The sequence below is a fragment of the Bartonella kosoyi genome, from assembly GCF_003606325.2.
Lineage (GTDB): Bacteria > Pseudomonadota > Alphaproteobacteria > Rhizobiales > Rhizobiaceae > Bartonella > Bartonella kosoyi.
In genome coordinates this window covers 346,028-461,370 of record NZ_CP031843.2, presented here as the reverse complement: position 1 = coordinate 461,370, position 115,343 = coordinate 346,028, and the positions used below count along the sequence as shown (strand labels likewise).

Annotated in this window: 82 protein-coding genes, 1 tRNA gene and 2 pseudogenes (1 of these 85 cut by a window edge); 40 read left to right on the top strand and 45 right to left on the bottom strand. The window is 38.2% G+C overall.

The annotated features are described in order from the left end of the window. The first annotated feature begins 42 nt into the window (after window positions 1-42). Genes fabA through fabI form a run of 3 tightly spaced genes read left to right on the top strand, consistent with a single transcriptional unit; the run spans window position 43 to window position 2,696 of the window. Window positions 43-552, top strand: a complete 510-nt coding sequence (gene fabA / locus D1093_RS01960; RefSeq protein WP_120100320.1) for a 3-hydroxyacyl-[acyl-carrier-protein] dehydratase FabA — start codon at window positions 43-45, stop codon at window positions 550-552. 56 nt (window positions 553-608) lie between these two features. Next, window positions 609-1,829 (top strand): beta-ketoacyl-ACP synthase I, encoded by a 1,221-nt coding sequence (fabB, locus tag D1093_RS01955; RefSeq protein ID WP_120100319.1) that lies wholly within the window; start codon window positions 609-611, stop codon window positions 1,827-1,829. Between the two features lie 48 nt (window positions 1,830-1,877). Continuing rightward, the gene (fabI, locus tag D1093_RS01950; protein WP_005774468.1) at window positions 1,878-2,696 is read left to right on the top strand and encodes an enoyl-ACP reductase FabI; all 819 of its coding nucleotides are present in this window, start codon (window positions 1,878-1,880) and stop codon (window positions 2,694-2,696) included. Between the two features lie 807 nt (window positions 2,697-3,503). Here the strand turns inward: fabI and gpsA are convergent. The 11 genes from gpsA to acnA form a co-directional block, all read right to left on the bottom strand. Continuing rightward, window positions 3,504-4,508: an NAD(P)H-dependent glycerol-3-phosphate dehydrogenase gene (gene gpsA, locus D1093_RS01945; protein ID WP_120100317.1), complete on the bottom strand. Its 1,005-nt coding sequence runs from the start codon at window positions 4,506-4,508 to the stop codon at window positions 3,504-3,506. Window positions 4,509-4,913: 405 nt separating this feature from the next. Next, window positions 4,914-5,702: a cytochrome o ubiquinol oxidase subunit IV gene (gene cyoD, locus D1093_RS01940; protein WP_120100315.1), complete on the bottom strand. Its 789-nt coding sequence runs from the start codon at window positions 5,700-5,702 to the stop codon at window positions 4,914-4,916. Continuing rightward, window positions 5,702-6,370, bottom strand: coding sequence for a cytochrome (ubi)quinol oxidase subunit III (locus D1093_RS01935; RefSeq protein WP_120100314.1), 669 nt, complete (start codon window positions 6,368-6,370; stop codon window positions 5,702-5,704). The genes cyoD and D1093_RS01935 overlap by 1 nt, the downstream gene beginning before the upstream one ends. Beyond that, window positions 6,367-8,385, bottom strand: a complete 2,019-nt coding sequence (cyoB, locus tag D1093_RS01930; RefSeq protein WP_120100312.1) for a cytochrome o ubiquinol oxidase subunit I — start codon at window positions 8,383-8,385, stop codon at window positions 6,367-6,369. Before cyoB ends, D1093_RS01935 begins: the two co-directional genes overlap by 4 nt. Before the next feature lie 75 nt (window positions 8,386-8,460). Next, on the bottom strand, window positions 8,461-9,432 hold the full coding sequence (gene cyoA, locus D1093_RS01925) for a ubiquinol oxidase subunit II (RefSeq protein ID WP_120100310.1): 972 nt from the start codon (window positions 9,430-9,432) through the stop codon (window positions 8,461-8,463). Window positions 9,433-9,557: 125 nt separating this feature from the next. Continuing rightward, a complete protein-coding gene (gene aroQ, locus D1093_RS01920) occupies window positions 9,558-10,007 on the bottom strand; it encodes a type II 3-dehydroquinate dehydratase (protein ID WP_120100308.1) in 450 nt (149 codons plus the stop codon). Window positions 10,008-10,060: 53 nt separating this feature from the next. Next, entirely contained in the window at window positions 10,061-11,194 is a 1,134-nt protein-coding gene (gene recF, locus D1093_RS01915) for a DNA replication/repair protein RecF (RefSeq protein ID WP_120100306.1), read from the bottom strand. A 20-nt stretch (window positions 11,195-11,214) separates the two neighbouring features. Further along, the gene (gene dnaN / locus D1093_RS01910; protein ID WP_120100305.1) at window positions 11,215-12,336 is read right to left on the bottom strand and encodes a DNA polymerase III subunit beta; all 1,122 of its coding nucleotides are present in this window, start codon (window positions 12,334-12,336) and stop codon (window positions 11,215-11,217) included. A 184-nt stretch (window positions 12,337-12,520) separates the two neighbouring features. After that, window positions 12,521-14,092 carry a chromosomal replication initiator protein DnaA gene (dnaA, locus tag D1093_RS01905; RefSeq protein WP_120100303.1) on the bottom strand — a complete coding sequence of 524 codons (1,572 nt, stop codon included), beginning with the start codon at window positions 14,090-14,092 and terminating at the stop codon, window positions 12,521-12,523. Window positions 14,093-14,803: 711 nt separating this feature from the next. Next, a complete protein-coding gene (rpsT, locus tag D1093_RS01900; RefSeq protein ID WP_012230450.1) occupies window positions 14,804-15,070 on the bottom strand; it encodes a 30S ribosomal protein S20 in 267 nt (88 codons plus the stop codon). A 241-nt stretch (window positions 15,071-15,311) separates the two neighbouring features. Beyond that, complete coding sequence (gene acnA, locus D1093_RS01895) at window positions 15,312-17,999, bottom strand: aconitate hydratase AcnA (protein WP_120100301.1); 2,688 nt, start codon at window positions 17,997-17,999, stop codon at window positions 15,312-15,314. Between the two features lie 294 nt (window positions 18,000-18,293). On the opposite strand from acnA, the gene ccmA reads away from it, so the two are divergent. From ccmA to D1093_RS01870, 5 genes are read left to right on the top strand one after another with little or no spacing between them, the layout of a single operon-like run. Then, complete coding sequence (gene ccmA, locus D1093_RS01890) at window positions 18,294-18,905, top strand: heme ABC exporter ATP-binding protein CcmA (protein ID WP_120100300.1); 612 nt, start codon at window positions 18,294-18,296, stop codon at window positions 18,903-18,905. Window positions 18,906-18,916: 11 nt separating this feature from the next. After that, window positions 18,917-19,582 (top strand): heme exporter protein CcmB, encoded by a 666-nt coding sequence (gene ccmB / locus D1093_RS01885; protein WP_012230447.1) that lies wholly within the window; start codon window positions 18,917-18,919, stop codon window positions 19,580-19,582. 46 nt (window positions 19,583-19,628) lie between these two features. Continuing rightward, window positions 19,629-20,408 (top strand): heme ABC transporter permease, encoded by a 780-nt coding sequence (locus D1093_RS01880; RefSeq protein WP_120102284.1) that lies wholly within the window; start codon window positions 19,629-19,631, stop codon window positions 20,406-20,408. Continuing rightward, complete coding sequence (locus D1093_RS10115; RefSeq protein WP_120100298.1) at window positions 20,396-20,647, top strand: hypothetical protein; 252 nt, start codon at window positions 20,396-20,398, stop codon at window positions 20,645-20,647. The genes D1093_RS01880 and D1093_RS10115 overlap by 13 nt, the downstream gene beginning before the upstream one ends. Then, window positions 20,622-21,215: a DsbE family thiol:disulfide interchange protein gene (locus D1093_RS01870; protein ID WP_120100297.1), complete on the top strand. Its 594-nt coding sequence runs from the start codon at window positions 20,622-20,624 to the stop codon at window positions 21,213-21,215. Before D1093_RS10115 ends, D1093_RS01870 begins: the two co-directional genes overlap by 26 nt. A gap of 945 nt (window positions 21,216-22,160) precedes the next feature. On the opposite strand, the gene D1093_RS10585 is transcribed toward D1093_RS01870, so the two are convergent. The 5 genes and pseudogenes from D1093_RS10585 to D1093_RS01850 form a co-directional block, all read right to left on the bottom strand. Then, entirely contained in the window at window positions 22,161-22,346 is a 186-nt protein-coding gene (locus tag D1093_RS10585; protein WP_425290659.1) for a hypothetical protein, read from the bottom strand. 120 nt (window positions 22,347-22,466) lie between these two features. Continuing rightward, window positions 22,467-22,685: a RepB family plasmid replication initiator protein gene (locus D1093_RS10580; protein WP_425290655.1), complete on the bottom strand. Its 219-nt coding sequence runs from the start codon at window positions 22,683-22,685 to the stop codon at window positions 22,467-22,469. 679 nt (window positions 22,686-23,364) lie between these two features. Further along, a complete protein-coding gene (locus D1093_RS01860; protein WP_120100296.1) occupies window positions 23,365-24,348 on the bottom strand; it encodes an Hsp33 family molecular chaperone in 984 nt (327 codons plus the stop codon). Window positions 24,349-24,384: 36 nt separating this feature from the next. Continuing rightward, window positions 24,385-25,324, bottom strand: a pseudogene (locus tag D1093_RS10515) (ornithine carbamoyltransferase). Then, window positions 25,321-26,535 carry an aspartate aminotransferase family protein gene (locus D1093_RS01850; RefSeq protein WP_120100294.1) on the bottom strand — a complete coding sequence of 405 codons (1,215 nt, stop codon included), beginning with the start codon at window positions 26,533-26,535 and terminating at the stop codon, window positions 25,321-25,323. The pseudogene D1093_RS10515 and the gene D1093_RS01850 overlap by 4 nt, the downstream one beginning before the upstream one ends. A gap of 474 nt (window positions 26,536-27,009) precedes the next feature. Here D1093_RS01850 and D1093_RS01845 point away from each other — a divergent pair, with 474 nt between their 5' ends. Further along, window positions 27,010-27,543 carry a GcrA family cell cycle regulator gene (locus tag D1093_RS01845; protein WP_120100293.1) on the top strand — a complete coding sequence of 178 codons (534 nt, stop codon included), beginning with the start codon at window positions 27,010-27,012 and terminating at the stop codon, window positions 27,541-27,543. Window positions 27,544-28,461: 918 nt separating this feature from the next. Here D1093_RS01845 and D1093_RS01840 read toward each other — a convergent pair. Both D1093_RS01840 and D1093_RS01835 read right to left on the bottom strand, forming a co-directional pair. Next, window positions 28,462-29,052: a Smr/MutS family protein gene (locus tag D1093_RS01840; RefSeq protein WP_120100292.1), complete on the bottom strand. Its 591-nt coding sequence runs from the start codon at window positions 29,050-29,052 to the stop codon at window positions 28,462-28,464. A 46-nt stretch (window positions 29,053-29,098) separates the two neighbouring features. Next, window positions 29,099-29,791 (bottom strand): Tim44/TimA family putative adaptor protein, encoded by a 693-nt coding sequence (locus D1093_RS01835; RefSeq protein ID WP_120100291.1) that lies wholly within the window; start codon window positions 29,789-29,791, stop codon window positions 29,099-29,101. Window positions 29,792-29,960: 169 nt separating this feature from the next. Between D1093_RS01835 and D1093_RS01830 the strand changes: the two genes are divergently transcribed. Next, window positions 29,961-30,455, top strand: coding sequence for an FxsA family protein (locus tag D1093_RS01830; RefSeq protein WP_120100289.1), 495 nt, complete (start codon window positions 29,961-29,963; stop codon window positions 30,453-30,455). A 146-nt stretch (window positions 30,456-30,601) separates the two neighbouring features. After that, window positions 30,602-31,078 carry a protein-export chaperone SecB gene (secB, locus tag D1093_RS01825; RefSeq protein WP_012230432.1) on the top strand — a complete coding sequence of 159 codons (477 nt, stop codon included), beginning with the start codon at window positions 30,602-30,604 and terminating at the stop codon, window positions 31,076-31,078. A gap of 62 nt (window positions 31,079-31,140) precedes the next feature. Here secB and D1093_RS01820 read toward each other — a convergent pair whose 3' ends face one another. Then, complete coding sequence (locus tag D1093_RS01820; protein ID WP_120100288.1) at window positions 31,141-33,441, bottom strand: NADP-dependent malic enzyme; 2,301 nt, start codon at window positions 33,439-33,441, stop codon at window positions 31,141-31,143. A 196-nt stretch (window positions 33,442-33,637) separates the two neighbouring features. Between D1093_RS01820 and mutS the strand changes: the two genes are divergently transcribed. Further along, entirely contained in the window at window positions 33,638-36,382 is a 2,745-nt protein-coding gene (mutS, locus tag D1093_RS01815; RefSeq protein WP_120100286.1) for a DNA mismatch repair protein MutS, read from the top strand. A gap of 192 nt (window positions 36,383-36,574) precedes the next feature. On the opposite strand, the pseudogene D1093_RS01810 reads toward mutS, so the two are convergent. The 4 genes and pseudogenes from D1093_RS01810 to D1093_RS01795 form a co-directional block, all read right to left on the bottom strand. After that, window positions 36,575-37,362 (bottom strand): annotated as a pseudogene (locus D1093_RS01810) (tyrosine-type recombinase/integrase); the annotation flags it as partial. 403 nt (window positions 37,363-37,765) lie between these two features. Then, the gene (gene ilvD / locus D1093_RS01805; protein WP_120100285.1) at window positions 37,766-39,604 is read right to left on the bottom strand and encodes a dihydroxy-acid dehydratase; all 1,839 of its coding nucleotides are present in this window, start codon (window positions 39,602-39,604) and stop codon (window positions 37,766-37,768) included. A gap of 592 nt (window positions 39,605-40,196) precedes the next feature. Next, window positions 40,197-40,448: a BQ00720 family protein gene (locus tag D1093_RS01800; RefSeq protein WP_005774433.1), complete on the bottom strand. Its 252-nt coding sequence runs from the start codon at window positions 40,446-40,448 to the stop codon at window positions 40,197-40,199. A 26-nt stretch (window positions 40,449-40,474) separates the two neighbouring features. Beyond that, window positions 40,475-40,906, bottom strand: coding sequence for an Hsp20 family protein (locus D1093_RS01795; protein WP_120100284.1), 432 nt, complete (start codon window positions 40,904-40,906; stop codon window positions 40,475-40,477). A 120-nt stretch (window positions 40,907-41,026) separates the two neighbouring features. Between D1093_RS01795 and nth the strand changes: the two genes are divergently transcribed. From nth to D1093_RS01745, 10 genes are all read left to right on the top strand, one after another. Further along, window positions 41,027-41,788: an endonuclease III gene (gene nth, locus D1093_RS01790; RefSeq protein WP_425290654.1), complete on the top strand. Its 762-nt coding sequence runs from the start codon at window positions 41,027-41,029 to the stop codon at window positions 41,786-41,788. A gap of 156 nt (window positions 41,789-41,944) precedes the next feature. Next, the gene (gene rpmI / locus D1093_RS01785) at window positions 41,945-42,148 is read left to right on the top strand and encodes a 50S ribosomal protein L35 (protein WP_120100283.1); all 204 of its coding nucleotides are present in this window, start codon (window positions 41,945-41,947) and stop codon (window positions 42,146-42,148) included. Between the two features lie 33 nt (window positions 42,149-42,181). Next, entirely contained in the window at window positions 42,182-42,583 is a 402-nt protein-coding gene (gene rplT, locus D1093_RS01780) for a 50S ribosomal protein L20 (protein ID WP_005774428.1), read from the top strand. Between the two features lie 93 nt (window positions 42,584-42,676). After that, window positions 42,677-43,759: a phenylalanine--tRNA ligase subunit alpha gene (pheS, locus tag D1093_RS01775; protein ID WP_120102281.1), complete on the top strand. Its 1,083-nt coding sequence runs from the start codon at window positions 42,677-42,679 to the stop codon at window positions 43,757-43,759. A gap of 31 nt (window positions 43,760-43,790) precedes the next feature. Further along, window positions 43,791-46,205 carry a phenylalanine--tRNA ligase subunit beta gene (gene pheT / locus D1093_RS01770; protein ID WP_120100282.1) on the top strand — a complete coding sequence of 805 codons (2,415 nt, stop codon included), beginning with the start codon at window positions 43,791-43,793 and terminating at the stop codon, window positions 46,203-46,205. Window positions 46,206-47,034: 829 nt separating this feature from the next. Next, entirely contained in the window at window positions 47,035-47,943 is a 909-nt protein-coding gene (locus D1093_RS01765; protein ID WP_120100280.1) for a metal ABC transporter substrate-binding protein, read from the top strand. Beyond that, window positions 47,940-48,770: a manganese/iron ABC transporter ATP-binding protein gene (locus D1093_RS01760; RefSeq protein WP_120100279.1), complete on the top strand. Its 831-nt coding sequence runs from the start codon at window positions 47,940-47,942 to the stop codon at window positions 48,768-48,770. The genes D1093_RS01765 and D1093_RS01760 overlap by 4 nt, the downstream gene beginning before the upstream one ends. Then, entirely contained in the window at window positions 48,767-49,633 is an 867-nt protein-coding gene (locus D1093_RS01755) for a metal ABC transporter permease (protein ID WP_120100278.1), read from the top strand. The genes D1093_RS01760 and D1093_RS01755 overlap by 4 nt, the downstream gene beginning before the upstream one ends. Beyond that, the gene (locus D1093_RS01750; RefSeq protein WP_120100276.1) at window positions 49,630-50,535 is read left to right on the top strand and encodes a metal ABC transporter permease; all 906 of its coding nucleotides are present in this window, start codon (window positions 49,630-49,632) and stop codon (window positions 50,533-50,535) included. Before D1093_RS01755 ends, D1093_RS01750 begins: the two co-directional genes overlap by 4 nt. A 422-nt stretch (window positions 50,536-50,957) precedes the next feature. Next, a complete protein-coding gene (locus tag D1093_RS01745) occupies window positions 50,958-51,344 on the top strand; it encodes a YbaN family protein (protein WP_120100274.1) in 387 nt (128 codons plus the stop codon). Between the two features lie 455 nt (window positions 51,345-51,799). Here D1093_RS01745 and pncB read toward each other — a convergent pair whose 3' ends face one another. The 5 genes from pncB to aroA form a co-directional block, all read right to left on the bottom strand. Next, entirely contained in the window at window positions 51,800-53,104 is a 1,305-nt protein-coding gene (pncB, locus tag D1093_RS01740) for a nicotinate phosphoribosyltransferase (RefSeq protein ID WP_120100272.1), read from the bottom strand. A 125-nt stretch (window positions 53,105-53,229) separates the two neighbouring features. Next, window positions 53,230-61,806, bottom strand: a complete 8,577-nt coding sequence (locus D1093_RS01735) for a glycoside hydrolase family 94 protein (protein ID WP_120100271.1) — start codon at window positions 61,804-61,806, stop codon at window positions 53,230-53,232. A 233-nt stretch (window positions 61,807-62,039) separates the two neighbouring features. Beyond that, entirely contained in the window at window positions 62,040-63,740 is a 1,701-nt protein-coding gene (gene rpsA / locus D1093_RS01730) for a 30S ribosomal protein S1 (protein WP_120100269.1), read from the bottom strand. 133 nt (window positions 63,741-63,873) lie between these two features. Continuing rightward, window positions 63,874-64,521, bottom strand: coding sequence for a (d)CMP kinase (gene cmk, locus D1093_RS01725; protein ID WP_120100267.1), 648 nt, complete (start codon window positions 64,519-64,521; stop codon window positions 63,874-63,876). After that, complete coding sequence (gene aroA / locus D1093_RS01720) at window positions 64,518-65,846, bottom strand: 3-phosphoshikimate 1-carboxyvinyltransferase (protein ID WP_120100265.1); 1,329 nt, start codon at window positions 65,844-65,846, stop codon at window positions 64,518-64,520. Before aroA ends, cmk begins: the two co-directional genes overlap by 4 nt. Window positions 65,847-66,032: 186 nt before the next feature. Between aroA and D1093_RS01715 the strand changes: the two genes are divergently transcribed. Together D1093_RS01715 and D1093_RS01710 are read left to right on the top strand one after the other, a co-directional pair. Then, window positions 66,033-66,413, top strand: a complete 381-nt coding sequence (locus D1093_RS01715) for a TIGR02300 family protein (RefSeq protein WP_012230400.1) — start codon at window positions 66,033-66,035, stop codon at window positions 66,411-66,413. Between the two features lie 109 nt (window positions 66,414-66,522). Beyond that, a tRNA-Ala gene (locus tag D1093_RS01710) sits at window positions 66,523-66,598 on the top strand. 1,313 nt (window positions 66,599-67,911) lie between these two features. On the opposite strand, the gene D1093_RS01705 is transcribed toward D1093_RS01710, so the two are convergent. Further along, window positions 67,912-68,499, bottom strand: coding sequence for a transglycosylase SLT domain-containing protein (locus D1093_RS01705; protein ID WP_120100263.1), 588 nt, complete (start codon window positions 68,497-68,499; stop codon window positions 67,912-67,914). Between the two features lie 113 nt (window positions 68,500-68,612). Beyond that, a complete protein-coding gene (locus tag D1093_RS01700; RefSeq protein ID WP_120100262.1) occupies window positions 68,613-69,794 on the bottom strand; it encodes a DNA recombination protein RmuC in 1,182 nt (393 codons plus the stop codon). 91 nt (window positions 69,795-69,885) lie between these two features. Between D1093_RS01700 and def the strand changes: the two genes are divergently transcribed. From def to truA, 3 genes are read left to right on the top strand one after another with little or no spacing between them, the layout of a single operon-like run. Next, the gene (def, locus tag D1093_RS01695; protein WP_120102280.1) at window positions 69,886-70,422 is read left to right on the top strand and encodes a peptide deformylase; all 537 of its coding nucleotides are present in this window, start codon (window positions 69,886-69,888) and stop codon (window positions 70,420-70,422) included. Beyond that, on the top strand, window positions 70,422-71,351 hold the full coding sequence (gene fmt / locus D1093_RS01690) for a methionyl-tRNA formyltransferase (RefSeq protein WP_120100260.1): 930 nt from the start codon (window positions 70,422-70,424) through the stop codon (window positions 71,349-71,351). Before def ends, fmt begins: the two co-directional genes overlap by 1 nt. A 1-nt stretch (window position 71,352) precedes the next feature. Further along, a complete protein-coding gene (gene truA / locus D1093_RS01685) occupies window positions 71,353-72,096 on the top strand; it encodes a tRNA pseudouridine(38-40) synthase TruA (RefSeq protein WP_120100258.1) in 744 nt (247 codons plus the stop codon). Between the two features lie 31 nt (window positions 72,097-72,127). Here the strand turns inward: truA and D1093_RS01680 are convergent, their stop codons facing one another. Next, window positions 72,128-72,991, bottom strand: coding sequence for an LOG family protein (locus D1093_RS01680; RefSeq protein WP_120100256.1), 864 nt, complete (start codon window positions 72,989-72,991; stop codon window positions 72,128-72,130). A 106-nt stretch (window positions 72,992-73,097) separates the two neighbouring features. On the opposite strand from D1093_RS01680, the gene dapD reads away from it, so the two are divergent. Continuing rightward, window positions 73,098-73,958, top strand: a complete 861-nt coding sequence (gene dapD, locus D1093_RS01675) for a 2,3,4,5-tetrahydropyridine-2,6-dicarboxylate N-succinyltransferase (RefSeq protein WP_120100254.1) — start codon at window positions 73,098-73,100, stop codon at window positions 73,956-73,958. A 573-nt stretch (window positions 73,959-74,531) separates the two neighbouring features. Here dapD and lepA read toward each other — a convergent pair. From lepA to dnaK, 5 genes are all read right to left on the bottom strand, one after another. Next, window positions 74,532-76,337, bottom strand: coding sequence for a translation elongation factor 4 (gene lepA, locus D1093_RS01670; RefSeq protein ID WP_120102278.1), 1,806 nt, complete (start codon window positions 76,335-76,337; stop codon window positions 74,532-74,534). A gap of 1,493 nt (window positions 76,338-77,830) precedes the next feature. Beyond that, complete coding sequence (locus D1093_RS01665) at window positions 77,831-78,724, bottom strand: DMT family transporter (RefSeq protein ID WP_120100252.1); 894 nt, start codon at window positions 78,722-78,724, stop codon at window positions 77,831-77,833. Between the two features lie 32 nt (window positions 78,725-78,756). Further along, window positions 78,757-79,662, bottom strand: a complete 906-nt coding sequence (gene argB, locus D1093_RS01660; RefSeq protein WP_120100250.1) for an acetylglutamate kinase — start codon at window positions 79,660-79,662, stop codon at window positions 78,757-78,759. Between the two features lie 995 nt (window positions 79,663-80,657). Further along, window positions 80,658-81,800 (bottom strand): molecular chaperone DnaJ, encoded by a 1,143-nt coding sequence (gene dnaJ / locus D1093_RS01655; protein WP_120100248.1) that lies wholly within the window; start codon window positions 81,798-81,800, stop codon window positions 80,658-80,660. Window positions 81,801-81,958: 158 nt separating this feature from the next. Then, the gene (gene dnaK, locus D1093_RS01650; protein WP_120100247.1) at window positions 81,959-83,851 is read right to left on the bottom strand and encodes a molecular chaperone DnaK; all 1,893 of its coding nucleotides are present in this window, start codon (window positions 83,849-83,851) and stop codon (window positions 81,959-81,961) included. A 992-nt stretch (window positions 83,852-84,843) separates the two neighbouring features. Between dnaK and D1093_RS01645 the strand changes: the two genes are divergently transcribed. Beyond that, window positions 84,844-85,398, top strand: a complete 555-nt coding sequence (locus tag D1093_RS01645; RefSeq protein ID WP_120100245.1) for a copper chaperone PCu(A)C — start codon at window positions 84,844-84,846, stop codon at window positions 85,396-85,398. Window positions 85,399-85,527: 129 nt separating this feature from the next. On the opposite strand, the gene lysM is transcribed toward D1093_RS01645, so the two are convergent. Next, window positions 85,528-85,983 carry a peptidoglycan-binding protein LysM gene (gene lysM, locus D1093_RS01640; protein ID WP_005774393.1) on the bottom strand — a complete coding sequence of 152 codons (456 nt, stop codon included), beginning with the start codon at window positions 85,981-85,983 and terminating at the stop codon, window positions 85,528-85,530. A 385-nt stretch (window positions 85,984-86,368) separates the two neighbouring features. On the opposite strand from lysM, the gene D1093_RS01635 reads away from it, so the two are divergent. From D1093_RS01635 to thpR, 6 genes are all read left to right on the top strand, one after another. Further along, on the top strand, window positions 86,369-87,091 hold the full coding sequence (locus D1093_RS01635) for a response regulator transcription factor (protein WP_005774392.1): 723 nt from the start codon (window positions 86,369-86,371) through the stop codon (window positions 87,089-87,091). Between the two features lie 39 nt (window positions 87,092-87,130). Beyond that, window positions 87,131-88,915, top strand: coding sequence for a sensor histidine kinase (locus D1093_RS01630; RefSeq protein WP_120100242.1), 1,785 nt, complete (start codon window positions 87,131-87,133; stop codon window positions 88,913-88,915). 22 nt (window positions 88,916-88,937) lie between these two features. Continuing rightward, entirely contained in the window at window positions 88,938-89,402 is a 465-nt protein-coding gene (locus D1093_RS01625) for an HPr kinase/phosphatase C-terminal domain-containing protein (RefSeq protein ID WP_120100240.1), read from the top strand. A 135-nt stretch (window positions 89,403-89,537) separates the two neighbouring features. Then, window positions 89,538-89,936: a PTS sugar transporter subunit IIA gene (locus tag D1093_RS01620; RefSeq protein WP_120100238.1), complete on the top strand. Its 399-nt coding sequence runs from the start codon at window positions 89,538-89,540 to the stop codon at window positions 89,934-89,936. Window positions 89,937-89,953: 17 nt separating this feature from the next. Next, complete coding sequence (locus D1093_RS01615) at window positions 89,954-90,250, top strand: HPr family phosphocarrier protein (protein WP_120100237.1); 297 nt, start codon at window positions 89,954-89,956, stop codon at window positions 90,248-90,250. 560 nt (window positions 90,251-90,810) lie between these two features. After that, the gene (gene thpR / locus D1093_RS01610) at window positions 90,811-91,350 is read left to right on the top strand and encodes an RNA 2',3'-cyclic phosphodiesterase (protein ID WP_120100235.1); all 540 of its coding nucleotides are present in this window, start codon (window positions 90,811-90,813) and stop codon (window positions 91,348-91,350) included. Window positions 91,351-91,444: 94 nt separating this feature from the next. On the opposite strand, the gene grpE is transcribed toward thpR, so the two are convergent. Next, entirely contained in the window at window positions 91,445-92,113 is a 669-nt protein-coding gene (gene grpE / locus D1093_RS01605) for a nucleotide exchange factor GrpE (protein WP_120100234.1), read from the bottom strand. A gap of 125 nt (window positions 92,114-92,238) precedes the next feature. Next, a complete protein-coding gene (gene hrcA, locus D1093_RS01600; RefSeq protein WP_005774384.1) occupies window positions 92,239-93,309 on the bottom strand; it encodes a heat-inducible transcriptional repressor HrcA in 1,071 nt (356 codons plus the stop codon). Between the two features lie 483 nt (window positions 93,310-93,792). Between hrcA and rdgB the strand changes: the two genes are divergently transcribed. Next, window positions 93,793-94,440, top strand: a complete 648-nt coding sequence (gene rdgB, locus D1093_RS01595; RefSeq protein WP_120100232.1) for an RdgB/HAM1 family non-canonical purine NTP pyrophosphatase — start codon at window positions 93,793-93,795, stop codon at window positions 94,438-94,440. Beyond that, window positions 94,437-95,636: a radical SAM family heme chaperone HemW gene (hemW, locus tag D1093_RS01590; RefSeq protein WP_120100230.1), complete on the top strand. Its 1,200-nt coding sequence runs from the start codon at window positions 94,437-94,439 to the stop codon at window positions 95,634-95,636. The genes rdgB and hemW overlap by 4 nt, the downstream gene beginning before the upstream one ends. A 1,869-nt stretch (window positions 95,637-97,505) precedes the next feature. On the opposite strand, the gene dapE is transcribed toward hemW, so the two are convergent. The 3 genes from dapE to D1093_RS01575 form a co-directional block, all read right to left on the bottom strand. After that, complete coding sequence (gene dapE / locus D1093_RS01585) at window positions 97,506-98,678, bottom strand: succinyl-diaminopimelate desuccinylase (RefSeq protein ID WP_120100229.1); 1,173 nt, start codon at window positions 98,676-98,678, stop codon at window positions 97,506-97,508. A 231-nt stretch (window positions 98,679-98,909) separates the two neighbouring features. Then, window positions 98,910-99,656, bottom strand: coding sequence for a M48 family metallopeptidase (locus D1093_RS01580; RefSeq protein ID WP_120100227.1), 747 nt, complete (start codon window positions 99,654-99,656; stop codon window positions 98,910-98,912). A 32-nt stretch (window positions 99,657-99,688) separates the two neighbouring features. After that, on the bottom strand, window positions 99,689-100,468 hold the full coding sequence (locus tag D1093_RS01575) for an alpha/beta hydrolase (RefSeq protein ID WP_120100225.1): 780 nt from the start codon (window positions 100,466-100,468) through the stop codon (window positions 99,689-99,691). A 194-nt stretch (window positions 100,469-100,662) separates the two neighbouring features. Between D1093_RS01575 and infC the strand changes: the two genes are divergently transcribed. Together infC and D1093_RS01565 are read left to right on the top strand one after the other, a co-directional pair. Further along, entirely contained in the window at window positions 100,663-101,181 is a 519-nt protein-coding gene (infC, locus tag D1093_RS01570) for a translation initiation factor IF-3 (protein WP_120100223.1), read from the top strand. A 1,511-nt stretch (window positions 101,182-102,692) separates the two neighbouring features. Then, a complete protein-coding gene (locus D1093_RS01565) occupies window positions 102,693-104,459 on the top strand; it encodes an ABC transporter ATP-binding protein (protein ID WP_120100219.1) in 1,767 nt (588 codons plus the stop codon). A gap of 2,268 nt (window positions 104,460-106,727) precedes the next feature. On the opposite strand, the gene D1093_RS01560 is transcribed toward D1093_RS01565, so the two are convergent. After that, window positions 106,728-111,380: a translocation/assembly module TamB domain-containing protein gene (locus tag D1093_RS01560; RefSeq protein WP_120100217.1), complete on the bottom strand. Its 4,653-nt coding sequence runs from the start codon at window positions 111,378-111,380 to the stop codon at window positions 106,728-106,730. Continuing rightward, on the bottom strand, window positions 111,380-113,344 hold the full coding sequence (locus D1093_RS01555) for an autotransporter assembly complex protein TamA (RefSeq protein WP_120100216.1): 1,965 nt from the start codon (window positions 113,342-113,344) through the stop codon (window positions 111,380-111,382). Before D1093_RS01555 ends, D1093_RS01560 begins: the two co-directional genes overlap by 1 nt. Window positions 113,345-113,747: 403 nt before the next feature. Between D1093_RS01555 and D1093_RS01550 the strand changes: the two genes are divergently transcribed. Continuing rightward, the gene (locus D1093_RS01550) at window positions 113,748-115,280 is read left to right on the top strand and encodes a YifB family Mg chelatase-like AAA ATPase (protein WP_120100214.1); all 1,533 of its coding nucleotides are present in this window, start codon (window positions 113,748-113,750) and stop codon (window positions 115,278-115,280) included. Between the two features lie 11 nt (window positions 115,281-115,291). Here D1093_RS01550 and D1093_RS01545 read toward each other — a convergent pair whose 3' ends face one another. Then, window positions 115,292-115,343, bottom strand: partial view of an ABC transporter substrate-binding protein gene (locus D1093_RS01545; protein WP_120102276.1) — the 3' end only. Its footprint extends 863 nt past the window's final position; 52 of the gene's 915 nt are visible here — the last part of the coding sequence; its start codon lies beyond the right edge, outside the window — the gene reads right to left on this strand; the stop codon is at window positions 115,292-115,294.

The following is a 115,343-nucleotide window of genomic DNA, read 5'->3' as shown; positions in this document are numbered from 1 at the left end:
AAAGATATATGCAAATAAATTATGCAAATAAATGGAGTAACCATGGCTGAACAAAAGTCTCGCTACACTTATGAAGAGCTTCTAAGCTGCGCTCGCGGCGAAATGTTTGGTAAGGGTAATGCGCAATTGCCGGCACCGCCAATGTTGATGATTGATCGAATCACTCAAATCAGTGAAACTGGTGGAAAATACGATAAAGGAATGGTTCGTGCCGAATTTGATATTACGCCAGACCACTGGTTCTTTAATTGTCACTTTATAGGTGATCCCGTTATGCCAGGATGTCTTGGATTGGATGGTATGTGGCAATTAACAGGTTTTTTTCTTGGTTGGTTGGGAGAACCAGGGAAAGGGAGAGCGATATCAACAGGTGAAGTAAAATTATCAGGTATGGTAACACCACAAACCAAACTTCTTGAATATGGAATAGATTTCAAGCGTATTCGACGGGGAAATTTAGTCTTGGGAATAGCTGACGGATGGCTAAAAGCAAATGGAGAAACTATTTATAAAGCGAATGATTTGCGTGTTGCTTTATTCAAAGAAGATTGAATTTATTTTCATCAGGAAGAATTTTTTACTATTCTGTATGGAATAAGGAGGTATGAATGCGTCGTGTTGTTGTAACCGGAATGGGAATTGTTTCCGCGATTGGGAATGACCCCCAAGCCGTTTTAACCAGTTTACGTGAAGCAAAATCCGGAATTTCTTACGCGCCTCAATATGCTGAGTTAGGCTTTCGTAGCAGAGTTTACGGTAAACCTGATATTAATATAGAAGAACGCGTTGACCGACGTGCTTTACGTTTTCATGGACGTGGAACAGCCTGGAATCATATCGCCATGGATCAAGCAATTGCTGATGCTGGTTTAGAGCCTCACGAAGTATCAAACGAACACACAGGAATTATTATGGGTTCTGGAGGTGCTTCAACGCAGTCAATCGTAGAAGCAGCCGATATTACACGCCAAAAGGGTCCAAAACGTGTTGGGCCTTTTGTTGTGCCTAAAGCAATGAGTTCTACAGCATCTGCAACACTGGCAACTTTTTTTAAAATAAAAGGGGTCAACTATTCAATCTCTTCAGCTTGTGCTACCTCCAATCATTGTATTGGGAATGCTTATGAAATGATCCAATATGGTAAACAGGACCGTGTCTTTGCCGGTGGCTGCGAAGATTTGGATTGGACTCTCTCTGTTTTATTTGATGCTATGGGCGCTATGTCTAGCCGATATAATGACATCCCTCATAAAGCTTCACGGGCCTATGATGTTAATCGTGATGGATTTGTTATTGCTGGAGGTGCTGGCGTTTTAGTCCTTGAAGAACTAGAATGCGCTAAAGCCCGTGGAGCAAAAATCTACGGAGAAATCGTTGGGTATGGTGCGACATCCGATGGACATGATATGGTTGCACCATCAGGAGAGGGAGCAGAACGATGCATGCGCATGGCCCTTACAAAAGTCCACGATAAAATTGATTATATTAATCCCCATGCAACAGCAACACCTGTTGGGGATCCTCCTGAAATAGAAGCTATCCGCCGTATTTTTGGAGCAGGTGATCAGTGCCCCCCCATTTCTGCTACCAAATCTCTAACAGGCCATTCCTTAGGCGCCGCAGGTGTTCACGAAGCAATCTATACATTGTTAATGATGAACCATAATTTTATCTGTGAAAGTGCCCATATTGAAGAACTTGATCCAGCTTTTGCGGATATGCCAATTGTTCGTGAACGACGCGATCATCAACAACTGAATACCGTATTGTCAAATACTTTTGGCTTTGGCGGTACCAATGCAACGCTTATTTTTCAACGCTATGTATAAATGAAAGTTCTTAGTAATTGAAAAAAATACGGTCTTACGGAGAATAATATGAAAGGTTTGATGGAGGGCAAACGCGGCCTTATTATGGGAATTGCGAATGACCATTCAATTGCTTGGGGAATTGCCTGTCAACTCGCACAAGCAGGAGCTGAATTAGCCTTAACTTATCAAGGAGATGCTTTCGGAAAACGTGTGCAGCCTCTAGCTGATAAGCTTGGCTGCAAATTAGTTCTAGAGTGTGATGTTGAAAAAATTGAAAATGTTGACGACGTCTTTGAGAAACTTGAAAAAGAATGGAAAACGATTGATTTTATTGTCCATGCTATTGGTTTTTCAGATAAAAATCAGCTAAAAGGGCGTTACGTTGATGTTACAACACGTGAAAACTTTCAACGTACAATGGTTATTTCAGCTTATTCCTTTACTGAAATTGCTCAGCGTGCGGAGAAGCTTATGCCTCATGGAGGGGCACTTTTAACCCTTACTTATGGCGCCTCACAGCAAGTTGTCCCTAACTATAATATCATGGGAGTTGCTAAAGCTGCTTTAGAAGCTATGGTTCGTTATTTAGCGGCAGACTTTGGTCCGCAAAATATCCGCGTCAATGCAATTTCAGCTGGTCCTGTTAGAACCTTAGCGGGTAATGGTATTGCAGCTGCGCGTGCAATATTTTCACACCAACGACGTAATGCCCCATTACGTCGTACCGTGAATATTCATGAAATTGGAAAGTCCGCGCTTTATCTCCTCTCTGACTTATCATCAGGCGTTACAGGTGAAATCCACTATGTTGATTCGGGCTATAATATCATGTCTATGCCAATACTTGAAGAATTGAAAAAAACTGAAGACTCCCAAGAAGGATAAAAAACATCCGACTTCAAAAAATAAAATCGGTTATCTGTAAAGTACTTTGGTCGCACAATGATGAGCGCTTTCCCTACTAGATTGAATCTCATAGGGAAGACCTTCAGATCCAGTCTATTGCATATATGATTCTCACTAAGAAAACACAAACCAATTGTGTCATTGTTATCGTTTTGTGAAGTGTCTTATAAAAAACTGATCTATCTCTCCAATCCATTTTGCTAAAAAGCTTTGTGTTTTATGGTGTTGTTTTTCTAACAAAGCCCATGTTTTTTCTACAGCTTGTAAATCAACATCCACCCCCAAAATCGTAGCATATTTAGAATGAAATTAAGGCGTTTCGTGCTTTCTTTGCTGTTACAGCTTCTGGATGCTAGATATGTAATACCCTCCCCCCTATCTAGTATACAAAAGCTATTAAACGCACAAATAATATTGAAAATTGAATAATAGCAATGATATTTCTAGCTTAACTTTATATAAATAAGGTGCTACTCTCCCATGAGTTTTCTACTATTCTTCAAATATTATTGTGAGAGGCGTTTAAGAGAAAATTAAAATATCTCTTTCATTACATTAGACAAACATATGTAAGTGGAAATGATAGATTATTTTTAAAGAGATACTTAATAAGGGTCAAAACTTTTTATATTTCTGCCATATTTCATAAAAAATGGAATGATATGAATCTGTAATTTTCTACAATGTAATAGTCTTATACAATCATTAACAAAATCTATTTTATATTCCTATCATAGGATGTCGCTATTTGTTATGATTGAAATTATTTAAGAGTATAGGATAGTATTATATTTCGTCCTTGAGAGTGCGGCTTAGTAATGTGTTAGCCGCTTCAGTTATGTTTTTACCGCAATAGAGAATTTGATAAATTTGTTCTACAATAGGCATTTCTACCCCAATACGTTGTGCTAATGTATATACTTCCTTGGTATTTAAGTACCCTTCCACAACCTGACCAATTTGTTTCTCTGCTTTTTTTATATCTATTCCTTTACCAAGAAGTATTCCAAAACGGCGATTACGTGACTGATTATCAGTACATGTCAAAACCAGATCACCTAAGCCTGTCATTCCCATAAATGTGGAAAGCTCAGCCCCCATAGTACTCCCTAAACGACTGATTTCAGCTAATCCTCGTGTGATGAGAGCTATTCGTGCATTTGCCCCAAAACCCATGCCATCTGATATTCCTGCACCAATAGCAATAACATTTTTGACGGCTCCCCCTAATTGAACACCAATCATATCTGAGCTTTTATAAACTCTAAAACTTTTGTCACAATGAAAAAGTTGCTGCAATTCTTTACCAAACTCAACATTAGAAGCTGCTATCGTCATTGCAGTAGGCCAACCAATAGCGAGTTCTTTAGCAAAAGTTGGTCCAGAAAAAACAGCTAAAGGAATTTTTTCACCTAAAATCTCACGAGCAACTTCTTGTAAAAAACGTCCTGTACCATGTTCTAAGCCCTTCGTTGCCCAAATAACACGTGAATGTTGATCCAAATAAGGTTCAATATTATACAACACTTGATGAAATACATGGCTTGGAACAGCGATTAGTATATTATCACTTGCTGTTATTGCAGTTTCAAGCGACGCTTCAAGGAATAAATTTTCAGGAAATCGAACATCAGGTAAATATACTTGATTACAACGTTGTTCTTGTAATTTTTTGATGTGTTGAGAATTATATCCCCAAAGTAAAACATTATGACCATTACGAGCAAGAGCAATCGCTAATGCAGTACCAAAAGAACCAGCACCAATAACTGTCATTGCAATGGTTTTCATTAATTTTTCTGATTATTCTCTAAATTGTCGATTTCAGTTGCATATTATTGTTAAAATAACTTCACTGTTCTCTTTAATATGAATCCTTTAAAACTAAAATGTTACTTCTTCGTAGCTTTATCTTACACAACATAAAAATGTGTTTCTCACGCTCTCTTTATCTGTATTGAATTCTACAAATACCATCCTTTGTATATTCTACAAATAGCTCTTTATCTCAAAAATAAAAGCTTGACTAAATGCCCAATGGATCGTCTTGTTAAAAATATAAGTGCATTCAAAATTATGATATGCATTATATTGATATCTTACACTTAACACTCCTCTTCATATCCTACGAATCTTTGCAATAACCCCTGTAGAGCTGATACATGCCGCATCAGCTTCTACAGGTATTTCTCACTCCTATTCTACAGGAGTCTGCATACTTGGAACTTGTTCCATCGGCATTTCTGAACCAGGCGCTTGATCTACAGGAGTCTGCATACTTGGAACTTGTTCCATCGGCATTTCTGAACCAGGCGCTTGATCTACAGGAGTCTGCATACTTGGAACTTGTTCCATCGGCATTTCTGAGCCAGGCGCTTGATCTACAGGAGTCTGCATACTTGGAACTTGTTCCATCGGCATTTCTGAGCCAGGCGCTTGATCTACAGGAGCCTGCATACTTGGAACTTGTTCTATCGGCATTTCTGAGCCAGGCGCTTGATCTACAGGAGCCTGCATACTTGGAATTTGCTCCATGGAAATTTCTGAGTTCAGTATCTTTTCTGACTGTTTTCTTACAGATATATCTTTGTTTGATAACTGCCCAGATACTGAAGAACCATCCATTCTTGATATTTCTGGTTCAATAACACGTCCTGAACCACCCATCATATTATAATTCAAATGGGAAATAGCCCACCATGTACCTCCAATAATAACAAAAACGCAAATAGCAGCAAACCATAAAGCGCTTAAATTCCACTTGGCATCTGGACCAGAGTTCAAGTGTAAAAAGAAAACAATTTGTACTATAATTTGAATAATTGCCATCCCAATAAGATACGCAACCTTTGTACTAATTGCCCAACTTTCCATCATTCCATACATTACAGGAATAAAAGAACCCAAAGTGAAAAATACAGCCAGAATAAAACCGACCAAATAGGAACCAGTACTGGGACTATGTGTTTCATTTTGCATGCTCATCACAACGCTCCTAATAGATAAACCATGGTGAAAACACCAACCCATACAATATCAAGTAAATGCCAAAAAATGGAAAGGCATGCTAAACGTGTTTTATTATTCTGATCCAAACCATTACGACGAAGATGAAAAAACATCACAACCATCCAAAGAAGACCAACACTTACGTGAAGTCCATGGGTGCCAACCAAAGCAAAGAATGCTGACCAATAAGCAGAGAGAATTTCCCGACCAAAAAGCTGTAAACCTGTTGCAGGATCGATACCCGCATAAGCATTTGGATCATAATAAAAGACCTCACTCAATAATTCATGAAATTCATAAAGTTCCATACCAATGAAGCAACACCCAAATATAAAAGTAATGGCCATCCATAAACGCACACCACTGATGTTATTTTTATGTGCTTGTACCATTGCAAAACCATAAGTAACGGATGAAAACAATAAGAAAGCAGTCTCAACTAAAACAAACTTTAAATCTATAAATTCATTGCCCGCTTTACCGCCCCCATAAGAAGCAGAAAAGACAGCAAAACTTGAAAAAAGTGTCGAAAACAGGATCAAGTCTGAAAGAATATAGACCCAAAAACCAAACGTCATGACCGAGCTACTATCGTGGTGAAGTTTATCCACAGTACTCGCATTATTCATTGTTACTGCACTCATACTGTCACTCCTTGTTCTTTAAGAACAGCTGTAAAGGCATCTTCAGTTTTTTGTACTTCTTCAGCTGGAATATAATAACCATGGTGATCACCTGTTAATGAATGACACACAAGCGTTGCAACAAAACCAACCAGTCCGATCGCAACAAGCCACCAAATATGCCAAACAAGCGCGAAGCCAACAACTAACGAGAAGAAGCCAGCAATAATTCCAGCAGATGTATTCGATGGCATATGAATTTTTGTAAATCCACTTGTCGGGCGTTGATAACCACTTTTCTTCATATTCCAATAAGCATCATCAGACTTTATCTCTGGGAGAAGAGCAAAATTATAAGCAGGAGGCGGTGAAGAGGTAAACCATTCCAGTGTCCGTGCATCACCCCAAGAATCATTTAACGTTACCGGTAAGTGACCTTTATGCTTAATACCGTACCAAATTGCCAAAACAACCTGTAACACAAAACAAAGGATACCAAGTAAAATAATAAAAGCACCTAAAGCAGCAATAACAAACATTGGTTGCCAACTAGGTTCCATGTAATGCTGAAGACGACGCGTTGCTCCCATTAAACCAAGGGCATAAACAGGGAAAAAGGCAAGATAAAAACCAATAAACCAACACCAGAAAGATGCAATCCCTAGTATGCGATTTGGTTTATAACCAAAAACTTTTGGAAACCAAAAAGCAAGCCCAGCTAGATAAGCAAAAACAACGCCTCCGATAATCGTATGGTGAAAATGCGCTATCAAAAACAGCGAATTATGAAACTGCCAATCAGCAGGCACAATCGATAATAAAACACCGGTTAATCCACCACCAACAAAGGTAAAGATCATGCCCATGCACCACAGCATTGGAGGTTCAAAGCGTATCCTTCCTCTATACATTGTGAGCAACCAATTGAAAACTTTTACACCTGTTGGAACGGCAATAATCATCGTTGCGATACTAAAGAAGGTATTTACAGCTTCACCGCCACCCATTGTGAAGAAATGATGTCCCCAAACAAGAAGCGAAAGAATCAAAATAACCACCATAGCCCATATCATAGAAGTATAACCAAAAAGGCGTTTCGAGGAAAAAGTTGATACAACCTCAGAAACAATCCCAAAAGCAGGAACAACCAAAACATAAACCTCAGGATGACCAAAAACCCAAACATAGTTAATCCATACCATTGGATTTCCGCCACCAACATTGGTAAAGAAATTCATGCTCAGATAACGATCACAGGCCAAAAGTGCAAAAGCTACGGTTAAGACGGGATAAATAACTAAAATAAGGACATTACTGACAAAAGCGCTCCAACAAAAAACAGGCATTCTCATCATTGTCATTCCAGGAGCACGCATCTTAATCATTGTTGCAACAAAATTGACTGCCCCCATAGTTGTCGCAATACCAGAAAGCTGAAGTGACCATAAATAATAGTCTACCCCTGTATCTGGACTCGTTTGCAACTCTGTAAAAGGTGGATACATAAGCCAACCACCACGGCCAAAATTACCAACACCTAGTGATATATTAATCAAAATGGCTCCTGCAGCCGTAATCCAAAAACCTAGATTATTTGCAAAGGGAAAAGCAACATCACGCGCACCAATTTGAAGCGGTATAAGATAATTGAAAAGACCAAATAAAATGGGCGTAGCCATGAAAAAAATCATGATCGTGCCATGCGCCGAAAAAATTTGATCAAAATGCTCAGGGGGTAAATAACCCGCTGTTTCACTCCCAAGAGCTAAAGCTTGATGCGTTCGCATCATAAGTGCGTCCGCAAAACCGCGAACAAGCATAATAATTCCAAGAATTATATACATAATACCAATGCGTTTATGATCAACAGTTGTAATCCAATTTCGCCATAAAACTCCCCACCACCCAAGCGCTGTTAAAGCAAGAACAGCAACTAAACCAATCACAACAATCGCGATACATGTATACAAAACGATTGGTTCATGTGCAAGCGCATGAAAAGCACCTGCCGTAGGATCTGTAAGTCTTCCAAACATTTCTCAACCCATTTCAAATGAAATTCAAGTTTTAAAGAAACCTTATATCAAAAGGGCTCTTTCTCTACTGACCCTTTAAATAACATCAGGATCAAATACTGAACACAATGCACCCCACAGTGTCTGAGCAGCTGCACGTTTCATTAAATCTTCATTACATACCGTATTTTCATCGACACACCGATTAACAATACGATAGTAAAGTCGCTGCTCAACAGGTGCAAAATAACGCACTTCAGCATCTTTTTCCTTCGCAGCAATATCACCCATACGAGGCGCAATAGAAAGTTGACGATAAGATTTACGATCAAGCGCTCGACCATTAGCCCGAGCTTTTACAATCCAATCTTCAAAATCCTGCGAAGACACAGAGTGCCACTTAAACCGCATCCCTGAAAAACCATCACCGCTATAATTTGCTGAGGTCCCATTGAATACTCCCTGTTCTTCAGCGATCAAATGCAACTTAGCATTCATCTGTGGCATAGAGTAAAGAACTGTACCCAATTTAGGAACCCAAAAGGCATTGACAGAATTTTCTGACGTCAATTGCAATAAAACTTGACGTCTTTCAGGCGCGTAAATTTCATTAATCGATGCAACACCATATTGAGGATAAATAAAAACCCATTTCCAATCAAGAGCGACAGCATCAATCTGCAATGGCTCCCCTTCACCCACAACCTCTACTGGAAGAGGCTTTGCAGGCTCAAGCTTATAGGTATAATAAGCCGTTAATGAGCCCAAAACCATTACAATTACAATTGGGATACCCCACATTACAGCTTCAATTTTATTTGAATGCGCCCAATCAGGAGAATAGTTCGCTTTCGTATTCGATGCACGATATTTTATCGCTAAAAATACCACACTCACCATAACTGGAATGACAACGCAAAGCATAACAACCACACAAGCAACAATCAAAATGAGCTGTTGACGTGCTACGTAACCTGACGGTTGAAGGACATCCATTTTACAACCAGACAAAAGCAGCGCTCCCCCTAAAATCACAAGCATTTCTAATTGTCTAACAAAGCTTTTCATCTTTATTTACCCCCGTCATACGCACTAAAAATTGTCATAAATATAATACCTCGTATTGTACAGATTTGAAAATAATTATCAAGTGAATTCAATGCCTGTATTACTCTTATCCAACGCTTATTCTTTCACCTTTTACAATTTATTAATTGTTTTGCAATATATTCAAGCGCAAACCGATATCCATCACTTCCACATCCACTTATGATGGCGTCTACACCTGCCGATGTATAAGAATGGTGACGGAAAGTTTCCCGTTGATGAATATGGGATAAATGAACTTCTACTTTCGGACCTGAAAACATTTTTAGAGCATCAAGAAGCGCAACAGATGTATGACTGTAAGCCGCAGGGTTGATGATCAATCCAGAACTTAGCCCTATTGCTTCCTGTATCCATTCTACTAGCTGACCCTCATAGTTACTTTGATAAAAATTGATGATAACATCGGCTCTTTTCGCCCATTCTCTGCAACTTTTTTCAATATCTTTTAGAGTTTCAGTTCCATAAATTTTTGGCTCACGTTGACCCAGAAAATTTAAATTAGGACCATTTAAAATCGTTATCATAACAGACATATCAAGCCTTTTCTTCTCAACCATGACTTATTAAAAAATATTTAGCATGTTTTTTACAGCAATAAAGCGCCATCCTTAATCTCAAAAAATTCCGCGCGTCCTTTTAAGTCATCAAATAAAAGACGATCTGCTCCTGTCATAAATGTTTGCACAGATAAATCATCAAGAATATCAAATAAAGCAGCACGTCGATGTGAATCAAGATGCGCTGCCATTTCATCAAGAAGCAGAATGGGAGCCCTTTGTGATATCATACCTGTTAGACGTGCATGACATAAAACCAAACCTGTCAGTAGCGCTTTTTGTTCACCTGTTGAACAAGACGTTGCTGCTCTATTTTTATCCGCATAAAAAACTTGTAAATCTGTGCGATGTGGTCCTTCTAATGTCCGTCCAGCAGCACGATCCATTGCGCGATTACGCCGCAACAAATCACAAAATTGCTCTTCAACTTCAGTCGCTGATATATCACCAAGAGCTGTTTCTAAAAAACCATCAATTTGCAAAAAAGCGCGTGGAAAAGGTATCTGAGATGGCATTTGTGTAAACATGTCATTTAAAAGTCGAATAACATCAATACGCGCCGCGGAAATAGCTGTCGCTAATTCTGCCATCTGCTTTTCTAAAGCACTAAACCAAGCATTGTCTTCATTGCCATCCCAAAATAAACGATTCCGTGCACGCATCGCCTTATCATAATCAGCTATACGACGACTATGCAAAGGATCAATCGCCAAAACCATACGATCCAAAAAACGTCGGCGCTCAAGCGAAGGACCTGTAAAAAGACCATCCATAGATGGTGTTAATATACTAATATGACAATAATCTGTTAAGCAATCACTTGGCTCATTCACACCATCAATATGGACCTTTCGACTGTTATCGCTAACCTCCAAAGCAGTACCGATCTTTACTTCACCATAAAGAGCACATTCAAGACATGCAAATACAACAAATCCTTCACCGCCTCCATCTATAAAGCTAATGTCAGAATATGCAGCCCGTCGCAAACCACGACCTGGAGAAAGAAAAGATAACGCCTCTAAAAGATTTGTCTTACCAGCACCGTTGTGGCCAGTAAAAACCACATGCTGACCCGAAAAATGAATATTAAAAAAAGAATAATTGCGATAACGTAAAAGCTTCAGCTGCCTCACAGACACTTTGTGCACATGACTTTCCATGCATTGCAAAACAATTGCCCCTAAACGCGAATAGGCATCAGCACATAGAGTACATCCGCATCATCATTATCACGAATCAGAGCTGGCGCTCCAGCTTCAGCCAACATGAAAACCATCTCATCGCTTGAAAGCTGCCCAGCAATATCTAAAAGATAACGTGAATTAAACCCTATCTCAAGCGGTTCAGATGAGTAAGTTACGGATAATTGATCTTCCGCACTGCCCGAATCAGGACTATTAACAACAAGCCTTAACTGTCCATGCTCAATCGTTAACTTAACTGCACGCCCCCGATCACTTGAAATCGTTGAAACACGATCAACTGCAGAAGAAAAATCCTGTCTATTAACAACTAATTCTTTATCATTGCCAAGAGGAATAACACGTTGATAATCTGGAAATGTTCCATCAATTAACTTTGATGTAAAAATCACAGAACCTACAGAAAAACGAATCTTTGTCTCTGAAAGCTCTATACATACATCACCATCATTTTCTTCTGAAAGAAGTTTTTGCAACTCTCCTACAGCTTTACGAGGAACGATAACACCGGGCATTCCTTCAACGCCTGAAGGAGCTTCCATCTCAACTTGTGCCAAACGATGACCATCAGTTGCAACCAAACGCAGTTTCAAAACATCATCATTAATAACATGGAAGTAAATACCATTCAGATAATAGCGGGTTTCTTCAGTAGAAATGGCAAACTGCGTACAATCAAGTAAATGTTTCAACCCAGACGCAGACAGAGAAAAGCGATAACCAAACTGTCCAGGAAGCGACTCTGGAAAATCTGCTTTTGGCAGACATTGAAGTTGGAAATGTGCACAACCCGAAACAACGGACATTGCACTTGCTTGATTCTCATCGACGGATAATACAATTTCATTGCCATCAGGAAGTTTCCGAATGATATCATAGAGCAAATGCGCCGGAACAGTGGTTGCTCCAGCGTGCTCGACATTGACTGTAAAGGATTCTGTAACCTCTAAATCAAGATCTGTTGTCTTTAACTGCACATGGCCATTTTCTGCATCAATGAGCACATTCGATAAAATAGGAACAGTATTACGGCGCTCTACCACACGGTGAACACGACCAAGAGACTTGAGAAATTGATTGCGATCCACTGTAATACGCATAAAAGCCCCGTATGATTTACCAAAAACGATAAGAATTCCTTCGAATTAAAATAACAGATCCTTTTTTAAAGAATCATCCGCCAGAGTTTATTCAACCTCTTTTAAAATGGCAAGTCACTCCTGCATAAGAAAAAAACCTTTCATTAAATCCCTTAAAGTTTCTTCAAAAAAGAAATCATAAACCTTATACAGCCTGTTCTCCAATCAATCGCTTCAGTAATTCAAGTTCCTTGGCCAAGGTCTGATCACCACAAACTAAATCTTCAATTTTACGTACAGCGTGTAAAACTGTTGTATGATCACGTCCACCAAAACGGCGTCCTATTTCTGGCAATGAGCGAGGCGTTAATACTTTCGCTAAATACATCGCAACTTGCCGTGGCTTTACAACCGTCCGTGTTCGACGATTAGATAACAAGTCCTGTTTAGAAACGTTATAATGGCGCGCTACCGTACGCTGAATTTCTTCAATCCGAATACGTTTAGGTTCACCAGGACGTGTCAAATGACCTAATAACTCATCAATCCGTTCTAAAGATAGATTAGATTCAAAAGATTGACGAAATAAGAGCTGGTTAAATGCGCCTTCAATATCGCGTCCTGACCCTAAAACCGTTTTTGCAATATATTCCAGAACATCATCAGAAATGGATATCATGCTATCATCTTGCTTTGCCCCCTTCAACCGCTGGCGCAACATTTGCAAACGCATTTCATAATCCGGTGCTTCAATTTCAAGGGCTACCCCTCCCTGAAGACGAGACCGAACCCGAAGATCAAGCGATTCTAATTCCGCTGGCGGACGATCTGCAGCAACAACAACCTGTTTTGCACTATCAAGCAACATATTAAGTAAATGGCAAAATTCATGTTGTATCGACTTACCTTGCAAAAACTGCATATCATCAATAATCAAAAGGTCTATATCGCGAAGCTGCTCTTTAAAAGAAAGAGCATCATTATCACGAATAGCTGTTGCAAAACGCCACATAAAATATTCAGCCGTTAAATAAATAACACGTGCAGATGTTAAACGCTTCAATGCAGAAGCGGCAATCGCTTGAAGCAAATGTGTTTTTCCTAAACCAACAGACGCGTGAATAAAAAGAGGATTAAAACGCAAAGCACTTTTATGCCCCTCTGCAATTGAACGTGCTGCCGCTAAAGCAACGCGATTAGATGCCCCCTCAACAAAGCTTTCAAAAGTATAGCGAGAATCAAGGGGAGATCCAAAAACCCCCGCTTGAGAACTTTTGACTGAATGCTCCGCACAATTCTCAACAAAAGATGAAGTCGCCGGCTCCTCCAGCACAACAGAAGGCGCACTTGTTTTACAAACAACATCTCTTGAAACCCGTTCCATACCGCGAACGATGACTTCAACACGAAGAATTGCTGAGTTCTCTTGTTTCCATAAATGAGTCAAAAGAGAACCATAGTGATTATTAATCCATGAACGTAAAAAAGCTGTAGGAACAGAAAGCTTTACAAGAGTATGGCTATACTCAGCAAGCTTCACACGACCAAACCAACTGGTATAAGCTTCAACGCCAACCTGCGCCTTTAATTGTGCCATAACACGTACAAAAGCCGCCGTACTCTCCTCCTCTGAAACAATAGAATGCCCTATAGAAGCACTTCTACAAACAACCCCATCACTCTCTGTCATCCTATTCTTTATTATGTTCTCTGCCGACAGGATATTCACCGAAACCCTTTTAAAGGAACTAGCTTTAGAGTTCAATTTATCCACCATCTTCCATCCTGATAAAAATAAAATTTTGTCCTGCCAAACAGCTAAAACAAATCTAGCGAAGGCAAAACGCCCTACCCCAAATAAGATTACTCACCCTCCCCTAGGATAGCCTCATCACAACCCCACTAACAAAGATGACCAATAAGATTTACTTGCACTCATGATATGATCCACCCTTCTAAAATGGTAAACATACCAACTAAGAGAACTAAAAAACCATCAAAAAACCTACCCAACACAAAAGCTTTTAAAAAGCTTGAACCAAAGATTTTATATTTAACAAAATACAGGATAATGTGCTGATGTGACCCCTTCATACTTTTTAGTCTTCATGAGAACCATACAAAACAGCAGAGGTAAAATGCAAGAGGTCAAAATAAAATCAAAAGCTCCCAAAAAATGCTGTAAAAATGCTTATTTCAATGAGGAATGAGAAAAATTATTGATTCAATTCATTTTTTTTCTCTGAATTTACCAATCATTAAAGAATCTCTTCAGATTAAAAAAAAAAAATAAAATGCTTGACAAAAAAGACTCTGTAAAAATCCACAAAGCTTGTGGATAACCATACTCCCCCTATAAACTTTTTCTCCTCTTTCAAAAGGAGAATCGCTGTCGATTCTCATTTTCAATAGAAACTTTTTGAAATAATAAATAAAAAGCCAGTACCCTTACGGATACTGGCTTGTTTCTTAATAAAATAGAAAAAGCTTAAACGCTGAGAGCCTTCAAACGTTTCGCTAAACGCGATACTTTCCTCGCAGCAGTATTTTTATGAAAAACCCCTTTAGAAACCGCACGCATAATCTCAGGCTCAAAATTCTTAAATGCAATTTCTGCAGACGCCTTATCACCCCCTGCTAAAGCATCATCAAACTTACGCATAAAAGTACGAACGCGTGAACGGCGGGCCTTATTAACCTGTGTGCGTGCAGCAACCTTGCGCACCGCTTTTCGAGCAGAAGGTGTATTCGCCATAAATATAATCTCTCTTTCAACACATTGGTAAAATAAGTCTCAATAACAATTCTACCAATGTAAACAAACCTAACTCAAGCAAAACTATAAAGCTGCTTATAACTCATGTGGTTTATAGCGCAATGTCAAAGCCAACGTCAATTAAATTTTCAAAGACAGACATAAAAAACGAAGCCAAATTCTTTGATCGGCAACTTTATAGCTTAATCGTTTGAAGATATTCTTCAACAAACAAAGGCATTTAAATGGCTAGCTTACGCAAAACATATTGCAAAATTCCACCATGATGCAAATAATCTAGCTCATCTTCCGTATCAATACGGCATAATAATGGAACGGTTTTTACCGTATCATCAGAAAAAGTAATTTTCGCTACAGTCTTTTGACGAGGTTTCAAATTATGAATCCCTTCAATTGTTACCTTTTCATCTCCCTTTAAGCCTAAAGATTTCCAACTTAGCCCCTCCTCAAAGACAAAAGGGACAATGCCCATACCAACAAGATTAGAGCGATGAATCCTTTCAAAGGATTGCACAATAACCGCTTTGACACCAAGAAGATTGGTCCCCTTGGCGGCCCAATCACGTGATGATCCATTACCATATTCAATCCCCGCAAAAACAACGAGCGGGATACCTTCTTGTTTATACGCCATTGCTGCATCGTAAATGGTTTGTTCTACCGTTGATGGATAATGAACTGTATAACCGCCTTCTCGACCATTTTCTCCTAACATAAAATTACGAATGCGGATATTAGCAAAGGTTCCACGAACCATAACTTCATGATTCCCACGACGCGTCCCATATTGATTAAAATCAGCCACATGAACACCATGATCCATCAAATACTTTCCAGCAGGAGAAGCTGCCTTAATAGAACCAGCAGGAGAAATATGATCTGTCGTGATTTTATCACCAAACAAACCTAAAATCCGCGCATCCTTAATATCTGGTAAGACATTAGGCGTTTTCTGCATATCATAAAAATAAGGTGGATTACGGACATAGGTGGATTGCTCATCCCAAGAATAGGTAGCCCCCGTAGGGATTTGAACTTTTTGCCAATTTTCATCTCCCTTAAAGACATCTGCATATTTTTCGGCAAAAACCTTACGCGTAACATTTTCTTCGATAAACGCCTGTATTTCTTGAGAAGTTGGCCAAATATCTCTCAAGTAAATCGGTTGACCATCTGAATCTTCCCCAAGAGGCTCCTTGGTTAAATCTTTACGCACCGTCCCGACAAGTGCATGTGCAACAACTAATGGGGGTGAAGCTAAATAATTCGCTTGCACATCAGGGGAAACACGTCCTTCAAAATTACGATTTCCTGAAAGAACTGCAGCTGCAATAACACCATTGTCATTAATCGTTTTGGAAATAGCTGGATGCAAAGGACCAGAATTTCCAATACATGTCGTGCATCCAAACCCTACTAAGTTAAATCCTAATGTATCTAAATCTTTTTGAAGACCCGAATTTTTAAGGTAAGCTTCAACGACTTGTGAACCAGGTGCAAGGGAAGTTTTTACCCATGGTTTGCTTTTGAGACCTTTTGCCACTGCATTTCGTGCCAAAAGACCTGCTGCAATAAGAACACTTGGATTCGATGTATTTGTACAGGAAGTAATCGCAGCGATCACCACATCACCGTGACTAAGCGTATATTCTTCTCCTTCAACCGGATAATGTGCATCTTGTCCTGAAGTTTTCTTATAGTCTTCAACCAATGCCCTCTCAAAACCTTGTCCAACATTTTCCAATGCAATACGTCCTTCAGGACGTTTAGGACCAGCCATTGAAGGAACAACTGTTCCCATATCTAATTCAATTGTATCACTAAAAATGGGATTAGCCACCCTTTCGTCATGCCACATCCCTTGTGCTTTGGCGTAAGCCTCCACTAAGGCAATTCGATTTTCATCACGCCCTGTCATATTGAGATAACGTACTGTCTCTTTATCAATTGGAAAAAAGCCACAGGTTGCTCCATATTCAGGTGCCATATTCCCAATCGTTGCCCGATCAGCAAGAGTCATATGCTCCAAACCAGGGCCAAAAAATTCAACAAATTTACCAACAACGCCCTTTTGGCGGAGCATTTGGGTCACCGTCAATACGAGATCGGTAGCTGTGACACCTTCTTTAAGTTTTCCTATTAGGCGAAAACCAATCACTTCAGGTAACAACATAGAAACGGGCTGGCCTAACATTGCCGCTTCGGCTTCAATGCCACCAACACCCCAACCTAAAACACCCAAACCATTGACCATCGTCGTGTGAGAATCAGTTCCCACGCAGGTATCAGGATAAACCGTCTCATCCCCCTCTTCACTCTTCATCCACACGCATTGTGCTAAATATTCAAGGTTAACCTGATGACAAATCCCCGTACCTGGAGGAACAACACGAAAATTTTGAAAGGCTTGTTGTCCCCATTTCAGGAAACGATAACGTTCACCATTGCGCTCATATTCATGCTCAACGTTTTCCTTAAAAGCCATGGGCGTGCCAAAATCATCAACAATAACTGAGTGATCAATGACGAGATCAACGGGTATGAGAGGATTAATTTTTTCAGCGTTTCCACCAAGTTTGACCATAGCATCACGCATTGCAGAAAGATCAACAACCGCCGGAACACCAGTAAAGTCTTGCATAAGAACACGTGCAGGACGGTAGGCGATTTCTGCCCCTGCGCTCCCTTTGTCGCTTAACCATTTAGCAACATTGAGGATATCCTCTTTTTTAACCGTGCGCCCATCTTCAAAGCGCAATAAATTTTCGAGAATCACTTTCATCGAAAACGGCAAACGCGAAATCCCTTCAAGTCCATTCTTCTCCGCTTCGATCAAGCTATAATAAGTATATTCTTTGCCACCAACATTTAACATTCTGCGACAATTAAAGCTATCAATGTGAGTCATGACTGTCCACCCTCATACTAAAAACCACCCAATTTCCAGGAATGAACAACACAAACTACGAGTCAAGGTCGCAGCCTGAGCGCAGACGCAATTACCTCCGCTATCCACTTCCCCCTCCACCTTTCATAGGTAAATGCGGAAATCAGCGCCAGAAACCATTCTACACCAGATCTTGATGTAACGCACCCCTTATAGAACTATTTCTAGAACTATTCTAGATACAATTGCATAAAAAACGTGTTTTTTTATTCTATAATGCAATAAAGAATAGGAAAATAAAAAATAGGCAATCACATGATGTTATCAGGCAAAGATTTAGCAGCTTACAGAAACGGAGAAATTCTGTTTAAAGATCTTTCTTTTCGCCTATTTCCACAGCAACTGATGACAATCACCGGCCCAAATGGCATCGGAAAATCGACATTACTCCGAATCATTGTTGGTCTTCTTGAAGCCTCTGAAGGTCATATCGTCCTTAAAGACTATGAACAAAGATACTCTGTTGCCACTGCGTGCCATTATCTCGGGTCTCAAAATGCTATGAAACCTTTCTTATCTGTCATTGAGAATTTGCAATTTTGGGCAGCGTTTTATGGACAACCTCTCTACTCCCCCTATGAAGCCCTTGCCGATATTGGTCTTTCTGATCTTGAATATTTACCCTTTAAGACTCTGTCAACAGGACAACAAAGGCGTGTCGCTCTTGCTCGCCTTTTGCTCTCCTATCGTCCTATTTGGATTTTAGATGAACCAATGTCAGGGCTTGATAGCCATGCTCAGAAACGCCTTACTCGTATTTTCCAGCGTCATCTCAATCAAGGTGGTATGATTATCGCCGCAACCCATCATTCTTTAGGTATTCCAGAAAACCATAAATTTGCTCTGGAAAAATTTTTACCTCTCTAGGAGAGAATAAAATGAAAGCACTGTTCTGGCGTGATCTTAAACTATTATTAGCGCCACAAGCCTCTTCGCTAACAGGACTATTGTTTTTCATCGCTATTGTGATCATAACCCCCTTTGCCATTGGACCAGATCCCAAAATTCTTGCACAAATAGGACCAGGAATATTGTGGTTCGGTGCCCTTCTTGCAGGACTCCTTAATCTGAACAAACTTTTTCAAATTGATCGCGATGATGGCAATCTCGATCAATTTATTCTTTCGGGGCAAAGACAAAGTTTTATGCTCATTATCTTTACTAAATGCATCGCCCATTGGGTAGGAACAATGCTTCCTCTTATTTTTGCTACGCCTATTTTGGCTCTCATGCTCCACTTAGATGTAACGATAACTTTTACAACAATACTTACCCTTGTATGCGGAACACCCGCTATTATTTTTATTGGTGCCATAGGAGCAGCACTTGCAAGCTCATTGTTGCATAGCACTCTTCTTATTTTCGTTATTATCCTGCCGTGGATCATTCCAATTATGATTTTTGGTGTTTCAGCAGCTACAGCCCCAACAAATCCAAATGCTTCTTTTCTCACTTCCCTAGCTCTTCTTAGTGCTTTTTCACTTTTTTTGAGTCTTTTTAGCTCTTTTATTGCCGCTCTAACGCTCAAGCTTTTGTCAGAATAATAAAAGATGATTGCCGCATAGCAAAACTATGCCTATGATGAATTTCATGAATGAAATATCTCACACACATAAAATGAGGTCACTCCCTATAAGTTTTACCCGTTTCATGAAAATAAGCAAAATGGTTTTGCCTTGGTTCGCCGGCATAACCTTGTGTCTTCTTATCTTAGGGCTTATTCTCGTCATGCATTCCCCTGATGACTATCAACAGGGGATTACTGTTAAAATTATGTACCTTCATGTACCTTTTGCGTGGTTGTCTACATTCTGTTACATAACGATGAGTGCAGCGGCATTAGCAAATCTGATTTGGAAATATCATCTTCCTGATGTGGCACTCAAATGTGGTGCACCCATTGGAGCAATTTTTACTGCCTTGGCTCTCATGACAGGAGCCCTTTGGGGAAGACCTACATGGGGAACATGGTGGGTATGGGATGCACGGTTAACATCGGTTTTAATTCTGCTTTTTATCTATCTTGCCATTATCCTTCTTGGACGTGCTTTTGACAACCAAGTAAAAGCCGCTCGTGCTACTGCAATTCTCACACTTGTTGGATTTGTTAATATTCCTATTATTAAATTTTCCGTTAACTGGTGGAACACATTGCATCAACCAGCATCACTGTTACGTGCTGGTGGACCAACAATCGACAATGCTATGTTATGGCCCCTTATAACCATGTTATGTTGTTTCATCTTTATGTTTATTACGCTCTATTTGATGGCTATGCGAAATGAAATTAATCGTCGTTATATTCAAATACTTCAGATTAAAAAATCCCGTCGTGCACAACAACAGGACTCTTCATCATGCTCGACCTAAATGGCATCCACAGTGGACTTTTAGGAAACTTATCTCAGAAAATTGATTTTTTCCTTGGCTCCCTTAAACACGAGGAAATCGTTGTTTTAAGCTATATGCTCTCCGCAATATCCCTCCTCTTTCTTATTGGCTATATTCTTTGCAAAGCCTTCTACCAAAAAAAAATTCTCCAACAGCTAAACAAAAAAGAGTTTTCACAAAAAGAAAAATACGATGAAGAACATCCCTCCAAAACTTAAAAAAAATATACCTTTACCTGTTTTATTTATTCTTTTTGGACCATTTGTGCTTTTTCTTCTTCTCATGATGTTTTTTCTCAACTTTATGGATAAAAAATATCCTCAAAATTCTTCTCTTCTCCCAAATGTATTGGCTGGAAAACCTGCCCCCAATACGCATCTTCCTCTTCTTGATCAGGCAGGTTATCTTCATTCAAAACAGTTTAAAGGACGTGTCACATTGATCAATTTTTGGAGTTCTTGGTGTTTACCCTGTCGCGAAGAGCATCCTCTTCTTATGAAAATTGCACAAGATAAACGTTTTGATCTAATTGGTATTAACTATAAGGATAACAAAGCAAACGCCCTGCGCTTTTTAAATAATTTTGGTAATCCTTTTAAATTGATTGGCTTCGATATTTCAGGATATACAGCCATTGACTGGGGGGTATATGGCCCCCCAGAAACCTTTCTCTTGAATAAAAAGAGCATCATTATTGCCAAACATATTGGTCCCTTAACATGGCAAATTTATCAAACAAAAATTCTACCAAAAATTGAACAAGCGCTCATGACAGAAGAAAAATAAAATATCCACATATTGATTTGTAAATAAAAAATAAGAAAAAACGAAAATCATGTTGAAGTCTTATAGCTCTTTTAACAGAAAACCGTTCCTTTTTAGAAAGTAAACTTCCACTAAATTAAAAGCATCAATAGAAGGAAGTAATTTAACAATATCTGATTTCAAAGTACGTTTAAAACTTACAGTATTTTTCCAAGTCTTTTAAAAAAATAACCTCATTGTCAATTAAAGAGGCGTTTTTGAAAAATTTAGAAAGATTTTATTCAAAAAAACGGCGGCAAGATGTGTAATGCAGCGCTACGCAACTAACATCACTCAATTTATTCGCATAAATACTCAACATATCCATGTAATTCAAATTTCGATTGAGAGAATAAATAAAAACAACTTCATTCGAACATACATCAATAAAGTGAGAGACTAACGCCTCTCAAACTCTCTGTACGCTCACAAAAATCATGCGCTCAGATCCGCTTTTATCGAAGGGACTAATAATCTTAGTTTTTTAGGATCAAGGAAACGCCTACAGGATGCCTAATGGTCCTTGATCCAAAACCAAACGGATTGATTTTGTCCTTCTCATGCAACTCCCCAATCATGATCAAATAAAAAAAATCTCTTTTGACGCTAAATTTAACCATACAATGCATTCGATGAAATAAAAACTCTACGTTTTAAAAGTTACAGGCTCTCACAAAGCTTTTTTAGCCTAAAAGATAGTTGTAGTTTATAAAGATCATTTTAAAAAACATCACAAACTAAAAAAGCGTATTTTATTTATACACTTCTGAAAATGTCTTTCTCTGTAAAATTTTTGAAGGTGCAATTATACCTTTACGTAATTTTAGGATGCAAAATATATATCAAAAAAATGATATTTTCTCGATTTTAGCGTCTATAAGAAACTTCTCAAAATATCATGATTTTGGATATATTTGTTTCTATTGATTATAATAATTTCCCTTGCGGATCTTTTTTAAATTGAAACTCAACTGCTGTAACTTTCTTCCCAATTTTGGTGAACTTCCAAGCAATTTTCCAGCTATCTTTTTTGTTTAGTTCTCTCATGACTGGCTCGATAATACGACATTTAATGTTATTAAAATTTTTGCGTTGTTTTTCTGCGCAATCCATTGAAATACAAAAATCATCAATTGTATACTTGTAGTACCTAAATCTTTTAAGCACGTTAATAATTCTAATAAACGCCATGAATAGATAAAACGGAGCGCTGAGACCTGTTTAAGTTGATCGCTAATCAATTGCTTTTTGATAGTGTGTTTGCCAAACCCACCTCATTTTAAATTCTGTTGGAGAAATAGATTTACCTTTGCGAATGTAAGCGGATTCATAAAACGTAATAGATCGTTGATATAATTTTTTATAAGCACTTTGAAGTGATTCATAGGAAGTGTGCATTTCGCATTCAGCTAATTCTACATACTCAGCAGCTGTTATACGTGTTTTTGGCACATCATTTGAGCGATGATATGAGCATATCAAGTTTAAAAATAGCTATCATCACAATTCTTTTTTCAGATAAAATCAACCCGTACCCAGTACAGATTAATGCGTTTTGCATTGTGATTCATCTATTGCCACTGGTGCATTCTAGATTAACAATTTCATACTTATCTTTTTTTAATTTAGGTATTTTTTCTTTCTATGTTTTGCATGAATGCATCTTTTTCGAATATTTATGTCGTGAAATTCTTATGACGTATTTTAGTTATTTTTCTACTGTCCAACCCGTGTAAAACACTGAATACTATGAGATTTTTTCAAATTTCTTTATGTTGAATTAAAAAAATGTTTAAGAAAATGCTAAAAATACCTTTTATGAATCATCTAAACCTAAAAATAATGCGCAACATTTTAAGTTAAAAATATATAATGCAGAGTTATAAGAATATAAAGTTTTATCATGCTATGCATGCAGTTTTATTTGTACAAATCCTTATTTTTCTTAGAAAATTTTACAAGGCTCTCTTTTTTAAAAAGCATATCCTATGAATCGTGATTTCAACAGAAAGATCATTAATATACATCGGAAAGTGCTACTTCTAAAGCTTCATATGAGCTTATACTTAAGTTTTTATAGCACGAATAAAATGGGATTTTGTTGTAATCATCATTTTTATAAATAATTTGATTACGTTTTTTCTTCCAAAAATTCTTGCGGTGTAAAGCGATAGGTTTTCGAGCAAAATTCACATATGACTGAAATATATTTATTTTTAACCATTTTATTGCGTTCATCAATCGGAAAACCTTCTAGGATTCCTCTAATTTTTTCGCGAGAACAAGAGCATTGATCGACAAGAGAAAAAGGATTAAAAACTCTCACACCTTGTTCATGAAAAAGACGAAACAAGAGCTGTTTACTCCCAATGTGGGGATCTGTTAATTCTGAATTTTCAATCGTTGCCATGAGTATTTTAGCTTCCTGCCATTGGTTATCCAATTGGGTATGAGTTTTCGTTTTTTCTTGCTTTTGATGATGGGACGATGCTTGAGGTAAAAGTTGTGTCAAAATACCTCCAGCTCGCCAGCTTTTCTGCGGTTTTCCTTGTTGGTCACGATTAATTAATATAGCAACAGCCAAACGGATATCGGTAGGAATTTGCTCTGATTGATCAAAATAGGTACGAGCAGCTTCTTGTAAATTGGATCCATCTAATGCAACTATCCCTTGATAGGGTTGCATGTGGGGACCTTGATCAATCGTGAGAGCTAAAGTGCCCTTTCCTAAAAGTCTTTCTGAAGAGATTTGATCATTATCTATGGCTTGTTTAAGCTGTTCTTTATCAAAACGAGCGTATCCTCGTAAACTGAAAGGAGGCGAAAAATCGCACACCAGCATATTAACTGGTCCATCCGAATGGGTTTGTAAAATAAACTTTCCCGTAAGCTTTAGAGAAGTTCCAAGCAGAACAGTTAAAAGTAAAGCTTCTGCCAGAAGATAAGAAACCGGTTCAGGGTATTGATGTCTATTAAGAATAGAATTTAAAGTTTCCCCAAGTTGTACAACTCGTCCACGGATATCAAGTTCTTCGACTTGAAAGGGAATAACAGTATCATCTTCATGCAAGGAGATGTCGTTGAGAGAGGCTTCATCTTTCGCTTGTTCACTCATGGCTTGGCCTTTTATATAAAATTTGTTGTAGGTAGGCTATTGTGGAGAGAAAAATGCATCTTGTAAACACCAAGAAAGAATTGCTTTTTGAGCATGAAGACGATTTTCAGTCTCATCAAACACGACTGAATGTGGTCCATCAATCACAGTATCGACAACTTCTTCACCACGATGAGCTGGAAGACAATGCATAAAAAGAGCATCAGATTTTGCTAATTTCATGAGAGCTTCATTGACTTGATATGGCTGAAAATGGAATGACTGCGAGCACGAAATTCTTGTCCTATGGAAACCCATATATCAGTCATAATACAATCAGCATCTTGAGCTGCTTTTTGAGGATTATGGGGTAGCGTAAGATGCGCTCCCCTCTCACGTACCCAATGTATAAATTGTTCTTGCGATTTACTACCCTTTGAAATGGCCATACACAAATGAAAATAAAAAAGAGCCACAGCTTTAATCAATGAATGGAGCACTTTATTATTTTCATCTCCCATCCGTGCAACTATTTTGTCAATCATTGGCTCTCGATGTTCCTCATAGGTTTATATATCTGCTAGAATTTGGTAAGGATGTGTATCATCTATAAGGGCATTAATAAAAGGAATTGGTGCATATTATGCCAATTCAAACATACGTTTATGTTTTGTTATTCGCAGTATTACGATATCCACAAAACGCGATAAAATGTATACTGTATCGGCTATGAGTTGACTATGACCATACTACATTTCTAACACTATGAGCCTAGATTGTATCTCTGCCAAAGTTGATGCATGCTGATATCAAATGAAATACGGGGGCGTGTAGATGTTTTTTCAAAAATCATCACGCGTGTTTCCCTCTATAAAAGGTTTTGAACTTTTCACTGCTTTAAAAGGTGCTTTAAGGATTTTCGCATAATCAAGCAATGTATGTGTTATTGCTAGCGGTAAAATGATAAATCTGTGAAATGACGAAGAACTTTTGTCAGGAGTGCGCTATTTGTTTTTCTTTATTTACTTGCAAAAGATACGCGATTGCTTTTTCAATACGATGCAAACTTTCATCTATTTCTTCTTCCCTAATGATAAGAGGAGGCAATAAGCGTACAACGTTGTTATTGGCTGCAACACTTAAGAGATATTCATTTTCCAAAGCATTAACGACAAGATTTGCAGGAACAACGCATTGAATGCCCACCATAAGGCCCATCCCCTGAACAGCGCAGATAATATCAGGATAGATATTGAGAATATGTAAAAGTCCACTTTTCAGTCTATCCCCCATGTTTTGCACATGGCTCAGAAAACCTGGCTCTAATAGAACATCAAGAACACTATTTCCTACAGCCATTCCAAGCAGATTTCCTCCAAAGGTTGAACCATGGGTCCCAGGCATCATACTTTTTGCAACTTTATCCGTTGCAAAGCAAGCGCCTAAGGGAAATCCTCCTCCTAATCCTTTTGCGAGGGTAAGAATATCAGGTGTGACATCACTCCATTCATAAGCAAAAAGCTTTCCTGTTCGTCCCATGCCCGTTTGGACTTCATCAAAAATCAATAATAGATCATTATCATCGCATATTTTACGCAAAAATTTTAAATATTCATGAGAAACCGTTCGTATTCCTCCTTCTCCTTGAATGGGTTCAATAAGAATAGCGGCTGTATTTTTATCAATAGCGTTACGTAAAGCGATTTCATCACAAAAAGGGACTTGAAGAAATCCACCCGCTTTAGGTCCAAAGCCTTCAAGATATTTTTCATGCCCAGTTGCAGCAAGTGCTGCAAGTGTCCGTCCATGAAATGCCCCTTCAAAAGTAATTATTTCAGTGCGCGCTGGATGACCCGAAGCATAGTAATAATGACGTGCCGTTTTGAAGGCACATTCCAATGCTTCAGTGCCTGAATTGCAGAAAAAAACCTTATCTGCAAAACTATTTGCACAAAGCCGCGTGGCAAGAGCTATTTGCTCAGGAGACTGAAAAAGATTCGAAACATGCCAAAGTTTTCCCGCTTGTCTTTTGAGCGTATCAACCAATTTAGGATGGGCATACCCTAATGCATTAACAGCAATGCCAGATGTAAAATCAAGATAATGTTCTCCTTTATCGGAAATAAGCCATACACCATGCCCCTGTTCAAAATGCAAATTTCGCCGTGCAAAACATTCATAAAGTGGTTGTATAGAGATGGCGTCCATCATAATTCCCTTTATATTTTAACCTTTTCAATATATATATATACAAAGCAACATGATACATTTCATTCCGGTGCTTTAAACATTTCACTCGATTAATGATTACACCTATGGAATAGATCATTACACCAATTGAGAAAAAGTCAATGAAGGTTCTAAAAATAAGCGTTTTTGGGAAAAAAACCTTAAACAAAAGTGGACGTTTAACCTATGATTGATTTGCAAGTTGGGGAAAACATTCTAAATAAACTCTTTGAGAGGCAAAGACTCTTGTCATAGAGTGAGTGCATATTGTAATTTACACTATCGTTAAGCAAGATAATGTGTTTTGATTTGTAAGTTCCACAGGTTGGATGATTTTCTTATGCTCACTTAGAGTGTAAAATTCTTTCATTCAGCGCATTGAAGACATTATTGAAACATTTGAAGATGCAAAGGGAAAGCATCTCAGTGACGTAATCGGAATGGAGTGCTGATATGGGTTGGACATGTGAACGCGTTGAGCTTCTTAAGAAGCTTTGGAGTGAAGGGTTAAGTGCAAGTCAAATTGCTGCTCAATTAGGCGGGGTTAGTAGAAATGCGGTTATCGGTAAAGTGCATCGACTAAAATTGCCAGGGCGTGGCAAAACAGCACCAGGAAGCGCGCGTACACAAAAAACGCCTGCAGCAAACAGCCCATCATCTCCACGTGCGCGTCGCACAACATCCACGGTATCGCCAATAAACACATCATCTATCAACGTTGAAGAAACAGCTTTAAAGACGGAATTCGTAGCAGAAGATGTAAAAGAAGTTGATATGTCCACAAAATCTAATGTGGTAGTGCCTATATCACGTCAACTTAATCTGCTACAATTGAGTGAAAATACATGTAGATGGCCGGTTGGCGATCCATTATCAGCCGATTTTCATTTTTGTGGCGCTGATTCTGATGAAAATAGTCCTTATTGCGCCTTTCATGCTAAGTTAGCATTCCAACCAATATCTGAAAGACGGCGAATAAGGATATAATATCCGCCGATATCATTTTATATTCTGTACATTCTATGCCTCATAATTAAATCTCAATGATAAAATTATTATGAAAAAGAGATTTTATGAAGTTTTTAATGAATGAAAACGTTTATTTATGAAAATATTCAACGAAATTATATCTTTTGGTGCCCTTGCGCAGCTATATGTTATAAATCCAATACTTTTTTATTTTCACGATTCTTTTTAATTTAGTCGTACTGCTTTTAAAACTATCTATAGGGAATATCTTTTGAATAATACAGTTTCTCAATTTATTATGTTTTTATTCTTCGTATACTACTTAATAGCGTAATATCGTGGTTTATAAAAATAATTTGTCGTTTGGCAACTAGAGTGAAATCCACGAATATCTCTCTCATTTTGAACCCTCCATATAGTTCAATCAATCAGAATCTTTTGCGTATCATAGGCGAGATAGGAGTCTGTATAGAGTGAAAACACTTTAAAGAAAAGCATGTCTCTTATAACTCTTCTCAAATATAAAGTTTTTCAATATTAGGGGCTAACAAAGTATGTAATAATGCAACCTTGCACTTTTATGAAACGTAAAGATGAGCGTTATATAATCAATTTTATACACTTCATGGAGATCACTATTTTACGCAGCCTATCACAGAATAGGCTTGCAAGTATTAAGAGATATTTCTCTAAAATAAGCACGTGAATATGTAAGTGTATTCTATTTGACGCATTTTGTTTCGTGTGAGGGATATAACCCTTAAAAAATTAAAAATAGGAGAATATTGTATTCAAGGTTCTTACACAATAGACGAAAATAATAAATTATAATTACAAATCAATATGTTCTTATATTTCTTTTATGATCTATAATATACGAGATCTTTTAGAGTCAATATTGGAGTCAATATTGAATCTGAAACGACTACAATAGCATCACATTCCTTTTCCCGACACAAAACGGCGCAACCAGACATAAAGCGCACCCTCACCGCCATGCTGACGCGCGGCTCGCTCAAACGCATGAACATAATATCGAAAAGCTGGTGTTGATAACCAATACGGAACAAATCTATACAAAGCTCCATCACTCCCAACAGATCGGCCTTTTCCTGTAATCACAAGGACGTAACGCAATCCACTCTGTTGAGAGGATTGTAAAAAATTTTTTAAGAAAAAATAAGCTTCTTCCTCCATATAACCGTGAAGATCAAGACGTGCCTCAAGAGGATAACGACCTTGAGAAATTTTACGATGTGCAACACGATCAAAGAAATGAATCTTATGCGCTTGTGTAAGGGCTCTCTTTTCTTTTTTAATCATTGTTGAGCGTTGTTGATTGTCCTGCCCCCCTAGAGGTTTTTGAGTTATGCACTGTTTTTTATCAGTAATATTTGCAATATTTTCTGAAATAGGAGAGAGCCTCTTATCATGAATCGGTGTTATTGTGCGACAAACCCTCTCCCATAAAAAGCGATCTTGTGAAGTTAATAAATCTCTTTTTTGTCTCCATTTACTTGAGGACATTGTAATTTCTCATAAAATATCGAGTAATGATGGAAGAAAAAATACTCTAATTTTCATCTTCTGTAGCAAAAAGCTTCCAGTTTGGATCCGGCGATAGGCTATTGCGAACAAAAGTCCAAATATCTCTAATTTCCAAAATAGCATCGGGATCACCGTCTATACGCTCACCCTGTTCATTATAAGTAACAGAAATCATCTCACTAATAATACGTATCGTTAAAAGTTCATTCTTTTCTTGTATTGCCGCCGCAACAAACTCAATTTTATTAATTCCAACAAAAGTAAATTCTATTCTTTCTTTGTTTTTTTCTCTCTGCTCAATAGCCGTGCAAAAGCTCTCAAAAACATCCTGACAAAGCAAGCTTTTAAGTTGATTTCGATCACCTTTGGCAAAAGCTGTTACAATCATTTCATAAGCAATCCCTGCACCTTTTATAAACGATTGAGGAGAAAAATGAGAATCAATTCTACGCAGTGCGCGCAAATTTTCATTCAAAATACTCCCCTCTGGTGCAATCTCATCAATTTCACTAAAATCGCCTTTTTGTAAATTTTTTTGATGAGGGAACGAAACAATATTATCGGTCGTTTCTGCTTCAGCTTGTTTTTTAGAGCGACGTGAATAAGGATCAAAGGGAGGCTTTTCAAACCCAATTCGCTTCCCTAATACACTACGGAGTTGCACAAAAATAACAACCATAACAACAAGAGCGATGACAAGTATAACGTCAAATTCCATGGGCGCTGTCAATCTCCAAAGCCTAAATCTGTAATAAACATTGCAGTCAATATCATTTATCAATAAATATGTAAAATAGGGAATCCTACCATTCAAATATTTTTGTAGATTTTATATAAGGAGTGCTTGTAAGAATTTCTCCCCTATTCATCCAGAAGGAAATTTTCATGTGATAAAACTTTATTCTATAAATCCTCGTTTTTTTGTCGTTATCTTTCTCTGTATTCTTTTAATTGAGATCGCTGGTTTTATCTTTGTTGGTCAAGAAATTGGCATTTTGGCAACTTTGAGTTTGATTATTATCACAACCATAGTTGGGGTTGTTTTATTGCGAATTCAAGGGTTTAGCCTTTTAAAAAACATACAAAGTGAAGTTATTCAAGGACGCACATTAGAAAAAAATATTGTTAACGATACTTGCATCATGTTGAGTGCAATTTTGCTTATTCTTCCTGGTTTTGTAAGTGATCTCTTGGGAATATTACTTCTTATTAAGCCAATTCGCTCTGCTGCTTGGCGTTTTTTTTCATCATTAAAAAACAAAATGAATCCCAATACGAGAAGAAAAAATGACTCTGAAAAAATAATTGATCTTAACGCTGAAGATTACAAAGTTCATGATACGACAGAATCTCCCTGGCGCAAAAATGATGATATCCACTGAAATACCTAAAAAATTTGTAACGAACAAAAAAAATAATCAAGATAAAGAGCGCATTCCTTGCAACCTTTTGCAAGGCATGATAACCAGTCCAATCTTTAGATCTTAAAATAAATATACATATTATTATAACGAGAGAGGTTCGTCTTATGGCCGAAGGTGAAATGAACAACAGTGGTGGAGAGCCGGTTTTTGCTGTATTAACGCAATATTTAAAAGATTTATCATTCGAGAACCCAGGTGCTCCTCATTCATTGCGTGCGCGTGAAAAATCACCACAAATTGATATCAATATTAATGTCAATGCTAATCCAATTGGTGATGATAATTATGATGTCGTTTTATCTCTCTCCGTTAAAGCCAATGATAACACTGAAACCTTATTTCATGTAGAACTGATTTACGGTGGTGTTTTCCACCTTAAAAACATTCCACAAGAACATATTATGCCACTGGTCTTTATTGAATGTCCCCGCCTTTTATTTCCATTTGCTCGCCAAATTATATCTGATGCTACTCAGAATGGTGGTTTTCCGCCTTTGTGGATTGATCCTATTGATTTTGCAGCCCTCTTCCAAAAGCGTCTCGCTGAAGAACAAAAAGACAATCAAATACAACCCTCTTAAAAATTTATTCCTTTGCTATCATAAAGCCCCTTTATATTATTAGTATATGGGGCTTTTTTCTTTTAGACGACTTTTGCTGCATGATATGCTGCAAGCATTGCAATATTGACAACATCTGTATCGTTTCCACTAAACGGTACAATTTGGACAGATTTTTCCAATCCAATTAAAATAGGACCAATGATGGTCGCTTCACCAAGCTCTTGTAACATTTTGCTTGCAATGGAAGACGCGTGATATCCAGGCATAACCAAAATATTAGCGGGCTCTGTTAATCCCATAAATGGATATTGCTGCATCAATTTGGAATTAAGCGCTACATCAGCACTCATTTCTCCATCAAACTCAAAATCAACTTTGCGCTCATGCAAAATATTAATCGCATCCTGAATTTGCTGTGTCGTCTTCCCTTTCATATAACCAAACGTCGAAAATGCCAAAAACGCAACCCTTGGATGATATCCAAATCCACGCACAAAAGAAGCGGTTTGTTCTGCTATATCTGCAAGTTCTTCAGCATTAGGATTTTCATAAACAGCCGTATCCGCAATAAACACAGTTCGACCACGGCAAATCGCCATTGAAATACCAATCAATCGTTCTTTTGGTTTTTCATCAATTGCCCGACGTATATCAACCAGCGCTGTTTCATAATTGCGTGTTACCCCTGTAACCATTGCATCCGCATCTCCTAGTGCCACCATACACGCAGCAAAATAATTTCGATCATTATTGATACGACGATGACAATCGCGCAACAGCCAGCCTTGACGCTGCATCTTTTTATAAAGATAATTCGCATAAGCATCTGTACGACAGGAGAGCTTGGCATTCATCAGTGAGATACCTTCACGCTCCAGATCAATTCCAGCATTAACAGCCGTTTCTCTGACTTGCTCTTCACGACCAACCAAAATCGCTTGTCCTAATTTTTGATGAACATAGGAAACAGCAGCCCGCATGACTTGCTCTTCTTCACCTTCTGCAAAGACAATTTGTTTTGGTGCTTGACGAACATGGTGATAAACCCCTCGCATCATCGAAGAAATAGGATCACGTCTCGCATTCAAATCACGCTCATAGGCCTCTAAATCATCTATGTTCTTTTGCGCGACACCGCTTTCCATTGCTGCTTTTGCTACCGCACTTGAAACAACCGTGAATAAACGCGGATCAAAAGGAACAGGGATGATATAATTAGGACCAAATTTTAATCGCTTTCCGCGATAAGCTTCTGCAACGCTGTCAGGAACTTCTTCATGCGCTAAATCGGCAAGAGCTCTTGCTGCAGCAATTTTCATGTCTTCGTTGATAACCGTTGCGCGCACATCAAGTGCACCACGAAATATATAAGGAAAACAGAGAACATTATTAATCTGATTTGGATAATCAGAACGCCCTGTTGCGACAATGGCATCTTGACGCACTTGCAAAACCTCTTCCGGCGTAATTTCTGGATCCGGATTGGCCATAGCAAAAATGATTGGCTGTGGCGCCATGGATTTTACCATTTCAGCAGTCAATGCACCTTTCGCAGAAACCCCAAAAAATATATCGGCCCCTTCCATTGCTTCCACAAGCGTACGTTTATCGGTTCGAACAGCATGCGCCGACTTCCACTGATTCATCCCCTCTTGACGACCTTCATAAACCACACCCTTTGTATCACAGAGTATGATATTTTCAGAAGGAAAGCCCATTGCTTTAATCAGTTCAATACAAGCAATCCCAGCGGAACCAGCACCATTACAGACTAACCGCGTATTTTGCATATCGCGTCCTGTTAAAGTCAAAGCATTGAGAACACCGGCAGCCGCAATAATTGCTGTACCATGTTGATCATCGTGAAAAACAGGAATATTCATCACTTCACGTAGACGACTTTCAATTATAAAACATTCAGGTGCCTTAATATCTTCAAGATTGATGCCACCAAAAGAAGGTTCTAAATGGCGTACCAAATTGATAAAACTTTCCGTATCATTGATATCAATTTCTAAATCAATGGAATCAATATCCGCAAAACGCTTGAACAGCACTGCTTTGCCTTCCATAACCGGCTTAGAGGCAAGGGCACCTAAATTGCCTAACCCTAAGATAGCTGTACCATTTGAAACAACAGCAACAAGATTGCCTTTTGCTGTATAATCGTAAGCAAGAGCCGGATTTTGAGCAATTGCCTTCACTGGAACTGCAACACCTGGTGAATAAGCAAGGGCTAAATCATGTTGTGTTGCCATAGACTTTGTTGCAACAATCTCAAGTTTTCCTGGTCGACCACGACTATGAAAATCAAGAGCTTCTCGTTCGCTCGCACTGTAAATCACTTGAGGTGTTTTTTGATCCTGCTCGCTCTTTTTCATCTCACTTTATTTTCTCCAAAAACAGTGTAAATTTTGCTTGATAATGCGTATAGTCATTAAATTTGATTCATATGTTAGAAATCGCTATTCTTGCCTTAGCAAATCTGATGATGCGTTTCAATTTAGAGATAAATAAATATTGAAGTAAATAAAAAAAGACTAAAAGCTTCAGTTAAAGGGAACGGGCCACGTAAAAATGGATAAAAAAAACGACCATAAAAATAATTTAATTCCACAGCCTGCCTCCTCATTCGCTTCCTCTCAAGAACGTCCTACCCCCATGATGGAGCAATACATAGAAATCAAAGCCGTCCATCATGATTCCCTTCTTTTTTACCGAATGGGGGATTTTTATGAATTATTTTTTAATGATGCAATTGAAGCTGCTCAAGCTTTAGGAATCACACTCACAGCACGCGGAAAACATTTAGGGCAAGATATTCCTATGTGTGGTGTTCCCGTTCATGCTGCAGACGATTATTTGCAAAAGCTGATCGCTTGTGGTTATCGCGTTGCTGTTTGTGAACAAACAGAAGATCCTGCTGAGGCAAAAAAACGGGGATCAAAATCTGTTGTTCGGCGTGATGTTGTTCGCCTTGTAACCCCTGGAACAATAACAGAAGAAAAACTCCTTGATCCAACACGTGCAAATTATTTGATGACACTCTCCCGTATAAAAACCAGCGATGGAGAGGATTTTGCCCTTTCTTGGATTGATATTTCAACAGGCATATTTCGTGTAACAGAAAGCCGACAAGAAAAACTTTTAGCAGATATTATGCGTGTGGATCCGCAAGAAATTATTGTTGCTGATGCCTTTTTTCATGATAAATCCCACAAATCACTTTTTAATGTTCTTGATCATATCGTATCACCTCAACCAGCTTGTCTCTTTGATACCCTCACCGCTGAACGCGATATTTGCACTTATTTTAAACTTTCAACACTTGAAGGTGTTGCCGATTATTCACGCTGCGAACTCTCTGCCATCGTGGCTGCTATTCGTTATATCGAAAAAACACAAATCACGCATCGTCCTCCCCTCATGCAACCTGAGCGCCAAAATGAAAGTGCTACCCTTTTTATCGATGCTGCAACTAGACTAAGCCTTGAACTTATTCGAACAACATCAGGTCAACGGGATGGAAGCTTATTGAAAGCGATTGACCGCACTGTAACAGGAGGAGGATCACGCCTTCTTATCGATCGTCTTATTGCTCCCCTCACCACCCCTTCAGCGATTGATACACGTTTGGATTCTATTGATTTTTTTTGCCACAATCCTTCTCTTGCAGAAGCGATAAAACTCGTTTTAAAAGGGGGACCAGATATGCCCCGCGCCGTTTCACGTTTGGCTCTTGGACGAGGAGGTCCCCGTGATATGGCAACAATCCAGCGCGGCTTTGAGATCATTCGTGAACTGAATCAACTTCTCAATAATGAGCTTCTGCCTCAAGAAATAAGTGATGTACAACAGGTGTTTTCAAATCTACCCGTTTCTTTACATTGCCATTTAGAACAAGCATTGGCTGATGATCTCCCTCTGCTTAAACGTGATGGTGGTTTTATTCGCTCCAATTATCATAAAGAACTCGATGAAATGCGTGCTTTACGAGATGAATCGCGCCGTGTTATTGCTGAGCTTCAAGCACAATATGCCCAAGAAACAGATATTAAGACTCTTAAAATCAAGCATAATAATATTCTAGGATACTTCATTGAAATCACCAGTACACAAGCATCTAGTCTTACAAATAATCCACAAGCTAAAGCTCGTTTTATTCATCGACAAACAATGGCAAATGCGATGCGTTTTACAACAACAGAGCTTGCTGATCTTGAAAGCCGTATTGCCCATGCTGCCAATCACGCATTAACCCTTGAACTAGAGATCTTTGATACTCTTGTTCAGGAAATTATTGAACAAGTTGAGTTTATTCGTAAAGCCGCTGAAGCGCTTGCTATTTTAGATGTGTCTGTTGCTTTAGCATATCTTGCTGAAGAACAAGGATATTGTCGCCCTAAAATTGATCATTCACTAACCTTTCATATTACAGCAGGACGCCATCCTGTCGTTGAACAAGCACTCCGTAAACAAGCAGCCGAACCCTTCGTTGCCAATGATTGTGATCTCTCTGTACAAGAAAACCAGCAATATGCAGCAATCTGGCTTTTGACAGGGCCTAATATGGGAGGAAAATCAACTTTTTTGCGGCAAAATGCTCTCATTGCTATTATGGCACAAATGGGGTCCTTTGTTCCAGCAACTTCAGCACATATTGGCGTCGTTGATCGCCTGTTTAGTCGCGTTGGTGCTTCCGATGATCTTGCACGGGGGCGCTCAACCTTTATGATGGAAATGGTTGAAACAGCAACGATTCTCAATCATGCAAGTCACCATTCTCTTGTTATTCTTGATGAAATAGGACGTGGAACATCAACCTTTGATGGACTTTCTATTGCTTGGGCAGCCGTTGAATATCTCCATGAAGTTAATCACTGTCGTGCTATTCTCGCTACCCATTTTCATGAAATGACCGCTCTTACCGAAAAACTTGACAGACTGCATAATGTCACCATGAAAGTCAAAAATTGGGATGGTGATGTGGTTTTTCTTCATGAGGTCACACCAGGAGCGGCAGACCGATCCTATGGTGTACAGGTTGCAAAGCTTGCTGGACTTCCTCCAGCCGTTATTACACGAGCAACAGATGTTCTTCATCAATTAGAACAAGGTGAAATGGCTGGAAAAGGACATAAACTCATTGATGATTTACCGCTCTTTTCCCTTAAAGCAACCTCTCCCTTCAACGAAGAGAGAAACAAACATGATGTCCTTCACGAAGCTTTAAAAAATATTCATCCCGATGAGCTCTCCCCTAAGCAAGCTTTAGAAGCAATTTACCACCTCAAACAACTGGAAAAAAATAATCCTTTATAGACCAATAAAACACTGTATTTTGTCTTGATTGTTCTCATACATATTAAATTGTGCACGCTATTATCACCGTTTTCATGTAAAATCTGTTAAAAAGCATTAAATGCATATAAAGAAAGCAAGTGTATAGACATTTCCTCAAACCAATTGTTTATTTTCTTGTAAAATCCAACAATCATAGCACTGTATTTTTACTAAAATATCTAATGCTTCTGTTGATAGAGACACGCGAAATTCTGTTGTAGCATCGCGTCTTCCTTTCATATTTTCAGCAGGGATAATCCATATATCGCTATCAACTTGATCTTCACGAATATGACGCAGTGGATTAGTACGGACACCTGTCAGAATAAGCAAACGCAAAGCAGTTGTGTTAGAGTTGATGCTTCACGAAGTGTTTTATAAAAGGCAGGGACATCTTTCCAATCCATGGCTGGAAAATTTTGTGTTTTATGGAGTTGTTTCCCTAAGAGCGCGCGTGCTTTTGTTGGTGCTTGTAAATCAACATCCGCCCCTAAGGCAGCAGCATGTTTAAGACAAAGATTAAGACGAATGAGTGCTTTCTCTGCTATTCCTGCTTTTGTATGCCAAATGGGAGCAAGAACATTGCGTATTTCTGTTTGTGTAATCTCAGAAACGGGCAGACAGCCTAATTTAAGGAGAATATGAAGTTGTAAAGGCGAAAACCAACGCCCATTTTTCCCATCATTCTTTAGTTCTGCTTTACGACTTTCAAAAGCATCCAACGCGATATCTTTTCAGTAATGAAGATTGCTTATTGCCTCACGCTTTTGTTTGTTGCGTTCTTTAATAGGGTCACAACCTTCACGAAGAACAGAACGCCACCCAGTTGCCAATTCACGGGCTTGTTTTAAAGAGACATCTCTCAAGGCACCCAATCCCATTTCACGACGGCGCCCGTGAAGGGTATACCGTAAAAAAATCCATTGAGCACCTCCATCTTTACGCTTATGGAGAAGCAAGCCAGCACCATCACACTATTTGCCTGCTCCCAATGTTGCGACAGATCTTGCATTAAGACGGTTCATAAGAGCCATTTTTAGTCCTTTCTTATACAAATTTTATCCACACATTCATCCCGCTTGTGATGTGCAAATGAGTGTTTTTGATTGATTCAACATAGAGAAGTTTGAAATAAGAGAATCCTACGATATTCGAGACTCTCATTCAATATACAAAACAATACAAAACAGTGAATTATCATTATAAATCAATGCCTTGCCTTCTCTCTCAAAACCTTATGCATCCTGGTTTAAAATATTTTTCCAGAGCAAAGTAAAATAATCAGCTTGGAATATTAGAAAAAAGACTTACTCAATCTCTTATCACACCGTTCATTTTCCATAAACCGGACCTTTCATGTAATCATATGCTACGAACTGCACCCTTTGCAGCAGATGTCGTCATTGCAGCATAAGCTTTGAGAGCCTTTGAAACTTTGCGCTGGCGCTTCTCAACCGGCTGCCAAGCATCTTTTCCTTTTGCTTCCATCTTAGCACGACGCTGTTTCATCTCAGCAGCATCAACCAACATATGAATGCTACGGTTTGGGATGTCAATTTCTATGATATCCCCTTCTTCCACCAACGCAATTTCTCCTCCCTCAGCTGCTTCTGGTGAAATATGGCCTATCGAGAGCCCTGAGCTCCCTCCTGAAAAACGTCCATCCGTCACAAGTGCACAGACCTTACCCAATCCTTTAGACTTAAGATAACTCGTTGGATAAAGCATTTCTTGCATTCCAGGTCCACCACGTGGACCTTCATAACGGATTAAAACAATTTCGCCTGATTTAATTTCATCCGTTAATATAGCTGAAACCGCTGAATCTTGGCTTTCAAAAATTCTTGCCGGACCTTTAAAAGTCAAAATTGACTGATCAACACCTGCTGTTTTTACAATACAGCCATCTTTGGCAATATTTCCATAAAGAACTGCCAATCCTCCATCTTGTGAATAGGCATGTCCCCTATCGCGAATCACACCTTTTTCACGATCAAGATCAAGAGTCTCATAGCGACAAGATTGGCTAAAAGCTGTCTGTGTTGGAATCCCCCCTGGAGCAGCACGATAAAATGCATAAACTGTTGGTTCATTGGTTTTTTTCACATCCCAACGATCAAGAGCTTCTTTCATCGTTTTTGCGTGAACCGTATAAGTTGATGTATCAATGAGTCCTGCCGCATCCAATTCGCCTAAAAGCCCCATAATACCACCCGCGCGATGGACATCTTCCATATGGACATTTGCAACAGCAGGAGCAACCTTGCATAAAACCGGAACACGACGTGAAAGGTGATCAATATCTGTCATGGTAAAATCCACCTCACCTTCTTGCGCCGCTGCTAAAAGATGTAGTACGGTATTGGTTGATCCCCCCATGGCTATATCAACGGTCATGGCATTTTCAAAAGCCTTGCGTGAAGCAATAGAGCGTGGCAAAACTGTTTCATCATCTTTTTCATAATAACGCTTGACCAATGCAACAATCTGCCTTCCAGCTTCTTCAAAAAGCATCCGTCGATCTCTATGTGTTGCGAGCACGGATCCATTTCCGGGAAGCGAAAGCCCCAAGGCTTCCGTTAAGCAATTCATAGAGTTGGCCGTAAACATTCCTGAACAAGAACCACATGTGGGACAAGCGGCACGCTCCATTTCAGCAACTTCTTCTTCTGAATTCTGTTCTGAAGCGGCTGCGATCATAGCATCAACCAAATCAACTCTTAAATCTTGATCTTTCCATTTAATCTTACCGGCTTCCATAGGACCGCCTGAAACAAAGATTGTTGGAATATTCAAGCGTAAAGCCGCCATTAACATTCCAGGGGTAATTTTGTCACAATTAGAAATACAGACAAGAGCATCCGCACAATGGGCGTTGACCATATACTCTACAGAATCAGCAATAATTTCACGTGAAGGCAAAGAATAAAGCATTCCATCGTGCCCCATGGCAATTCCATCATCGACAGCAATGGTGTTAAACTCTTTCGCAACGCCACCGGCAATTTCTATCTGTTGTGCAACCAATTGCCCAAGATCTTTTAAATGGACATGCCCTGGTACAAATTGTGTAAAAGAATTCGCAATCGCAATAATGGGTTTACCGAAATCCGCATCTTTCATCCCTGTTGCACGCCAAAGACCGCGGGCTCCTGCCATATTACGCCCGTGCGTCGATATTCTTGAACGGTAAGAAGGCATTATTTTTCCCCTCAAATGATTTCATTTTGCTTGTTGTGCTGTAACTTCACCATAAAAACAAGAGCTTTAATATTCAAAAGAGAAAAATCATTGTACTAAGGCATTTGAAGCACAAAATTAAAAACCCTGCATAAACTTCCTCATAAAGACACAAAGCTTTTATTTTTCTACGACCTATTAATCAACATCTAATCCCAGCGTAACTGCATGTTTGAAACAAATATCAAAACGGTTCAACGTAGCACAAACTCTTCCAGACTTTTATATACTAGATTTAGTGAATATATTACATCTATTTGTTTACGTAATTTCTGGTATAAGAAAACAACCTTAATGGGTGAAGAATATGAAGGTCTAATGGTAAAACTTACCATATCCTTATACTTTAAGTTTTATGCCTTTTAAAAGCACTCCATAGTGATATTTCAAATCAAGCCTGTGAACGGTATAAAGGCCCCATAGATAAATAAAGCTTATAGAAAACTCCTCCCTTTACACTTATGTAAAGAGAAATACAGCTCCATGCCCTTTAATTGAGAAAAAACAAATAGAATTTATTAAATAGCTTAAGTTTTTTCTCGTAAAGCGCAATCTAGTGTAGAGTGACAATTTGGAGCTCGTGCTCATTGGCTCCAGCAAGAGCGATAGAGCGCTCATCGGATAAAATGATAGGATAACCTGTTTCACCAAAAAGCGCCCATATGGTAATGCCTGGAGTCATGGGCGGAAGATCTGGAAAGTTTTTAGCCAGATCATCTGTACAAACCTTTTTTAAATAAGCAATCTGTCCCGCATCAGAGTAGGACGTGTTCTGAAACGATAAGCTTTGTTTATGTTCTCCCATTTCACTGTTCCTTTACGCCTTAACTTTTATGACTCACCACTACTGACTTTAATTGGAATCTGTTTTATTTCTTTTTTTAGTTTCGGTTGATACAGATTAATTGATAAAAGACCATTTTTCAACTCGGCATTTGTAACATTCATCCCTTCCGCAAGAACAAAGGTCCGCTGGAACTGCCGCGCGGCTATACCGCGATATAAATATTGATGATTTTGATTGTCTGTTTGTTTACCATGAATAACCAATTGATTATCATCGAGCAAAATATTAAGATGATTAATCTTAAATCCAGCAACAGCTAAAGTTATCCGGATATGATTTGCATCATCGTTTTTATGTAAACGTTCAATATTATAAGCTGGGTAAGCCTCATCAGCTTTACCGATACGTTGTAATATTTTTTCTACGGTTTCAAATCCTAAAAGAAAAGGATTGGAGAAAGATGTCACATGTGTCATTCATGAGTATCCTCTTTAAAGTGGCTTGACTTGACCAAACCCTATATAAAGTGTTCGCTGCATTCTTCTCATATGGCGAGCGTGAATGATAACTTCAAGAGAGAAGATTAAGAGAGTTCTATGGCTCAAAGTAACATAAAAATACCTCGAAATACCATAAAATTATCAAAGGTGCGAAATTTATCTGGTATATTATATAATAAAGATGAAATTGCAGAAATATTTCGCCGTTTTTCTGTGCAACGCCCAACACCTAAGAGTGATCTTAACTATATAAATACTTTTACACTATTGATTGCCGTTGTTCTTTCAGCCCAAGCGACAGATGTAAGTGTTAATAAAGCAACAAAAGAACTCTTTCGCCTTGCTGATCAACCGGAAAAAATGGTTGCATTAGGAGAAGAAGAAATAGCACATCATATCCGTTCAATTGGTCTTTGGCGTGCAAAAGCACGCAATGTTTATGCACTTTGCAACTGTTTAATGGAGCAATATGGTGGTCAAGTCCCTGATACGCGTGAAGCACTTATGGCCCTTCCGGGCGTGGGGCGCAAAACAGCTAATGTCGTTTTGAATGTTGCTTTCGGTCAACCTACCTTGGCGGTCGATACACATATTTTTCGCTTAAGCAATCGTCTTGGTTTGGCACCTGGCAAAACACCAGAGATTGTTGAGAAAAAATTATTAAAAATTATACCGGTTCATTATCTTCGTCATGCGCATCATTGGCTGATTTTGCATGGGCGTTACATCTGCCAAGCACGTAAAGCACAATGTAGGCAATGTATTATTGCGGATCTCTGTAAAGCTGCAAGCAAAACAAATGCTATTCCAGCACCTTTAGTTGAAATTCAAGGCAATGGAGCGCCAATTTTTTTGTAATATACTCTTGCTATTTTGTGTGTACTAGCTTATGAAAACGTCTCTGGAGAACCGCCCGGCAGGGCATGCCGTGGCTGTTTAAATGCTTATTCAAGTGTTGGTCCACTTGAATGGATAAAATATTCGATTGAATTAATTAATGTATGGAGTAGCAAAATGCCCAAGATGAAGACCAAATCATCCGCTAAAAAGCGGTTTAAAATCACTGCGTCAGGCAAAATTAAAGTAGCAGCCGCCGGTAAGCGCCACGGCATGATTAAACGTTCGAATAAATTTATTCGCGATGCACGTGGAACAATGGTTTTGTGTGAACAAGATGCTAAAAAAGTTATTCACCATTATTTGCCGAATGGTCATTAAACCTTGCGCTTTTGATTTTGAGGAGATTATAACATGGCACGTGTGAAAAGAGGTGTGACAGCACACGCTAAGCACAAAAAAGTTCTTAAACAAGCGGAAGGCTTTTACGGTCGGCGTAAAAATACCATTCGCGCTGCTAAGGCAGCCGTTGATCGTTCAAAGCAATATGCTTATCGTGATCGGAAAAATAGAAAGCGTACTTTCCGCGCTTTGTGGATTCAGAGAATTAATGCGGCTGTTCGTGCAGAAGGTTTAACGTATGGACGTTTTATTGATGGCTTATCAAAAGCCGGTATTGAAGTTGATCGTAAAGTTCTTTCAGATATAGCAATCTATGAAGCAGAAGCATTTTCTGCTTTAGTTGCTTCGGCAAAAAAAGCTTTAGAATATTTAAAAGACACAACACCTAATGCTTTTGAAAGCGCTGTCAAGTAAGCCAGTCATGTTCTCTTAAAGCATTCATTTACTCGAGGTCCCGTGCTGGCTATTGCGAGTACGGGTTTTTTTATTAAAAAAATAGGCAAAAATATGAACGATATTGAGCGTCTGGAACAAGAAATTTGTTTAGCCTTAGAAGCTGCAGGTGATGAACAAGCACTTGAAGCAGTGCGTATTGCAGCATTGGGTAAAAAAGGAAGCATCTCTGAAAAATTAAAAGCATTAGGAAAGATGGAGGCGAGCGAGCGCCAAAAAGTTGGACCCGCTCTTAATGGATTAAAAAATCGCATTTTAGAATTATGGACGCAAAAGCGTGATCTTCTGAAGAGACAAGAAATGAATGCCCGTCTTTCTCGTGAAACGGTTGATATTACCTTGCCTGTTCGTTCTTCGCCTATGGAACGGGGGCGTATTCACCCTATTTCACAGGTGATTGAAGAAATTATCGCCATTTATACAAAATTGGGTTTTTCACTTGCAGAAGGACCAGATATTGAAACAGATTATTATAATTTTACGGCATTGAACTTTCCTGAAGGGCATCCAGCACGTGAAATGCATGATACCTTCTTTTTTAATGTTGATAAAATGGGAGAACGCAAATTATTGCGGACTCATACCTCGCCTGTACAAATTCGCACATTGGAAAAACAAAAAGCACCTATACGGATCATTATTCCCGGGAAAACATATCGTATGGATTCAGATGCAACGCATTCGCCCATGTTTCATCAGGTCGAAGGTCTTGTCATCGATAAAACCTCTACAATTGCCCACATGATGTGGCTGCATGAAACTTTTTGTAAAGAGTTTTTTGAAGTTGCTTCAGTAAAAATGCGCTTTCGTCCCTCTTTTTTCCCTTTTACCGAACCATCTATGGAAGTAGATATTCAATGTGATCGTTCTGGTTCAGAAGTAAAGTTTGGCGAAGGACAGGATTGGTTGGAAATTTTAGGATGTGGAATGGTGCATCCTCATGTGTTGAAAAATGTTGGTTTAGATCCCGATGAATATCAAGGCTTTGCATGGGGAATGGGTATTGATCGTATTGCCATGTTGAAATACGGCATGCCTGATTTACGCGCTTTTTTTGATGCTGATCTGCGTTGGCTAGACCATTATGGCTTTCGCTGCTTTGATATGCCTGCTTTTTTTCCTAATAGAAATGTGTGATCTTATCATCGCTTTCATGTGAGGTTTTAAAATGAAATTTACTTTGTCGTGGTTAAAAGATCACTTAGAGACAGATGCATCTTTGGATGATATTTGCGAGAAACTAACAGCGATCGGTCTTGAGGTTGATCACGTTGATGATCGCTCTTCTTTAAAAGATTTTGTGATTGCAAAAGTTTTAACAGCAGTAAAACATCCTGATGCAGATAAACTCCAGATTTTATCCGTGGATACAGGCTCTGGCATACCTGTTCAAGTTATCTGTGGAGCACCAAATGCACGTGCTGGACTTGTTGGTGTCCTTGCACAACCAGGCACTTATGTTCCAGGACTTGATGTGACATTATCTGTAGGAAAAATCCGTGGTGTTGAAAGTTTTGGGATGATGTGTTCATCGGCAGAGCTTGAATTATCAAATGAGCACGATGGCATTATCGAACTTCCAGAAGATGCACCTATTGGGGGGGCATTTGCAGCTTATGCTGGTCTAGATGATCCCATCATTGATATTGGTTTGACTCCCAATCGCTCTGATTGCACAGGTGTTCGTGGCATTGCCCGTGATCTTGCGGCTGCTGGGATCGGGCAATTAAAAGAATTGTCTTTACTAAAATTTGCAGCTTCTTCTGATACCTCCCTCGATGTTTCATTCGATTTTTCACAAGCTTCATCGTTATGCTTAGGTTTTGCTTGGCGTGAAGTGCGTAATGTTCAAAATGGTCCATCACCACAGTGGATGCAACAACGTTTGAATGCAATTGGTTTAAGACCGATTAATGCGCTTGTTGACATGACCAATTACATCTGTTTTGACCTTGGTCGTCCGCTCCATGTTTTTGATGCTGACAAAATTAAAGGGAATTTGTATGTTCGTTGTGCGTATGAAGGAGAACAACTTCAAGCACTTAATGGAAAAATCTATCATTTGAGTGTTCAGGATTGTGTCATTGCAGATGAAGAAGGTGTTGTTTCCATTGCCGGTATTATGGGGGGTGAAAGAACGAGTTGTGATGAAACAACACGGCGCGTTATTATTGAATCAGCGCTTTGGGATGCGCAAAGCATCGCACAAACAGGGCGAACATTAGGTCTTATCAGTGATGCACGTTATCGGTTTGAACGAGGTGTTGATCCGGCTTTTATGGAAACAGGGCTTGAGATTGCAACAGAATTGGTCTTACGTCTTTGTGGCGGTGAAGTATCCAAGGCGAAAATTGTTGGCTATCAGCAACAAGAAACCAAACAGATCGCTTTTCCTTTTTCTGAAATTAAACGTTTGACACATTTGGACATAGAGCCTGCAAAAGTCATTTCTATTTTAACGAAACTTGGATTTTGCGTTGAGGGAAAAGGAAATATTGTTACAGTAAAAGTACCATCATGGCGCCCTGATATTATGGGAAAAGCCGATTTGGTGGAAGAAGTTATGAGGATTTATGGGTTAGATAAAATTCAGCCTGTTCCTTTGGAAAACTTTACAAAAGGAAAAGATCACGTTTTAACATGCGCGCAAATTCGTTCACGCGCTGCCCGTTTGTCTCTAGCACATCGCGGTATGAAAGAAGCGGTAACGTGGTCTTTTATCTCTGAAAATCAGGCTCTTTCTTTTGGAGGAGGTCAAAAAGAGCTTAAATTGGTCAATCCTATTGCCGCTGATATGTCAGTGATGCGGCCTTCTCTTTTACCTGGTTTGCTTATGGCAGCGCAGAGAAATGCTGATCGTGGTTTTTCTGATCTTGCTTTGTTTGAAATTTCCAGCATTTATGAAGGCGATACCCCTGATAAACAGCGACGTGTTGTGAGTGGAATTCGTCGTGGCACAGAGCAATTTGAAGGCGCTGGGCGTTTTTGGAATGGAAATGCAACAGCCGTTGATGTTTTTGATGCCAAAGCAGATGCGTTAGCCGTTTTAGAGGCATGCGATATAGATGTTGGGAAAGTACAGATTGAAGTTGGCGCCCCTGATTGGTATCATCCAGGTCGTTCAGGAGTCATAAAGCTTGGATCAAAAATTATTCTTGGTTTTTTCGGTGTTCTTCATCCAGCGACCTTAGAAAAATTAGATATCAGTGGTCCTTTATGCGGCTTTGAAATTTTTCTAGATCAAATTCCAGAATCAAAGAAAAAAACAACGAAAAGCCGTCCTCCTTTGAAATTATCACCGTTTCAAATGGTGCGGCGTGATTTTGCATTTATCGTTGACAAAACGGTTGCTTCTTCTTTTATTGTTCGTGCTGCTCAGGGAGCCGATAAAAAACTTATTCATTCCGTACAGGTTTTTGATCTTTTTGAAGATCAGAGCCTTGGTGAAGATAAAAAATCTGTTGCCATTGAAATTGTTATTCAACCGATTGAACGCACTTTGACAGATAAAGACCTAGAAGAAATTGCTGCAAAAGTCATAGAAAATGTCGCTAAAACGACAGGTGCTTGTCTTCGTCATTGAGTATTTTCAAATGACTTTTATAAAAACAGGAGCATTTTATGAGTGCTCCTTTATTTTTTAAAGGTTCGCAGTCTATGGAATTTTTTGAAAGACAGCTTTACGATAATTCATTCATTGATAATTTTTATCTTAAATGAGAATCCCCAATATTATGAGACTTATCATTTCAAATCCTCTTCGAATGAATCAAAATCTTTTATTTTCCTACCTGAAAGTGGAGCAGTTGTTTAGAAACTATAAATAAAGAAATAAAAATGCTTCTTACACAGGCTCTCAAATGCCAAACTCTGTCTCAATATGAGGAATTAATCGTGCAACAATGGTATTGAAAAAATAAAATAATGATACCGCATTTTGTAAAACCAATGATGAAGCTCTGCCCCTTTGGGATCTGTACCTTACAGCTCAAGCCCGTAAAATAAATATAAGGTGTTTTGTAAAAAAATTCGCATGAATAACATAATAAGTCTCTGTTTTGAGCGTTCTGTTTTTTATGAGAGATGTGTTATCATTGGAATGAGCTGTTGATTCAACAGCAACAGAAAAGTCACAGGCTTTATGAGATAAAAAGTGCCATAAAACACAAGTGTACCAGCAACGAATGAGAAAGATGTCTTAGCTTTTTAGTTAAATGCTTTGCAAAACAACAAAGCAATTTTTTCTTAAAATCATCCGTTTTTTCAAGATGAATTTTTAAGATGAGAAAGAATTGTTTTTAAAGGGCTTGAAAAGTTAATTTTTGTAAAAATCCTTCATTGCAAATGCAAAAGATAACTGTTATTGCTAAGTGATAATGCAAATCATTCGCAATAAAACAAAGAGAAAATTAATGAATATAAAGAAAATTTTTACTCTAATTCTGGGAAGTCTTATCTTTTTTACTCCCGATTTAGCGGTATGTGCTAGTAAATTTAAAGCTGTTACAACATTCACCATTATTGCCGATATGGCACGAAATGTAGCGGGTGATACTGCTGATGTTGAATCAATCACGAAACCAGGTGCTGAAATTCACGAATATCAACCCACCCCTCGTGATCTCATGCGTGCACAAGGCGCAAATCTTATCCTATGGAATGGGTTAGAGTTAGAACTTTGGTTTGAAAAGTTTTTTCAAAATATCAAGGATGTTCCAAGTGTCGTTGTTTCAAAAGGCGTTGTACCCATTACAATTGGTGAGGGCCCCTTTAGTGGCAAACCGAATCCTCATGCATGGATGTCACCGACCTCTGCTCTAATTTACGTTGATAATATTCGTGATGCTTTTGTAAAGTACGATCCTGAACATGCTGCTATTTATAAAGAAAATGCTGAAATTTATAAGCAGAAGATTCGCGCCACCATTGATCCAATTAGAACTGAATTGGCAGCAGTTCCTCAAGATAAACGTTGGCTTGTAACCAGCGAGGGTGCATTTAGCTATTTAGCACGTGATTTTGATCTAAAAGAACTTTATTTATGGCCCATTAATGCGGATCAGCAAGGAACCCCGCAGCAAGTTAAGCATGTTATTGATATGGTTCGAAAATACAATATTCATGCCGTTTTTTCTGAGAGCACAATTTCTCCAGCCCCTGCAAAACAAGTCGCAAGAGAAACAGGAGCTAAATACGGTGGTGTTCTCTATGTTGATTCTCTCAGTGAGAAAAATGGTGAGGTCCCCACTTATATTGATTTATTACGCGTCACGAGTGGACGTATTAGCAAAGCCTTATTAGAGGGAGTAAAAAGCCAATGACGGGATGTGGAATATTTGCCCAAGGGGTAACGGTAACTTATCGTAATGGACATACAGCTTTACGCGAAGTAAATTTTGAAAGTCCAAAGGGATCTATTACAGCATTGGTTGGTGTCAATGGCTCTGGTAAATCAACATTATTTAAAGCAATTATGGGATTTGTACGCCCCTCAAAGGGAAAAATTCGCATGTTTGATTTGTCTGTTGATGTCGCTTTGAAAAAAAACCTTATTGCTTATGTTCCTCAAAGTGAAGATGTGGATTGGAATTTTCCTGTTCTGGTTGAAGATGTTGTCTTGATGGGGCGCTATGGTCATATGAATTTCTTTCGCTATGCCAGAACACGAGATTATGAAGCTGTTCGTGTTGCCTTAGAACGCGTCGATATGTTGCCTTTTGCCAAGCGCCAGATTGGAGAACTTTCTGGTGGACAGAAAAAGCGCGTTTTTCTAGCGCGTGCTCTGGCACAAAAAGCAAAAGCTATTTTATTAGATGAACCGTTTACAGGGGTTGATGTTACAACAGAAGATAAAATCATTGCTTTGTTACAAGATCTTCGTAAAGAAGGAGCCGTAATCTTGGTCTCTACCCATAATTTAGGCTCTGTTCCGGAATTTTGTGATCATACGGTTTTAATAAAAGGAACTGTTTTAGCTTCTGGGTTAACAGAAAAAATCTTCACAAAGGAAAATCTGGAGAAAACTTTTGGAGGATCTTTGCACCACCATATTTTCGATCTTCAAGGCACTAAAAAAAATAATGTTTTCATGGGAAGAAAACAGTCTGCAGTTTGTGAAAATATTGAAAAAGTGGAGCACGTTGCATGATTGCTGTTTTGCTTGAACCACTGAGCTATCAATATATGATAAATGCAATGTGGGTTTCTGGATTAGTGGGCTGCGTTTGTGCCTTCCTTTCGGCTTTTTTGATGTTAAAAGGTTGGTCATTAATTGGGGATGCGCTATCCCATTCGATTGTTCCTGGTGTCGCAGGAGCTTACCTTTTAGGATTACCTTTTTCACTTGGCGCTTTTTTTTCTGGTGGTCTTGCTGCAGCAGCAATGCTGTTTTTTAATCAACGGACAAAACTGAAAGAAGATACCATTATTGGTCTCATTTTTTCTTCTTTTTTTGCTTTTGGATTATTTCTCAAATCATTAAAACCAATGGCTGTTAATATTGATACAATTGTTTTAGGAAATATTTTAGCCGTAAGTTCATCAGATATTATACAATTAGCTTTTATTGGTTTTTTCTCTTTGTCCATATTGCTTTTGAAATGGAAAGATCTTCTTGTTTCTTTATTTGATGAAACACACGCACGTGCCATTGGATTGAATGTAAAGTTTTTAAAGATTCTCTTTTTTACACTGCTGGCTGCTTGTACTGTTGCTGCTATGCAAACGGTTGGCGCATTTTTGGTTATTTGTTTGGTAGTCACGCCTGGGGCAACCGCTTATCTTTTAAGTGATCGTTTTGTGAATATCTTGGTTATTGCAGTTATAATTGGGACATTCACAAGCGTATTAGGTGTTTATGTGAGCTATTTTTTGAATGCACAAACGGGCGGTGTTGTCGTGCTTTTTCAAGCATTCTTATTTATGTTAGCTTTTATTTTTGCTCCTAAACACGGGTATATTGCTGCGCGTTTACGGATAAATGCAGCAAAAAAAGGTCTGATGTTATCATGATTGATCAATTGCTCCTTCCTTTTCAATTTTCTTTTATGCTGAAAGGCATGCTTATTGTTATGATCCTTTCTATTCCAATGGCGATGCTTTCTTGTTTTCTTATTTTGAAAGGATGGGCCCTGTTAGGCGATGCCATTTCCCATGCCGTTTTTCCAGGTGTTGTTGTTGGTTATATGACAACACCGTGGGTGATAGCTTTTTTAGCTTCTTTGCCATTTGCTTGGTTCCAGCATATGCGTCCAGAAAATATTACAATGACTTTGATTACTTGCGGTGCTTTTGTTGCAGGTATGGTTTGTGCTCTTACAACAGGCTTTTTGGGAAGCAATAGTCGTATCAAACAGGATACAGTGATGGGTGTTGTCTTTTCATCGATGTTTGGTTTAGGGCTTGTTTTGGCAACATCTATCTATAGTAGCTTAGATTTAAATCATATTCTATTTGGTAACCTGTTGGGCGTTAATTGGCTTGATATTACGCAGACAGCGGTCATTTCTGCCATTGTTACTTTCATTTTAGGGGCAAAATGGCGCGATTTTATGCTGTATATTTTTGATTCAGTACAAGGTCGTGCAATGGGATTGCGAATACCACTGCTCCACTATACCCTTCTCACGATGATTTCTCTTACAATTGTTGCAGCTTTGAAAGCGGTTGGAATTGTGCTTGTTATTTCTTTACTGATAGCACCAGGAGCAATTGCCTATCTTGTCACAAAACGGTTTTCTTTTATGTTAATGATCGCGATACTTATTGCAGCTTTTTCTGGTTTTTTAGGGATTTATCTTAGCCTATTTATCGGCTCTGATTCTGCTTCCACAATTGTGTTAATCTTGACGTTGATTTTTATTGCCATTTTCATGATGATTTTCTTTCGTCGAAATACAGTTCAAGAAACTTGATGGTGATAAAATTCATGCATATCAGCCATGCATTTTTATATATTGTTTCTCATGCTTATTTTAATTAGATGTTGAGTCGCTAGGTTATTTTTCCTCCTAATGTCTAGCAAATGAATGCAGTACGTATTCTCCCCCCCAGCGTTGCATTCTTAATTAAGAGGCTGCATTGATTTATTCTGCAGCCTTTTTATTTTTTTACTTTTCTAAAATCTCTTCTTATTGCTTGAAACCATTTAAAATGATTATCATATTGCAAAGCTATTTAGTATCTTGAAGGAACTTATGAAAGTCAAAGACACTTACACATAGAAATGGTGGAGGGGGGAAATGGTGGAGAGGAATTATCCATTCAAATACATGAACAGTGCAACAGATACTATTTTTTGTATAAAATTTTACGTGGAGGAAAATAATACGAGAGAATGAAGAAATATTTCAAGATATCACATCCTTTACGCCTCTGCTATTATATAGCAGGTTGGGTAATGGTTATATTAGGCATTATCGGTGTGGTATTACCTATTATGCCGACGATGCCTTTTTTGTTGATTGCCTCATGGTGTTTTACACGTTCTTCTCCACGTTTTCATCAGTGGCTGAATAATCATCGTATTTTCGGTCCCCCTCTTAAACAATGGGAAGAAAGAAGAGCTATCTCTCCATTTGTTAAAATTTTTGCAGTAATAAGTATGACAGGGGGGGGATTATCCTTTTTCGTGATGGTACACCCTCCTTTATGGATTTTTTTACTCGTTGCCGTTATATTATTGTTGATTGCTGTTTATATCGTGACACGTCCATCTTCATAATGACATAAAAAACTTTATGAGATGCTCTTTTTGACTTATTTGTTAGAATGATGAGAGAATCTTTCCCCTTAAGTTTTATTAGATATAACATCTCCCTATTCAAAATACATATGAAATAACAAGCTTTTTTAAAAGCAAAGAAAATTATGTACACCCCCCTTAAAGCTCTTAAAAAGTTACTTTGTAAAAGATGATAAATTACATTCATTAAAAGGCTTTATTTTTGTAAAGCATGTAAATTTCGCTAAACTTTCTTGGCATGTTAAGCCTTTTTAAGTGCCTCGTGCATATTTTTGTTTATCGAACCTTATGTAAGTAAATTGCCTATGTGAAAAGCCAGGCGGAATCCGCTCGACAAGAAACCGAACGATTTACAGACCTGCAAGGATTAAGAAAAAGGTTAGCTTTATAGAACTAATAGGATGAGTCAATATATTTGTTTAAAGAGACCAAAACTACATCTTGACAGGTCTAGAAACGCGCTGTTTATTGCTAAAAAAATTGAGATAACGTTGTATTTCTTTTGAATCACCGATCGTCTTCTCAGGATTATCTGAAAGTTTTACGGCTGGTCGACCATTGGCATGAGTCACCTTACAAACAAGGGAAAGAGCATCAAGGGTTGCGATTTCTTGAGGGGCACAACCTGTAAAGTCATTGGTAAGATCAGTGCCCCATCCAAAACTCATGCGCACTTTTCCATGGAAATGATGATAGGCTTTTTCAATTGTATCGACATCAAGTGCATCAGAAAAAATTAAAAGTTTTTCACGTGGATCTTGTCCTTTTTCTTTCCACCATTGAATAATACGTTCTCCACCTTCTATAGGGGGGGCACTATCCGGTCTAAAGCCCGTCCAATCTGCTACCCAATCTGGGGCATCGCATAAAAATGCTTCTGTACCAAAGGTATCAGGTAAAACAATGAGAAGATTTCCACCATAATAACGGTTCCAATCTTGCAAAACTTGATACGGAGCTCTGCGTAATTCATCATCGTTGTTGCTGAGAGCAGCAATGACCATAGGCAATTCATGCGCATTGGTTCCAAGAGCCTCTAAATCTGTATCCATGGCGAGAAGGACATTAGAAGTTCCTGTAAAAGAATCACCAATGCCTTCTTTTAAAGCTTCAACACACCAACGCTGCCATAAAAAAGAATGGCGGCGTCTTGTCCCAAAGTCAGATATTTTAATATCAGGCAATTTTTTAAGGCGTTCAACTTTACGCCACATTTTTGCTTTAGCACGTGCATAAAGTACATCAAGAGCAAAGCGGTCTAGTTTTTTGAGTGCAGCGCGTGAACGTAATTCACTGATGATAGCAAGGGCTGGAATTTCCCACATAGAGCTATGAGCCCATGATCCATGAAAATGAAGAATATATTGGCCATCTTTGCGGGCGAGCTCGTATTCTGGGAGTTGAAAATTCTCAAGCCACTGAAGAAAATCCGGTTCAAAAATTTGTTTGCGTCCATAAAATGTATTACCAGCAAGCCAGATCATTTCTTTTTTCGTAAAACGCAGACTAAGAGCGTGATCAAGTTGAGCTCGCAATTCACTCTCATCAATATCATCGGCAAGACGTATTGTTTTTGTACGGTTTATGAGGGAAAAAGTAACATTGACAGTGGGATAAAGCCCCCAAATCATCTGTACCATAAGAAGCTTATAAAAATCCGTATCAAGAAGTGAACGAATAATGGGATCAAGTTTCCAGGTATGATTATAAACACGCCTTGCGATGTCTGGATGATTCATAATCCTCTTTCTTTCAATCTCATAGAATTTAAAATTATTGTGCTCCAACAAGGTCCATATAGGAATGAGAGGAACTATAACAACTCTAAGATTTTGAGCAAGAATAAAAAAGCCCTTGAGTTTTTCTATTTTGAGGATTTAAGTATGCGTATGATTTCATGTTTTCCGGTTTTTTCTAACTTTATTCCTGTTTGAACATGAGCATATTCTTTTCCATTAACTCTGAATATATTTTCAGATCCCCATTTTACTTTAAGAATATAAACAGCTTCATAAAATTTCATTTTTGCTTCATATTCAGGCCAGAAGGAAGGCAAGTGTGGATGTAAAAACAATCGATCTCCTTGGCGCTTTATTCCAAGGATAGCTTGTGTTGCAGCATGATAAAACCACCCAGCTGAACCTGTATACCATGTCCAACCACCTTGACCACACCGTGGTTCAACAGCATAAATATCTGCGGCCATCACATAAGGTTCAACACGATAGGTTTCAGGATTTTGTCCATGGGTAATTGGATTAATCGCAGAAAATAAACGGTAAGCTTGATCGCTTTCATCTATTTGTGCAAGCGCTAAAATGCTCCAAATAGCGCCATGGGTGTATTGACCACCATTTTCTCGAATGCCAGGGGGATAACCTTTTATATAACCGGGCTCGAGTGTACTTTTATCAAAAGGTGGCCAGAAAAGACGTAGAAGTTTTCCTCGTTTATCATAGAGATATTCAAGCATTGAAGCCATAGCTTGTTTTTGGCGCTCAAGCGGTGCCATTTGAGAAATGACAGCCCAAGATTGAGCAATGGTATCAATTTGGCATTCATCATTGATTTGAGAGCCAAGAGGCGTCCCATCATCAAAATAACCACGTCGATACCAAGCACCATCCCAAGCATTTTTTTCTAGAGATTTTTTCAAACGTTCAAGGTACGTACTCCATATTTGCATATGGCTGTTGTCACCACGTTTTTTGGCCAAAGGAATAAATGCTTTTAGTGTGCTCCCAAGAAACCATCCTAACCAAGTGCTTTCGCCTTTTCCTTGGCTACCTACAAAATTCATGCCATCATTCCAATCGCCACCTAAAATAAGAGGAAAACCGTGAGGTCCACAGCGTTTAATGGCAAGATCTAAAGCTAAAGCACAATGTTCATAAACTGTTGCAACCTTTGAGGATTGAGTGGGTTTAAAATAAGCATCCTGTTGCCCACTTTTGAGAACATCGCCTTCAATAAAAGGAACGAGCGTATCAAGAAAAGCATCATCGCCAGTGGTATTGACATAAAAAGCTGTTGCATAAGCAAGCCAAACGATATCATCAGAAATGTGTGTGCGAACACCGGCATTTGTATCAGGCAACCACCAATGTTGCACATCCCCTTCAAGAAATTGATGCGCAGCTGCGTTTAACAATTGTTCATGGGCTAATTGTGGTTTCAGCAATAACAAAGACAAACTATCTTGTAACTGGTCACGGAAACCAAATGCTCCACTTGCTTGATAAAAGGCAGCGCGCGCCATGATGCGGCATGCATAAATTTGATAGGGAAGCCAATGGTTGACCATAATATCGAAAGAGGGGTCCGGTGTTTTTACTTGAAGTGGGGAAACAAAATCACTCCAATAGTGTTTTTGTTTTTTGAGCAAAATTTCAAAATCACTTGCACGTACTTGATTAAGTAATTTTTCAGCTTCTTTTCTATTTTCAGCGCTGCCAAGATAAAAGATGATTTCTTTTGTTTGCCCTGGTTGAAGATCAATATCATAAGAAAATGCTGAACAAGGGTCACATCCTGCTTCAATGGTATTGGAAAGTGCGCTGGCTTTACGGATTGCGTTTGGATGTGTTACCGTTCCTGTTGCACCAATAAATTCGCTGCGATTGGTTGTGGTGCTGGTTGGCATTTTAGATGCTGATAAAAATGTAACTTGTTGAGATTTTTCAATGTGATAAGGATTTTCAATGAAATGTACCCCTCTTTTAGCCTCATAAGAGGGAACAATGAAGGGAGCATATTTTGTACGGATATTGCCTAAAACCCACTCAACATAATTATAAAGGCGTAAACTGCGTGGTTTTTCCCCTTCATTCGTGAGGATAAGACGTGAAAAGCGAACAGGTTTCTCTGGATCGAGTATATGGGTCAGTTCTAATGCAATTTCTGAATGTGTCGATTTAAAAGTTGAGAATCCAAAACCATGACAAGCCTCATAGATAACATTTTCATCACATTCTACAGCAGAAACAGGTGAGAAACGTTTTAAAGACTGGCGATCGACCAGATAAAGTGCTTCGCCTGGCCGGTTAGACGTTGGATCATTCGCCCAAGGGGTTAATTGATAATCGCGACTATTGTAAGCCCAAGTAAAAATTGCACCTTCAGCAGAAACATGAAAACCAAATCCATGATGAGCAATGACGTTAATCCACGGATGCGGTGTGGTGGTGTGTCCATGAAGACGTATGATATAATGATTATGCTGATTAAAACCACCATAACCATTCCAATATTTTAGATCTTTTCCAATCGTGGGGGGAGAAGATGGTTTTTGTTGGCTCGCAAGACCAATGGAAGCAAGAATATTCTGTTCAGTTTGTGTTATAATTTGCCTTCCTTTGTTATATTTTGGGAGGTCTAATTGATCATGAGGTCCCTGATCATTTTTACGAATTGAAAAATCAAAATCATTCTCATCAAGCCGTTTAAGCTGTTCAGATAAAGAGCCATTTTCGGCATCAAGAATCATGCGTGCGGATGCAAGAAGCGTTTTAAAACTTTGCTCACTCATTTGATCACGCCGAAGCGTAAAAATATGTTGGCGTACATCTGTTTCTTGCGTGTGATATCGATAAGATTCGCATACCCATTCAAGAGCGCGTTGTGTATTTTGTATATAGGAAAATGCTTGTTCATTGAGAATAACTAAATCAACAATGAGCCCCCGCATACGCCAATATTCATGTGCTTTAAGGAGCTCACGCAGCACAGTTATATTTCCCTCGTTATTTAATCTAAGAAGACAGAGTGGATTGTCTCCTGAAATGGACATGGGCCAAAGATCAGACTGTTTTCCAAGTGTTTTTGCTAATATTTCAGAAGGAAGACGCCATGTTCGATCAAGATAGATAAGCGGCGTTGCATATTTTTGATAGACAATCGCTTCTTTAAGCGAGGTTCCGCTCTGATACAGTGCAACTTGTGAGCGTGTCCATGCCATTGAAAGTTCTTTTTGAAACATATCAGGTTGTCGATAATGTTTCATATGATGATGCAATGCTTCTTTTGTATGAGCAGCAAAAGTCCAAAAAATAAGTTCTGCTTTTCCATGGGCTGGAATTTTTATACGGCATCGCAATGACATAATAGGATCAAGAACACAACCTTGACTGTTACTAAAATGAGCATTTTGGTCAAATGCAGCGGGTCGATGAATGGATCGCCCCCGACCAATAAACAAGGAGCGATCCGTTTCAGCTTCTGTTTCTTGGAGAGTATCTGTTGTACTGGAAACAAAATGAGCAATATAAATTTCAGGATCATTAGGTGCGCGTTTGCGCCTTTTGGCAAAAATTGCTTTGCCTTCCTCAGCAATTTCCGTCTCTATAAACATCCGTGAAAAAACAGGATGAGCTTGGTCCATATCCATTGTTGCAAGCGCTAGTTCACCATACGAGGTTACTTCAATAAGACAGTCTTTATTTGTTGTATTCATCAGTTGAATACGTCTACCTTCACCACACCCTTCAGAGATAATAAGACATTCAAGGGTTGATTTGATACCATCAACCATTTTCGTATATTCAGCCTTTTCATCCGTAAAAATGCTGACGGCTTCTTCTTCAATAACGCGTGTTGGTTCACTGGTCACAGACCACCACCGTCCACTATGTATATTGCGTAGGAAGAATAAAATCCCTTGCTGATCTTCTGTTGTATCAGGAATAAAGCGCGTAATCGCATAATCGTGCCAACGGCTATAGCCAGAACCATTCGCTGTTAACATGGTCGAATAAAAGCCATGAGATAAAAGCAACGTTTCCCGTGGTTTAAGCAGCGGGTTCGTAATAATGCGCAAAGGGGCGGCATCCAATGCTTGAGATTTATTGCGCATACGATTAATAGCTTTGGTGTGAATCATAGGAATAAGATGGGCAGCACGTTCTTGTAAAAGCAATTGCGTTGCTTCCACAACGGGATCACGGTGGAAACGATCACGCATTCGCCCTTGAAAAATAACATTGTTAAGAGCAAGGATAGACATGCCATGATGATGCGCATAATAATTGCGCACAATAGCATATTTTTCCCCTGTTTTTACGCGTGAAGGAGTAAAGTCAATAGAGTCATAATAACCATATGTTCCTAAAGCTCCAAGATCACGGAGTCGTTTTAAATTGGTTACAGCTTTGTGAGGCACATATTGTGCTGCAAGAAAGCTAGCATAAGGAGCAATGACAGCATTGCGTGAAAGACCCCGTTGGAGTCCGAGGCTTGGAACACCAAAATGAGCATATTGGTAATTCATTAAATGATCACGAGCATTAAATGCGGCCTCTGAAATACCCCATGGCAATTCCCGTGTATGGGCATATTGTATTTGACAACGAATAATCAATCGATTGGTTTGATCTAAGAGAGATCCTAAAGGTTCGTGCATCACAAGAGATGGCATAAGATATTCGAACATGGATCCAGACCATGATAAAAGAGCACCTTTCCACCCTATGGGAACGAGGAGTCGACCAAGATGAAACCAATGTTTAAGTTTTATATCGCCTTTTGCGATGGCAAAAAAACTTGCAAGACGTGCCTCTGAAGCAAGGAGATCATAACAATTTTCATCGAGTTTGTTTTCTTGAACACGATACCCAATGGATAAGAGATGCCGTTTAGGTTGTTCTAAAAAGTCAAATTTCATATCAAAGGCTATTTGTCTTGCCGCTATAGCTAACCTGTTTAGTTTTCTGCATAATTTTTCAGGATCATAATGAACCGTTGCATCATGATGATGAGCATCGCAAGTTTCGATAAGGCATTTAACCCAAGAAAGCGCACGCGCAGATTCTAGCGTTTGAATTTTTTGGTCAAGTTCATCAATTAAGCGTTCAATATCGTGGGCTGTACGTGAAAGATCGCTGATGTGAGAAGAGAGCGTATTTTCTTGTTCGACAAAAGTACGGACTGAATGATGAAAACGAGCGATATTTTCTTCAATTCTGTGGCGTAAAGCGCGTAGACTTGGTTGATGATCTGGAATTTCTTTAACCGTTTCTTCAAGAATAGCAAGAACATCCGATAAGCCTTCTCGATCACTTTGAAAAAGAAGATGCGGTTTTTCAGCCCATTCCCTTAAGGCAGAAGAGAGTGTTACCAAATGACCAGCAAGATTTCCTGAATCAACGGTTGAGACATAAGTGGGCAAAAGAGGTCTGAGTGTATCCGTTGCATACCAATTATAGAGATGACCATGGAACTTTTCCATTTTTGCAAGAGAGCGTAATGTACATTCAATACGGGTAATTGTTTCTTCAAAACCAATCCAGCCAAAATCACGTGCTGCAATAATAGACAGGAGATAAACCCCGATATTCGTAGGGGATGTACGTTGAGCAACAAGAGGTTCAGGGTCTTCTTGAAAATTATCAGGAGGCAAATAATTGTTTTGTGCATTGACAAAGGTGGCATAATAAAGCCATGTCTGCCGTGCAATAGAGCGGAGGATTTTTTCATCTTTTGAAGAAAGGTCAAGGCTATCTTGAAATGTTGAAGGTCGACTTACAACCCAAGCAATGAAAGGTGAAAAAAACCATGCTATCCCAAAAGGCAAAGCAATAAAGCTTGCAAAACTATCAAAAAAAAGAGGGAGCGTTAGGGCAAGAGCACCAATAAGTGATGCTGGTGCCATTGTAAAAACATAGAAACGCAAACTATTGGACATTGATTTTGTTGCGGCAGAGGTTTTCCATTCAAGAAGATGCTGTCTTGAAATCGTCATACGATAGAGTGTACGAATAATCGCATCTGTCATAAAATACGCCGAATGAGCAAGAAAAGTCGTCTTAAGAAATATATCAGCGCCTGTAAGAGCAGTTTTATTCCAAATTAATTGAACATGTCCGCGCAAAGAATGATCTATATTGGATGAAAAAAACGTTTTTAATACACATAAAATGGGAGCAATAAAGGTGCTAAGCAACAAAAATATCTGCCAGACGATTGCACTCTTTAATGGCAAAAGAGCCCATCCTGCAAACGCTGCAACTAACCACATGAGTGGTGTAAGAGAACGACGCAAATTATCCTGCATTTTCCAACGCGTCACGGAGCTTATTTGACGGGAACAAAAAAGATAGGGAAAGAGTTGCCAATCACCACGAATCCAGCGATGATAACGCATAACATCAATATTATAAGCCGTTGGGTAGTCCTCAATGACTGTGATGCTACTGACCAGAGCAGTACGGGCATATCCTCCTTCTAAGAGATCATGACTGAGAACAGTATTTTCTTTAACTTTGCCGTCAAGTGCTTGTTCAAATGCATCAATATTATAAAGACCTTTACCGATAAAAGTACCTTCTCCTAACAGATCTTGATAAGTATCAGAAACAGCAAAAACATAAGGATCAATACCACGGCTGGTCGAAAAAACCCGTTGGAAAATTGATGTTTTTTTTCCTGTTGTCAGAGACGGAATAATGCGTGGCTGCAAAACGCTATAGCCTTTGACAACCTTTCCACTTTGCGGATCAAAAATGGGATGATTGAGTGGATGATTAAGCTTTCCAACAAGTTTTGTGACACTTTCAGGGGTAAGACGTGTATCACAATCCAGTGTCATAACAAAACGACAATCCATCGGAAGATTTGGATCAGGAGAGTAAAAACTCGTATTTTTATCGCCTCTTAAAAGCCGATTGAGTTCATGAAGTTTTCCCCGCTTTCGCTCCCATCCCATCCAACATTTTTCACCGCTATTATAAAGGCGTCGGCGATGTAAAAGGAAAAAAACAGGAAGTTCATCACGATGATAACGAGCATTGAGTTTATCAATGCCCTTTTGCGCATAGCGAAACAAATCAAGATCATCTTGCGTTTCTCTTAAGGAAGCATCTACCCAATCTGTAATGAGTGCAAAATGGACCGCACCTTTAGGATTGGAAAGATAGTGTACTTCAAGATTGTGCACGTGCGCATCAATATCATCGCGTGATGTCATCAAAGTAGGTACAACAACCATTGTCCGTGCATGTTTTGGAATACCTTCTTTATATTCATAACCAATGAGCTGTCTTGATGGAACAAACCACGAAACAACTGTATTAAAGAAGGAAAAAGCCGCATCCATAGCAGGAAAAAGCGCCAATACAGTAAAGAAAAGGGACATCCATAGTGTCATGCCAGATATTTGGAAAACGGTATAGATTGCAAGCAAAAAAGCAAGCGTCAGAAAAGAGACAGGAATAGCAATGACTCTCAGTTTTAAGCTATAAAAAGCGCGTGCCCATTTTATGAGAAAAGGCGGCGTATATCCACAAGCCTTTTCAAATATGCCACGACCATCACCAACAAGATACCACCCAACAGAGGAATAATGAGGCATATCTTCAAAAATGGGATTTGCCATTTCTACAGATTTGTGTGCAACTTCCAGCTCACTAAGAGACGAAAAGCGTGAAATTTTTTCAATGACTTGTCGATAAATACTGCGTGAATGGGAATCAATTTCAGAAAAATCACTTTTTTTACGCAAAATAGCATCGACACAACTCACTGTTTCAAACCATACGGTCCAATCAACATCATCTATCGCTTTAAGAGCACAGATAATATTACCCATGGTCACACCATCTGCCGCTTGTCGGGTATACTCATCGGCTGTTGCACTTTCTAAGTTACTGCCTTGACTTTCTAATTGCTTTTCAAGCCAAGTTAACGCTACGTTTGAATCGATAGATGCACTGCGCAGACGATAGAATAAATGTGCTGAAAAAGTTGGGTCAGCAGTAAATGATTTGTATTGCGTAAAAAGAGAGTTTAGATTTGTTTTATTTTCTACAAGAGAAATTTTATCAGCTACTTGACTCGCAAGATGGCGCATCTGGCGCGCTTTTTCGATACGCACTGAAAGACGACGAACATTTTCAATGAGTAGCATTTGCATAACTGAAGGAAGAGCCCATAATTCACCAATTGTGAGCGCACAAACTTCTTGAAACCCATTGATCATAGCCGTGAGTGTTTCTTGTGAAAAGCTGCTATCGGTATGCGCAATATAAAGCCAAGTTAAAGCAAAAATGCGTGGTATTCCTGCTTTTTGTGGTGAAAGAGGAAGTTGCTTTATGAAGGACTTGGGAAAGTTACGGCGTAGTTGTTGTATGGTTTTATCAATGGTGTAATGATTATCAATGAGCCATTGCGCAGACGGCGCAATTGTTTCATCATTTCGGGCAGCAAAATCACTGGTATAAAAGGCATGAAGGATAAGTTTAGCATTTTCATTCAATCTCCTGCGAAAATCTTCTACTCCTTCATATTCAGGGAGTAAAATTTCTTTTCCAGAAGCTATATCATGCCCTAGGTCATAAAGATCTTCCTGTACTTTATAAATTGCACGAAGAGGGAAATCACTATTAATAAAATGGTCTTTTCTCTTCTTTTGAGAAAAAAAGTACTTTATGAAAGGTATTGTACACGCCATAATGTCCCATTATTATTCAATTACATCGCTTTTTATTTAAATTGTAAGCATTTTATCTGAATAGTGAACCGTTGATAAACAAAAAACAAACTTTATTGTTTTGATTTGCAAGTAGTTATAATAATTTTTAATGCAATAATTAAAAAATAAGAAAATAATTTTTTTAGTAAATAAAAAGGTCACTCATTTTAGAGAGTGACCTTCATAACACCATCAATGTTAATGATTGATGATTAATCTTGTTCTTGTTTTTTCAAAGCTGCACCGAGAATATCGCCAAGAGAAGCCCCTGAATCTGTAGAACCATATTGGGCAACAGCTTCTTTTTCCTCTGCAATTTCTAATGCTTTGATTGATACTGAAATTTTACGTGTTTTTTTATCAAACGCTGTGATGCGCGCATCAACCTTTTGCCCAATTGCAAAACGTTCAGGCCGTTGTTCATCACGATCACGCGCGAGATCAGCACGCCGAATGGTTGTCTCAAGGTTGTGGTCAATCAATTTCACATTAATGTCATTGTCGTTAACAGCAACCACTTCACAGGTTACAACAGCCCCTTTGCGTAATTCGCCAGAAGCGGCTGCTTCTCCAACTTTATCGCTGGAAAGCTGCTTAATTCCAAGAGAGATACGCTCTTTTTCAATGTCAACATCCAAAACCACAGCTTTAACGATGTCGCCTTTATTGTAAGTATCAATGACTTGTTCACCAGGACGGTTCCAATCAAGATCAGAGAGATGAACCATACCGTCAACATCGCCTTCAAGCCCAATAAACAAACCAAATTCTGTTTTATTTTTAACCTCTCCCTCAATTTGTGAATTGACAGGAAATTTATTGGCAAAAGCTTCCCATGGATTTTCAAATGTTTGCTTTAAGCCAAGAGAAATACGCCGTTTAGAAGGATCAATTTCAAGAACAACTACTTCTACCTCTTGTGATGTAGATAGAATTTTTCCAGGATGAACATTTTTCTTTGTCCAGCTCATTTCGGAAACATGGATCAATCCTTCAATCCCTGGTTCAATTTCAACAAAACCACCGTAATCCGTAATGTTGGTCACAGCACCCGTAATTTTTTTACCAATCGGATAGCGGACACTGATGCTTTCCCAAGGATCACTTTCAAGCTGTTTCATTCCAAGAGAAATACGATGCGTATCTTGATTAATGCGAATAATCTGAACTTTAATCGTTTGACCAATTGTAAGCACTTCAGATGGGTGGTTTACACGCCGCCATGCCATATCTGTAACGTGTAAGAGACCATCAATCCCACCAAGGTCAACAAAGGCACCATAATCTGTAATATTTTTCACCACACCTTCAACGATTTGGTTTTCTTCAAGATTTTGTACAATTTCTGAACGTTGCTCAGCGCGACTTTCTTCTAAGACAGTACGACGTGAGACCACAATATTGCCACGACGACGATCCATCTTCAAAATTTCAAAAGATTGTGCATTATGCATGAGAGGTGAAACATCACGAATGGGACGAATATCAACTTGACTGCGCGGCAAAAAAGCAACCGCTCCATCAAGATCAACTGTGAAACCACCTTTTACTTGGCTAAAGATAACGCCCTCAACACGCGCACCAGCATTGAACTTTTCCTCTAAACGGACCCAACTTTCTTCGCGCCGTGCTTTTTCACGCGATAAAACAGCTTCACCCATCGCATTTTCAATGCGTTCAATATAAACCTCAACTTCATCGCCAACTTGCAAAGAACCATCTTTTGCTTTAGCTCCAAATTCTTTGAGAGGAATACGTCCTTCGACTTTAAGTCCAGCATCAATAATGGCCATGTCTTTTTCGATTGCAATAACACGACCTTTAACAACAGATCCTTCATTAAGATCATTGGTTTGAAAAGATTCTGTTAAAAGGGCTTCAAAATCCGCTGTTGTGGGATTGTATTGTGACATAAGAACTCCTAATATATACCTTGCATTATAAGGTATGAGCGCTAGGTTAGTGTTAACATGGGCAGCCCCTTAGCCTTTTTCCTTGAATAAAGGAAGAAAAGTTAGCGCTAGGCTGGGAGCCGCCTTGATGAATTTATCCAATTATATGCATTTTTATGATTGGATCAATAAAAGTACATGCAATTGCAAATGTTGCCTCTATACTCAATTCTGACGTATCAAGCAAGTGGGCGTTTTTTGCCGGTTTTAGGGGGCTTTGTTTGCGCGTTATATCGCGGCTGTCTCGCTGTTCAAGATCGCTAAGTATTTCATGATAATTTGCTTGCCCCCCTTTTTCTAAAATTTCTTGGTAACGACGTTTAGCACGTGTTTGAACATTAGCTAGAATATAAAACTTGATATCAGCATCAGGGCAAACGATGGTGCCAATATCTCGCCCATCGAGTACGCTTCCAGGTAAAGTTTTGGCAAAATTACGTTGTTTTTCGACAAGAATTTTGCGTACAGCAGGGTTAATCGCTATTTTTGAAGCCACTTCACCAAGTTCATGAGAAGAAAGGAGAGCAGGATTTAAGCTATTAAAATCAAGTTCATTAGCACAAATGATAGCATTTTTTTCATCATTAAGAGCCAATTTTTGTTGTAAAAGCGCATGAGCAACACCACGATAAGTAAGCCCTGTATCCAAATGATGAAGATGATAATGTGCAGCAATTTTGCGAGCTAAGGTTCCTTTGCCTGAGGCAGCAGGTCCATCAATGGCAATAACAAAAGGCTTCAAGCGATTTTTCCCCCAAGTTGTTTTATAAAAGGAATAAATTCCGGAAAACTCGTAGCAATCATTCGTTTATCATCAATGGTAACAGGTTTTTCTGATACAAGCCCAAAAATGAGAAAGCACATAGCAATTCGGTGATCAAGATGTGTGGTAACATGTCCACCCCCCAAACCTTTAGCAGAACTTTTCCCATAAACAACGAGAAAATCTTGACCTTCTTCACAGTCTACGCAATTAATTTTTAATCCTTGAGCAACAGCAGACAGCCGATCTGATTCTTTAACACGCAATTCTTCAATTCCTAGCATCACTGTTTTGCCTTCTGCAAAGGCCGCCGCAACCGCCAAAGCAGGATATTCATCAATCATCGATGGAGCACGTTCCTTCGGCACAGTAACACCTTTTAAGATCGATGATTTTATCCGTAGATCGGCAACATCTTCTCCACCTGTTTGGCGTTGATTCAAAAATTCAATTTGTGCGCCCATTTCCCACAATGTTTCGATAAGTCCTATTCGAGAATTGTTTATCAAAACATTTTCAATAGTGATATCAGAATCTTCTACAAGAAGGGCTGCAACCATTGGAAAAGCAGCAGAAGAAGGATCTCCGGGAATATGAATCGTTTGTCCAGTAAGATGGGGGAAACCATTAAGATGAATCAAATGCGCACCTTCTTTATCTCTTTCTATTTCAAGTTGAGCACCGAATGCTTTTAACATTTTTTCCGTATGATCACGTGTGAGAACCGGTTCAATAACCGTTGTAATGCCAGCGGTATTCAGTCCAGCAAGGAGAACTGCCGATTTAACTTGGGCGGAAGCTATTGGAACACGGTAGCGAATCGGATTAGCCATTTTGGGACCATAAAGCGTTAAAGGAAGGTGATCGCCATCTGTTGCCTCAATTTCCACCCCCATAAGACGTAAGGGGTCGAGGATACGTCCCATAGGACGTTTAGAGAGAGAAGCATCACCCATAAAAGTTGTTTTCATATGATAGGGCCCAACCATTCCCATAATCAAACGAGCACCTGTTCCTGCGTTTCCAAAGTCTAAAGGTTTTTGTGCGGCTAAGAGGCAACCATTCCCTGTTCCTCGTACGATCCAACAGTCATCTTTCTTAATTATACAAGCACCCATAGCCTGCATAGCAGCAGCTGTATTGAGCACATCAGTGCTTTCAAGTAATCCATGGATATATGTTTCACCATTTGCTAACCCTCCCAATATGAGAGAGCGGTGGGAGATTGACTTATCTCCTGGTATTCGAATTTTTCCAGAGAGACTACTCGATTTATAGGCAGTTATAGGGATTGCTTTTTGCATGGAAATTCTATTTAATTCTATCTAAATTGTATGAAATTATGCATTCTTTAGCACATGCTTTAAAGGGCGTCATGAAAAAATCTACGTGGAACAGTTTATTTATCTTTGACAAAGGCATTATTTTTCGATTAAGCACCATGAAATTTATCTTTTAATGGAATAAAATGAATCAAAGAGGCACGGTTTATGGCAAAACAGGAACTTGGAACGAAACGTGTTGATCCAGAAACAGGAAAAAAATTTTACGATCTAAATCGCGACCCTATTGTGTCACCTTATACAGGAATCTCTTATCCGCGTTCTTATTTTGAAGTTGCAGCAGCTGAAGCAAATAATGAAGAAGAAGTGGATACTGAAGAGCTTGATACAGCACTTGAAAAGTCTGCTTTTATGCTTCTTGAAGAGGATGATGACGGTTCTAAAGATGACGATCTTCCTGATTTGGAAGACAGTGATGTCGATCTCGGTGATGACGATGATACATTTTTATCTCACGATGATGACGATGAGGAGGATGACGTTACCGATATTCTTGGAGGCGGCGTTTCTAATGATGACGATGCTTAAAAGAAGGCATCTTTTCCGTTGAATGCAAATTTTTCTTGATCTTCAATTTTTCTCGTTTTAGAAAAGTTGAAATTATAGACTGTCCTTTTGGGAGAAATTTGTTTTTATAGGGGCTATAGCTCAGCTGGGAGAGCGCTTGCATGGCATGCAAGAGGTCAGCGGTTCGATCCCGCTTAGCTCCACCAAAAGGACCAGCTTTTCTATCAAGAGAAATCAATCTGGAAAATTTTTGTGCTTTGTAAGCTTTAGTCTAACAGCGGACTGTTTGTGTTTCAACGCTATCATAGTGCACTTTTAATCATTTGTTGGATTGTAAAGTTTTACTTTCATGACAATGAAAAATAAGCCTTTAATATAAGCTTTTCTTTAAAGAACAAAATTCGAATCCCCCCTCCGTTACAATATTTCCACAAAATCATAATATATTGATTATGGATATCTTTTTAAAAGGTGCGAACTACTTCAATAAAGACTCGGGAACAAGATATACTTCTCAATTATTGTGAATCAGAACTTGGGTGTTTTTAACTTTATCAAATGTCCTCTTAATTTAAAAAAATTATCCCCCTTTAAGTACCCTTCACCAACTCATTTCTAAGGTATGTTAACATTAAAAAAACATATTGGTTTATCATGATAAATTATCTACTACATAAAATAATAATTCCAAACAGTGTAAGCTTCTCTTATCATAACTCCGCACATATTGAATCAGTTAAAATCGTTTTCTTGGCATATTGTGAGTAAAGTCGGAGTATAAGAGAAAAAGTGACGCTATCACAATATTGGAGGCTGGCGTGTTACTTCATAAGTGCTAAAGACAAATCTTACCCTGAATATTCATTATATATAAAGCTGTGTATACCTTTCCCTCCTAAACGATAGAATCCTACAACAGGATGACTTTTTTCAATTAAGATGGACAGGCAAGATGAATGGACAGACTTCATTAATATCACAGACTATATAGTATTAAAGACTATTCATTAGTCCTTTTGAGGGCTGTAGCACCTCCTTTATACAAAGCAAATTTTTTATGAAACGATGCTCTTTCGTTTAATGCATTTCTCGTTTTTTATATTGAATGTTTTACCCTTTTTATGATGCTCGAATTGCATTTATTTTAATTGCCATTTTATACGCTTAACAAATAAATATTCATGTCATAATCAGCTAATAGCGCATAATGAAAATATTCCCTTTAAAAACTTTTCTTCAATAATCTCTAGTATTTTGCCCAGATTCAAAAGCTAGCGCCAAATGGAAGATTGTGTCCATTGTAAATTTTTCAAACAAAGGGGAACAAAAATATCAAGCGTATCTTCAAATATATTGTGTAGTGCTAAAGCTTTCTATTGCTTGAGTTTATTTTAAAAAAATAACAATTTATTTCATTCGATAATCGGAAAAACGACATTGTCTTATCACGTCATAAGAAACTTTGTTCTCGAATAATTTTATCCCATCAATTCCCTAATTGAAGTTTTCAGAATTCTCCCTAACGCCATCCACATCTCTTTAATTGCTGTTCATAAAGTCTCGATATCCTTGCCATGCGCTGTGCTGCCTGTGAAAGCGAAGCACTGACATATCCACCACTACGCGCATAAGCACCATGCCCCATATGATAATTTAAATAAAGATTATAGGCATCATCAAACCTCACTCCATTGCGTTGAACAGTTTGGCGATGATACCAAGCAACAAAATCAGCAGCATCTGCAAAATTGGTACGCCATGCAAAAGACTTTCCTGTAGAGCGAAGATACATTGCCCATGTACTGTCAAGTGCTTGAGAATAACCATAAGCTGTCGACCGACGCTTCCATGGAATAAAACCAAGGAGTTTTTTGCGTGGAGGACGTGCATTATGACGAAAGCTCGATTCCATATTAATGGTTGCAAGAATAATCGACATAGGAATTCCATAGCGCATTTCTGCTCTTTGAGACGCCCTACCCCAATTATCAAAAAAACCATTTTTTTGTGCTAAAATAGCGCAAACATTGTTTGTGTGGATGGGAGTGGTTGTTGCGCACCCCCCTAGCAGAAACACCAGTGCCCCTAAAAACAAAAGGTGTCGCATATTCCCTATTCCTCTCGTTTAAGAAATAAAACAAGATAGAGATACTAAAAAATTATTACCAATCAATAAAGAACATGATCTTAACTTGTTATCGTTGAGAAGCTTGCTTTACTTTATTCCTCATCAACCAAACGCAATGTTTGCGACTGAGCCGATGTTGTCATTTGTGCTGGTTCAGAATAATTTTCTTTTAATTCGACAGTTTCAATGCGATTTGCCCGTTTCATAATTTTGGAGGATGATATTAAAATTCCCTCTATATCGTCACTTGCTTTGTGAAAATGCTTCTGTAGTGCGCGAACACGCGTATCCATTCGTCCAAAATCTTCCATCAATTTTGCCACTTCTGATTGAATTAAATGCGCTTGTTCACGCATCCGCGCATCTTTCATAATGGTTTGTACAACTTGGACAGAGAGCATCAACAAAGACGGTGAAACAATGATCACATGGGCTCTATTGGCTTTTTGTACCAATGGCTCAAAGTCCTCATAAATTGTTGCAAAAATCGATTCCGATGGTACAAAAAGAAAAGCCGTGTCATGGGTTTCTCCAGGAATTAAATATTTTTGCGCAATATCATGGATATGAACTTCCATATTGGTGCGAAATTGGCGTTCTGCCTCTTGACGTTCTTGAGCTGTTGTTGCTTTACGCATGCTATTCCAAGCTTCTAGAGGAAATTTAGCATCAACAACAAGAGAAGGTGCTTTATTTGGCATGTGAATGAGACAATCTGGGCGCTTTCCATTGGAAAGAATTGCCTGAAAAGCATAGGCATTTGCTGGTAAGGCATCAGCAATAATTGCTTCCATCCGCCCCTGACCAAAGGTACCACGTGTCTGCTTATTGCTTAAAATAGATTGCAGTTGCACAACTTGTCCCGTAAGCGATTGAATATTATTTTGTGCTGCATCAATGACTGCTAAACGCTCTTGCAAACGATTCAAATTCTCATACGTTGATTTTGTCTGTACCTGAAGTGTTTGACCGATATTGGCTGTCATGCCATTGAGTTGTTCACTGAGTGACTTATTCAACTCAGCCTGTCTTTGACCAAAGATTTCAGCCATCGTCTGCATGCGCCCTTGCATTTCAGCTTGTGTTTTCAGCAATGTAGCCATCTGCTCTTGTGCCTCACGAGCACGCTTGGCAATTTCATTTTCCAAAAGTGCCTTTTTTCGATGAGAATGCATCAGCATAAAAAATGCCAAACAGACAAGTATAAATAAAAGCAAAAGCATTAGTTTAGAAAAAAACTCACCAGCGAGTATAGAAAAAAACGAATCAAACATAAACAGTAATATAAAGCCCTTATCGTAAAAAAGCGCAAGAATCTGTTATTCAATATTGACCAATAACAAACCATTGATTAATCTTTTCTTCATGCCAATGAGATCTTTAGTTACTTTACCAAATCCGATTTTACGGAAAATATCCAAACCTGTTGAGCAGGTTGATACCGCTCTCCAAAAGCTTGCAGATGATATGTTGGAGACCATGTATCGCGCTAAAGGCATTGGTCTTGCTGCTATTCAAATTGGTATACCACTACGTATGTTGGTTATAGATATCTCTGGAAATGCTGAAGATGCGCAGAAAAAACCACTTGTTATTATCAACCCTGAGATTTTATGGCTTTCAGATGAGCGCAATATTTATAAAGAAGGTTGTCTTTCTATACCTGACTATTTTGCAGAAGTTGAACGCCCTAAACGTTTGCGCGTTCGCTATCAGAACCGTGAAGGAAAACGAACAGAAATTGAAGCAGATGATCTCTTGGCAACTTGCTTACAGCATGAAATGGATCATTTAGATGGGCGTCTTTTTATTGATTATATCTCAAAAATCAAACGTGATATGGTGATACGAAAATTTAAAAAACGTGCAAAAGAAAAAAATACTCAGGAAGCGATTTTGTAATGGCATTACGGTTGAGTTTTATGGGAACACCCAGTTTTTCTGTTCCCGTTTTGCATGCTTTATTGGATGCTGGTCATGATGTTGTTGCCGTTTATAGTCAACCTCCTCGCCCAGCAGGACGTCGTGGTCTTAAACTTATTCCCTCGCCTGTGCAAAATGCAGCAGAAGAAAAATCTATTCCCGTATTCACACCTCAAACACTCAAAACAGCCGAACAGCAAGCCCAATTTGCAGCACTTTGTGTTGATGCTGCTGTAGTAGTTGCCTATGGACTCCTCTTACCAAAAGCTATTCTTGAAACACCGCGTTTTGGATGTTTTAATGCCCATGCTTCGCTTTTACCACGCTGGCGTGGTGCTGCACCTATTCAGCGTGCTATTATGGCTGGGGATAAGAAAACCGGGATGATGATTATGAAAATGGATGAAGGGCTTGATACAGGGCCTATTGCCCTCTCACGCTCCATCCCTATTACTGATAGCACCACTACTGCTGATCTTTCAAATAAGCTTTCATATATCGGCGCAGAACTTATGATAGAAGCTCTATCAACTTTAGAAAAAGGACAACTCAAACTGACCCCCCAATCAGAAGAAGGCATCACCTATGCTGCCAAAATCAAAAAGGAAGAAACCCGCATTGATTGGACAAAATCTGCTGAATTTATTCATCGATATATCCGTGCACTCTCTCCCTTTCCTGGTTGCTGGTGTAACATGAATATCGTGGGACAAGAAGAACGCGTAAAAATTCTTGGAAGTCGTTTAATAACTGGTCCTTCTCTTGAAATTGGGCGGATAGAACCAAATTCTTTGATTGTCCATTGTGGGCAAGGGCGCCTTGAAATAACCCACCTGCAAAGATCTGGCGGTAAAGTCCTTGAGAGTGCAACCTTTTTGCGAGGTGCTCATATTTCTGCTGTTTTTTGATATGCCACGTTTTAAACTTACTCTTGAATATGATGGATCAAATTATGCTGGCTGGCAGCGTCAAGCAGAGCTTCACACAATACAAGGAGCTCTTGAACAGGTGATTTTTCGCTTTAGTGGACAACAATTAACTATTACAACAGCGGGTCGAACGGATGCTGGGGTGCATGCTACGGGACAAGTTGCCCATGTTGATTTCATAAAAAACTGGCCTCCATATACTGTACGGGATGCGCTCAATGCTCTTTTACGCCAACAGGGAGAAGCAATTTCAATCTTAAATGTAGAAAATGTCCCTGATAACTTTGATGCACGATTTTCCGCTATCAAACGTCATTATCTTTTTAAAATTCTCAATCGTCGCTCTCCACCAGCCTTAAATACCAAACGTGTGTGGTGGTTGCCAAAGCCTCTTGATGCTGAAGCTATGCATGAAGCCGCTCAAAAGCTTGTAGGACAACATGATTTTACAACTTTCCGTTCAGCACATTGCCAAGCCAAAAACCCTATTCGGACCCTTGAACGCCTCGATGTTCAAAGAGAAGGTGAAGAAATCTTCCTTTATGCGCGAGCCCGCTCTTTTCTTCATCATCAAATCCGTTCATTCGCAGGAAGCCTCATGGAAGTGGGGATTGGACGTTGGACAGCTCAAGATCTTGAAGCAGCTCTTCATGCTAAAGACCGTAAACGTTGTGGTGTTGTTGCTCCCCCTTCAGGACTTTATTTAACAAAAGTAGAATATTAATTATCCTGCAAAGTTTCTTCTTAAAGAGCAATTAAGGAAGTTTGTAAAAAGAACGAATTTCTTTGAAAGCTTCTGCTGCTGTATTGACAAATTTCACCAAATTAATATCCGCAGGAGAAATTGTACCTTGCGAAGCTAAATATTCAAAGTTGATCGTATTGCTCCAAAATTCTTTGCCAAACAATAAAATTGGTACCTGTTTCATACGTCCTGTTTGTATTAAGGTTAACGTTTCAAACAACTCATCCAAAGTCCCAAATCCTCCAGGAAAAATAGCTAATGCTTTTGCACGTACTAAAAAATGCATTTTTCGCATCCCCAAATAGTGAAAATTGAAACACAAATGCGGAGATACATATGAATTAGGCTCTTGCTCATGTGGTAAAATAATATTCAAACCAACCGTTGGGGCACCAACATCACAAGCGCCACGATTTCCTGCTTCCATGATCCCTGGTCCACCCCCTGTGATAACCACAAATTCACGGTATTCTGTTTTCGCCGAATAGAGGGAACACAAACGTGCAAATTCTCTTGCTTCATCGTAATAATGCGACATAGCATGCAAGTTTTTCTTTTGTGTTTCATTTTTTGCAGCCCATGCTGCTTGCCCGGGTTCAGGAATACGCGCACCACCAAACAAAACAACTGTTGATTGAATATTATATTCTTTAAGGGTTATTTCTGGCTTTAAAAATTCAAGACCAATACGTTGTGAGCGTAGCTCTGGACGCATCATAAAATCTTGATCAATATAGGCTAAACGATAAGTCGGAGAACGCATTTGTGCTGAATTAGAAACTTTGTGGATCTGTTGGAGAGCTTCTCTCGTGTGAAGAAGTGGTGTCCAATTTTCTTGTTCTTTTTTTATTTTTTCTTTACAGCCTTTTTTCATGCGCATGTCCTACTTTCTCATCGTTTTATTGACTGAAAACATTTCTTCGCGTAGGTCATAGAGAATAAATCTTGAAGCTTTCAACTTGTTTAACGGAACTTTCGTCATGACCCATCTCACACAACTTGAAATCATTATCGAAAAAGCATTTGATGATCGCGATTCTATCAATATTACCACAAAAGGTGAAATTCGTGAGAGTGTCGAACACATATTGAGCCTTCTTGATAAAGGTGAAATCCGTGTTGCAGAACGGCAAAAAAATGGACAATGGCATGTGCATCAATGGTTGAAAAAAGCTGTTTTGCTCTCTTTTCGGTTAAACCCAATGCAAATTATTACTGGTGGAATCAATGGAACACATTGGTGGGATAAAGTTCCCTCAAAATTTTCTGGTTGGAAAGAAGATGATTTTCAAAAAGCTGGGTTTCGTTCTGTTCCTGGAGCGATTGTACGCCATTCTGCCTATGTTGCACCAAACGTCATACTCATGCCATCCTTTATCAATCTTGGCGCTTTTGTCGATGAGGGTACAATGGTTGATACATGGACAACCGTTGGTTCTTGCGCACAAATTGGTAAATATGTTCATCTTTCCGGTGGCGTTGGTATTGGAGGTGTTTTAGAACCACTGCAAGCAAATCCAACCGTCATTGAAGATCATTGCTTTATTGGTGCACGCTCTGAAGTTGTCGAAGGATGTATTATTCGTGAAGGCGCTGTTTTGGGAATGGGCGTTTTTATTGGAAAATCCACCAAGATTATTGATCGTACAACAGGAGAAATTTTTATTGGTGAAGTACCGGCCTATTCAGTTGTTGTACCGGGGTCTCTTCCTGGAAAACCACTCCCTAATGGTGAAGCAGGCCCAAACCTTTATTGTGCTGTTATTGTAAAACGCGTTGATCAAAAAACACGAGAGAAAACATCCATTAATGAGCTTTTACGTGATGAGACACAATGTTAATTTATAATGATCATTCATTGTTTTTCAACTTGAATAACACCCCAAAATACAGGGATTGTATCCTTTTAAATCCTCTCATATTGAATCAATCGCTCTCATTTCCTTGCGCATCACAAACACAGTCAGTGTATGAGTAAGACACGCTTTTAAAAAGAGTAAAAATGTCTTTAATGAATTTTCTTAATCACTAAGAGATATCATAACATTTTTAACGCGCAAAGAGTGTGATGATAGCACCATGCGTTTTTATGACATGTAAAGATGGTCGTGCCAAATAAGTTTTATGTCATTCACGAAAGCTTTACCGTTATACTTTTTACAAATACCATTAGTGAAATGAGGTCTGGTGTATTGAGAGACTTTCTTTAAAATAAACACGCTAATATGCAACACAAATATATTTTGTTTAAAGCATTCTGTTTTACGTTTACGTGAGCAATGCGACACAACGAAAACACTATACCCAAAAGTGTGAATACTGCGTAATTTATATTAATTAAAAAGCACTCTCGAACAATGGAATCAACCGACAAAGGCAAAACACAATTAATGAAGGAAAATACTCTCTTTTCATTATTTATTCATTTTAAGCGCTTGAATAAAAGCCGACTGAGGAATTTCTACCTTTCCAAATTGGCGCATCCGTTTTTTACCTTCTTTTTGCTTTTCCAAAAGTTTGCGTTTACGTGTTATATCGCCCCCGTAACATTTTGCTGTTACATCTTTACGCAAAGCACGAATCGTTTCGCGCGCTATAATTTTACCACCAATAGCCGCTTGAATCGGAATCTGAAACATATGCTGGGGAATAAGATCTTTCAGTTTTTCGCACATGGAACGCCCCCGCTTTTCTGCAATCGTACGGTGCACAAGCATCGACAAGGCATCAATAGGCTCTCCATTTACCAAAATAGACATTTTAACTAAATCCCCCTCTGCATAATCCGTCATCTGATAATCAAAAGAAGCATAGCCCTTTGAGATTGATTTTAAGCGATCATAAAAATCAAAAACGACTTCATTCAGAGGTAAATCATACGTCACCATAGCCCGCGTTCCAACATAGGATAAACCAACCTGTATTCCCCGCCGCTCTTGGCATAATTCTAAAATCGATCCAAGATAATTATCAGGAGTCATGATTGTTGCACGAATCCATGGTTCTTCGATAGAAGAAATTCTAACCATGTCAGGCATATCTGCTGGATTGTGCAATTCTTTAACAGAACCATCATTCATATTCATGCGATAAACAACCGAAGGTGCCGTTGCAATTAAATCTAAATTAAACTCACGCTCTAACCGCTCTTGAATAATTTCAAGATGAAGCAGCCCTAGAAAACCACACCGAAAACCAAATCCCAAAGCTGCTGATGTTTCCATTTCAAAGGAGAAACTCGCATCATTTAAGCGTAATTTACCCATGGCTGCACGCAAATCATCAAAATCGGCAGCATCAATTGGAAAAAGTCCACAAAAGACAACCGGTTGCGCAGGCTTAAAACCAGGCAAAGCATTTTCACAAGGACGACGCTCTTCAGTAATCGTATCCCCAACCCGTGTATCGGCAACCTCTTTGATAGAAGCAGTGATAAAACCAATCTCACCTGGTCCTAATTCATCAACCTGCACCATTTTAGGTGTAAACACCCCAACGCGTTCAACAGGATATTTTGCCCCTGTCCCCATCATACGAATGGTTTGGCCTTTTTTTAAAATACCATCTATTATCCGTACCAAAACAATGACACCAAGATATGCATCATACCAGCTATCAACCAACATTGCTTTCAAGGGATTTGTAACATCGCCTATACGTGGAGGTGGCAATTGTGTAACGATTGCCTCCAAAACATTAGGAATCCCCAAACCTGTTTTTGCTGATATTTCTATGGCCTCAGATGTATCAATGCCTATTACATCTTCAATCTGTTCTTTAACACGTTCAGATTCTGCTGCTGGAAGATCAATTTTATTGAGCACAACAACCAATTCATGGGAATTATCAATGGCTTGATAAACATTTGCCAACGTTTGTGCCTCCACACCTTGGCTTGCATCTACCACCAATAAAGAACCTTCACAAGCTGCCAATGACCGCGAAACCTCATAAGCAAAATCCACATGACCAGGTGTATCCATAAGATTTAAAATATAGGTCTCACCACTCTTTGCTTTATAGTGTAAACGGACTGTTTGTGCTTTAATCGTAATCCCACGCTCACGCTCAATATCCATGGAATCGAGCACTTGTTCCTTCATCTCACGTGTGTCAAGCCCTCCTGTCATTTGAATCAAACGATCCGCTAAAGTGGACTTGCCGTGATCAATATGCGCCACGATGGAAAAATTACGAATATAATTACGATCTATTGTCATATAAGGCGATTTAGCAAAGAATAATATAAAACGCAAAGACCAATTATGTTTTATCGAGGACCTTTCAAAAAATATTAACCAAAAGAGCTTCTCAAAACACAATCTCTCATCACCTAAAAAAATAAGGCTTTTATTTAATAAATTAAATACTAAAGGAACGAAAATAATCTTTTTGCATCTTGTTTGATCACTCATCGGCTGGTTAAGCCGGTATGTGTTCCACCACACACCTTGCCAACCTCCAATGTTGCTATAATTTTAACACCTGACAAGGGTTTATAAGAAGCATGCCTTTCCTGTATAGTTTTTATTCACATACACTGCCCGCTTGTGACGTGTAAAACAAATAACCTAGATTGATTTAACGTGAAAAAGATTTGAAATGAGAAAATTTTACAATTTTTAGGGTTCTCATCCAATGCGAATAATACTACAATTATCATTATAAATACAATGTATTGTATGGATATATGTGAGGCGCGTATATCACTTAAACTTCTGACAAAATTCGCAAAAAATGCTTTTTTATTTTCACGCAATAATCTGCTTTTCTAGCAATTTTATATAAAATAAATGCATATCAGGAGGGATAATTTTCTTCTCAACGTTTAAAACTTTAGAAATAGGCTTTATCGCGTAGAGTTTTTATGTACTTTTTATACAACTCCTTTCTTCTTCCATAAAAGATAAAAAACATCAAATCCTCTGCAATTGACTAGATAATGCTTTGATTTATAATGATCTTTTATGGTTTTACAATTTAAATGAAATCTCTGAATATCGCGAGCCTCTTTCATTTTATTAAATCTTTTCATGGATGAAACAATCAAATTTTTTCTCTTCTCCCTTACGAACAGGGCTAGTGTGTCAATAAAATCGTTTCAAAAGTGAATCAAAATTCTTCATCCTCTTTCAAATGCCAAAGGCTATCATGTAATATTGGGCACTAATAAAAAATGCTGGTACCTTTTATGTTAAGTAAAATGATGATGCTCTGTGGCTTTTATATACTTCACACGGACCACCAATGAGTATGACATATATTGAGAAAAGTTTCTTTTTAAAAAGCATGGCAATGGACAACATGATGGGAGACCGCTTTGAGTGTTCTATTTTGCTTGAAAAGTATAACCCCATGAAAGAACAAAAGAAATAACACGGCACCAATGCAAAATCCCCATTATAGGTATTATCTTGGATGTTTTTTGAAAGTTGTAAAGCCAAATTTAAAAATACCAATAAAGATGAGAGCTGGTTTTTATCTTTATCCCTTCATATTTTAATCCCATGAAAGTAATCTTCCCATTTCAGAAGTCAGAAAAAATAAAGCCGCTTGCTCTAGTTTGGCATACAAAAGCAGGAACAGCTTATAAAGCCTCTTCGTCATCTTTAATTTTAAAAAAGCCTCAAAAATGAACACTCTGCAAGCAAAAAACGCATGCAATAAAATCATCATAGTAAAGGTGAATCGCTCACCAATTTTTTCAATTGCTTTATTTTTTTTTACGCCATTGTGAAGGTTGTAATTCAGCAACAATGATCCCAATCAGAATAAGCAAACCACCCAATAAAGCTAAAGGAGATAAATGCTCTCCAGCCAAGCGCCCAACGATACCAGCCCATACCGGTTCACCTGCATAAATGAGTGTTGCACGCGTAGGAGAAATAGACTTTTGTGCCCAATTCATAGCCAATTGAATAATAGCACTCATTAATGCCAATCCCATACCAACACTAAACCATACCCACGAAAATTCAGGAATGCTTTCACCCATCAAAGGCATACAAGCAAATGAAAAAAAACCACTAAAGAATAACTGAATAATGGTCACACGCCGACTATCAACCTTGTTGGCAAAAATTCCGATGAGTATGACTTCTCCAGCAATCGCTAAAGCGCCCAACAAAGTCAAAATTTCACCTTTTGAAAAATCAAAACTTCCCGGCTTTTGTCCTGAAACAAGGACAAGCCCAATAAAAGCGAAAATAATACCAACCCAACAGGCAAAACGGGGAGGTTTTTTAAAAACAATCCATTGCAAGATTGGAACCATCGGAACATAAAGCGCTGTGATAAAAGCCGACTGACTACTAATAATCGTTTGCAGTCCCGCTGCTTGAAAAGCATAACCAAAAAACATGGATAAGCCTATCGCCATCCCAGCGAAAACTTCATAAACAGTTATACCTTTTATAGAGCGCCAAAAAATTGCTCCACATATAAGGGATGCAACAATAAAACGAAATCCAACAAAAAATAGAGGACCGCTATAGCGTACCGCAATGTGAATGACTAAAAACGTAATCCCCCACAATATTGTTGCAACAAATATTGCCAATTCTGGTTTACTTAATAAAGGATATTTAAACTGTTTTATATTCGTCATGAAAGGCCTTCTCCTCCAATTTTCCGTACAATTTATGAAACAATAAGCGTTCCAACTCCCTGTTCGGTAAACAGCTCTAGTAAAACAGAATGTGGGGTTTTGCCATTTAAAATGACAACACCTTCCACACCATTTTGAAGGGCTTTCACACAAGTTTCTACTTTTGGAATCATGCCCCCTGAAATTGTTCCATTTTTGATAAGTTTCTCAGCTTCAGAAACTGTCAATTCTTTTAAAAGTTTGCCCTGTTTATCCAGAACACCAGGAACATCCGTGAGGAATAAAAGACGTTTTGCCTCTAATGCACCCGCAATAGCTCCAGCAAAAATATCAGCATTAATATTATAGGTTTTACCATCCCGACCTGGAGCCACAGGAGCAAGAACTGGTATCATTTCAGAACAGGCTAAAAGATCCAGTAATGTACGATCAACTTCAATCGGCTCACCAACAAATCCCAAATCTAAAACACGTTCAATATGCGAATCAGGATCAATGACAGTTCTATAAGCCTTTTCGGCAAAAACCATATTGCCATCCTTACCGCACAGCCCTATTGCCCATTCACCCTCAGCATTAATGAGAGCAACAATTTCCTTATTGATGGAACCCGCTAAAACCATTTCAACCACTTCAACGATCCGCTCATCGGTTACCCGTAAGCCGTTTTCAAAGCGTGATTCAATCCCCATTTTCATTAAAATTTCAGCAATCTGAGGCCCTCCACCATGAACAACAACAGGATTAATCCCCGATTGCTTTAATAGAGCAACATCACGTGCAAATGCTCGCCCCAAAGCAGGATCACCCATAGCATGACCGCCATATTTTACCACGACCGTCTCATTTTCGTATTTTTGCATATAAGGTAAAGCAGACGACAAAAATGCTGCTTGTTTTTCCAAAACATCGACAGCACTGTTTTTAGCATCATCCATTAATAGAGCCTCCTCATCACTTTTTGACTATCTCTTAGTGAAATTTAGGAAAAGTGAAAACAGTAAAACAAAACTTTACTCTATCCATCCCCCTGAAAATCGTCAATTTTCCTTCAAATTACGAAAAAGTAATAATGAGATGAAACAAGAAAAAACGTCCTTAAAAAATTAACAGCGAAAAGTTAAATAAAAGAAGCGCAAAAAATGTTGGTATTTTATGATCTTATGCACAAAATTGAAAAGAAAAATTTTTAAGCTACGCTGTACATTCAACTTATTAGTTTATCCTTGTGGATACTTAACAATGAATAGGAATATATACAACCATTGATTTTGTAAGATAAAAATAAAATTTTCTTATAATAATAAAATCAATATATTACCGACATGGAAATCGCTCAATTGCTTTATTTATATCTTATCTAAAGTTAAGAGTATGAAAATAGCACCTATATAATCTCGATTATGAGAAGTTAGCTTATTGGAAATAAGATAAATTGCTCAACAGCTTTTTTTAACCTTACTTGATAAGATTTTGCTATTTTAAAATTTTTTATTATGGAGCTTTTAAAGGGAGTTTTGAGTAAAAGATCATAGACAAGAAAGATAAAAATAACATTTTAAACCTTTCCTTAAAAAAAAGGTCGTTGAGAGATTTTGTCTGTAAATAACCTGGATTCTTATTGGGCTGGTCTCACTTGATGACCGCTCACGTGATTTTGATTCACATAAAACTCTACGAATAAGCCTCATAACCTCCCACTTCTAAAAACACTTCATGTGTGCAAGAGGCTTACATGGCTTGTATCACCGCCTGAAATGATAATCTTTCACTTTTACGGCACAAAAAAAATAAATGCCGTTAGCACTAAAAATATTATCAGTCATTCAACGCATCCTTCTATGGATAAGTCTTTTTTAAAACATTATAAGCACTCAAAAGCAAGACTTATCCATAAGTGTTTTCTCATTTATTCTGAGAACATTCACATATTTTAACCAGAAATATTTTCAAAAAATTCTTTCATACGGGAAAAAAAACCATGTGATTGGGGTGAATTTTCATGATTTGAGAGCTTTTCAAATTTTTGCAATAATTCACGTTGTTCTTGCGTAAGTTTCTGCGGTGTCTCAATCGTGATATGAATGTAAAGGTCACCTCTTGCTTGCTGACGGCGCAACATGGGCATACCTTTGCCTTTAAGGCGGAATTGACGCCCATTTTGCGTCCCTTCAGGGATCTTAACACGTGCTTTAACACCATCAAGGTCAGAAACTTCAAACTCTCCTCCTAAAGCCGCTGTTACCATTGAAATAGGAACGCGACAGTGAAGATCCGCTCCTTCTCGCTGAAAAAATTCATGCGGTTTAACGGAAAGGAAAATATAAAGATCACCATTGGGACCACCACGAATACCGGCATCGCCCTCACCAGAAAGACGAATACGCGTCCCATCTTCAATACCAGCTGGAATATTCACGCTCAATGAACGTTTTTTTTCTATGCGCCGTGTCCCCTGACATTTAGGGCATGGATCCGTAATCGTTTCACCACGTCCATGACATGTAGGACATGTTCGCTCAATAGAAAAGAAACCTTGTGCAGCACGCACACGACCAGAACCATGACATGTTCCACAAACTTGTGGCTTAGAGCCCTTTCTCGCTCCTGAACCTTCACAAACATCACACGTGAGCGAACTAGGAATATTAATTTCCGCAGTTTTTCCTGAAAATGCCTCTTCTAAGGTCACTTCCATATTATAACTTAGATCTGCACCACGCTCGCGACCATCACCACGCTTACGGTGCGCACCTCCCATAATCTCACCAAAAAAGTCTTCAAAAATATCAGCAAATCCACCACCAGAAGCAAAACCGCTAAAAGGATTTCCTCCCCCCTGACCACCGCTATTTTCAAAGGCCGCATGACCAAATCGGTCATAAGCAGCACGCTTTTGAGGATCTTTCAGAACTTCATAGGCTTCGCCAATTTCTTTGAATCTTCGCTCTGCCTCTTTATCCCCGGCGTTGCGATCAGGATGATATTGCATTGCCAACTTACGAAAAGCAGATTTCAACTTTTTATCATCACATTCACGAGTCACGCCAAGAATTTCATAATAATCAACCTTCATCATGTATTCCTGATAGTTTTCCTGTCATCCATCTTTATGGATAATATCGCTTTTAATCTATATTTTTAGCAACAAAGTTGCAACTTATCTCAAATAATAAAGCCCAGCCTTATCTTTCAAAGGCCGGGTTTATCAATTAATCAACACATAGGCTGACACTATTTCTTCTTATCATTAACTTCTTCAAAATCAGCATCGACAACATCATCATTCTTTGTCTCTGTTTCAGTGTCAGCGCTCGCTGCTTGTGAGGATTCATACATAGCCTGTCCAAGCTTCATACTGACTTCTGCTAATTTTTGCATCTTTGTTGTTACTTCTTCGGTATCACTGCCTTCAAGCGCAGATTTCAAATCAGAGATTGCTGTTTCAATCTGTCCCTTTTCTTCAGCTGATACTTTATCGCCATATTCATTGAGCGACTTTTCCGTTGAATGAATAAGAGCCTCCGCTTGATTTTTGGCTTCAACACCTTCACGGCGTTTTTTATCCTCAGCTGCGTGCTCTTCTGCATCCTTTACCATTTTTTCAATATCAGCATCACTTAAACCACCTGATGCCTGAATACGAATCTGATGCTCTTTACCCGTTCCCTTATCTTTGGCCGAAACATTAACAATACCATTCGCATCGATATCAAAAGTAACTTCAATTTGAGGTATACCACGTGGTGCTGGAGGAATACCAACAAGATCAAATTGTGCCAATAACTTATTATCACTCGCCATTTCCCGTTCACCTTGGAAAACGCGAATCGTCACAGCACTCTGGTTATCATCAGCTGTCGAAAAAACTTGTGATTTTTTCGTCGGGATCGTGGTATTGCGCTCAATAAGGCGTGTGAAAACCCCACCCAAAGTTTCAATACCCAAGGATAAAGGTGTTACATCCAGCAGCAACACATCTTTGACATCACCTTGTAAGACGCCCCCTTGGATGGCAGCACCCATTGCGACAACTTCATCGGGATTAACACCTTTGTGCGGATCTTTGCCAAAGAAATTCTGCACGACTTGCTGAATCTTGGGCATACGTGTCATACCGCCCACTAAAACAACTTCGTCAATCTCACCGGCCTTTAATCCAGCATCTTTCAACGCAGCTTTACAAGGCTCGATGGTACGCTGCACTAAATCATCAACCAGAGATTCAAATTTTGCCCGAGTCAATTTCATCGTTAAGTGCTTGGGACCTGATTGATCTGCCGTGATAAATGGTAAATTGATTTCTGTTTGCTGTGATGACGAAAGCTCAATCTTTGCTTTTTCTGCCGCTTCTTTTAAGCGCTGTAAAGCGAGTTTATCATTTTTCAGATCAATTCCTTGCTCTTTTTTGAATTCATCAGCAAAATAACCGACCAAGCGCATGTCAAAGTCTTCACCCCCTAAAAATGTATCTCCATTGGTTGACTTAACCTCAAAAACGCCATCGCCAATTTCAAGGACTGAAATATCAAATGTACCACCACCAAGATCGTAAACAGCAATTGTTTTTCCGTCCTTTTTGTCCAAACCATAAGCTAAGGCAGCAGCAGTCGGCTCATTAATAATCCGTAAAACTTCAAGTCCAGCAATTTTACCCGCATCTTTAGTCGCTTGACGTTGTGCATCATTGAAATAAGCAGGAACAGTAATAACGGCTTGCTCAACTTTTTCACCAAGATAAGATTCAGCTGTTTCCTTCATCTTTTGCAAAATCATCGCTGAAATTTGTGATGGAGAATATTTCTTACCCGCTTCTTCAACCCATGCATCGCCATTGTCACCTTTAACAATTTTATAAGGTACAAGCGCCTTATCTTTTTCAACCATAGGGTCATCAAAACGGCGCCCTATTAAACGTTTTACTGCAAAAACTGTCCCTTCAGGATTTGTGACTGCCTGACGTTTAGCAGGCTGTCCAACAAGCCGCTCTCCTCCATCAGTAAAAGCAACAACAGAAGGTGTTGTTCGCGCTCCTTCTGAGTTTTCGATAACCTTTGCGTTTTTGCCATCCATAACAGCCACACAAGAGTTCGTCGTCCCCAAATCAATACCAATTACTTTTGCCATATTATAATCTCCATTCAGCAAGCTACCTCAACCTTCATAAAGCATCTTTTTAAGATAGCTCCTCATAACACTTAAAGCCCGTATATTGCTTCAAGCAACATAAAATAATCATAAACCGCAAGTCGCAACAAGCCTCGCTGTCTCGTATATAAGAACAGGATTTTACTGCTACAAGAGAATAATGAGAGAAACATCTCCAAAATAAAAAAAATCTTTTAAAATAGGCACTCTAATAACCTATAAATACCATATTTATGAAAGACTTGAAGTCATAATCTATTTTTTTCGCAATTCCCAACAACCATATCTCTCTTAAAAATTAAAAAGAATAATTGCACACACGTTCTCAATCTCTCATCATTAATTAAGAAATCCCAACATAAAAGCTTTTTAAAAGGGCGAATAACTTATATAATAAAATATTATAAACCTTCACTTAAGAATGAAATAGCCGTCATAACTTATGATAACTACTTTTTTATGAGCCTCTTTCATAGTATTAAACGGTGCTTTTCCATATGCTCATATCGATAACGATATCATCTATCAGCCTCCTCTCAAAAATTCTTCTTCTAATAGCCTTATCATTCATTGTTATTTAAAAGCTGCGCTTTAAATTCATCGAACAAGCTTTTTCTTAATTTTATACTTCTGGAATTTGAAAATATATAAAAATACTTCTGTCAAAACGCTTTAAAGTACCAAGAGCTATCGTCATATTGAGAGTTGATCCAGTGTATGATCTTTCTGTATTGTATTTTTATTCAGTAAAATAGTGATGCACCATAAATTTTTACCATTTACAAATAATGTTGTCAGATGAACACGGAAATGTTGAGAGATGTTTTATCTTTGTAAATCTTATTTTTTCCTTTAAGATCCAAGAATTCTATGATTTTTATTTTAGAAATTCTTTGCTTTTATTTTAAATAAAAAATTTGCTAAAATGAAAAAACATTCAAAGTGTGAATCTTATGAAGGAGGGTAAATCAATGATGGTATCTATTATCAAGAAAATAAAAAATCTCATCTTTAAAAATACAATACATGCACAATATTCATACAAAAAGGTTGTCGCAAATATCGTATGTGCTCTTCTCTTTGCTGGTATAACACTACCCGCAAGTGCCCAGCAATATAAACTTGGTGACATAGAAATTCTCAATCCTTGGGCACGCGAAACACCTAAAGGTGCAAAAGTTAGTAGCGGTTATTTCTATATTATTAATCACAGTAATACCCCAGACCGTTTAGTTTCTATTTCCACAAACGGCGTTAAAACAACAGAAATGCACACTATGGCTGTTGTCAATGATATTATGAAAATGGAAAAAATGCATAACGGTATTGAAATTCCGGGAAATGGTGAAGTCACACTTAAGCCAGGTGGTAATCATATTATGTTTATGGGGCTTTCACAACCCTTCAAGATAGGTGATAAAATTAGTGCAAAATTAACATTTGAAAATGCAGGAACCATTGATGTTGATTTCTCTGTAAACGCTATGAAAACAACCTCACCCTCTCATTCCACTCATGTTCACTAAGCCTTTTTTATTATAAACACACATTTTATAAAATGAAGAAGCGTGAAATTTTTTACGCTTCTTATTTTTGTTTAATGCCCTAAAAGTTTAATGCCATAAAATAAGCAAAAAATTATCCTCTTTGACGCATTAAATATGGTCAACTTCAGGAATACGTAAAACTTGTCCAGGATAAATTTTATCAGGAGATTTTAGCATTGGTTTATTGGCTTCAAAAATAAATGTGTTCTTATTCCCTTGCCCTTTTCCATAAACCTCTTCAGCAATTTTCCAAAGATTATCACCAGACTTAACCTCATAAAAACGAGACGTTTTTTTATGCGTCGTATCAATAACCTTTAATTGCTCAACATCCACAGAAGAAATACCTTGTGAATTGCCAACAACCAGGAGTGCTTTTTCAAGCGTTTCCCTATCTGGAACCTCACCGCTTAAAACAGCTTTACCATCTTCAACTTGAATACTGACTTTTTCTGTATCAAGTTGAAAATGATCAAATGCGGCCTTAAAGTCTTTTTCTTTTGGTTCATGGTCTCCTATACCTAACTTTTCCCCTACAGTTTTAATGAAATTAAAAAATCCCATTATGACCTCCTTTCGTGTAGCAGAAACAAATTTTTGTGCATATATTGCCACATTATTGTCTTTTCTCTTAAAACACATAGGCGGATTTTCTAAACTTCAACAATCAAAACTAAACCTGTTCAATTTTGGGACAAATACAAGAATAAACTTTGCAATAAATTTTAATAAAAAAGCCTTTATGCAAATTTTCTCTCAAACGAAGGGATCTTAATCGACGGAGAAACATTATAAATTATGAAATCAAAACAAGATTTTACAGGAATGATAAAAGGTTTTTTACTTTGCTACAATTTGTATCATATTTGTTTTGCAAAAAAAATGTGAACTCCCATATAAATAAGTGTGGGTAATTTGCTACCGCAGCAATAGAAAGGTCTAAGAAACCATGAAAGATACACCAACAATCACGCAAACGATTGTACTTGTTGATGATGATCGCAATATTTTGACATCTCTATCTTTTGCGCTTGAGACAGAAGGATATCGGGTTGAAAGCTATACAGATGGAGCATCTGCACTCAAAGGTCTCACACTTCACCCCCCACATTTAGCTATTTTTGATATTAAAATGCCCAGAATGGATGGGATGGAGCTCTTGCGTCGTTTACGTCAAAAATCTGATCTTCCCGTTATTTTTCTGACGTCCAAAGATGATGAAATTGATGAATTATTTGGTCTTAAAATGGGAGCTGATGATTTTATTACAAAACCTTTCTCCCAACGTCTTCTCATTGAGCGTGTGAAAGCTATTTTGCGCCGTTCCAATGCACGTAACCAACCACTTTCTACAGGAACTTCTTCTACTTCTTCTCTTAAACGTGGAGATCTTGTAATGGATCAAGAGCGTCATACCTGTACATGGAAAGATAAACCTGTTATTTTAACTGTTACGGAATTTTTGATTCTGCAAACCCTCGCACAAAGACCAGGCGTTGTAAAAAGTCGTGACGCCTTAATGGATGCTGCCTATAGTGATCAGGTTTATGTGGATGATCGTACCATTGATAGTCACATTAAGCGTCTGCGTAAAAAATTTAAACAAGTGGATGATGATTTTGCAATGATTGAAACACTTTATGGTGTAGGTTATCGTTTTCACGAGGTGTAAAACTGCTTTGTCGCAAAAATTTGAACGGCAATCAAATCGATGACAGACAACTCTCAACTGGAAACTCTTAAAAAAACAGCCCCTAACGGTATATCCTCAGCGCCATTTCTTATGTTTGCTCGTTTACACCTTCGAATACAACGTCTTTTTAGACAATTGCTTTTTTCCAGTCTCACGCGTCGCATTGTTATCTTAAACATTGCTGCCCTTGCCGTTCTGGTTACAGGCATTTTATACCTTAACCAATTTCGCGATGGTTTAATTGAAGCAAAAATTAAAAGTTTATGTACCCAAGGAAAAATTATTGCTGGGGCCATTGCTGCTTCTGCAACAGTAGATACAAACTCTATCCTTATTGACCCCCAAAAACTCTTAGAGTTACAAGCTGGTGAAAGCGTTACACCCGCCCCTCAATCAACCGACTCTTGGGATTTTCCCATTAACCCTGAGCAAGTTGCCCCTCTTTTACGACGTCTCATCACACCTAAAACGACACGAGCACGTATCTATGATCGTGATGCTACTTTACTTCTTGATTCGCGGGTTCTTTATTCCAGTGGAGAAGTTTTTAGCTATGATTTACCTCCCCTTAAAACAGAACAAAACATGTGGGATCGCTTGACTGCATGGTATTCAAACACGTTTTATGGCAAAGGGATTGCTCTTGATAGAGAACAAACAAAAAACCGTGGGATTGCTTATCCAGAAGTCTACCGAGCATTAAATGGATCTCTTGCTACCGCCAAAAGACGTAATAGACAAGGTCAACTCATCGTTTCTGTTGCCGTTCCTGTTCAACGCTATCGCGCAGTGGTTGGTGCCCTTCTTCTTTCAACCACTGGTTCCGATATTGATAACATTGTAAAAGCCGAAAGACTGGTTATATTTAAAGTCTTTGCCGTTGTGGGCAGTGTACTTTTGGTCCTTTCGCTTTTTTTAGCCCATACGATAGCTCATCCATTAAGCAAATTATCTGCCTCTGCTAACCGAGTGCGGAATGGCAATAATCAGCGTGTAGAAATTCCTGATTTTTCAATGCGTGAAGATGAAATTGGCCATCTCTCAACCTCTATTCGTGACATGACCAATGCCCTTTATATGCGTATTGAAGCCATTGAACGCTTTGCGGCTGATGTAAGCCACGAATTAAAAAATCCTCTTACTTCTCTCCGCAGTGCTGTTGAAACTCTCCCTCTGGCTAAAAATGAAGAAGCACAAGAAAAATTGCTTGAAATTATTCAACATGATGTGCGCCGTCTTGATCGATTGATTACAGATATTTCTGATGCATCACGGCTCGATGCAGAGCTTGCACGAGAAACTGCAGAGATCGTTGATATGACACCGCTTTTGGAAAGTCTTGTTCATGCCGTTCAGGAAGTATATCGCAATGCACAGACCATCGATGTAAGCCTTAATATTACCCCACGTCCTTATGGAAAAGCTTATCTTGTGTTGGGACATGAGCTCCGTTTAGGGCAAGTGATTTCCAATCTTCTTGAAAATGCACGTTCCTTTATTCCCCGTAATCGTGGCAAAATTTGCATTACTATGAAAAGCCATGCTTCAACTCTTATTTTAACCATTGAAGACAATGGCCCTGGTATTCGTTCAGAGAATATTGAACGTATTTTTGAACGTTTCTATACTGATCGACCCAACGAAGATGCTTTTGGGCAAAACTCTGGACTGGGACTTTCTATTAGTCGGCAAATCATTGAAGCCCACAATGGGACAATTACAGCCGAAAATATTATTGATCCGTCACTTGGAAAATGTAAAACTGGTGCGCGTTTTATTATTATGCTTCCCCTCGTTAAATAATCTTTTACCCAAACTAAAAGACATGAAAAAAAAATGTGAAATACTCCACGCGAATTGCCTTCAATTGGGTGGAAAAGGCCTGTTAATTAAAGGTCCATCGGGATCAGGAAAATCGACCCTCACACTTGCTTTGCTTGACCGCGCTGAGTGGTCAAAACGTGAAGCAAAACTGATCAGTGATGATTATACAATGCTACGTGTGGAAAATGGAAAACTTCATGGATACACGCCCGATAACTTACAGGGTGGTATTGAAATTCGTGGCGCTGGTCTTTATATGATAGAATTTCAAAAGTACACACCTATCGACTGTGTTATTTTTCTCGGCCCCGAATATGAACGTTTTTCCACAAATAAAACTTTTCAATTTGAAGATTTGCACATTCCTCTTTTAAAACTTCCTTCTCTTCGTGAAGCCGATTGCACCGCCATTTGCCAAGCGATTGAAGCATTTTTGTTTAGAAAATTATGGCGCAAAACTGTTTAATTTTTTTCTAAAGATAAAAAAATCACACTTTTTGCCTTTTTTTTGCAAATTTTTCTTGGCAGCAAGACAAAGCATTGTAAAATGTCTTTCCCACCAATATGGTCGGATCTTATTAGTTAACAGGAGTTTGCGTAAATGATTGGACTCGTGCTTGTAACGCACGGTGAGCTGGCTGTTGAATTTTTACATGCCGTGGAACATGTTGTTGGAACACAAGAAAAGTTTGCAACAATATGCGTTCATCCCAATGACGATATAGATCAGCGCCGAGGTGATATTATAGCCGCAGTAACCGATACAAATACAGATCATGGCGTCATCATATTAACAGATGTGTTCGGTGGAACACCATCAAATATAGCTATTCCTGCTATTGAAAAAGGACGCGTTGAAATGATTGCGGGGGTTAATTTGCCCATGCTTATTAAATTGATTTCTATTCGCAAGTGCCCTGATATCTCATTATCAGACGCGTTAAGAATAGCACAAGAAGCAGGGCGTAAATATATTAATGTACCAAGTATGATTTTATAGCGGATGATACAATACTGATGCTTTCTAAAGATGCCCTTCCCTCTCAAATAAGCCGTCATTTCAATATCTGTAATAAACGTGGGTTGCATGCAAGGGCTTCTGCAAAATTTGTACAAACTGTCGGCAATTTTAACGCCACTGTTGAAGTTGAAAAGGATGGAAAAATCGTTGGTGGGTCATCAATTATGGGACTTATGATGCTAGCAGCTTCATCTGGATGCAACCTCACCATTCGCGTTTGGGGACCAGAAGCAACAGATGCTCTTAATGCTCTTGAACAGCTTATTAATAACAATTTTGGAGAGGAAAATTAGTGCTTTCTCACCATAAACGAGGATGATGATTCGTAGAGAATCAAAAATTTTCATCATTATCTTGAATTTTGATTGCTTTTCCCGTTTTTATGCCAAATTTTTTTTACTTTCTTTCCTAACATTATTTCGCCAATTTAAATAGTTGTTGCGTATCATCGCTGTTACCCACCTTAACTGTATGATTGATATCTTTACAGAAAATAGAATTTTGACTTGGACTGAATATGTGGGCTTTTAAGCAAAAGAAAAATATCAAGATAATTTCAAAAATCAGAAATCAATCAATTTTCTTTATTTTCTGCTAACTTCGTATCTTTTCATAACACACAAACAATTTCCAATTGCCCGTCATTGTGATGCATATCGTAAAAACGCGATTTTTATTGGTATCATAACCTTTTTCTTAAAACTAATAAGCTTTGTACACGCATAATTATGATAAGCATTTTTTAGACATTATTTTTCTATACTATTGCCTTATCTTCCTTGATATTTTTCACTTTCAATTTATCTGTCATTGCTCTTGGGATAGCATCTTTTCATTATAAGGAGATAATATTATGGATCGTTTATTTAGTGCCCTTCAAATTCCTCAACAAACAACACAACAACTTGTATCGTTGCAAAATGGCTTACCAAATGCGCAGTGGATTAATCCGCAAAATTTTCACATCACTTTGTCTTTTTTTGGTGAAGTTGAAAGTACTATAACAGATGCACTCAAGCATGCCTTTGATACAATAAAGCTTCCTTCTTTTAGGCTACAAATGAGGGGATTTGATGTTTTTAGTTCGGAAAATGTTCCACATTCTCTTGTTGTTTGCATTGAACCTTGTGAAACTCTCAATCTTTTGCACGAAAAGATGCAATGTATTCGTAACCATTTAGGTCTAGCGCCTGATGAAAAAAAATTTACGCCGCATATTACCGTTGCGCGACTGCTCGATATTAAACCTGATGACCTTCCTCCTTATCTGTCTTCTCGGGGTGATTTTTCATTTCCTCCTTTTGAGGTTGATCATTTCGTTTTATTTTTATCACCATATCCCTCAAGTGATACACCATATATTGTAAAAGGGTGTTGGCCACTTCAAAGGTAAAAGGGTGTTTGTAACACCCTTTAAAGTGCTTTGATTGAAAAAGATCCCATACGTCAAAATTGCAGAGAATGCTGCATTTTACGTTGGAGGACTGTTATTGATGTGAAGCCTTATCAGTTTCAATAGAAGCTTCTTTTGTTCCTCCTTTGGCCACACCCACGATTGCTGGACGTAAAACCCTCTCTCCGATAATATAACCAGCCTGAACTACTTGTTGAACAGTGTTATCGGGAACATCAGCATTAGGAATTTCAAACATCGCTTGATGAAAGTGAGGATCAAATTTTTGTCCCTCTGGATGAATTTTCTGCACCCCATGACGCTCTAATGCTGCCATCATGGCACGTTCAGTCATTTCAACACCTTCTGCCAATGATTTCAAACCAGCATCACTTTCCCGTGCACCTTCTGGAATCGCTTCCAAAGCACGATTGAGATTGTCAGAAACAGATAACATATCCCGTGCAAAATTAGCAATGGAATAAGCCTTCGCATCCGCTACATCACGCGCCGTACGGCGTCGAAGATTTTCCATATCTGCAGCAAGACGTAAAAGCTGATCTTTCAACTCTTTGTTTTCATCCTGCAAAGAAACTAAAGGATCAACCTCATTACTTTCTTCTTCAACCTCTCCGTGTGCTTCTGTTTTATGTGTTTTTAAAAATTCATCCGCTGCTTGTTTAAGTGTATTACGATCAGCTGGATTTTTTAAATCGCACTTTTCAAATGAAGCGTCAGTAAACTTGTTTTTTTCATCAGACATAAAAATTCTATTCCTTCATAAGATTTGTTATTCTCGATATCGAAATTTTACAGACAAAAATCAAGGGGTATTAATGCATATTAATACAATGAGCTTCTATAGTACAAATACTTACCTGCATCATTTTAACGCAATAACTGTGACACAAGTTGAGCTGTGTAATCAACCATAGGCACAATCCTTGCATAATTAAGCCGTGTAGGACCAATAACGCCTAACGCACCAATGACTTTTTGTTGTGAATCACGATAAGGTGCCACGACTAAAGAAGAACCAGAAAGTGAAAATAACTTATTTTCTGAACCAATAAAAATTCGCACCCCTGAACCTTCATCCGTTAAATCGAGAAGCTGTGCCATACTCTCACGCGTTTCAAGATCATCAAACAAATGGCGTAACCGTTCTAAATCTTCTTCTGCCTTTACATCTTCAAGCAAATTACTGCGTCCACGAACAATGAGGTGTATTTTATGATCAGCACCTTCTCCTCCCCAAAGAGCTAATCCCGTTTCAACAAGATGATGTGATAAATCATCAAGTGCAGCCCGTGTTTCTGCGCATAGGCAAGCAATTTCCCCTTTTGCCTCACTCAATGTACGCCCTTGAATATGAGCATTGAGAAAATTCGTTGCTTCTGTTAATTGTGCATGGGTAACCCCTTCTGGCAAATGAACAATACGATTTTCAACCTCACCTTGTTGAGTCACTAAAACGGCAAGAGCATGCTCTCTATCAAGGCGCACAAATTCAATATGTTTCAATGTTCCTTCTTGTTTTGTTGCAAGAACAAGCCCTGCTCCACGAGAAAGATCTGAAAGAACCCGGCTTGCTTGAACAAGAAAATGTTCAACCGATTGTGCATGACCTGCCTCTTTGACTTGCATTTCAATATTTTCTCGCTCTTCGTTTGGCAAATCACCCGCTTCCATAAATGCATCAACAAAAAAGCGTAAACCCGATTGGGTTGGCATTCGCCCTGCTGAAACATGCGGGGCATAAATCAAACCGAGATGTTCAAGATCACTCATTACATTGCGAATCGTCGCAGGTGATAATGTCTGTTGCAAAAGTCGAGAAAGATTGCGTGACCCTACAGGTTCACCATCATTAAGATAGGCTTCAACAATATGGCGGAAAATATCACGCGAACGCTCATCAAGATATTTTAGTTCATTATCAATAGGCTTGTGCTTCATCACAATTGTTTCACTACTTAAAAAACATTCTTCTCTTATATAAGTTTTGCCAAGGTTTGGTCAAATAATCTAAAGTAGTATAAAAATATATTATCCTATTGAGCCATAAAACACCATCTTTTAGAGCGGTGATATAAGCATATAAATTGTGCATGAGGTGTTTTTTATTAAAGCATGTGATTGAATATTTAAGATAGGAATTGGTCTCTTTAGGGGCTTACCAAGAAAAGCTCGATTGTTTATAAACCACCGGAAATAGAAATTTGGATCTTTACCATAACAAGGCTTTCATAAAAAAATCGTTTCTCCTGTCTTTTCAATCGTTGTCTTCACAAAATACGAAAAATTTTTATTTGAATAAAATAACATAAAATGTGTAAAATAACCTTATCATGTAAAATCAGGCAGAATGTGTGTATGTGAGCATTTAAGCTGGTTTTTAGCGCAAAAATAGTTCCCCCTTTCATTTTTGGAGAAATCTATATGAGAAGCATAGCAGATAAAAAACTTGTCATTGCGACGCATAACGCCGGCAAATTACATGAAATCAACACTTTGGTTGCACCTTTCGGTTTAATAATACAATCCGCAAAAGAGCTTGACTTGCCAGAACCAAAAGAAACAGGTACAACATTTGAAGAAAATGCTTATATTAAAGCTTTTGCAGCAGCAAAAAAGACAGGACTTCCTGCCCTCTCTGATGATTCAGGCTTAGAGGTCGATGCATTGGATGGTGCACCGGGCGTTTATACAGCTGATTGGGCGATTCAAGCCGATGGTACACGTAATTTTTCAAAAGCAATGCAAAAAATAGAAGGTGAACTCCAAAAAGTCGGAGCACGAGAAAAAAGCCAACGAAAATGCCGTTTTATATCCGTCATTTGCATTGCGTGGCCTGATACTCACGCAGATTATTTCCGCGGATACGTTGAAGGGACATTCATTTGGCCGCCACGGGGAGATAAAGGCTTTGGCTTTGATCCTATTTTTTTACCAGATGGATATGAAAATACCTTTGGAGAAATGTCAACAGAGCAAAAACACGGCTGGCAACACAATGGTATTCCCCCTCTTTCACATCGCGCACGAGCTTTTAAACTTTTGGCTGAAAACCTTTTGGCATTCTCATGAATGAACCTTTTGGCATTTATATTCATTGGCCCTTTTGTGCTGCTAAATGTCCCTATTGTGACTTTAATTCACATGTTCGCCTCCATGGTGTTGATCAGCCGCGTTTTGTCACCGCCTTTGAGCGCGAAATAGAAACGCAATATAAAAAAATAGGTCCACGCCATATTACGAGTATTTTTATTGGTGGGGGAACCCCCTCTCTTATGGAGCCGCAAACTGTTGATGCCCTCTTGCAAGCACTTGCAAGAAAGTGGGTACTTGATGATAAAGTTGAAATTACATTGGAGGCTAATCCATCCAGTGTGGAAGCAGAACGTTTTCGCGGATACCGCGCTGCAGGTGTTAATCGCTTATCTCTAGGAATACAAGCGCTCAATGATAAAGCATTGCGCAAACTTGGCCGACTCCATAATGTAGAACAAGCTCTTTATGCTATTGATTTAGCAAGGAAAATTTTTCCACGCTTATCCTTTGATCTTATTTATGCTCGTCCCGAACAAACCCTAGAACAATGGAAATCTGAACTTGTACAAGCCATTGATTTGGCAGCGGACCATCTTTCTCTTTATCAATTGACAATCGAAGAAGGAACCGCTTTTAAACGACTTCATGATGCAGGAAGGCTTATCCTTCCCCCATCAGAGCTCGCAGCAGATCTGTATCATCTTACCCAAGAAATAACAGCTCTGTATGGACTTCCTGCCTATGAAATCTCAAACCATGCCATGCCTGGTGCTGAATCAGCACACAACCTTCTTTATTGGCGTTATCACCAATATGCAGGCTTTGGTCCAGGAGCACACGGTCGTTTTATTGAGAACATACCAAATCATTCTACCTCCTTTTCAAAAACATCTTTATCACACATTGAAAACTATGAACGTTATGTCACTATCAATGAAAAGAATCCCGAACAGTGGCTTGAATTAGTCGAAAAAACAGGGCATGGTTGTATTGAAACAGAACGATTAACTCTTCAGCAACAGGCAAATGAAATGCTCCTTATGGGATTACGCCTTTGTGAAGGCTTGGAACTTACACGCTATGAAACCTTAAGCTCCAAACGCATCCCAATGGAAAAACTTATCAATTTACAACAGCAAGAATTGGTAGAAATGGTGAATAACCAACGCTTAAAAGCGACAACCAAAGGACGTATTGTTCTTGATCACATTATCAGCCAACTTGCAAACTAAAAATTTTATAACAACACTTTGATTTTAATGATAATTATCATTTTTATAGCAAAAGCAAGACTAAAATATCGTAAGATTTTTTCATTTCAAAACTATTTATAATACATTAATGGCAACCATTCATTTACCCCTTAAACGTAGGAAATTTTTTGAATAAAAACTATAAAAGGCGTAAAAATGCTTTTTATGAACAGCTTAAAATGCCAAAAGCTATCGCAATATTTTGAGCTAGAAAGTCTATGATGATCTAACGTTCTTTTTCATAAGCGTATTTTTACTGTTCATTAAATGTAACTTTTTACAAATAAGCTGGTAAGCTGGCTCAATTTTGAGTTGGCAAAAGCAACCACCCCAATTTTGGGGGCATTAACTTTAGAATAGAACATTCTTTAAACATAGAGCATTCTTTAAACAATGTCTCTTTTGACTCAAAATTGAGTAAAATTCCGTACCTTATGATATTATAATGGTTTTGAATTTTACTTGCTTATCTTTGTCTCAATAGGTGCTCCCAATTTTGGGGGGAATAAAATCACTCAGTCATATTTGGGCTCAGTGCTTTTAAACTATAACTTTTAAAACGTTTTTTAGTACCAAGTCTAAAGTAGATAGTAATTCTACTGCCATGACATTCTTCGCTTCCATTTTTTTATGGAAGCAAATACAGTTCCGTTTTTAAAGATTAACATAGCTGTTGTGATAAATACTATATTTATACTGATTTCTTATCGTTTTCTAAATTTTTAGAAAGCGTTTTAAAATCGATCTTGTCTTTAATCCTTTTATGCAATCTTTTAAATTAAACTTATAAGCTTATAACAGTTTCAAATGATTACCTCTAATAGGTAATAAGATATTGCTATAGCATTTTTAGATTTTACGCTTCTCAATTTTGAAAACTGTAATTTTATGTTTTTATCATGTGATTAACAATCCAATCTTTAAAACAAGATGTGATCTTTAAACGTATGATATCGATATTTTCAAACGATTAAATTTTTAAACAATGTGATTTGTGCTATAATAAAAAACGTATTATAAAATTTATAAACTGTTATGAATGATATCTGCTGTTCATTTCATTTGAATGCACACATGCGTTATAATATTTACATGATGATTTGCTTTTTATGGTCTATTCATACATGGCAATCTTATATAAAAAATGGTCAATTTAAACATGCATAAATGTGTCGATTCTTAAGTGGTTTCATATAAAATAATTGCACAGAACCTATTGGCTTTATTGTATTTTTGTTATTATATGGATTTGCGCATGTAAAGAGAGTGATGCTCTGTAGATTTTATATTACACTATTCATAAGCACCGTTGAATGTAACAAACATTGAGAAAGTTTCTTTAAAACAAGCATGTGAATACAATATAATGATATGTTTTTTTGTATAAGAGCACATGGAAATCATATTCAGAAATATAGTGAAAATGGGCACATTTACGTTGTGGTAAATTTTTAGAAAAGCGGCATATTCTTATGTGTTTTTATGGCTTTAACCTGTTGTCACATCAATTGTGATATTAACGCTCGCTGTTTTCCATATACGGACTGCACGTTAATTTCTTTCATACACCTTAAAGGACGCGTATTCTTAACCCAATCTTGTCTGTAAACAGCTCTATTTCTTAAAACAGCTTTTATTTGGTTTTCCACTTATGTATTTCACTGAACTGAAGGATTTACGAACAAAAGTCCCAGCTTAAGAATGCTCCCCACGTGCTCTAAAACTACCTAATACAATTAAGTCCCATCCTCTACCACTACACCTCAAATGATAATGCTTTGTGGCAACAAAAGAATTTTATGGCAAAACAAAATAAGGATATTGTTAAACTGAATAATTATTTCTTTTTTATACAAAAAAATCAACAATAAAACGCTCATAAATAACAGTGAGTGTTTCTACTGCATCAAGGGCAATACATTCATCGACCATATGCATCGTTTGCCCTGGTAAGCCAAATTCAACCACGGGGCAATAATCCTTAATGAATCGCGCATCTGAAGTTCCTCCAGACGTGGAACACTCTGGTAAACTCCCTGTTACACTTTTAATAGCATTGGACAAAATTTGAATCAGCTTATCATTTTTGGTCAGAAAAACATCTCCTAAACTTGGAATCCATTCAAGCTGATAACAGGGATATGGACCACTATTATTTTTTTCTTGCACCAAAGAAAGACGCTTTTCAATTTCCCCCATCAATGTTTCTTTTGTCCAAAGATCATTGTAGCGTATATTAAAACGAATCGTTGTCTGCGCTGGAATAACATTGACTGCCAAATTACCGGTATCAATGGTTGTTAGCTCTAAATTACTGGATTGAAAATTCTTTGTCCCTTGATCTAAAGCCGTTTGTGTTAATGCTTGAATAAGCTTACTTGCCAAAGGCAAAGGATTAGCAGCCCGCTCTGGAAAAGCAACATGACCTTGGCGACCTTTCACGGTAATGATACCAGAAATCGAACCGCGGCGCCCAATTTTGATAACATCACCAACAGCCTTTACGCTTGTTGGTTCTCCCACAAGAGCCGCAGTCCATTTTTCACCTTTTTTTTCTGCCCATTTGAGAAGTTTTACCGTACCATTAATAGCAGGCCCCTCTTCATCCCCAGTAATCAAAAGGCTTATCGTTCCTTTAATGGATTTTTTCTCAAGAACGCGCGCGAGAGCCGCAATAAAACAGGCGATACCGCCTTTCATATCAACAGCACCCCGCCCATATAATTTTCCCTGATCTATAACAGCTTCAAAAGGTGGATAAGTCCAATCTTCTAATGCACCTGGCGGTACAACATCCGTATGACCCGCAAACATAAGATGGGGTCCTTCGTTTCCCATTTTTGCATAAAGATTTTCAACATTATCTGTATTTTTATCCGTAAAAATAGGGCGCTCAACATGAAATCCCATTTTTTTCAAAAATTGTTCCAACGTTGATAAAGCCCCTGCTTCATGAGGTGTAACAGAAGGACAACGAATCAGTGCCTGTAATAGCTGAAGCGGATCTGTAAGAACAGACATAAAAACCCCTTCCCATTTGTTATAAATTATCGGAACTTAAGGGTATTACGCTGAATAGCAAAAAAGATAAAGTAAAAACATTGAAGACACTCAGCAAACCAAGCAGGGGAGGACAATCGTGCTGAGAGCTTCAATGGCTTCCTCATCATGCATGACGAAGCACACACACAACGAAACGCTCAACAAAAAGTTCCGTTAAATATTGCTCTCATTTGCAAATTTGCAAATTTTTTACGCCTCTAATTTATATGAATCAAAATTAATGGCGTGTAGTCTATGGGCATTTTCTTTCAACCAAGCACGATACGTTTTACTATCAGGGCAAAGTTTCTCACAAAGAGCCCAAAATCTTGGTCCATGATTCATTTCAACAAGATGAGCAACTTCATGAGCGACAACATACTCAACAACTTCTTTTGGAGCCATAATAAGGCGCCAAGAAAAAGAAAGACGCTTATCGATGGAACAAGATCCCCAACGACTTCTCGTGTCTTTATAGCAAATGGATTTAACTTTCCGCTCTACCTGATGAGCATAATGTGCCACCAAAGGTGTTATAATAAGTGCTGCTTGTTTTTTTAAAACATCAGCAATGCGTCTTGGAAGATATTCTAATTGACCATAAACAATAATTTGAGGACCTTTCTCCGCATTTGCTGTAATGATTTCTGTTACTCCACGTCCTTGCTCATGCTTTATGGTATGGGAAATACCCAAGATAGGAATTGTTGCCCCCTCTTTGAGATAGGTATTTTCATGAGAAATTTGTATACGCGTAAGGCGTGTCTCAATCCAAGACCGATGTTTTTCAATAAAACTTTCAACCGTACAGAGATTTATCGCTGGTGGTGTTGTTATACAAATCTCTTGACTTCTGGCATCAATACGTAAGGTAAGACGGCGCACGTGCCTATTTTCCCGCACGCGTATAGGGATAGCGCGATCAGAAAAAATAAAATACTTTTCAGAAGTGCTCATATATTTATCTTCATCATCAATAAATAGCCCCCTTATTTTGCATTAATCTGATTAATTAGAGATCTCAAGGCTGTTTCTAGACAATCTAAATCCTGTGGACGAGAAAAACGGTGATCTGCATCACGTACAAGTGTCAATGTTACGTCATGAAGAGGTAAATGATCAAGTAAAGTCAGTGTATGCTGATAAGGTATCTTATCATCTTCCATTCCTTGGAGAATATGAATTGGACAGCCAACATCAATACATCCTCTCATGACACAATTTTCGCGTCCATCTTCAATCAATTTTTTTGTAAAGGGCATCGGCTCCTCATCACCAACAGCGGGTCGTTCAATATAGCCTTTTTCTTCCAAAATTTTCCATTCTTCAGGGCCTAATGCTGGTTCCACCAATGTTTGCGTAAAATCAGGTGCTGGAGCAATTAATATCATACCAGCAAGCTTCTTATTTTTCTGCGCTAGCATCATTGCAAGCCTTAAAGCAATCCACCCCCCCATAGAGGAACCAACCAAAATTTGCGGCCCCCCACAATAGGTTTCAAAAGTTGCTAAACTTTCGCTCACCCACCGTGAAATTGTTCCTTGAAAAAAATCTCCTTCAGATTCCCCATGGCCAGAGTAATCAAAACGTAAACAAGACAAATCATGCTTTTGAGCAAACTGATCAATCAACATCGCCTTACTTCCCAACATATCGGATTGATAGCCATGAAGCCAAACCAAGCCTGGAGAGTGGCGCCCTTTGCGATGGCGTACCGCAAGAGCAGTGTCCTCAAACGAAAAAAACTGGCAAGGAATATTTTGATTCATGATTCTTTTCCTTCATAAAACAATTTCTTTAAATCAAGAGAAAAACTTTTATAATCTAAATCACTTAAAAAAGTAACAAATCAAATAATGAAACAGACACGAATTATAGTTGTTTTTATGTGCATAATTGTATATTAAATTAATCGTAGTTGAATCAGAATTAAGGAGCATAAACCATTCGTAAACCGTTTAAAATGACACCTAACCAAAAGGACGGACCACGTTCAAATCAGGATATTCGGGTGCCTCATGTGCAGCTTATTAATGATGAGGGACAACATCAGGGGATCGTTGCGATACAAGAGGCTCTTGCTATGGCCGCAGAAGCTGGACTTGATTTGGTTGAAATTGTACCAAATGCGGAACCACCCGTATGTAAAATCATCGATTTGGGCAAATTAAAGTATCAAACTCAAAAAAAAGCTGCAGAGACACGTAAAAAACAAAAAGTCATCGAAATCAAAGAGATTAAGATGCGTCCGAATGTTGATGTTCATGATTATGGAGTCAAGCTCAGGGCTGTCCATCGCTTTATCGATCATGGTGATAAAGTAAAGATTACTTTGCGTTTTCGTGGTCGTGAAATGGCTCACCAAGATCTTGGATTGAAACTTCTTCAGCGCGTGAAAGAAGATACAAGTGAAATTGCCAAGATTGAATTGGAGCCAAAACTTGAAGGGCGGCAGATAATGATGGTGATAGCGCCTAAATAGTTTTTCATTGGAAGAGTGTCTGTGTGCAACTCATCAAGATGAGCATATAAGTATGTCCCGCAGAAGCGCCACGTTATGGGGTGATGTGGTGCTTTTAAGTTTTTGTAAATGTGTATAAATCATTTTAAGAGTTTAATAGTGCTTTCTCGATTTATAAGAAGAATTTGTTATTTTACATATTAAATGAGAGAGCGTCAGAATCGTAAGATATTTTTCATTTTCAGCTCTCTTAATTCATGGAATTCAGCAAAAATCATTTTCTTGTACATCACAAGCAGAAATAATGTGTAAAATATTAAAAAAGTAGAAATATCTTTTGTGAACCATTTCAAATGCCAAAACCTATAACAATATGGAAACTGGTAAAGAAATGATAGGGTGTTAATTTGAACTTTTGCAATCATAAAGATAACGGTGCTCTTTAGCACTACCACCATTATCTGTTACTTGCAATAGCAACGTATTGGTTTATAAAGATTTTTCACTATTTTGCATGTTGGATGAGATTCCCGAATATCGTAAGATTCTTTCATTTCGAATCTGTTTCATGTTGAATCAATCAAGATCACTTGCTTATACATAACAAACAGAGAGAGCCGTGTGGATAAAAATTGTATAAGAAAAGTCGCAAAAATACCTCTTATGCATCGCTCTAGCAACACATCCACGAGAGTTGGCAAAGTATGTGACGGCTCCCGCTTGTTCCTTCATAAGCTTAAAAGATGGGAGACTCAATAACAACACTTTACCAAAAAGCATTCAATAAACCAGAGAATAAACCCGTATTTATTTTTCCAAATAAAAGATCATCTGTTCATTACAACTTTCCCCTTATTATTCCCTCTATTGTCAGAATTCTCAGCAACTTTAGTCACTATCTCTTTTAAAGATGAATCGTTTTGTTTATTGACTATCAAAGCCTTTAAAATTTTTTTATTCCATTGATTTTAATCTAACCTTCTAGAAGGTAAAAGGATAAAGCAAATACGCAACGTGATAGGATGAAAATGATGTATTTTAAAATACTCCAAGCATGAAAAACTCCTTGCGCGATATTTTACATGGAGCGAATTTACATGGAGTGAAATAGAATAACATATTAATAATTTATATTTTTGCTTCTCGAATAAGAGAAGTGAATATTGTAGAGTTTTCTTATTTTAAATCTTTTCAATATGAAATCATACAAAAATATTCGTCTGTGCGTCACAAGTGGGGAGAAATTATATGCACGAAATCGTACGCTTCTTATGAATCTTTTATAGCAACTAGGGACAGTTGCAATATGGGAATACCAATAGAATGATGGTATCTATATCTTATATATATAAATGAAATAGTGGTGCACAGATAATGTATGGAGAATTTTACGTTACACGAGGCACCGTCGCATGAAAGAGTATGACATGCATTGAAAGAAGAAAACTCTTTTTGTAAAAAAAATTAAGGGACTTTTTAATTAAGAGCGCTTCAATCTTGCATAAAACAACAAGAAAATATAGAAGCACTGCATGGCCCAAAAAAAACTTTCCTCTTTTGACAAACATCTTATTATCCGCCTTTTGCGAGAAAATTTTCATAAACATGCGCGTTGGTACAGTGCGGCTATTATCTCAATGATCATCATTTCCTGTACAACTGCAACCAGTGCGTGGATTATGCGTGATGTTGTTAATTATATTGTTGATGCGCAGAATTTTGCTATGATCGTTTTGACTTCTAGCTTTATTGCTTTTATCTTTATTCTTAAAGGGATTGCAACTTTTGCCCAAACTTACTTTTTAAGCAAAGCAGGCAACAGTATCATTGCTGAACAACAGCGCAAAATTTATGCGCGCCTTATGGAACAAGGTGTCTCTTTTTATCATAATAACACGTCATCTGATCTGCTTGTTCGCGTAACCCATAATGCGACAGCCGTGCGTAATATCGTTGATACTATCATCACAACTTTTGTACGCGATTTGCTTTCCGTTAGTGGTCTGTTGCTTGTCATGTTTATTCAAAACTTTGTGTTAATCTCCATTACTTTAATTGTAGGACCACTGGCTTTTTTAGGTGTTCGAATGGCTTTAAAACGCGTTCGTCGCCTTATGGAAAAAGAACTTCTTTCACTTGGTGAAATTATCAAAATCGTACAGGAAACAGCTGTTGGTATTCGAGTCATCAAGGCTTTTTCACTAGAAGAAGTCATGAAAAAAAGGATGGACAAAGCCATTTGTGATGTTGAAAAACAAACAAACAATATTGCAACACTTGAAGCTATTACCAATCCGATTATGGAAACACTCACAGGTGTCGCCATTGCGGGTATTATCTGCTTTTCCGGTTACCTTGCCACCCAACGTGCAGGTGTTCAAGGTGAATTTATGTCCTTTATTGTTGCTTTACTTTTAGCTTATGAACCCGCAAAAAGACTAGCAAATGTCCGTATCAAAATTGAATCCGGCTTGGTCAATATCCGTACGATGTTTGAAATACTCGATCGTCCCCTTACAGTTATAGAACATAAAGAAGCTAAAGATCTGAATAAAACGCAAGGAGCTATTCGTTTCGAGCATGTTTCTTTTGCCTATACTGATAATAAAATGGTATTAAAAGACATCAATCTAGAAATAGAAGCTGGAAAAATGACAGCATTGGTGGGGCCATCTGGTTCAGGAAAGTCAACCCTTATAAATCTTATTATGCGCCTCTATGACCCCACAAAAGGACGCATATTGATTAATGATCAAGACATCCGCTACACAACTTTTCGTTCTCTGAGAAACCTGATGGCTTATGTAGGGCAAGATACTTTTCTCTTTCAAGGAACCGTTAAATATAATATTGGACTTGGAAAAGAAGGCGCTCGTGATGACGAAATTATCGAAGCAGCAAAAGCAGCAAATGCTCATGACTTTATTATGAATTTGCCAAATGGTTATGATACACAGATAGGCGATAATGGCTGTAATCTTTCAGGGGGACAAAAACAACGACTCGCAATTGCTAGAGCAATGATTCACGATAGTGAAATTCTGATTCTTGATGAGGCAACAAGCGCGCTCGATTCACACACCGAAGCACAAATTAATGAAGCCATTCATCATCTTACCAAAGGGCGCACAACGATTGTTATTGCTCATCGCCTTTCAACGATTGCTCGCGCCCATAAAATTGTGGTCATACAAAATGGGCAACTGATTGAACAAGGGACTCAGAAAGAATTGCTCGCAAAAGAACATGGGTTTTATAAAAAACTTCATAACATTCAGTTCAAAAAACACACATCCTAATTTCTAAGTTTTTAAATAAGATTTAAAATAAAAAAATGGATAGAAGCTGACATCCCATTTTCAAAAGCAGAATCACCAAGGAAAAGTATTATTTCAATTAAGAATTGGCAAAGAATTTATGGTTTATCGAGAATAAACTTCTTGGATTTAGACAAAACATTCTCTTTTGTTTTGTTGAATGCAATTGATTTTTAACAATGAAACTTGAGAAAAAAACTTCTTCTCTTTTTAAAAAAGTAATGAAACATTCGTAAATTTTGCGAATCCTAAAGGAGAATAAAGTTTTTAAAAAATTCCACGAAAGAGGAAGAATCTAGATTGATGCCACCTTTATCCATATTTATCTCTCCACTAATAATTTTTTCCTCTTAACACCTTGAAAATAAAAATATTTCTACTCAACCTAATTTATAAAAAATCCAGATTTTTATTGAATTCGTTCTACCCGATAACAACTTATGTGATTCACTTACAAAGCTCAACGAACAAAGCCACCCATTTACCACATGCTTTCAAAACACTTGATCAAAAAGGCTACACGCCTTACTATCACTAGACCTCAAATAACAGTCTTTTATGGTACAGCAGGATAAACTACCAATTACAAAAAGTGTGCTGTAAATTATAGATACACTCAATGTAAAAAAAGACTGAAAAAATAAGAAAAGATTTATTATAAAACTTTTTACTGTTGTAGATTGCTTGAGAGCAAGCTTTTCTGTTTTATCTTCGCCTCTAGAAGCTAAAATGATATTCCTCAAATACCTTAACTTCTTGAAGCGCTTGTACATGCACAACGTTATTTCTGATATAAAGCTATAATTTCAATATGCTCAAAAAACAGATGAAAAGCAAAACAAAATTTCTCTTCTTTCTAACCGTTTAAATAGAAAAATACGATATAAGTTTGATAAATATTTTTACAAAAAATATCTTTTGATATATATATTAACATATTGATTTGTAATCATAATTTATTATTTTCATCTCAGATAAAAGATACAATGTCATTTGCCTATTTCTTCTTTACATTTACGATGAAACAATCAAAAGCACTTGTGGTACATCATAAAAAAACATTGGTGTATCTATAAAAACGCTTAAAATAAGCAATAAAAATACCTCTACGCTTTCAAGTGCAAAAGTTATCGGCAGACATGAGAAGCTGAAAATAGAATGATAATGCCAACTTATATCTTTATTAAATACTTATATTTTTATTGATAACGGTAGTATGGATTTTATACCATCATAAGAGATACTTTATCTTATTTCACAAGCAGTATTGTGAAATAGACTCAAGCCTACACGGAAAAATGTTTCTTTAAAACAAGCATAAGCATATGAATTTGCAACATAATGGTGTTCTATTTTAGGAACTGTTCATTATAGGAAAAGTGATCTCATTCAAAAACACAATAAACAAAAATTTAAAACAATAGATCACTTTTTATTATTAAAAATATTGCTTTAAATACGTTTGCAAATGAAATCGATATCTTCTGAATTCTACACGTGCCTCACGCTTTTGTTTGTCTTGCTCTTTAATGGAGACACGTCCTTCACGTTAAATAGAAATGCCATTGCATTGCAAATTCATGGGCTTGTTTTAAAGATATGTCTCGCAACGTTCTCCCAAGTTCATTTCGCGAAAACCTGCATGAATTGTACAACGATCAATCCATTGAGCGCCCCTATCTTTACGCTTACGGAGTAACAAACCGGTACCATTCACATTATTTTGCCAACTCGTGGGTGTTGCTACAGCCCTTAGCTCTCGAGATGGTTCATAGGAGGTATTTTGCCATTGCTTAATTGTTTTTATCCACGCGGGGCTTCCCCACTTGTAACATGCAAGCGAATAGTTTTGAGTGATTCAACATGAAAGAGATTTGTAATGAATGAGAAAATCTTATGGCATTCAACGTTAAAAGTTCTAACTCAAGTTGCATAACAATAAACTATCTTTATGAAGTCAATATTTTGCATGAGTTATACTCTTTAGGCAACAGTATGAAATGGGCTTGAGAACAAGGTTTAAGTATTTCTCTAAAATTACGTATAGATTAGCAAAGTAACATACTCTCTTTTGTGAAGATTTTGTCTCTTTAGAAGACGTCATAAAGAAAAAATCGAATATTTTAGATCGTTCTCTTCACATCGCAATAAAACATTTCTCCTTTAGGTGTATTCCTAGTCTAAGCTTCCTTCCTCAACCTTAAAAATGAGAGACAAAAAATAAAGAATTTGTTTTTTAAAATTTAAACTTTAGTAATCCCTTTCATAAAAGAGACCAATACTAGAATTTTGTTCATTTCCTACAGCACCTTTAGCTTTGAGATGACGCGAAATATCCAAATTAATTGTTCCTTTCGTCGTTCCATCAGACCCTGCTTCAAAACCTAAATAAATGTTATTGTGTATATAGCGTCCAATGCGTAAGCCTGTATTACCCTTTTCATTAACAATAACATCAAGATCATCAAGCCCAATTTTAGTGCGTAAAGTGTTCAACAAAGATGTATTAGAAGCCCCCGCAAGATCAGCTGCGGCTGCCGCAAGTTGAGCAATCTGAAATGGCGATAGTTCATTAAGAGAGCGATTAAAAATCAAACGTGCCAAAATCTCATCCTGAGGCAAATTCGGTTGTGAAGAAAAATTAATATCAAGATTATCAATCGTGCCACTTACGGTTACAGTAACGCGAATGTCACCACTGTTATTGTTGCTTACAAAATAAACTGTAGGATTAAGAGTACCGCTAAAACTCGCCTGTCCTTGATCAAAATTAAGACGTTGTGAAAGAATATCAAAACGTCCACGAATCATTCTAAACTCACCCACTGGATGCACATCATTTAATGGACCCGCTAGATTAATGCGTCCTCCCAGTTCAGCATCTAACCCTTTTCCGCGTACAAAAAACTGATTACGTGCTGTAATACGCATATTTGATAGCACAACAGATGACGATTCTTCTGTGACACTAGGGCTTTTGTTCGTGCTCTTAACATCAGCACGTTCAAGTGTTGTTTGAATTGGTTTTGTTAAATTTTTATTTCTGATATCAAGAAACTTAGCATTTTTAAAATGATCAGGAACCACAATTTCAGCTTTTTCAACGATAATATCACCACCAATAACAAGATCACTCAAAAAATGACCTGTCATTTTCATCTCACCTGACAATGTTGCAAGAATCATAGAACCATCATTATAGTTGGCATTATCAAGATGAAAGATCAAATCCGTCTCTAGATCGTGAGAGATACGACCTGAAGCAGAAATTCCCCCCCCCTCAAACGAAGAAGCTGAAGCTTTCTCTATAAGAATATGATCGCCATTTAATTTGCCTTCAAGCGTTATATTATTCAGTCCTACATTAGTTTTTGAATCAAAAAAGCTACCATCGCCTATAGAAATATCTCCTGTCAATTGCGGCTTTGATAACGCACCATTAAGAACTGTATCAATTCTTGCTGTACCCGTTATATTTGCACCACGTTTAGCTAATAAGAGATTAACAAAATCAAGAGGCATTATCCCTTTAACGTTTAATTTTGCCTCTGAACCATTAAGAGAAACAGGCCCATGGATGGAAAGATCTAATCCTTTATCTCCTGTTGCTATCATATTTTCAATGCGAAATGTCGATTTTTTATAAGAACCACGAGCATTTATATTGATTGACATCGGTCCTTTAGGTGTCATAGCAGTTAAATTTTGACTAGAAAAATCAAAATGAGCAGATGGATCTTTCATTGTCCCCCCAATATCAACTTTGCCTATCAACGTCCCATCAAATGCTTGTCCTGCAATAAAACTATTTGCCAAACGTGCAGATAAATTTTGCAAATTGATATGGAAATCAAGCTTGTCTTTGTCTAAAGATACAAGCCCCTGAGCTTGTGCTTGTGCTCCTTCTCCTGTTAAACTTGCATTCAAAGTAAGATTTTGATCTAAGGTTTTCCCCGTAGCAGAAAGCGAAAAAGGCATAATTTTTTTATCTTGAAGAGCAACGGTTGTCAGTCCTTCACCTTTTATATCGTAGATTATATCGGGTTTTTTAAAATGCCCACGAATCATAACCTGTCCTGTTACACTCCCTGCGGCTCCAAGATCGGATTTCCACAGATTGGCTAAAGTAGCAGGAAGAGAATCTATGTTAAGTTGCAAATTCAGAGTATCTTGAATATTCCCTGCAAGGGTAATTTTACCGCCATTTATTGCAATTCCTAATTCATTAATTGCCATTCCATCTTTATCAAAAATAATTATCGATGGTTTCGGCAGCGTTGCATGAAGATTGTGTTGATTTAAATCCATGGTTGCAATTTGCACTTCTCGTTTTACGCCTTCTGGAAATTCCATAGCCATCATACGACCAGAAAGATGAGCCTTGAGAGTGTCATGCAACATTGCTTGAACAGTAAAAACCGTTTGTTCATTATCTCTATTAGCGTGCGCATTTAAATGATTGACCATTATAAAAGGTGTTTGAATATGTTCTGCATTGATAACACCCTCAAACTGAGTCACGCCAAAAGGATCAAATATATCAGCATCTATTGCTAATTTTTTTATTTTATTCTTAGCAAAATTCAAATGGTTAACATGCGCCTTCATATTGGCTATCTGTTTGCCATTTTGTTCATCAAAAATAAAATCTCCTTTTACTTTTCCACTCCCATCCTGCAAAAATAACGCTGAAAGTACTGAAATATCATCGGCATCAATATGCAACGCTCCTTTTAAAAAACCTCCAAGTTGTTGAGAAATATCACCCGTTATTTTTGCACTTCCCCCTTTAATATCAATATTTTCAAGTTTCCTTATTTTCTGAGAATTTTGAAAAGAAGCAGATAAATGCAGAGGTTTATGAGCAAAAATTCCTTCACCTTTTACCTCTCCTGTTAAAGAAGTAATCGGTGCTGTATTATCTACAAATGCCTTTATATTAAATGTTGTGTTTTGAAGTTTCTTCCCAACGACTAACGCTTCAGCAATATGAGCACTTGTATTGAGTTTTATATGGCTATTGCGCCCTCTTGCTGTCCCTTGAATGGTAAGTACACCGCTTATCTTCGGATCTAATTTGGCCAAATCTAATATTTGAGCAGACAAATCCATTTTAGCATTTTCATCTGAAAAATAACCATCAGCCTTTATATTTGCATATTGATTTTTCAAATTCAAATGACGTAAAGTGAAGCCATTCATATTTCGAGCCGCGCCACCTGAAAGAGTGATATTTCCTTTGAATAAACGATCAAAAGGCTGCACGCCTATTTTCATATTTTCAGCTATCCCTGATAATTTGAGATCAAAAGTACCATTCAATAAACCGAGAGTCCCCTTGGCTTTAATATCTGCACTACCAGAGAGCGGTTGTTTATTGAATATTTCCAAAGGAGTTAATGTTTGAGCTTTTAAACCAAGATCGCCTTTAAAGATAAAATGCTCCATTGTCCCTTTTAACCAAGAAGAAAACCCCTGAGCCGTAACACTAAAATCATGAATCAAAATTGGTTTATGCGAAACAATATCCGTATCTAAATGCATATGAACCACTTGGCTTAAATCTTCTACCAATGTTCCTTTAATCTTTTTAACTCCTTGAAGCGTTCCATTAACCTGAACACCAACATGACGAGAAGCCGCATTATCAAGATTTTCGCTTACTCCCCCCATATCAAAAACAGCATCGCGAATATAAATATTTTTATTGCTCAAATGATGTACAATCAACCGCCCATTCCAAGATTGCTGTCCTTCGCGACCATAGTCAATGTTTAAAGAAATATTATTTGCAGGTTTTGGCGTTTTTGATAAAGGTAAATGAACAGAGTCCTTTTCCTTATCAAAAGCCATTTTGCCATCGACAAAAAGCCGCCGCAAAAATCCATCAGCTGTTATTTCAGCATTGGCTAAAACATTCATTTCTTTGCTCTGAAGTACCATCTGATCAAGATGTGTCACACCTTCTCTTGTTCTCTTTGCCTCTGCTCTTAACGTTATACCAGACGTAAAAATGTCACGATATTGAGAAGGCATTAAAGGACTCAGTATACCCTCTAGTCGCGTAGAAAAATTGTATCCTTCTGAAACACTTGCAAGAATAATATTACCATCTAAAACAGAATGATGATCGGCTTCTAAAGAAAGTTTGATAACCAAATCATCAAAAGTACCCTTACCTTTAATGACGAAGTTTAATGCAGGGCGTTTTTCAATATTCAAAACATTTGCCAAAATACCGTTTTGTGGTTCATCAGCAGAGATATCAATGTGAGCTGTACGATTGTTCTCTGATATCTTGGTAACAACAGAAAAAGACCCTGGTGCATCTAAACGATGCGCCACCATATCAATATCAAAATGACCACTCGCCAAAGTGAAATTGCCTGCCAAGGACATATCAGCAGAAAAACCAAAAAGATTCTGCTCAAACATCACATGTTGAGCTGTAAATGTATTGATCGAAAGAGCAAGCGGCAATTTTGGTAAAGAAAACCTACCCGTCTCAAGAGAAGAAATAAGAGAAGAATTGCCTTGTGGTTTGCGTAAAAACGTAACCTGTTCTGCCGAAAGTTGATTAATATCTATCCGCCCTCTTAGCAAGGCTAGACGATTCCAATCCATTTTGGCATTGGTAATTTTAAGCCAAACCCCCTTTTTATCACTGACAGTAATCGCATCAATTGATGTTTGAGAAGATAGCGCTCCTTGCATATTGTGTAAGCGAACTTGACGATTAGGCGCTGAAAGCTTGCTTTCAATTAAAGAAACAAACCATGAACGATCATCTGCTGTCTCTTCGCTAGAAGGAAGACGGTCTTGTCTTTGTGCAAGAACAAAACCACCGACCAAAAAAAACACAAATCCAAAGAAGAAAGCTGATAAACGTACACTTTTTTTCATTAAAATGCTTGCCCTATACCCACATAAAAACCAATGCGAGGATCACCCTGCTCCCTTTTTAAAGGAAAGGCTAAATCAACGCGTAAAGGACCAAGACCCGTCATATAGCGACCTCCTATACCAGCTCCCCATTTAATTTTTTGAGAAAAATCAAATTTCGCCTTTTCTCCTACGAGACCTCCATCAAGAAAACTGACAAATCCTATTTTATCATTTAAAGAAACACGCAATTCTGCCGATCCCTCAATAAGCGCCCGTCCGCCAACAATCGCATCATTTTCTATTTTGACACCAATATTACGATAAGCATAACCACGAACAGAGCCACCACCTCCAGCAAAAAAGAGCGTATCTGCAGGGACTTGTGCTTTATCACTCCCAAGAATTGTACCAAGCTTTGCCCGTGCAGCAAAAACAAAACGATCCCCTTCATCTAGCGCCCAATAAGAACGACCTTCTGCCGTTACTTTTGCAACAAAATTGCTAAAACGCATCTCATAAAAAGGTTCAATGAGAACTTCACCATATAAACCTTTTGTTGCATTAAACTTATTATTACGACTATCGTAAATCAAACCGGTAGGGAAACCAATTGTTGTAAAATTACGACTCCCAAAATAGATATCACGTGAGTAACCATTTGAAATTTCTATAGCAGTCTGTCCCGATAGATGACTATTGAAAATATGCCTAATACCTAATTTCCCTTTTATGGCTTTTGTTGTATAATTTTCTAAAACATCTTGCTGTATTTTTAATTCTGATCTGAGATCTGTATCAGGCGTGAGTACACCAGGTTTTATAAACGTACCACCGAAAAGATAATCAAAATTTTTGAAATTGTATGATTGCTTTTTGTTACTGCCAACACCACTTATTTTTGTTTCAAGTTTAAGGGTCTCTGCGTGACCAAAAAGATTGTTATGCATCCAATAAGCTTCAAAACCAGCACCATCTAATGTTGAATAACTGCCACCTATACCGAAACGACGCGGTTTACGTTCTTGTACAACAAGCATAAGTGGTAAACTGCCATCTGGGTTAATGGTATCAGCCTCACGTATATTGATAGCACGAAAAACTCCAAGGCGTGCAAGACGTTCATTTGCCTTAGCTAACGCATCGGAATCGTATTTCTGACCTAGCTTCAATCCGGTCATCCATGCGATATAATCTGAATCTACACGGGGGTTGTTACTTATATTCCGTACACTTAAAGGACCATAATAAGCCTTTTGTCCAGGATCAACAACAATCCGTCCTTCAATACGCAATGCAGCATGGTCAGCTACGATATCACTTTTCATAATCTTAGCTTTAGCATAACCTTGTTGACGCCATCCTTCTACCGCCCATTTTTCTGCTTTCAAAATGGTTTCAGATTTGGCAATAGCTCCAACTTTATAGCCCAGTTCTTCAATTGTGGGCATTTTATGCACTTTACATTTTTCATAAGGCGCTACTTTATCAATATTTGCAAGACTAAAAACATATTGTGGACCAGCATTAATCGTAATAACGATATTGGATTGTGCTGGAAGTTGCGTTACCGGACTTAAATCAGCGGCTTCTAAACCATTAATTTTAATACTAATAACACCACCGTAACGCCCATCAGCATAAAGAGCAGAAAGAATCGCCCGATAATCTGAACGCGCTTTAGCTAACAAACCAGACGAACTCGCAGATGCTTTCTCTTTATCGGCAAAAAGAGAAGAAACAGATTTAACTATTTTTATACCTTCTAAGGGCGCCCCTGGTGGTGTAACAATGTCAACTTTATAAAATTTCTCTGTATTTTTGACATGCTGTGAAGAAGAATTTGTTTTCTTTTGACCAAAAAGAGAGATGCCCAAAAAATCAAATGCAGCAAGTGGCTGTGGAAAAGAAAAAGCAAAACACAAGCTCATAAATACACAGCGCACAGTTCCTGATTTTAACAAAATTCTTATCTGGTATACCATAAATCAGATACCTTTAATACACTCTGCATTTACTACACTTTAAATAATATAAAATAAGAACGGTAAGTATAACCACTTTGCATACTTTATACGTTTTATCACATCAAATAACACTCTGCGATACATAACGTCCCCCCTCCCCTCATATCTTCACAAAATTTTACCCTGTTGTATCACACAAACAGCCTTATTCCTTTTTCTTAACATATTCATTTAGCTTATTATAAATGTTTTATTGCGCTCCATATTATCATGGTTAAATTTGTACAAATAACTTGCCATGAGAACGCTACAAAAACCTGCGTACGTATATAGATCTTTTCATAAAAAAAACCATAGAGATGCTTCTTGATTTTTATGCGTAGATATGATTGTCTCTCCCAAGTCTAAAGGGGGGAGATAAATGATTGCACGGATTACAACTGTTGCTTTTCGCGGTCTAGAAGCAGTCCCTGTCGATGTACAGGTTATGATTTCGCCCGGTAAAATAGGAATGGCTATTGTTGGATTAGCCGATAAAGCAGTTGCAGAAAGCCGTGAACGTGTACAAGCAGCCCTCCATGCTTGTGGGCTTTCTATGCCAACCAAACGAATTACGATTAATCTTGCACCAGCTGATTTGCCTAAAGAGGGATCGCATTATGATTTGCCAATCGCCGTAGGCTTAATGCTTGCTATGGGAATTCTCCCTCCCGAAGTAGCGCAAGACTATGTTATTTTAGGCGAATTGTCACTGGATGGTTCCCTAACCACTGTTCATGGCGTTTTACCAGCTGCTATGACAGCAGTGTCTCTCGATAAAGGACTGATTTGTCCCTTTCAATGTGGACCTGAAGCAGCATGGGCAAATGCAGAAATGAATATTCTTGCCCCAGAGACCCTTCTCACTATCGTCAATCATTTTAAAGGAACCCAAATTCAAAAACGTCCACAACCGCGCCAATATACTATTGAAACTGAACTTCCAGATCTTTGCGAAATCAAAGGACAAAAAACAGCTAAACGTGCCCTAGAAGTTTGTGCTGCTGGGCGCCATAACCTTTTGTTTGTCGGCCCTCCTGGAGCTGGAAAATCTATGTTGGCGCAACGCTTACCTTCTATTTTACCCCCTCTTGATAGTCGTGAACTTTTAGATGTTTCTCTGATTGCTTCTATTACAGGAGAAACAGTTCATAATACCATTTCACTTCATTGTCCCTTTCGTGCTCCACATCATTCTGCTTCTATGGCAGCAATGATTGGTGGGGGACTTAAAGGACGACCGGGAGAAGTCTCTCTTGCCCATAATGGTGTGTTATTTCTTGATGAATTGCCTGAATTTTCTCCGCAAGTTCTTGATTCTCTTCGTCAACCTTTAGAAAGTGGAGAATCGGTTATAGCCCGCGCTAATCACCATATCAGCTATCCTGCTCGCTTCCAACTCATTGCCGCAATGAATCCTTGCCGATGCGGTATGGCAGGTGAAAAAGGCTATGTTTGTGCTAAAGGAATACGCTGTCAAATCGATTATCAATCCCGTATTTCTGGTCCGCTGCTCGATCGAATTGATTTACGGATTGATGTTCCTGCTTTAACAGCAATGGACCTTATGCAACCAGAGCAATCAGAAAAAAGCTGCGATGTTGCCAAACGCGTCGCACGGTGCCGTACCATTCAAGCCAAACGTTTTGCAACACTAGGGTTTGACCATATCCGAACCAATGGCGATTGCCCTGCTAAAATCATAGAACAAATTGCCATTCCGGATAAAAATGCCGCCATACTCTTACGAGATGTGAGTGAAAAAATGCACCTTTCTGCACGTGCTTATCACCGCATTCTCAAAGTTGCGCGTACGATTGCTGATCTTGATGAAGCCGATAATCTTTCACGCCATCACCTCGCAGAAGCTATCTCTTATCGACTCGGTACGGAAAGATTAACAGCTCTTAACTAAAAAACTATTCATCAGTAAAAACTTATTGGAAAATAACGCAAATAAAGCTCTGTAAGTTTACCA

Bases quoted from the DNA above. Each gene is read 5' to 3' on its own strand.
- fabA (WP_120100320.1), top strand. From the start codon at position 43: ATGGCTGAACAAAAGTCTCGCTACACTTATGAAGAGCTTCTAAGCTGC.
- fabB (WP_120100319.1), top strand. From the start codon at position 609: ATGCGTCGTGTTGTTGTAACCGGAATGGGAATTGTTTCCGCGATTGGG.
- fabI (WP_005774468.1), top strand. From the start codon at position 1,878: ATGAAAGGTTTGATGGAGGGCAAACGCGGCCTTATTATGGGAATTGCG.
- gpsA (WP_120100317.1), bottom strand. From the start codon at position 4,508: ATGAAAACCATTGCAATGACAGTTATTGGTGCTGGTTCTTTTGGTACT.
- cyoD (WP_120100315.1), bottom strand. From the start codon at position 5,702: ATGAGCATGCAAAATGAAACACATAGTCCCAGTACTGGTTCCTATTTG.
- D1093_RS01935 (WP_120100314.1), bottom strand. From the start codon at position 6,370: ATGAGTGCAGTAACAATGAATAATGCGAGTACTGTGGATAAACTTCAC.
- cyoB (WP_120100312.1), bottom strand. From the start codon at position 8,385: ATGTTTGGAAGACTTACAGATCCTACGGCAGGTGCTTTTCATGCGCTT.
- cyoA (WP_120100310.1), bottom strand. From the start codon at position 9,432: ATGAAAAGCTTTGTTAGACAATTAGAAATGCTTGTGATTTTAGGGGGA.
- aroQ (WP_120100308.1), bottom strand. From the start codon at position 10,007: ATGTCTGTTATGATAACGATTTTAAATGGTCCTAATTTAAATTTTCTG.
- recF (WP_120100306.1), bottom strand. From the start codon at position 11,194: ATGGAAAGTCATGTGCACAAAGTGTCTGTGAGGCAGCTGAAGCTTTTA.
- dnaN (WP_120100305.1), bottom strand. From the start codon at position 12,336: ATGCGTATTACAGTGGATCGCAATCAATTTCTCAAGTCTCTTGGTCGT.
- dnaA (WP_120100303.1), bottom strand. From the start codon at position 14,092: ATGGTGGATAAATTGAACTCTAAAGCTAGTTCCTTTAAAAGGGTTTCG.
- rpsT (WP_012230450.1), bottom strand. From the start codon at position 15,070: ATGGCGAATACACCTTCTGCTCGAAAAGCGGTGCGCAAGGTTGCTGCA.
- acnA (WP_120100301.1), bottom strand. From the start codon at position 17,999: ATGACTCACATTGATAGCTTTAATTGTCGCAGAATGTTAAATGTTGGT.
- ccmA (WP_120100300.1), top strand. From the start codon at position 18,294: ATGATGTTATCAGGCAAAGATTTAGCAGCTTACAGAAACGGAGAAATT.
- ccmB (WP_012230447.1), top strand. From the start codon at position 18,917: ATGAAAGCACTGTTCTGGCGTGATCTTAAACTATTATTAGCGCCACAA.
- D1093_RS01880 (WP_120102284.1), top strand. From the start codon at position 19,629: ATGAATGAAATATCTCACACACATAAAATGAGGTCACTCCCTATAAGT.
- D1093_RS10115 (WP_120100298.1), top strand. From the start codon at position 20,396: ATGCTCGACCTAAATGGCATCCACAGTGGACTTTTAGGAAACTTATCT.
- D1093_RS01870 (WP_120100297.1), top strand. From the start codon at position 20,622: ATGAAGAACATCCCTCCAAAACTTAAAAAAAATATACCTTTACCTGTT.
- D1093_RS10585 (WP_425290659.1), bottom strand. From the start codon at position 22,346: ATGGATTGCGCAGAAAAACAACGCAAAAATTTTAATAACATTAAATGT.
- D1093_RS01860 (WP_120100296.1), bottom strand. From the start codon at position 24,348: ATGAGTGAACAAGCGAAAGATGAAGCCTCTCTCAACGACATCTCCTTG.
- D1093_RS01850 (WP_120100294.1), bottom strand. From the start codon at position 26,535: ATGGACGCCATCTCTATACAACCACTTTATGAATGTTTTGCACGGCGA.
- D1093_RS01845 (WP_120100293.1), top strand. From the start codon at position 27,010: ATGGGTTGGACATGTGAACGCGTTGAGCTTCTTAAGAAGCTTTGGAGT.
- D1093_RS01840 (WP_120100292.1), bottom strand. From the start codon at position 29,052: ATGTCCTCAAGTAAATGGAGACAAAAAAGAGATTTATTAACTTCACAA.
- D1093_RS01835 (WP_120100291.1), bottom strand. From the start codon at position 29,791: ATGGAATTTGACGTTATACTTGTCATCGCTCTTGTTGTTATGGTTGTT.
- secB (WP_012230432.1), top strand. From the start codon at position 30,602: ATGGCCGAAGGTGAAATGAACAACAGTGGTGGAGAGCCGGTTTTTGCT.
- D1093_RS01820 (WP_120100288.1), bottom strand. From the start codon at position 33,441: ATGAAAAAGAGCGAGCAGGATCAAAAAACACCTCAAGTGATTTACAGT.
- mutS (WP_120100286.1), top strand. From the start codon at position 33,638: ATGGATAAAAAAAACGACCATAAAAATAATTTAATTCCACAGCCTGCC.
- ilvD (WP_120100285.1), bottom strand. From the start codon at position 39,604: ATGCCTTCTTACCGTTCAAGAATATCGACGCACGGGCGTAATATGGCA.
- D1093_RS01800 (WP_005774433.1), bottom strand. From the start codon at position 40,448: ATGGGAGAACATAAACAAAGCTTATCGTTTCAGAACACGTCCTACTCT.
- D1093_RS01795 (WP_120100284.1), bottom strand. From the start codon at position 40,906: ATGACACATGTGACATCTTTCTCCAATCCTTTTCTTTTAGGATTTGAA.
- nth (WP_425290654.1), top strand. From the start codon at position 41,027: ATGGCTCAAAGTAACATAAAAATACCTCGAAATACCATAAAATTATCA.
- rpmI (WP_120100283.1), top strand. From the start codon at position 41,945: ATGCCCAAGATGAAGACCAAATCATCCGCTAAAAAGCGGTTTAAAATC.
- rplT (WP_005774428.1), top strand. From the start codon at position 42,182: ATGGCACGTGTGAAAAGAGGTGTGACAGCACACGCTAAGCACAAAAAA.
- pheS (WP_120102281.1), top strand. From the start codon at position 42,677: ATGAACGATATTGAGCGTCTGGAACAAGAAATTTGTTTAGCCTTAGAA.
- pheT (WP_120100282.1), top strand. From the start codon at position 43,791: ATGAAATTTACTTTGTCGTGGTTAAAAGATCACTTAGAGACAGATGCA.
- D1093_RS01765 (WP_120100280.1), top strand. From the start codon at position 47,035: ATGAATATAAAGAAAATTTTTACTCTAATTCTGGGAAGTCTTATCTTT.
- D1093_RS01760 (WP_120100279.1), top strand. From the start codon at position 47,940: ATGACGGGATGTGGAATATTTGCCCAAGGGGTAACGGTAACTTATCGT.
- D1093_RS01755 (WP_120100278.1), top strand. From the start codon at position 48,767: ATGATTGCTGTTTTGCTTGAACCACTGAGCTATCAATATATGATAAAT.
- D1093_RS01750 (WP_120100276.1), top strand. From the start codon at position 49,630: ATGATTGATCAATTGCTCCTTCCTTTTCAATTTTCTTTTATGCTGAAA.
- D1093_RS01745 (WP_120100274.1), top strand. From the start codon at position 50,958: ATGAAGAAATATTTCAAGATATCACATCCTTTACGCCTCTGCTATTAT.
- pncB (WP_120100272.1), bottom strand. From the start codon at position 53,104: ATGAATCATCCAGACATCGCAAGGCGTGTTTATAATCATACCTGGAAA.
- D1093_RS01735 (WP_120100271.1), bottom strand. From the start codon at position 61,806: ATGGCGTGTACAATACCTTTCATAAAGTACTTTTTTTCTCAAAAGAAG.
- rpsA (WP_120100269.1), bottom strand. From the start codon at position 63,740: ATGTCACAATACAATCCCACAACAGCGGATTTTGAAGCCCTTTTAACA.
- aroA (WP_120100265.1), bottom strand. From the start codon at position 65,846: ATGCAAAAAGCAATCCCTATAACTGCCTATAAATCGAGTAGTCTCTCT.
- D1093_RS01715 (WP_012230400.1), top strand. From the start codon at position 66,033: ATGGCAAAACAGGAACTTGGAACGAAACGTGTTGATCCAGAAACAGGA.
- D1093_RS01705 (WP_120100263.1), bottom strand. From the start codon at position 68,499: ATGCGACACCTTTTGTTTTTAGGGGCACTGGTGTTTCTGCTAGGGGGG.
- D1093_RS01700 (WP_120100262.1), bottom strand. From the start codon at position 69,794: ATGTTTGATTCGTTTTTTTCTATACTCGCTGGTGAGTTTTTTTCTAAA.
- def (WP_120102280.1), top strand. From the start codon at position 69,886: ATGCCAATGAGATCTTTAGTTACTTTACCAAATCCGATTTTACGGAAA.
- fmt (WP_120100260.1), top strand. From the start codon at position 70,422: ATGGCATTACGGTTGAGTTTTATGGGAACACCCAGTTTTTCTGTTCCC.
- truA (WP_120100258.1), top strand. From the start codon at position 71,353: ATGCCACGTTTTAAACTTACTCTTGAATATGATGGATCAAATTATGCT.
- D1093_RS01680 (WP_120100256.1), bottom strand. From the start codon at position 72,991: ATGAAAAAAGGCTGTAAAGAAAAAATAAAAAAAGAACAAGAAAATTGG.
- dapD (WP_120100254.1), top strand. From the start codon at position 73,098: ATGACCCATCTCACACAACTTGAAATCATTATCGAAAAAGCATTTGAT.
- lepA (WP_120102278.1), bottom strand. From the start codon at position 76,337: ATGACAATAGATCGTAATTATATTCGTAATTTTTCCATCGTGGCGCAT.
- D1093_RS01665 (WP_120100252.1), bottom strand. From the start codon at position 78,724: ATGACGAATATAAAACAGTTTAAATATCCTTTATTAAGTAAACCAGAA.
- argB (WP_120100250.1), bottom strand. From the start codon at position 79,662: ATGGATGATGCTAAAAACAGTGCTGTCGATGTTTTGGAAAAACAAGCA.
- dnaJ (WP_120100248.1), bottom strand. From the start codon at position 81,800: ATGAAGGTTGATTATTATGAAATTCTTGGCGTGACTCGTGAATGTGAT.
- dnaK (WP_120100247.1), bottom strand. From the start codon at position 83,851: ATGGCAAAAGTAATTGGTATTGATTTGGGGACGACGAACTCTTGTGTG.
- D1093_RS01645 (WP_120100245.1), top strand. From the start codon at position 84,844: ATGATGGTATCTATTATCAAGAAAATAAAAAATCTCATCTTTAAAAAT.
- lysM (WP_005774393.1), bottom strand. From the start codon at position 85,983: ATGGGATTTTTTAATTTCATTAAAACTGTAGGGGAAAAGTTAGGTATA.
- D1093_RS01635 (WP_005774392.1), top strand. From the start codon at position 86,369: ATGAAAGATACACCAACAATCACGCAAACGATTGTACTTGTTGATGAT.
- D1093_RS01630 (WP_120100242.1), top strand. From the start codon at position 87,131: ATGACAGACAACTCTCAACTGGAAACTCTTAAAAAAACAGCCCCTAAC.
- D1093_RS01625 (WP_120100240.1), top strand. From the start codon at position 88,938: ATGAAAAAAAAATGTGAAATACTCCACGCGAATTGCCTTCAATTGGGT.
- D1093_RS01620 (WP_120100238.1), top strand. From the start codon at position 89,538: ATGATTGGACTCGTGCTTGTAACGCACGGTGAGCTGGCTGTTGAATTT.
- D1093_RS01615 (WP_120100237.1), top strand. From the start codon at position 89,954: ATGCTTTCTAAAGATGCCCTTCCCTCTCAAATAAGCCGTCATTTCAAT.
- thpR (WP_120100235.1), top strand. From the start codon at position 90,811: ATGGATCGTTTATTTAGTGCCCTTCAAATTCCTCAACAAACAACACAA.
- grpE (WP_120100234.1), bottom strand. From the start codon at position 92,113: ATGTCTGATGAAAAAAACAAGTTTACTGACGCTTCATTTGAAAAGTGC.
- hrcA (WP_005774384.1), bottom strand. From the start codon at position 93,309: ATGAAGCACAAGCCTATTGATAATGAACTAAAATATCTTGATGAGCGT.
- rdgB (WP_120100232.1), top strand. From the start codon at position 93,793: ATGAGAAGCATAGCAGATAAAAAACTTGTCATTGCGACGCATAACGCC.
- hemW (WP_120100230.1), top strand. From the start codon at position 94,437: ATGAATGAACCTTTTGGCATTTATATTCATTGGCCCTTTTGTGCTGCT.
- dapE (WP_120100229.1), bottom strand. From the start codon at position 98,678: ATGTCTGTTCTTACAGATCCGCTTCAGCTATTACAGGCACTGATTCGT.
- D1093_RS01580 (WP_120100227.1), bottom strand. From the start codon at position 99,656: ATGAGCACTTCTGAAAAGTATTTTATTTTTTCTGATCGCGCTATCCCT.
- D1093_RS01575 (WP_120100225.1), bottom strand. From the start codon at position 100,468: ATGAATCAAAATATTCCTTGCCAGTTTTTTTCGTTTGAGGACACTGCT.
- infC (WP_120100223.1), top strand. From the start codon at position 100,663: ATGACACCTAACCAAAAGGACGGACCACGTTCAAATCAGGATATTCGG.
- D1093_RS01565 (WP_120100219.1), top strand. From the start codon at position 102,693: ATGGCCCAAAAAAAACTTTCCTCTTTTGACAAACATCTTATTATCCGC.
- D1093_RS01560 (WP_120100217.1), bottom strand. From the start codon at position 111,380: ATGAAAAAAAGTGTACGTTTATCAGCTTTCTTCTTTGGATTTGTGTTT.
- D1093_RS01555 (WP_120100216.1), bottom strand. From the start codon at position 113,344: ATGGTATACCAGATAAGAATTTTGTTAAAATCAGGAACTGTGCGCTGT.
- D1093_RS01550 (WP_120100214.1), top strand. From the start codon at position 113,748: ATGATTGCACGGATTACAACTGTTGCTTTTCGCGGTCTAGAAGCAGTC.